This window comes from Rahnella sp. JUb53, from assembly GCF_004346065.1.
Taxonomy (GTDB): domain Bacteria; phylum Pseudomonadota; class Gammaproteobacteria; order Enterobacterales; family Enterobacteriaceae; genus Rahnella; species Rahnella variigena.
On sequence record NZ_SLYT01000013.1, the window covers coordinates 1 to 115,343 of the forward strand.

At 53.0% G+C, this 115,343-nt stretch carries 105 protein-coding genes, 4 tRNA genes and 1 other RNA gene (1 of these 110 running past the window's edge); 31 read left to right on the top strand and 79 right to left on the bottom strand.

Annotated features, from left to right (window positions below; genetic code table 11):
• Positions 1–226: 226 nt before the first annotated feature.
• Genes hemG through pepQ form a run of 4 tightly spaced genes read right to left on the bottom strand, consistent with a single transcriptional unit; the run spans position 227 to position 4,219 of the window.
• On the bottom strand, positions 227–766 hold the full coding sequence (hemG, locus tag EC840_RS22335; RefSeq protein WP_120162759.1) for a menaquinone-dependent protoporphyrinogen IX dehydrogenase: 540 nt from the start codon (positions 764–766) through the stop codon (positions 227–229).
• A gap of 22 nt (positions 767–788) precedes the next feature.
• Entirely contained in the window at positions 789–2,240 is a 1,452-nt protein-coding gene (gene trkH, locus EC840_RS22340) for a Trk system potassium transporter TrkH (RefSeq protein WP_112290966.1), read from the bottom strand.
• 36 nt (positions 2,241–2,276) lie between these two features.
• Entirely contained in the window at positions 2,277–2,888 is a 612-nt protein-coding gene (locus EC840_RS22345; RefSeq protein WP_112290965.1) for an IMPACT family protein, read from the bottom strand.
• Positions 2,888–4,219, bottom strand: coding sequence for a Xaa-Pro dipeptidase (pepQ, locus tag EC840_RS22350; protein ID WP_129637874.1), 1,332 nt, complete (start codon positions 4,217–4,219; stop codon positions 2,888–2,890). The genes EC840_RS22345 and pepQ overlap by 1 nt, the downstream gene beginning before the upstream one ends.
• Positions 4,220–4,408: 189 nt before the next feature.
• Here pepQ and fadB point away from each other — a divergent pair, with 189 nt between their 5' ends.
• Complete coding sequence (gene fadB, locus EC840_RS22355) at positions 4,409–6,601, top strand: fatty acid oxidation complex subunit alpha FadB (protein WP_132967124.1); 2,193 nt, start codon at positions 4,409–4,411, stop codon at positions 6,599–6,601.
• 11 nt (positions 6,602–6,612) lie between these two features.
• On the top strand, positions 6,613–7,776 hold the full coding sequence (gene fadA, locus EC840_RS22360) for an acetyl-CoA C-acyltransferase FadA (RefSeq protein ID WP_112290960.1): 1,164 nt from the start codon (positions 6,613–6,615) through the stop codon (positions 7,774–7,776).
• Between the two features lie 135 nt (positions 7,777–7,911).
• Here the strand turns inward: fadA and fre are convergent, their stop codons facing one another.
• From fre to pepE, 3 genes are all read right to left on the bottom strand, one after another.
• Entirely contained in the window at positions 7,912–8,613 is a 702-nt protein-coding gene (fre, locus tag EC840_RS22365; RefSeq protein WP_113878003.1) for an NAD(P)H-flavin reductase, read from the bottom strand.
• Positions 8,614–8,661: 48 nt separating this feature from the next.
• Positions 8,662–10,152 carry a 4-hydroxy-3-polyprenylbenzoate decarboxylase gene (gene ubiD / locus EC840_RS22370; RefSeq protein WP_112290958.1) on the bottom strand — a complete coding sequence of 497 codons (1,491 nt, stop codon included), beginning with the start codon at positions 10,150–10,152 and terminating at the stop codon, positions 8,662–8,664.
• A 191-nt stretch (positions 10,153–10,343) separates the two neighbouring features.
• A complete protein-coding gene (gene pepE / locus EC840_RS22375) occupies positions 10,344–11,069 on the bottom strand; it encodes a dipeptidase PepE (protein ID WP_112290957.1) in 726 nt (241 codons plus the stop codon).
• A 172-nt stretch (positions 11,070–11,241) separates the two neighbouring features.
• Between pepE and rfaH the strand changes: the two genes are divergently transcribed.
• The gene (rfaH, locus tag EC840_RS22380; RefSeq protein ID WP_181955594.1) at positions 11,242–11,730 is read left to right on the top strand and encodes a transcription/translation regulatory transformer protein RfaH; all 489 of its coding nucleotides are present in this window, start codon (positions 11,242–11,244) and stop codon (positions 11,728–11,730) included.
• A 60-nt stretch (positions 11,731–11,790) separates the two neighbouring features.
• Here the strand turns inward: rfaH and tatD are convergent, their stop codons facing one another.
• From tatD to katE, 11 genes are all read right to left on the bottom strand, one after another.
• Entirely contained in the window at positions 11,791–12,582 is a 792-nt protein-coding gene (gene tatD, locus EC840_RS22385) for a 3'-5' ssDNA/RNA exonuclease TatD (RefSeq protein ID WP_132967126.1), read from the bottom strand.
• A gap of 57 nt (positions 12,583–12,639) precedes the next feature.
• Complete coding sequence (tatC, locus tag EC840_RS22390) at positions 12,640–13,413, bottom strand: Sec-independent protein translocase subunit TatC (protein WP_112290952.1); 774 nt, start codon at positions 13,411–13,413, stop codon at positions 12,640–12,642.
• 2 nt (positions 13,414–13,415) lie between these two features.
• The gene (gene tatB, locus EC840_RS22395; RefSeq protein ID WP_132967128.1) at positions 13,416–14,063 is read right to left on the bottom strand and encodes a Sec-independent protein translocase protein TatB; all 648 of its coding nucleotides are present in this window, start codon (positions 14,061–14,063) and stop codon (positions 13,416–13,418) included.
• Between the two features lie 3 nt (positions 14,064–14,066).
• Positions 14,067–14,333, bottom strand: coding sequence for a Sec-independent protein translocase subunit TatA (gene tatA / locus EC840_RS22400; protein WP_112290973.1), 267 nt, complete (start codon positions 14,331–14,333; stop codon positions 14,067–14,069).
• A gap of 72 nt (positions 14,334–14,405) precedes the next feature.
• Complete coding sequence (ubiB, locus tag EC840_RS22405) at positions 14,406–16,037, bottom strand: ubiquinone biosynthesis regulatory protein kinase UbiB (RefSeq protein ID WP_112290949.1); 1,632 nt, start codon at positions 16,035–16,037, stop codon at positions 14,406–14,408.
• Positions 16,034–16,642 (bottom strand): SCP2 domain-containing protein, encoded by a 609-nt coding sequence (locus EC840_RS22410; protein WP_112290971.1) that lies wholly within the window; start codon positions 16,640–16,642, stop codon positions 16,034–16,036. Before EC840_RS22410 ends, ubiB begins: the two co-directional genes overlap by 4 nt.
• 13 nt (positions 16,643–16,655) lie before the next feature.
• Positions 16,656–17,411: a bifunctional demethylmenaquinone methyltransferase/2-methoxy-6-polyprenyl-1,4-benzoquinol methylase UbiE gene (ubiE, locus tag EC840_RS22415; RefSeq protein ID WP_112290948.1), complete on the bottom strand. Its 756-nt coding sequence runs from the start codon at positions 17,409–17,411 to the stop codon at positions 16,656–16,658.
• A gap of 148 nt (positions 17,412–17,559) precedes the next feature.
• Entirely contained in the window at positions 17,560–19,095 is a 1,536-nt protein-coding gene (gene rmuC, locus EC840_RS22420; protein WP_120162769.1) for a DNA recombination protein RmuC, read from the bottom strand.
• A 155-nt stretch (positions 19,096–19,250) separates the two neighbouring features.
• Positions 19,251–19,778 carry a DedA family protein gene (locus EC840_RS22425; protein ID WP_113878008.1) on the bottom strand — a complete coding sequence of 176 codons (528 nt, stop codon included), beginning with the start codon at positions 19,776–19,778 and terminating at the stop codon, positions 19,251–19,253.
• A 199-nt stretch (positions 19,779–19,977) separates the two neighbouring features.
• Complete coding sequence (gene udp / locus EC840_RS22430; RefSeq protein ID WP_112290943.1) at positions 19,978–20,739, bottom strand: uridine phosphorylase; 762 nt, start codon at positions 20,737–20,739, stop codon at positions 19,978–19,980.
• 223 nt (positions 20,740–20,962) lie between these two features.
• On the bottom strand, positions 20,963–23,224 hold the full coding sequence (gene katE / locus EC840_RS22435) for a catalase HPII (protein WP_129639386.1): 2,262 nt from the start codon (positions 23,222–23,224) through the stop codon (positions 20,963–20,965).
• Between the two features lie 206 nt (positions 23,225–23,430).
• On the opposite strand from katE, the gene EC840_RS22440 reads away from it, so the two are divergent.
• A complete protein-coding gene (locus EC840_RS22440) occupies positions 23,431–24,258 on the top strand; it encodes a dienelactone hydrolase family protein (RefSeq protein WP_112290942.1) in 828 nt (275 codons plus the stop codon).
• Between the two features lie 179 nt (positions 24,259–24,437).
• On the opposite strand, the gene EC840_RS22445 is transcribed toward EC840_RS22440, so the two are convergent.
• Both EC840_RS22445 and metE read right to left on the bottom strand, forming a co-directional pair.
• Positions 24,438–25,202, bottom strand: a complete 765-nt coding sequence (locus tag EC840_RS22445; RefSeq protein ID WP_129637867.1) for an SDR family oxidoreductase — start codon at positions 25,200–25,202, stop codon at positions 24,438–24,440.
• 224 nt (positions 25,203–25,426) lie between these two features.
• Positions 25,427–27,706 carry a 5-methyltetrahydropteroyltriglutamate--homocysteine S-methyltransferase gene (metE, locus tag EC840_RS22450; protein ID WP_132967130.1) on the bottom strand — a complete coding sequence of 760 codons (2,280 nt, stop codon included), beginning with the start codon at positions 27,704–27,706 and terminating at the stop codon, positions 25,427–25,429.
• A 104-nt stretch (positions 27,707–27,810) separates the two neighbouring features.
• On the opposite strand from metE, the gene metR reads away from it, so the two are divergent.
• On the top strand, positions 27,811–28,746 hold the full coding sequence (gene metR / locus EC840_RS22455; protein WP_113878011.1) for an HTH-type transcriptional regulator MetR: 936 nt from the start codon (positions 27,811–27,813) through the stop codon (positions 28,744–28,746).
• On the opposite strand, the gene EC840_RS22460 is transcribed toward metR, so the two are convergent.
• The gene (locus tag EC840_RS22460; protein WP_120162772.1) at positions 28,652–29,551 is read right to left on the bottom strand and encodes a carboxylate/amino acid/amine transporter; all 900 of its coding nucleotides are present in this window, start codon (positions 29,549–29,551) and stop codon (positions 28,652–28,654) included. The genes metR and EC840_RS22460 overlap by 95 nt on opposite strands.
• A gap of 202 nt (positions 29,552–29,753) precedes the next feature.
• On the opposite strand from EC840_RS22460, the gene EC840_RS22465 reads away from it, so the two are divergent.
• Positions 29,754–30,056, top strand: a complete 303-nt coding sequence (locus EC840_RS22465) for a DUF2756 domain-containing protein (protein ID WP_112290935.1) — start codon at positions 29,754–29,756, stop codon at positions 30,054–30,056.
• 56 nt (positions 30,057–30,112) lie between these two features.
• On the opposite strand, the gene ugpQ is transcribed toward EC840_RS22465, so the two are convergent.
• The 14 genes from ugpQ to EC840_RS22535 form a co-directional block, all read right to left on the bottom strand.
• Positions 30,113–30,853, bottom strand: a complete 741-nt coding sequence (gene ugpQ, locus EC840_RS22470; RefSeq protein ID WP_113878013.1) for a glycerophosphodiester phosphodiesterase — start codon at positions 30,851–30,853, stop codon at positions 30,113–30,115.
• 2 nt (positions 30,854–30,855) lie between these two features.
• Entirely contained in the window at positions 30,856–31,929 is a 1,074-nt protein-coding gene (locus tag EC840_RS22475) for a sn-glycerol-3-phosphate import ATP-binding protein UgpC (RefSeq protein ID WP_132967132.1), read from the bottom strand.
• Between the two features lie 5 nt (positions 31,930–31,934).
• Complete coding sequence (gene ugpE / locus EC840_RS22480; RefSeq protein ID WP_112290926.1) at positions 31,935–32,780, bottom strand: sn-glycerol-3-phosphate ABC transporter permease UgpE; 846 nt, start codon at positions 32,778–32,780, stop codon at positions 31,935–31,937.
• Complete coding sequence (gene ugpA, locus EC840_RS22485; protein ID WP_112290924.1) at positions 32,777–33,664, bottom strand: sn-glycerol-3-phosphate ABC transporter permease UgpA; 888 nt, start codon at positions 33,662–33,664, stop codon at positions 32,777–32,779. Before ugpA ends, ugpE begins: the two co-directional genes overlap by 4 nt.
• A 167-nt stretch (positions 33,665–33,831) precedes the next feature.
• Positions 33,832–35,145 (bottom strand): sn-glycerol-3-phosphate ABC transporter substrate-binding protein UgpB, encoded by a 1,314-nt coding sequence (gene ugpB, locus EC840_RS22490; RefSeq protein WP_112291887.1) that lies wholly within the window; start codon positions 35,143–35,145, stop codon positions 33,832–33,834.
• Between the two features lie 202 nt (positions 35,146–35,347).
• Positions 35,348–35,827 carry a type VI secretion system tube protein TssD gene (gene tssD, locus EC840_RS22495; protein WP_013577460.1) on the bottom strand — a complete coding sequence of 160 codons (480 nt, stop codon included), beginning with the start codon at positions 35,825–35,827 and terminating at the stop codon, positions 35,348–35,350.
• A 2-nt stretch (positions 35,828–35,829) separates the two neighbouring features.
• Positions 35,830–36,090, bottom strand: coding sequence for a hypothetical protein (locus EC840_RS22500; RefSeq protein WP_129637863.1), 261 nt, complete (start codon positions 36,088–36,090; stop codon positions 35,830–35,832).
• Positions 36,077–36,691 (bottom strand): hypothetical protein, encoded by a 615-nt coding sequence (locus EC840_RS22505; RefSeq protein WP_240783331.1) that lies wholly within the window; start codon positions 36,689–36,691, stop codon positions 36,077–36,079. The genes EC840_RS22500 and EC840_RS22505 overlap by 14 nt, the downstream gene beginning before the upstream one ends.
• Positions 36,692–37,021: 330 nt before the next feature.
• Positions 37,022–38,209: a PLP-dependent aminotransferase family protein gene (locus EC840_RS22510; RefSeq protein ID WP_113878016.1), complete on the bottom strand. Its 1,188-nt coding sequence runs from the start codon at positions 38,207–38,209 to the stop codon at positions 37,022–37,024.
• A gap of 131 nt (positions 38,210–38,340) precedes the next feature.
• Positions 38,341–39,042: a high-affinity branched-chain amino acid ABC transporter ATP-binding protein LivF gene (livF, locus tag EC840_RS22515; RefSeq protein WP_112291891.1), complete on the bottom strand. Its 702-nt coding sequence runs from the start codon at positions 39,040–39,042 to the stop codon at positions 38,341–38,343.
• A 27-nt stretch (positions 39,043–39,069) separates the two neighbouring features.
• Positions 39,070–39,840, bottom strand: coding sequence for a high-affinity branched-chain amino acid ABC transporter ATP-binding protein LivG (livG, locus tag EC840_RS22520; RefSeq protein WP_013577465.1), 771 nt, complete (start codon positions 39,838–39,840; stop codon positions 39,070–39,072).
• Positions 39,837–41,126 carry a high-affinity branched-chain amino acid ABC transporter permease LivM gene (locus EC840_RS22525; RefSeq protein WP_120162778.1) on the bottom strand — a complete coding sequence of 430 codons (1,290 nt, stop codon included), beginning with the start codon at positions 41,124–41,126 and terminating at the stop codon, positions 39,837–39,839. Before EC840_RS22525 ends, livG begins: the two co-directional genes overlap by 4 nt.
• Positions 41,123–42,049 carry a high-affinity branched-chain amino acid ABC transporter permease LivH gene (gene livH, locus EC840_RS22530; protein ID WP_113878018.1) on the bottom strand — a complete coding sequence of 309 codons (927 nt, stop codon included), beginning with the start codon at positions 42,047–42,049 and terminating at the stop codon, positions 41,123–41,125. The genes EC840_RS22525 and livH overlap by 4 nt, the downstream gene beginning before the upstream one ends.
• A gap of 239 nt (positions 42,050–42,288) precedes the next feature.
• Positions 42,289–43,401 (bottom strand): branched-chain amino acid ABC transporter substrate-binding protein, encoded by a 1,113-nt coding sequence (locus EC840_RS22535; protein ID WP_112290547.1) that lies wholly within the window; start codon positions 43,399–43,401, stop codon positions 42,289–42,291.
• A gap of 405 nt (positions 43,402–43,806) precedes the next feature.
• Between EC840_RS22535 and panM the strand changes: the two genes are divergently transcribed.
• Positions 43,807–44,184 (top strand): aspartate 1-decarboxylase autocleavage activator PanM, encoded by a 378-nt coding sequence (gene panM, locus EC840_RS22540; RefSeq protein WP_132967134.1) that lies wholly within the window; start codon positions 43,807–43,809, stop codon positions 44,182–44,184.
• Between the two features lie 41 nt (positions 44,185–44,225).
• Here the strand turns inward: panM and EC840_RS22545 are convergent, their stop codons facing one another.
• The 8 genes from EC840_RS22545 to ftsY all read right to left on the bottom strand — a co-directional run bounded on the left by EC840_RS22545 (position 44,226) and on the right by ftsY (position 53,143).
• On the bottom strand, positions 44,226–45,527 hold the full coding sequence (locus EC840_RS22545; RefSeq protein WP_165929055.1) for an MFS transporter: 1,302 nt from the start codon (positions 45,525–45,527) through the stop codon (positions 44,226–44,228).
• Between the two features lie 96 nt (positions 45,528–45,623).
• Complete coding sequence (gene rhmD / locus EC840_RS22550; RefSeq protein WP_113878037.1) at positions 45,624–46,838, bottom strand: L-rhamnonate dehydratase; 1,215 nt, start codon at positions 46,836–46,838, stop codon at positions 45,624–45,626.
• Positions 46,839–46,855: 17 nt separating this feature from the next.
• Positions 46,856–47,758, bottom strand: coding sequence for a dihydrodipicolinate synthase family protein (locus tag EC840_RS22555; RefSeq protein WP_207914783.1), 903 nt, complete (start codon positions 47,756–47,758; stop codon positions 46,856–46,858).
• A gap of 10 nt (positions 47,759–47,768) precedes the next feature.
• Positions 47,769–48,539 (bottom strand): IclR family transcriptional regulator, encoded by a 771-nt coding sequence (locus tag EC840_RS22560; RefSeq protein WP_243701114.1) that lies wholly within the window; start codon positions 48,537–48,539, stop codon positions 47,769–47,771.
• A gap of 256 nt (positions 48,540–48,795) precedes the next feature.
• Positions 48,796–49,653, bottom strand: coding sequence for an RNA polymerase sigma factor RpoH (gene rpoH, locus EC840_RS22565; RefSeq protein WP_112290541.1), 858 nt, complete (start codon positions 49,651–49,653; stop codon positions 48,796–48,798).
• 318 nt (positions 49,654–49,971) lie between these two features.
• On the bottom strand, positions 49,972–50,952 hold the full coding sequence (gene ftsX, locus EC840_RS22570) for a permease-like cell division protein FtsX (protein ID WP_112290540.1): 981 nt from the start codon (positions 50,950–50,952) through the stop codon (positions 49,972–49,974).
• On the bottom strand, positions 50,952–51,614 hold the full coding sequence (gene ftsE / locus EC840_RS22575; RefSeq protein WP_013577472.1) for a cell division ATP-binding protein FtsE: 663 nt from the start codon (positions 51,612–51,614) through the stop codon (positions 50,952–50,954). Before ftsE ends, ftsX begins: the two co-directional genes overlap by 1 nt.
• Before the next feature lie 5 nt (positions 51,615–51,619).
• Positions 51,620–53,143, bottom strand: a complete 1,524-nt coding sequence (gene ftsY, locus EC840_RS22580; RefSeq protein ID WP_132967140.1) for a signal recognition particle-docking protein FtsY — start codon at positions 53,141–53,143, stop codon at positions 51,620–51,622.
• Positions 53,144–53,369: 226 nt separating this feature from the next.
• On the opposite strand from ftsY, the gene rsmD reads away from it, so the two are divergent.
• From rsmD to EC840_RS22600, 4 genes are all read left to right on the top strand, one after another.
• Positions 53,370–53,981, top strand: coding sequence for a 16S rRNA (guanine(966)-N(2))-methyltransferase (gene rsmD / locus EC840_RS22585; protein ID WP_113878024.1), 612 nt, complete (start codon positions 53,370–53,372; stop codon positions 53,979–53,981).
• Between the two features lies 1 nt (position 53,982).
• Positions 53,983–54,261: a DUF1145 family protein gene (locus EC840_RS22590; protein ID WP_013577475.1), complete on the top strand. Its 279-nt coding sequence runs from the start codon at positions 53,983–53,985 to the stop codon at positions 54,259–54,261.
• A gap of 220 nt (positions 54,262–54,481) precedes the next feature.
• Positions 54,482–55,108 carry a lysoplasmalogenase gene (locus tag EC840_RS22595; protein ID WP_112290535.1) on the top strand — a complete coding sequence of 209 codons (627 nt, stop codon included), beginning with the start codon at positions 54,482–54,484 and terminating at the stop codon, positions 55,106–55,108.
• A gap of 225 nt (positions 55,109–55,333) precedes the next feature.
• Entirely contained in the window at positions 55,334–57,691 is a 2,358-nt protein-coding gene (locus EC840_RS22600; protein WP_132967142.1) for a zinc/cadmium/mercury/lead-transporting ATPase, read from the top strand.
• 51 nt (positions 57,692–57,742) lie between these two features.
• Here the strand turns inward: EC840_RS22600 and tusA are convergent, their stop codons facing one another.
• Positions 57,743–58,003 carry a sulfurtransferase TusA gene (gene tusA / locus EC840_RS22605; RefSeq protein ID WP_112290532.1) on the bottom strand — a complete coding sequence of 87 codons (261 nt, stop codon included), beginning with the start codon at positions 58,001–58,003 and terminating at the stop codon, positions 57,743–57,745.
• A gap of 233 nt (positions 58,004–58,236) precedes the next feature.
• On the opposite strand from tusA, the gene EC840_RS22610 reads away from it, so the two are divergent.
• The 4 genes from EC840_RS22610 to glpT all read left to right on the top strand — a co-directional run bounded on the left by EC840_RS22610 (position 58,237) and on the right by glpT (position 61,962).
• The gene (locus tag EC840_RS22610; protein WP_112290530.1) at positions 58,237–58,908 is read left to right on the top strand and encodes a 7-cyano-7-deazaguanine/7-aminomethyl-7-deazaguanine transporter; all 672 of its coding nucleotides are present in this window, start codon (positions 58,237–58,239) and stop codon (positions 58,906–58,908) included.
• 124 nt (positions 58,909–59,032) lie between these two features.
• A complete protein-coding gene (locus EC840_RS22615; protein ID WP_112290529.1) occupies positions 59,033–59,599 on the top strand; it encodes a DcrB family lipoprotein in 567 nt (188 codons plus the stop codon).
• 320 nt (positions 59,600–59,919) lie between these two features.
• Positions 59,920–60,153, top strand: a complete 234-nt coding sequence (locus EC840_RS22620) for a hypothetical protein (protein ID WP_243701115.1) — start codon at positions 59,920–59,922, stop codon at positions 60,151–60,153.
• 456 nt (positions 60,154–60,609) lie between these two features.
• Complete coding sequence (glpT, locus tag EC840_RS22630; protein ID WP_120162786.1) at positions 60,610–61,962, top strand: glycerol-3-phosphate transporter; 1,353 nt, start codon at positions 60,610–60,612, stop codon at positions 61,960–61,962.
• A 48-nt stretch (positions 61,963–62,010) separates the two neighbouring features.
• On the opposite strand, the gene ugpC is transcribed toward glpT, so the two are convergent.
• On the bottom strand, positions 62,011–63,087 hold the full coding sequence (gene ugpC / locus EC840_RS22635; protein WP_132967146.1) for a sn-glycerol-3-phosphate ABC transporter ATP-binding protein UgpC: 1,077 nt from the start codon (positions 63,085–63,087) through the stop codon (positions 62,011–62,013).
• Positions 63,088–63,189: 102 nt separating this feature from the next.
• The gene (locus EC840_RS22640) at positions 63,190–64,224 is read right to left on the bottom strand and encodes a LacI family DNA-binding transcriptional regulator (RefSeq protein ID WP_129637853.1); all 1,035 of its coding nucleotides are present in this window, start codon (positions 64,222–64,224) and stop codon (positions 63,190–63,192) included.
• 266 nt (positions 64,225–64,490) lie between these two features.
• On the opposite strand from EC840_RS22640, the gene EC840_RS22645 reads away from it, so the two are divergent.
• From EC840_RS22645 to EC840_RS22665, 5 genes are read left to right on the top strand one after another with little or no spacing between them, the layout of a single operon-like run.
• Complete coding sequence (locus tag EC840_RS22645) at positions 64,491–65,753, top strand: ABC transporter substrate-binding protein (protein ID WP_132967148.1); 1,263 nt, start codon at positions 64,491–64,493, stop codon at positions 65,751–65,753.
• 4 nt (positions 65,754–65,757) lie between these two features.
• On the top strand, positions 65,758–66,627 hold the full coding sequence (locus EC840_RS22650; protein ID WP_113878030.1) for a sugar ABC transporter permease: 870 nt from the start codon (positions 65,758–65,760) through the stop codon (positions 66,625–66,627).
• Positions 66,628–66,680: 53 nt separating this feature from the next.
• Entirely contained in the window at positions 66,681–67,505 is an 825-nt protein-coding gene (locus EC840_RS22655) for a carbohydrate ABC transporter permease (RefSeq protein WP_198659756.1), read from the top strand.
• A 12-nt stretch (positions 67,506–67,517) separates the two neighbouring features.
• On the top strand, positions 67,518–69,068 hold the full coding sequence (locus EC840_RS22660; RefSeq protein WP_132967150.1) for an alpha-amylase family glycosyl hydrolase: 1,551 nt from the start codon (positions 67,518–67,520) through the stop codon (positions 69,066–69,068).
• Complete coding sequence (locus EC840_RS22665) at positions 69,055–70,125, top strand: glycoside hydrolase family 130 protein (protein WP_132967190.1); 1,071 nt, start codon at positions 69,055–69,057, stop codon at positions 70,123–70,125. The genes EC840_RS22660 and EC840_RS22665 overlap by 14 nt, the downstream gene beginning before the upstream one ends.
• Before the next feature lie 75 nt (positions 70,126–70,200).
• Here EC840_RS22665 and yigL read toward each other — a convergent pair whose 3' ends face one another.
• Entirely contained in the window at positions 70,201–71,010 is an 810-nt protein-coding gene (gene yigL, locus EC840_RS22670) for a sugar/pyridoxal phosphate phosphatase YigL (RefSeq protein ID WP_132967152.1), read from the bottom strand.
• A 48-nt stretch (positions 71,011–71,058) separates the two neighbouring features.
• Complete coding sequence (gene pldB, locus EC840_RS22675; RefSeq protein WP_112291313.1) at positions 71,059–72,051, bottom strand: lysophospholipase L2; 993 nt, start codon at positions 72,049–72,051, stop codon at positions 71,059–71,061.
• A gap of 121 nt (positions 72,052–72,172) precedes the next feature.
• On the opposite strand from pldB, the gene rhtB reads away from it, so the two are divergent.
• The gene (gene rhtB / locus EC840_RS22680) at positions 72,173–72,793 is read left to right on the top strand and encodes a homoserine/homoserine lactone efflux protein (protein ID WP_132967154.1); all 621 of its coding nucleotides are present in this window, start codon (positions 72,173–72,175) and stop codon (positions 72,791–72,793) included.
• 64 nt (positions 72,794–72,857) lie between these two features.
• Here rhtB and rhtC read toward each other — a convergent pair whose 3' ends face one another.
• The 3 genes from rhtC to pldA all read right to left on the bottom strand — a co-directional run bounded on the left by rhtC (position 72,858) and on the right by pldA (position 76,353).
• The gene (gene rhtC, locus EC840_RS22685; protein WP_112291317.1) at positions 72,858–73,475 is read right to left on the bottom strand and encodes a threonine export protein RhtC; all 618 of its coding nucleotides are present in this window, start codon (positions 73,473–73,475) and stop codon (positions 72,858–72,860) included.
• A gap of 37 nt (positions 73,476–73,512) precedes the next feature.
• Positions 73,513–75,345, bottom strand: coding sequence for an ATP-dependent DNA helicase RecQ (gene recQ, locus EC840_RS22690; protein WP_112291318.1), 1,833 nt, complete (start codon positions 75,343–75,345; stop codon positions 73,513–73,515).
• 129 nt (positions 75,346–75,474) lie between these two features.
• A complete protein-coding gene (gene pldA / locus EC840_RS22695) occupies positions 75,475–76,353 on the bottom strand; it encodes a phospholipase A (RefSeq protein ID WP_112291320.1) in 879 nt (292 codons plus the stop codon).
• 255 nt (positions 76,354–76,608) lie between these two features.
• Between pldA and EC840_RS22700 the strand changes: the two genes are divergently transcribed.
• Positions 76,609–77,091 carry a thioesterase family protein gene (locus tag EC840_RS22700; protein ID WP_113878087.1) on the top strand — a complete coding sequence of 161 codons (483 nt, stop codon included), beginning with the start codon at positions 76,609–76,611 and terminating at the stop codon, positions 77,089–77,091.
• A 46-nt stretch (positions 77,092–77,137) separates the two neighbouring features.
• The gene (rarD, locus tag EC840_RS22705) at positions 77,138–78,052 is read left to right on the top strand and encodes an EamA family transporter RarD (protein WP_112291324.1); all 915 of its coding nucleotides are present in this window, start codon (positions 77,138–77,140) and stop codon (positions 78,050–78,052) included.
• Here rarD and EC840_RS22710 read toward each other — a convergent pair.
• Together EC840_RS22710 and corA are read right to left on the bottom strand one after the other, a co-directional pair.
• Positions 78,017–79,078 (bottom strand): AbrB family transcriptional regulator, encoded by a 1,062-nt coding sequence (locus EC840_RS22710; protein WP_132967156.1) that lies wholly within the window; start codon positions 79,076–79,078, stop codon positions 78,017–78,019. The genes rarD and EC840_RS22710 overlap by 36 nt on opposite strands.
• 12 nt (positions 79,079–79,090) lie before the next feature.
• On the bottom strand, positions 79,091–80,041 hold the full coding sequence (gene corA, locus EC840_RS22715; RefSeq protein ID WP_095924204.1) for a magnesium/cobalt transporter CorA: 951 nt from the start codon (positions 80,039–80,041) through the stop codon (positions 79,091–79,093).
• A 429-nt stretch (positions 80,042–80,470) separates the two neighbouring features.
• Here corA and EC840_RS22720 point away from each other — a divergent pair, with 429 nt between their 5' ends.
• Entirely contained in the window at positions 80,471–80,947 is a 477-nt protein-coding gene (locus EC840_RS22720; protein WP_112291325.1) for a WbuC family cupin fold metalloprotein, read from the top strand.
• 122 nt (positions 80,948–81,069) lie between these two features.
• Here EC840_RS22720 and uvrD read toward each other — a convergent pair whose 3' ends face one another.
• From uvrD to EC840_RS22755, 7 genes are all read right to left on the bottom strand, one after another.
• On the bottom strand, positions 81,070–83,235 hold the full coding sequence (gene uvrD, locus EC840_RS22725) for a DNA helicase II (RefSeq protein ID WP_132967158.1): 2,166 nt from the start codon (positions 83,233–83,235) through the stop codon (positions 81,070–81,072).
• Positions 83,236–83,320: 85 nt separating this feature from the next.
• Entirely contained in the window at positions 83,321–84,037 is a 717-nt protein-coding gene (gene yigB / locus EC840_RS22730) for a 5-amino-6-(5-phospho-D-ribitylamino)uracil phosphatase YigB (protein WP_112290263.1), read from the bottom strand.
• Positions 84,037–84,948, bottom strand: coding sequence for a tyrosine recombinase XerC (xerC, locus tag EC840_RS22735; protein ID WP_113878092.1), 912 nt, complete (start codon positions 84,946–84,948; stop codon positions 84,037–84,039). Before xerC ends, yigB begins: the two co-directional genes overlap by 1 nt.
• Complete coding sequence (locus tag EC840_RS22740) at positions 84,945–85,649, bottom strand: DUF484 domain-containing protein (RefSeq protein ID WP_113878093.1); 705 nt, start codon at positions 85,647–85,649, stop codon at positions 84,945–84,947. The genes xerC and EC840_RS22740 overlap by 4 nt, the downstream gene beginning before the upstream one ends.
• Positions 85,646–86,470 (bottom strand): diaminopimelate epimerase, encoded by an 825-nt coding sequence (dapF, locus tag EC840_RS22745; RefSeq protein WP_113878094.1) that lies wholly within the window; start codon positions 86,468–86,470, stop codon positions 85,646–85,648. The genes EC840_RS22740 and dapF overlap by 4 nt, the downstream gene beginning before the upstream one ends.
• Before the next feature lie 95 nt (positions 86,471–86,565).
• Complete coding sequence (locus EC840_RS22750; RefSeq protein ID WP_112290268.1) at positions 86,566–86,769, bottom strand: lipoprotein; 204 nt, start codon at positions 86,767–86,769, stop codon at positions 86,566–86,568.
• A 158-nt stretch (positions 86,770–86,927) separates the two neighbouring features.
• Positions 86,928–89,486, bottom strand: coding sequence for a class I adenylate cyclase (locus EC840_RS22755; protein WP_132967160.1), 2,559 nt, complete (start codon positions 89,484–89,486; stop codon positions 86,928–86,930).
• Positions 89,487–89,816: 330 nt separating this feature from the next.
• On the opposite strand from EC840_RS22755, the gene hemC reads away from it, so the two are divergent.
• The 4 genes from hemC to hemY are packed head-to-tail and all read left to right on the top strand — an operon-like array spanning position 89,817 to position 93,869.
• Positions 89,817–90,758, top strand: a complete 942-nt coding sequence (gene hemC / locus EC840_RS22760; RefSeq protein ID WP_112290271.1) for a hydroxymethylbilane synthase — start codon at positions 89,817–89,819, stop codon at positions 90,756–90,758.
• Positions 90,755–91,504 (top strand): uroporphyrinogen-III synthase, encoded by a 750-nt coding sequence (gene hemD / locus EC840_RS22765; RefSeq protein WP_132967162.1) that lies wholly within the window; start codon positions 90,755–90,757, stop codon positions 91,502–91,504. Before hemC ends, hemD begins: the two co-directional genes overlap by 4 nt.
• A gap of 13 nt (positions 91,505–91,517) precedes the next feature.
• Complete coding sequence (gene hemX / locus EC840_RS22770; protein ID WP_132967165.1) at positions 91,518–92,669, top strand: uroporphyrinogen-III C-methyltransferase; 1,152 nt, start codon at positions 91,518–91,520, stop codon at positions 92,667–92,669.
• 3 nt (positions 92,670–92,672) lie between these two features.
• Positions 92,673–93,869, top strand: coding sequence for a protoheme IX biogenesis protein HemY (gene hemY, locus EC840_RS22775; protein WP_113878096.1), 1,197 nt, complete (start codon positions 92,673–92,675; stop codon positions 93,867–93,869).
• A 712-nt stretch (positions 93,870–94,581) separates the two neighbouring features.
• Here the strand turns inward: hemY and EC840_RS22780 are convergent.
• The 18 genes from EC840_RS22780 to trxA all read right to left on the bottom strand — a co-directional run bounded on the left by EC840_RS22780 (position 94,582) and on the right by trxA (position 110,123).
• Positions 94,582–94,710, bottom strand: a non-coding RNA gene (locus EC840_RS22780) — RtT sRNA.
• Between the two features lie 37 nt (positions 94,711–94,747).
• Positions 94,748–94,824: transfer RNA gene (locus EC840_RS22785), tRNA-Pro, on the bottom strand.
• A gap of 59 nt (positions 94,825–94,883) precedes the next feature.
• A tRNA-Leu gene (locus EC840_RS22790) sits at positions 94,884–94,969 on the bottom strand.
• Positions 94,970–94,998: 29 nt separating this feature from the next.
• Positions 94,999–95,074 (bottom strand) — tRNA-His (locus EC840_RS22795).
• Between the two features lie 68 nt (positions 95,075–95,142).
• Positions 95,143–95,219 (bottom strand) — tRNA-Arg (locus EC840_RS22800).
• Positions 95,220–95,362: 143 nt separating this feature from the next.
• Entirely contained in the window at positions 95,363–96,757 is a 1,395-nt protein-coding gene (locus EC840_RS22805) for an amino acid permease (protein WP_112290315.1), read from the bottom strand.
• Positions 96,758–96,997: 240 nt separating this feature from the next.
• Complete coding sequence (gene wecG / locus EC840_RS22810) at positions 96,998–97,738, bottom strand: lipopolysaccharide N-acetylmannosaminouronosyltransferase (RefSeq protein WP_132967167.1); 741 nt, start codon at positions 97,736–97,738, stop codon at positions 96,998–97,000.
• Complete coding sequence (gene wzyE / locus EC840_RS22815; protein WP_132967169.1) at positions 97,722–99,101, bottom strand: ECA oligosaccharide polymerase; 1,380 nt, start codon at positions 99,099–99,101, stop codon at positions 97,722–97,724. The genes wecG and wzyE overlap by 17 nt, the downstream gene beginning before the upstream one ends.
• Positions 99,098–100,180 carry a TDP-N-acetylfucosamine:lipid II N-acetylfucosaminyltransferase gene (locus EC840_RS22820; RefSeq protein WP_132967171.1) on the bottom strand — a complete coding sequence of 361 codons (1,083 nt, stop codon included), beginning with the start codon at positions 100,178–100,180 and terminating at the stop codon, positions 99,098–99,100. Before EC840_RS22820 ends, wzyE begins: the two co-directional genes overlap by 4 nt.
• Complete coding sequence (gene wzxE / locus EC840_RS22825; RefSeq protein ID WP_132967173.1) at positions 100,177–101,427, bottom strand: lipid III flippase WzxE; 1,251 nt, start codon at positions 101,425–101,427, stop codon at positions 100,177–100,179. Before wzxE ends, EC840_RS22820 begins: the two co-directional genes overlap by 4 nt.
• 1 nt (position 101,428) lies before the next feature.
• The gene (gene rffA / locus EC840_RS22830; RefSeq protein WP_129637839.1) at positions 101,429–102,559 is read right to left on the bottom strand and encodes a dTDP-4-amino-4,6-dideoxygalactose transaminase; all 1,131 of its coding nucleotides are present in this window, start codon (positions 102,557–102,559) and stop codon (positions 101,429–101,431) included.
• 4 nt (positions 102,560–102,563) lie between these two features.
• A complete protein-coding gene (gene rffC / locus EC840_RS22835; RefSeq protein ID WP_207914784.1) occupies positions 102,564–103,274 on the bottom strand; it encodes a dTDP-4-amino-4,6-dideoxy-D-galactose acyltransferase in 711 nt (236 codons plus the stop codon).
• Positions 103,265–104,527, bottom strand: a complete 1,263-nt coding sequence (gene wecC, locus EC840_RS22840) for a UDP-N-acetyl-D-mannosamine dehydrogenase (protein ID WP_113878104.1) — start codon at positions 104,525–104,527, stop codon at positions 103,265–103,267. The genes rffC and wecC overlap by 10 nt, the downstream gene beginning before the upstream one ends.
• Positions 104,524–105,654, bottom strand: a complete 1,131-nt coding sequence (gene wecB, locus EC840_RS22845) for a UDP-N-acetylglucosamine 2-epimerase (non-hydrolyzing) (RefSeq protein ID WP_129637836.1) — start codon at positions 105,652–105,654, stop codon at positions 104,524–104,526. Before wecB ends, wecC begins: the two co-directional genes overlap by 4 nt.
• On the bottom strand, positions 105,651–106,703 hold the full coding sequence (wzzE, locus tag EC840_RS22850; protein ID WP_113878118.1) for an ECA polysaccharide chain length modulation protein: 1,053 nt from the start codon (positions 106,701–106,703) through the stop codon (positions 105,651–105,653). The genes wecB and wzzE overlap by 4 nt, the downstream gene beginning before the upstream one ends.
• 44 nt (positions 106,704–106,747) lie before the next feature.
• A complete protein-coding gene (gene wecA / locus EC840_RS22855) occupies positions 106,748–107,833 on the bottom strand; it encodes a UDP-N-acetylglucosamine--undecaprenyl-phosphate N-acetylglucosaminephosphotransferase (RefSeq protein ID WP_113878106.1) in 1,086 nt (361 codons plus the stop codon).
• 288 nt (positions 107,834–108,121) lie between these two features.
• Positions 108,122–109,381: a transcription termination factor Rho gene (rho, locus tag EC840_RS22860; protein WP_013577536.1), complete on the bottom strand. Its 1,260-nt coding sequence runs from the start codon at positions 109,379–109,381 to the stop codon at positions 108,122–108,124.
• A gap of 415 nt (positions 109,382–109,796) precedes the next feature.
• On the bottom strand, positions 109,797–110,123 hold the full coding sequence (gene trxA, locus EC840_RS22865; RefSeq protein WP_013577537.1) for a thioredoxin TrxA: 327 nt from the start codon (positions 110,121–110,123) through the stop codon (positions 109,797–109,799).
• Positions 110,124–110,240: 117 nt separating this feature from the next.
• On the opposite strand from trxA, the gene rhlB reads away from it, so the two are divergent.
• Positions 110,241–111,533, top strand: coding sequence for an ATP-dependent RNA helicase RhlB (gene rhlB, locus EC840_RS22870; protein WP_112290300.1), 1,293 nt, complete (start codon positions 110,241–110,243; stop codon positions 111,531–111,533).
• 6 nt (positions 111,534–111,539) lie between these two features.
• Positions 111,540–113,030, top strand: coding sequence for a guanosine-5'-triphosphate,3'-diphosphate diphosphatase (gppA, locus tag EC840_RS22875; protein ID WP_112290299.1), 1,491 nt, complete (start codon positions 111,540–111,542; stop codon positions 113,028–113,030).
• Between the two features lie 99 nt (positions 113,031–113,129).
• On the opposite strand, the gene rep is transcribed toward gppA, so the two are convergent.
• Positions 113,130–115,154 (bottom strand): DNA helicase Rep, encoded by a 2,025-nt coding sequence (gene rep, locus EC840_RS22880; RefSeq protein ID WP_132967177.1) that lies wholly within the window; start codon positions 115,152–115,154, stop codon positions 113,130–113,132.
• A 175-nt stretch (positions 115,155–115,329) separates the two neighbouring features.
• Here rep and ppiC point away from each other — a divergent pair, with 175 nt between their 5' ends.
• Positions 115,330–115,343 carry the beginning of a peptidylprolyl isomerase PpiC gene (ppiC, locus tag EC840_RS22885; RefSeq protein WP_015690589.1) on the top strand. Its footprint extends 268 nt past the window's final position, so 14 of the gene's 282 nt are visible here — the first part of the coding sequence; its start codon is at positions 115,330–115,332; its stop codon lies beyond the right edge, outside the window.

A 115,343-nucleotide genomic window follows, 5' to 3' on the forward strand; every position in this document is an offset into this window, starting at 1 on the left:
CAGATAATACTCTTTCTCCCTGAAGAGTCAACCATTTTCTTTTACAAGATGCGGTGTTTTCACCGGGTTGATTCTTCCTGACTGGGCGACTTGGTTCTCGTTAGAGGAGTCGTTGTTCCCGGTCAGTGGAGGCGCATTATAGGGAGTTCTCAGAAGGCCGCAACCCCTAATTTCAAAAAACTTTCTGAATGCTTTCTTTTTGGTCTATACGTCTATAAAGCCCGCATTAATGCGATTTTTTATACGATATCTGCCCAAAATCTTCAGCGAATTTAGCCACCTGCTGCCAGTCGGTATATTCCACTTCTTTTCGCGTATCGGTTTCGCCACCTGTCATACGCATAATAAGTTGGATCATTACCTTATCGAACCAGCGATATCGTGGATAACGAAGAGCTCCGGCGAATACTGCGCATATTGCAGGTTTCCACGGCGTGGCCAGCAAGAACTTACGCACATACGCATTAGTTTGTGGAGTCCGTTTCTCAGCTTTACGCGCCGTCAGATTCACACCGAAAAATGCCGAAGGCATCTGGTTCAGCGTCTGCACGTGTTTCTCAACGAATTTATCCAGTACCGGATTGAAATGACCATAACGTATAGAAGCACCGATCATCACCTGGTCATAGTTTTTCAAATCGACGTGTTCGGCATGAACGAGATCGATGACATCGCAGCTGCACTTCTCTTTCAGCTCACTTGCTATATAAGAAGCAATCGCGTGTGTCTGTCCGTCACGGCTGGAATAGAGTATTAACGCTTTCATTCTTGTTTCCCTTTCTTAAAACTCATTCGCGCCAGAACGTCGGCGTGAACAGTACTAATAATGTGAAGACTTCGAGACGACCAAACAACATGGTGACGATAAGGATCCATTTCGCCACTGAATTCATCGATGCAAAGTTATCGGCCACAACGCCTAATCCCGGCCCCAGGTTATTCAGCGTAGCCGTGACCGCAGCAAAAGCAGAGAAGTTATCTACGCCGGTCGCCACAATCGCCAGCATGCTGATAATGAAAACCAGCGCGTAAGCGGAAAAGAATCCCCAGACCGCTTCGATGATACGTTCCGGCAGTGCGCGATTACCGAGTTTGATGGTGTAAACCGCGTTCGGGTGAACCAGCCTTTTCAGCTCGCGTGATCCCTGTAAATAAAGTAGCAGGATTCGGATCACTTTCAGGCCACCGCCGGTGGAACCCGCACAGCCGCCGATAAACGCAGAGCACAATAATAAAAGAGGCAGGAACAGCGGCCATTTGGAAATACTGTCGGTGGTATATCCCGCCGTAGTGGCCATTGAGACTACCTGGAAGAATGCCTGATTGAGCGTTTCCAGCGGCGAGCCGTAGGTATTATGGATCCACAGAATCACCGTGCAGATGACGACCAGCGTGAACTGCACGCCGATAAACATGCGAAATTCCGGATCACGCCAGTACACCTTGAGGTTGCGCCCGCTTAGCACCGCGAAGTGCAGGCCGTAGTTACAGCCGGAAATCAACAGGAATACCGCCACAATGCTATTAATAGTGCCGCTATGGAAATAACCGATGCTGGCGTCGTGCGTCGAGAAACCGCCAATCGCTATCGTCGAGAAACTGTGCCCAATAGCATCAAAGACCGACATCCCCGCGCCCCATAAAGACAAAGCACAGGCAATCGTCAGCAGAACATAGATAAGCCACAGCGTTTTAGCCGTCTCAGCAATACGCGGGCGCATCTTGTTATCTTTCAGCGGCCCCGGCATTTCGGCGCGATACAACTGCATCCCCCCGACGCCCAGTATCGGCAGAATTGCCACCGCGAGCACAATGATCCCCATCCCGCCAAACCATTGCAGCATCTGCCGGTAGAAGAGAATCGCTTTCGGCAGGGAATCCAGCCCGACGAGCGTGGTCGCGCCCGTGGTTGTCAGACCGGAGAAGGATTCGAAGAACGCATCGGTCAGGGAAAGGTTCGGCCGCTCAGAGAACAGGAATGGCAATGCCCCGACGCTGCCCAGCACCGTCCAGAACAGCACCACGATCAGGAAACCTTCGCGCGGCTTGAGCTCACTCTTTTGTTTCCGGTTGGGAAGCCAGAGGAATAGCCCAATTGCCAGGGCGACAAAGAATGTCTGACTGAATGCACGCCCCGCACCATCACGGTAAATTAAAGCGACCAGTCCGGGAATAATCATCGTTCCCGAGAAAAGGATGACAAGCACCCCCACGATGCGTGTTATGGCACGAAAATGCATGCTGGTGCGTTCCTCAGCGAATTAACCATATAAAATTTAAGAAACCGGACGCAGGATAAGCGTGCCACGGCTGATATCGAATAAGTGACTGACGGTTGCCGGCGCATCCGCGGCGGGTAGCGCCAGAACGAGATCTACCGCAGCGCCAAACTCACTGCGTAAAATATGTCCACCGACTTGCGAAAGCAGGGTTTCCACCAGCTGTAACTGGCTGTAATCACACTGCACCGCGAACTCCGCCAGTGGCACTTTTTGCTGCACGACAAGTTGCTTTAATGCCTGCTGAACACCGCCGCCATAGGCTTTCACCAGACCGCCGGTTCCCAGCATAATGCCGCCGTAATAACGTACGACGACGGCAGTAATTTCTCCAACCCCGCTTCCCATCAGCTGACTGAGGATCGGTTTACCTGCTGTGCCCGCAGGTTCCCCGTCATCAGAAAATCCCAGTTGCTGAGAATCATCAGGCGCACCCGCCACAAACGCCCAGCAATGATGACGCGCTGCCGGGTGCTGGTTTCTGATCTCCTGAATAAAAGCTTTTGCCGCTTCAACTCCCTCAGTTCTCGCCAGCAGGGTGATGAAACGGCTCTTCTTTATTTCTTCGCTGAAAATGACAGGTTCAGCGGGGACGGAATAAGGCTGCATCAGGCCAGCTTCAGATCACGTGTCATGTTCTCGATACGATTATCGTGGATGACAATGTTGTCTTCGATACGGATGCCGCCATAAGGCTTCAGCGCGTCGATACGATCCCAGGCAAAGTGCTTGCTGAACTGCCCTTCCCGCCACGGTAACAGCAACGAATCAATGAAATACAAACCTGGCTCGATAGTCAGCACCATTCCCGGCTCAAGGACACGGGTACAACGCAGATACGGATATTGCGAAGGTGCCGCCAGATGCGTACCGGTGTCGTCCTGCATGAAACCGGCCACATCGTGTACCTGTAATCCCAGCGGATGTCCCAGACCATGCGGCAGGAAAGGCCCGGTCAGGTTCTGTTCCACCATAGCGTCTTCACTGATATCGACCACCAGCTTGTGCGCTTTCAATAATTTGGCGATGCGGTGATGCATCTGAACATGATAGTCGGTATAGCGCACACCGGCCTTTATCGTATCGATCAGCGCCAGTTCTTCGGTGTTCAGATCTTTGATCAGCGCAGCGAAATCACTGTCCGGTTTTGCGGCATAGGTCCGCGTAAGGTCAGCGGCATAACCGTTATATTCCGCGCCCGCATCCAGCAGGAAACTGCGCATTTCGGCAGGTGGCTGGTTATCGAGCGTGGTGTAATGCAGCACGGAAGCGTGTTCATTGAGCGCGACGATGTTGCTGTAAGGCACATCGGTATCACGGTGACCGGTCGCAGTCAGATACGCCAGGTTAATATCGAACTCGCTCATGCCAGAAAGGAACGCTTCTTTCGCCGCACGATGGCCGCTCACCGCCACTTTCTGCGCTTCACGCATACAGGCCAGCTCGTAATCTGTTTTGTAGGCGCGATGATAATGCAGGTAATCCAGCACCGCTTTCGGGTTCACATTAGCAGCAGGGATACCCATGCTGATCGCGCGATCCTGACTGTAACCGATATAACCGACGCGCTTGAGATCAACCGGCAACTGGCTTTTGATGTCATCAGCATTGGCCAGCGGCGTCAGGGAAATTTCTTTGGTCCAGAAGGACTCCGGCAGCGGTTCGTGGCTGTGCCAGTAGTCCACCGGCGAATAGAACCACAGCTTCGGCGCATTCACGCCATCCACCCATAACCAGCAATTAGGCACCTGCGTGACCGGCACCCAGGCTTTGAACTGCGGGTTTACTTTGAACGGATAACTATGATCATCAAGGAAGGTCGTCAGCAATTCACCAGAGTGAATCAGTAACGCATCAAGCTGAGAACGTTGCAGAATTTCACGGGCACGCGTCTGCAGCGTGGCGATATGTTCTTTATAAAGCGTAGTAAGCGATTCCATCCAACTGTCCTTTTTTCACCTGAAAGACGATGCAGCATCTTACCACAGCCTCACCGTGACCATAGTCCCGGAAGGTTTGTGATCTTGCCTGCAAATAAAACACATCTCATTTGCAAATTATTAACATAAAAACCACACTCCAAAGCATCTGGTCATACCAGATCATCCCAGATGATTCAGGAGAGACACATGCTCTACCAAGGCGAAACATTACACCTGCACTGGCTCGACGGCGGTATCGCGGAGCTGGTGTTTGATGCTCCAGGCTCGGTTAACAAGCTCGACACCCAAACTGTCGCCAGCCTGGGCGAAGCCATTGCGATACTTGAAAAACAGTCTGACCTGAAAGCTTTGCTGCTCAGTTCAGCTAAACCGGCGTTTATCGTCGGCGCGGATATCACTGAATTTTTATCACTGTTTAATGCGCCAGCCGAAAAACTGCACGAGTGGCTGGATTTCGCCAACAGCATTTTTAACCGGCTGGAAGACCTGCCGGTGCCCACGCTTTGCGCCATCAGTGGTTATGCGCTGGGTGGCGGTTGCGAATGCGTGCTGGCGACGGATTTTCGTATCAGCACCGCCGATGCGCGTATCGGTCTGCCGGAAACCAGCTTAGGCATCATGCCGGGCTTTGGTGGCTCCGTGCGTTTGCCACGCCTGATTGGTACTGACAGTGCGCTGGAAATTATCGCCGCCGGTAAAAACATCAGCGGGAAAGAGGCTCTCAAAGTCGGGCTGGTTGATGCCGTGGTTGAAGCGGATAAACTGCGCGACGCCGGTATCACCATGCTGAAAAATGCCATCGACGGCAAACTGGAATGGCACAGCCGCCGCGACCCGAAACGTCTGCCACTGAAACTCAGCCAGATTGAAGCGACGATGAGTTTCAGCGTGGCCAAAAGTATGGTCATGCAAACTGCCGGCAAACATTATCCGGCACCGATGACCGCAGTAAAAACGATTGAAGCCGCTGCCCGTCTGGGTCGCGACGAAGCTTTGCAGCTGGAAACCGCCAGTTTTGTGCCGCTTGCACAATCGAAAGAAGCGCGCGCACTGGTCAGCATTTTCCTTAACGATCAGTTCGTGAAAGGCAAAGCTAAAAAACTGGCGCAGGACAGCGAAAAACCGAAGCAGGCTGCGGTTTTGGGCGCAGGCATTATGGGCGGCGGGATCGCTTATCAGTCCGCGCTGAAAGGCGTACCGGTAGTGATGAAAGACATCAGCGACCAGTCCCTGACGCTCGGCATGAACGAAGCGGCCAAATTGCTGAACAAGCAGCTTGAGCGCGGCAAACTCGACGGTCTGAAAATGGCCAAAGTACTGTCGACCATTCATCCGACGCTGGATTACAGCGGCATCGAACGTGCTTCCGTCGTCGTTGAAGCCGTAGTAGAAAATCCAAAAGTCAAAGCCGCAGTCCTGGCGGAAGCGGAATCCTTGCTCAACGCCGATACTATTCTGGCCTCGAATACCTCAACCATTCCTATCGATCAGCTGGCTTCTTCGCTGAAACGTCCGGAAAACTTCTGCGGTATGCACTTCTTCAACCCGGTTCACCGTATGCCTCTGGTTGAAATCGTGCGTGGCGAGAAAACCTCAGACAAAACCATTTCGCGTATCGTTTCTTACGCACTGGCGATGGGCAAAACGCCGATCGTGGTGAACGACTGCCCGGGCTTCTTTGTTAACCGCGTGCTGTTCCCGTATTTCTCCGGCTTCAGTTTGCTGCTGCGAGATGGCGCTGATTTCCGCCAGATCGACAAAGTAATGGAAAAACAGTTCGGCTGGCCAATGGGTCCGGCCTATCTGCTGGACGTGGTCGGCATTGACACCGCTCACCACGCGCAGGCCGTCATGGCCGCTGGCTTCCCGCAACGCATGGCCCGCAATTATCGCGATGCTGTGGATGTCCTGTTCGACAACCGGCGCTTCGGTCAGAAAAACCAGCTCGGCTTCTACCGCTACAGCGAAGACAGCAAAGGCAAACCGCGCAAGGAAGTCGATGAACAGGCGATCAGCCTGCTGGCCGATAACCTGAAACCGGCTCACGCTGACTTCTCACCGCAGGACATCATCGCCCGCATGATGATCCCGATGATTAACGAAGTGGTGCGTTGCTTTGAAGAAGGGATTATTGCCAGCCCTGCTGAAGCCGATATGGCGCTGGTGTACGGCATCGGATTCCCTCCTTTCCACGGCGGGCCGTTCCGTTATCTTGATACCCTCGGCACCGCCGAATATCTGAAAATGACCGAACAGTACGCACATCTGGGGCCGATGTATCAGGCACCGGCAGGGTTACGCGCCAAAGCGCAAACCAATGAAAGTTACTATCCGGTTGCCGCTCCGCTGGAAAATCTCAGCACCGGCAATCAGGCATAAGGACCGAAATCATGGAAAACGTAGTCATTGTTGATGCAGTCCGTACGCCGATGGGTCGTTCGAAAGGCGGCGCATTCCGCCATGTCAGGGCTGAAGATCTCTCCGCACATCTGATGCGCGCCGTGCTGGCCCGCAACCCGGCGCTGAACGCCAAAGATATTGATGATATTTACTGGGGCTGCGTCCAGCAGACGCTGGAACAAGGCTTCAATATTGCCCGTAACGCATCGCTGCTGGCGGAAATTCCGCACAGCGTGCCGGCGACTACGGTCAACCGCCTGTGCGGATCGTCCATGCAGGCTCTGCACGACGCGGCCCGCGCCATTATGGTCGGCGATGCACAAGTCAGCCTGATTGGCGGTGTGGAACATATGGGCCATGTGCCGATGAATCACGGCGTCGATTTTCATCCTGGCCTGAGCAAAACTGTCGCCAAAGCGGCGGGGATGATGGGACTGACCGCAGAAATGCTGGCGAAAATGCACCAGATCAGCCGTGAAATGCAGGATGAATTTGCCGCACGCTCCCATCAGCGCGCGCATGCCGCCACGGTTGCCGGGCATTTTGCCAATGAGATTGTCCCGACCGAAGGCCATAACGCCGAAGGTGTGCTGACCCGTTATGATTTCGACGAAGTGATCCGCCCGGAAACGACGGTCGCCACACTGGCGGCACTGCGTCCGGCGTTCGATCCGGTGAACGGCACCGTCACGGCGGGCACGTCTTCTGCCCTGTCCGACGGTGCGTCAGCGATGCTGCTGATGAGCGAATCCCATGCCAAATCTTTAGGTCTGACAGCCCGCGCCCGCATCCGTGCGATGGCGGTGGTCGGCTGCGATCCGTCGATTATGGGCTACGGTCCGGTACCGGCAACGCGTCTGGCATTGAAACGCGCCGGACTGAGCGTGCAGGACATCGGCCTGTTCGAGCTGAACGAAGCTTTTGCAGCACAAGCCTTACCGTGCGTGAAAGATTTGGGACTGCTGGAAACCATGGAAGATCGCGTCAACCTGAACGGTGGCGCCATTGCGCTCGGTCATCCGCTGGGTTGTTCCGGTTCACGCATTTCCACCACGCTGCTGAACCTGATGGAGCGCCGTGACGTACAGTTTGGCGTGGCGACCATGTGCATCGGTTTAGGTCAGGGTATCGCGACCGTTTTCGAACGCGTCTGATTTTCCCTTTCTGCAAAAACGAAAAAGCGGGCATTCAGCCCGCTTTCATCAATGTGTCTTATCCGTTTTAGTTGCCGTTTTCCCGCCTGTCAGGGGCGGGCTTTTTCATCTTTCTCTCCCATCCATAAATACAAATCAGATGAAAGAGAAGGCATCCCCAAACAGACGATCTTCCTGCGCACCGCGTTCCGCGACAAAACGCTCACGGGCGATTTTAGCCATCTCAAAACGACCGGCGATATAAATATCGTGCTCAGACAGCGAAGAGAAATCCTGTAAAACCGCGCTCAGCACCGTACCGCTTCTGCCCTGCCAGCCCTCTTCCGGCTGTTCAACTACCGGGATCACTTTCAGGTTCGGATGATTAATGCTCATCGCTTCCAGCTCACCAAGATCGTACAGATGCTTCAGTTCACGCCCGCCCCAGTAAATGGAGATATCGCGGTGCGGTTGCTGCTCAAGTGCGGTGATAAGAATCGAACGGACGTAGGAGAAGCCGGTGCCACCGGCAATCAGCACCAGAGGACGCTCGCCGTCTTCACGCAGCCAGGCATCGCCGTGCGGAATATCGACGGTGATCGCCTGCTCTTTCAGAATGCGATCCATAACCGCCATCGCGTACAGATTCAGTTCCGACGCGCCAATGTGCAGCTCAATCACATTGTGTTGCGCAGGCGTGGAGGCCAGTGAGAACGGGCGCTTATCGCGCTCATCCATTACCACCATCAGATACTGACCCGCGCGGAACGAGAAAGGCGCTTCCGGAACCAGGCGGACGCGATACACCGTATCCGTTATCGCCTCAACCGAGGTCACTTTACAGCTCAATGTTGTCATGCGTTCCCTCTGTGGGTCATCAAAGCAAAGCGTAGGACAAAGATTCGATTATTTTTTCGCATCGTCTTTATCATTAAGAATAGCGAGTTCATCCCAAATAGCGTCGATACGCGCGGTGACTTCCGGATCTTTCACAATCGGACGTCCCCACTCACGCTGCGTTTCACCCGGCCATTTGTTGGTCGCATCCATCCCCATTTTTGAGCCAAGCCCCGAAACCGGGGAGGCAAAATCGAGATAATCAATCGGCGTGTTTTCTACCAGAACCGTATCCCGTGCAGGATCCATACGGGTAGTAATCGCCCAAATCACGTCGTTCCAGTCGCGGGCATTCACATCGTCGTCACACACAATCACGAACTTGGTGTACATGAACTGACGCAGGAATGACCAGACGCCCATCATCACGCGTTTCGCATGACCGGCGTATTGCTTCTTCATGGTAACGACAGCCAGACGGTAGGAGCAACCCTCAGGCGGCAGATAGAAGTCCACAATTTCCGGAAACTGCTTTTTCAGGATTGGCACAAACACTTCATTCAGCGCCACACCCAGAACCGCAGGTTCATCCGGCGGACGGCCGGTGTAGGTCGAATGATAGATAGCGTCTTTCCGCTGCGTCATGTGCGTAATGGTGAATACCGGGAAACTGTCTACTTCATTATAGTAGCCGGTATGATCACCATAAGGGCCTTCCGGAGCCATTTCGCCCGGCTCAATGTACCCTTCCAGCACAATCTCAGCGCTGGCCGGCACTTCCAGATCGTTAGAAATACACTTCACGACTTCGGTTTTATTGCCCCGCAACAAACCCGCGAAGGCATATTCAGACAGCGTATCGGGAACCGGTGTCACGGCACCAAGAATCGTTGCCGGATCGGCACCCAGCGCTACCGAAACAGGAAAACGCTGCCCCGGATTTTGCTGACACCATTCCTGGAAATCCAGCGCGCCGCCGCGATGGGATAACCAGCGCATAATCACTTTGTTTTTGCCCAGCACCTGCTGGCGGTAAATGCCCAGATTCTGGCGAGGTTTATTCGGACCGCGGGTGACAGTCAGACCCCAGGTGATCAGCGGTGCGGCGTCTTCCGGCCAGCACTGCATCACAGGGATCTTAGTGATATCAACGGCATCGCCTTCCCAAATCTGTTCCTGACAAGGTGCAGAATGCAGCACTTTGGTCGGCATATTCAGCACTTGTTTAAACTTCGGCGCTTTGTCGAATAAATCACGAAAACCGCGCGGCGGCTCAGGTTCCTTCAGAAACGCCAGCAATTCACCGACTTCACGCAACGCACTGACATCTTCTTTACCCATGCCCATCGCCACACGCTGCGGTGTGCCGAATAAATTGCACAGGACCGGCATGTCATAGCCTTTTGGATTTTCGAACAACAGAGCCGGGCCGCCGGCACGCAAGGTGCGATCGGCAATCTCGGTCATTTCCAGATAAGGATCGACAGACTGGCTAATGCGTTTCAGCTGGCCTCTCTTTTCGAGTAACGAGAGGAAGTCACGTAAATCACGGTATTTCATGCTAATTCTGAGTCGCCGGGTTGAAGGAGGGCATTATAGAGCCTCTCCGGGGTTGTTGCTGCTTTTTTGTTATCAGCAGGTTTCTTTTTAGTAAGACTCTTACCCTAAGTAAACGCCAATAACGAAAAAGCAGTATAACCGTCAGTCCCGATAGTTCTGGTCTGACGGTGCGGATTAGATCTGTGCAAAAATTACTGGCAGTTAAAAGGTACCAGAGGTTGAATCGCCTGAGTATCCTGATATTCCTGCGTTTCCTGCCCGTGACGGAACACTTTGAAACCCTGCTCTTTGGCACTGAAGTAACTCAGATCGTTACCGGACACCTGCAGCAAACTGCCTTCACGCAACGCAATCACCGATTCAGACGGATTAACCGCGCAGAACTCGGCGATACGCTCATCACGCGTTTCACCCATGTGACCACTCAGATGCGCATCAATATAATGCGGATTAATTTGCACCGGGAACAGGTTCAGCGCAGGCAGTACGACTGAATTGCGCACCGGCATATCATTGGTGGTACGAATACTTGGCGTCGCAACATTACAACCCGCACTCCAGCCGACATACGGCACATTGCGCTCACGCACCGCGCGCTGAATTGGCACGATCAGGCTGTTTTCATGCAGCATCTGATTGAGCATCCAGGTATTCCCGCCGCTGATCAGAATACACTCTGCGCTGGCAATCGCCTCAGCCGGGCTTGCTGCGTGATGAATACTGCTAACCTGAATACCCAGCGCATCTGAAAGTTCTTTCGCGCGCGCATCATAATCACTGCGGATCAGAGCGTAAGGGATCAGGACGGCAGAGGTAATTTTGCGGGCCTGCAACATCGCCTGGATGCGCGCTTTCGCATAGCCCAGTAACTCTGATTCGCCTGAAAGCTTACCGTTACTCAGTAAGAACAACTCCATGAGACTTCTCCTGATAAAATAAGACTAATAGAGGGGATAAGAAGGTGCATTTCTTCGATAATAAAAGATAACGGGTCGACAATCAGCAAACGTCTGCAAAGACTTGCACTGTCTGTATCTCGTGAGCGGCTTTTGGTATGCTGCCCCGCTCGACGCTTTAATGTGGGAACCTATGGAATCCTGGTATTTACTCTATTGCAAACGTGGTCAGCTTCTGCGCGCCAAGGAACATCTTGAACGCCAGCAGGTAAACTGTCTGACACCAATGATCACACTGGAAAAGCTGGTGCGTGGACGCCGTACGGCGGTCAGCGAGCCCCTGTTTCCAAATTACATGTTCATTGAGTTTGACCCTGAGCGGATCCATACCACGACGATCAACGCAACGCGTGGCGTCAGTCATTTCATCCGCTTTGGCGCAAAGCTGGCAACTGTCCAGCCGGACGTGATCAAACAACTGATGGAGCCGCCGACGATTGAAGTTCGCGATCCTGATACACCGTATGAAGGCGATCCGGTTGTCATCACTGACGGTATTTTCGCCGGAATCGAAGCCATTTATACCGAGCCGGATGGCGAGGCCCGTTCGCTGCTGATGCTCAACCTGATCAATCAGCCGGTTCGCCAGAGCATTGAAAATACCCACTTCCAGAAACTCTGACCGGTATTTTCGACACATCAGAACTCAAAAGGCACCTTCAGCGGTGCCTTTTTCATGGATTCAGCGACGCTCCGGTAACGCAAACAGCTTACGCGCATTGGCATCGGTGATATCCGCCAGCCATTGCGGGTCTTCACCCCGCCACAGTGCCACCTGATTCACGATATGCGGCAGGAAAGCCGGTTCGTTGCGACGGTTCTTTGGTTTGTTCTCCATATCCCGCGGCAGTAAATACGGCGCATCGGTTTCCAGCATCAGCCTTTCAGCCGGGATCAGCGGCAGCATTTCACGCAGCTCCAGTCCGCGACGCTCGTCGCACACCCACCCGGTAATTCCAATCGACAGACCAAGGGACAAATACAGCTCAAGCTCCTGGCGGGTGCCGGTAAAACAATGCACAACGCCACCCGGCAAATCTGCCAGCCAGGGTTTCAGCAATGCGGCAAAACGCTCACCGGCGTCGCGACAATGCAAAAATACCGGCAACTGTAACTCTTTCGCCAGTGCCAGTTGCGCCGTAAAAGCCGCTTCCTGAAGGTCAGCTGGCGAAAAGTTGCGATTGAAATCCAGCCCGCATTCACCGATGGCGACGACGTTGGGCAATTCAGCCAGCTGACGAATGTTTGCAGCAACCTGCTCGTTCCAGTCGCTGGCCTGATGCGGATGCACGCCTGCGGTTGACCAGCAAAAGTCCGGATGCTCTGCCGCCATCTTCTGCGCTTCGATACTTTCCTGCGCAGAGGTACCGGTGATCAACATGCCGCTCAGCCCAGCGGTCCGGGCTCTTTCCACCACCTGCGGCCGGTCTTTGTCAAACTGGCTGCTGGTGAGGTTTATACCGATTTCAAACATGGAAAGTCCTGAAACAGAAACCGCCCAACAGGGCGGTTTTTTAGAGCAGAATAAGGATTATGCAGGCTGATCCGGATCGGTATCAGACTCTGTATCGACATCAGACCGGCGGCGTGCTCCGACGTAGAAACGGGCAAAGAACACCCCGATTTCAAACAGCAGATACATCGGAATTGCCAGCAGCGTTTGCGAGAACACATCCGGCGGCGTTAACAACATGCCCACCACAAATGCCCCAACCAGGACATACGGACGTTTCTTTTTCAGGTCTTCCGGCGTGGTCACGCCACTCCAGCAGAGCAGCACAATCGCGATAGGCACTTCGAAAGACACGCCAAAGGCCATAAACAACGCCATCACGAAATCGAGATAGTTGTTAATGTCGGTAGCAATCTGTACGCCAACCGGCGCGGTTTTCGCAAAGAAAGCAAACGCCAGCGGGAACACCACGAAATACGCAAATGCCACGCCGAGATAGAATAACGCTGAGCTTGAGAACAGCAGCGGCATCATCAGACGTCGTTCATGTTTGTAAAGCGCCGGCGCCACAAACGCCCAGACCTGATACAAAATGAACGGTGCGGATAAGAACACCGACACGATCATCGTCAGTTTAATTGGCGTAAAGAACGGTGATGCGACGTCGGTCGCAATCATGCTCGCGCCCATCGGCATCTGCTTAATCAGCGGTGAGGCCACCAGCTGATAGATGTCATTCGCAAAATAAACCAGCGCTAAAAACACCACCAGAATGCAGATAATGGCATTCAGCAGGCGCTTGCGCAGTTCAATCAGATGACTGATCAGTGGTTGAGTATCTTCAACTGCCATGTTTAACGGTCACCTGTCGTTTGAGTTGATGAAGCCGGTTTGACGGGTGCGGCAGTTTCAGCAACAGGGGCTTCATCCACAGCAGCTTTCGTCAACGGTGCAACCTCAACAGAAGTGTCAGGCACCGGTTCCGTTGGTGTCATCAATGGCTGAGCAGCATGAGCGGATTTATTCGATGCGAGTGCAGCATCAACAGCGCTTTGCGGCGCACCTGCCGGGGCAGAAACCACTTTGTCTGCCGCTGCCGGTGAAACACCCGCGTCATGATGCGCTTCCGCTTCATCCAGAACCGGATTATGAATGGTATTGCCATCAGCTTTAGCTTCTTCCACCGCCTTCTCCGCAGGGTTAAGCCCTGAATTGATAGACTTTTTCATGGATTCTGCCGCTTCTTTCAATTCGTCCATAGACGCTTTGATTTCAGGCGTTAAATTCTTCAGACCGGACTCTTCCGCTTTCTTCAGGCTATCCTGCAGCTCCTGAAGTTTCAGCTCCTGCGATAATTCGCTTTGAACTGAAGCGGCCATTGCACGAAGCGTACGGATCCAGCCTGCTACTGTTCTCACTGCTACAGGTAAACGCTCCGGCCCGAGAACAACCAGGCCAATCACCAATACCAGCAGCAGTTCACTAAATCCAATATCGAACACGGCTTATACCTGCTCTTTGTTTTGGCTCTTGGTGTCTTCTGCTTTCGCTTCCGGCTTGATCTCAACAGACTTTGCCGTGAAATCAGCATCAGTTGGAGAAATGTCAGCGTCTTTGGTTTTTGGCTGAGTGTCGTCATCGCTCATGGCCTTTTTGAAGCCTTTGATGGACGCGCCCAGATCAGAACCCAGACCACGCAGTTTCTTCGTACCGAACAGCAGTACCACAAGAACAACGAGAATCAGGATTTTTGTAATACTAATACCACCCATTTTTTTCACCTCAATAGGAAGGAACGACATTCATTGCCGTTCGCAAACGGCATTCAATTTAAAACAATATGATTAGCTGGCGCGCTTCCATCCGATCAACCAGGAAACAGCACCGGCAGCCATCAGGCAGGCTGGATAAATCTTCACGTCGCCCAACAGCAAAAGGGTTCCGCTTAACAACAGCGTCGCACCTATTCCCAGAAGATAACGAGACTGACCCTGACGGGAACTCTGGTTATGGATCTGCGAGGAAAGCTTCTCAATGTTGTATTGCAACAGCTTGTGCTGATGCAGACTCTGATACACCAAATCCGGCAACTCAGGCATTTTCTCGAGCCAGAACGGCGCACGCTCTTTCAGTGCGCGGATCATCGCCGGTAAACCGACCTGATCGCGTACCCAGCTTTCGAGGAACGGCTTTGCCGTGGTCCACAAATCCAGCTGAGGATAAAGCTGACGCCCGAGGCCTTCGACATACAACAGTGTTTTTTGCAGCAACACCAGCTGAGGCTGGACTTCCATATTAAAGCGCCGCGCCGTGTTAAACAGGTTTAACAATACGTTGCCAAAGGAAATCTCTGCCAGTGGTTTCTCAAAAATCGGTTCGCAGACCGTACGGATAGCAAATTCGAATTCTTCAACGTTGGTATCGCGGGGAACCCAGCCGGAATCGACATGCAACTCAGCCACTTTGCGATAATCGCGGTTAAAGAACGCGATGAAGTTCTCCGCCAGATAGCGCTTGTCTTCCTTATTGAGCGAACCCACTATGCCGCAATCGATCCCTATGTAGCAAGGGTCTTCCGGCGTTTCGTAGCTGACGAAAATATTGCCCGGATGCATATCGGCATGGAAGAAACTGTCGCGGAAAACCTGTGTGAAGAACACCTGCACACCACGTTCTGCCAGCAATTTCATATTGGTGCCCTGTTTTTTCAGTGCCTCAATATCAGAAACCGGAATGCCGTAAATGCGCTCCATCACCATCAGTCGTTCGCTGCAGTAGTCCGGATACACTTCCGGCACATACAGCATCGGACTACCTTCAAAGTTACGACGAAGCTGGATCGCATTTGCTGCTTCACGTAACAGATTCAGTTCATCGAGCAAGGTTTTCTCATACTCGCGCACCACTTCACGCGGGCGCAAACGGCGACCATCAGGCAGCAGAATCGGCAGCCAGCTTGCAAGACGAGACATCAGACGGATATCCGCCACAATGGTCGGCAAAATATCCGGGCGGATCACCTTGAGTACGACCGGCTTGCCGTTTTCCTTGAGGATTGCCGTATGAACCTGTGCAATCGAGGCAGAAGCCAGCGGAGTCTGATCGAACTCATCAAACCAGGTTTCCAGCGGACCACCAAGTGCAGCATCGATTTGCTGACGCGCTTTTGCGCCATCAAACGGCGGTACATGGTCCTGCAGCAGAGCGAGTTGATCGGCAATATGTGGAGGGAAAAGATCGCGGCGCGTGGACATCATCTGACCAAACTTGATCCATACCGGCCCAAGTTGTTCCAGCGCCAGACGCATGCGCTCGCCCAACGGCTTATCTTTGTGACGATGAGGTAACCAGAAAAAAAGATAACGGCCCATTCGCAGCGGCAGCGTTAAGCGGATTTTAGGGATCAGTTCGTCAAGGCCGTAGATAAGAAACATGCGGATAATCAGGTATAAACGTCGCATTTCCCTAGGCGTCACGGTTTGCCCTCCAGTTTTTCGATACGTTTATCCAGCGCATCAAGTTCACGCTTCGTTGCAGTGACTTCATCGCTAAACCAGACGACTTCCAGCGGGCCGGGTGCCATTTTCCACTCCTCGGTCAGCGTCTGCGCCACATAACTTTGCTGATGTTTCAGGCCTTTTTGCAGAAAATTAAAGCCGCCCTGAACCGCCTGACTTAACCCCTGTGCGGCGATATCACCGATATAGGGCGCCAGAAATTCTGCGGGCTCAAATTCCGCCATATCCAGCAACGCAGAGAACTGCTGAACCACGGAAATATCCCCGTCGACTACCAGTTCGCCACTGCGCATCATCGGTGACAGTTGCTGGCGATCCCGTAATTTGCGCAGAGATGAAATCCGGGAAGTGACGGTGCAATCGGCCGCACCGTCCCATTGTCCGAGGACATCGATTTTTTGCTCGCTGAAAACAAAGGTCAGCGGTGAGCTCAGTTCCTGCAACTCAACACGTAAAACTTTACCTGCCAGACGCGTGCGCGCCGCCTTCATGCTGCGATCTTTGAAAAGCAGAAAATTGAGCGGCGTCTCGATAGCGGCAGTCAGCAACGGCGTTAACAACATCGGCATACTCATATCAGAATTTAAAACCCCGATGCAGTGCGACAATGCCACCCGTCAGATTGTGATACGTCACATTTTCAAAACCAGCATCGCCCATCATGCCCTTCAGGGTTTCCTGATCAGGGTGCATACGGATAGATTCGGCCAGGTAGCGGTAGCTCTCAGCATCCTGCGCAACCAGCTCGCCAATGCGCGGCAGAATGTGGAAGGAATAGGTATCGTAGGCTTTGCTCAAAGGCTTGAGGACAGGTTTGGAGAATTCCAGTACCAGTAAACGGCCGCCCGGCTTAAGCACGCGGAACATTGAACGCAGCGCTTTTTCTTTTTCGGTTACGTTACGCAGACCGAAGGAAATCGTGATGCAGTCAAAATAATTATCAGGGAAAGGCAGGGCTTCGGCGTTCGCCTGTACGTAGCTGACGTTACCGACAATGCCGAGATTGCGCAGCTTTTCGCGGCCCATTTTCAGCATGGAGTCGTTGATATCGGCCAGCACAACTTCGCCTTTCTCACCCACCAGACGGGAGAATTTAGCGGTCAGGTCACCCGTACCACCAGCCAGATCCAGTACACGATGTCCCTGACGGACACCGCTGCAATCAATCGTGAAGCGCTTCCAGATACGATGAATACCGAAAGACATCAGGTCATTCATCAAATCATATTTTGCCGCAACGGAATGGAAGACTTCTGCCACCATTTCCTGTTTTTCATCTTTGGCTACTGTACGAAAACCAAAATGAGTGGTTTCCTGCGTCTGCTTTTCCATTTTATATGCCTGCTTTTTCAGTCGAACTCTTGGGGAGAAGTGTATCAGAACCCATAGGAAAGCCCCATCACCGATGGTGATTCAACATATTGCAATAATTCACACGTTGAATCTGAAATGCCGTACTGGACATTCCGGCAAGCGCGGCCTATTGATGCAGGTTTAGCTCGCGCGGGTTCAGTGTCTGTTCTTCTTCCGCATCAGAGGTATCTGGCAGAGATGCGGTATCTTCAGGTTCATTTTCCGCTTTAGCCCTCTCAGCCAGAGAAGGACTGATTGGCCGTTTAACTTCAACACCCAGAGCGCGGAAACTCTCAACCTGTCCGATAAGATTACCACGGCCTTGCGTGAGTTTATTCATCGCGGCGCGATAACTTCCCTGCGCTTTGTCGAGGCTCTGCCCCATCGACTCCATGTCATCTACAAACAGCCGCAGTTTGTCGTAAAGACGCGCAGCGCGATCGGCGATACGTTTGGCGTTCTGGCTCTGGTGTTCATAGCGCCACAGATTACTGATCGTGCGTAACGCCACCAGCAGAGTCGTCGGGCTGACAAGCATAATATTGTGACGGAGCGCTTCGCTGATCAATTCGGGCTCCCGGTCGATAGCCAGCAGGAAAGCAGGTTCAACAGGGATAAACATCAGCACATAATCGAGGCTGCGCAGGCCAGGAAGTTGCTGATAATCTTTGCGTCCGAGCAGGCGGATGTGTCCGCGTACCGAGGCAATGTGTTCATTGAGCGCGATTTCGCGCTCAGCGTCATCTTCACTGTTGAAATAACGCTCGTAAGCGACCAGCGTCATTTTGGCGTCAATCACTACGTCTTTGTTTTGCGGTAACCGCACCACCACGTCAGGCTGCATGCGACTGTTGCTGTCGACCTGCACGCTGACCTGCGTCTGATATTCATAGCCTTCACGTAATCCGGAAGCCTCAAGCACGCGGCTGAGCACCACTTCGCCCCAGTTGCCCTGCGTTTTGTTGTCACCTTTCAGTGCTTTGGTCAGGTTGACGGCTTCACGTGCCATCTCGACATTCAGCTGTTGCAGATTGCGGATTTCGTGGGCCAGCGTATGCCGTTCACGGGCTTCCTGCCCGAAGCTGTCCTGCACCTGACGGCGGAAACCGTCGAGTTGCTCGCGCAACGGCAGCAGTAATTTGTCGAGGCTTTGCTTATTCTGTTCGTCGGCGCGACGGCCATTTTGTTCGAAAATCCGGTTCGCCAGATTCTCAAACTGACTGCTGAGACGCTGTTCGCTGTTGATCAGCAGACGCTGCTTCTCCTCAGCCGCCATGCGGGTTTCATCCAGACGGGTGGAAACCTCACGCAATTCTGCCTCCTGCGCACTGTTAATTTCCCGCTGTGCGCGCAGTTCCTGATTCAGCTGTTCACACTCGTTTTGCCAGTGCGCCAGCAGTTGCAGTTTTTCCTGACTGGCGGCCTGCAGGCTGTGCAATTTTCGCAGTTCCAGCTCGGCTTCACGCAGTTGCTGCTGTCCCGATAGCCGCTCGCTTTTGTGCGTATCATTTTCCGCTTTGACCTGCTCCAGCGATTGTTCCAGCAAACGGCGCTGCGTTTCGTACTCCGTTTGCTGTTGCTGTTGCCGCAAACTGGCGACGAGCCACCCCACCAGTAAGCCAATTAACGCCGCCGCCAGGGCAGTCAGAATGCTGATATCCACACGATTTCCCTCTTGAAGTCTCTTGCGGCCAAGGTAATGTCAGGCTGTATGGATGTCCAGTCTATTTTCTGTTGCATTGAGCCTTTGCGAGACGTCTTCCAAAAGGGAATTTCTCAGCCCTGCTCCTTGCGGCGGTCAGCCGCAAGGAGCAGGATTCAAAACCAGCGGCTCAGCCACTGAATGCCGAAAGCTCCAGGCGCCAGAATACCGAAAGCCCAGATAAGCGCCGACGTCACATTGGCAATCTGGAAATATTTTTGCGGCATACCGCAAATCCCCGCGACCAGCGGCACAACAGCACGCAGCGGGCCAAAGAAGCGGCCGATAAACGCGCCCGGCATGCCCCACTTGTCAAAGAAAGCATGACCGCGCACCAGCATTTGCGGATGACGGGAGAAAGGCCAGAAGTTGCCCACTCTGTCCTGAAAATGGTTGCCGACCCAATAGGAAAGCCAGTCGCCAAAGAAAGCACCCGCAGCGGCGGCGGCCCAGATGGGCCAGAAAGGAATACCGGTTTCACCAATCAGCGCGCCCAATCCCAGCAGGATAAAGGTTGCAGGAAGGAGCAGTGACAAAAAGGCCAGAGACTCACCAAAAGCCAGAAAGAAGACGATGGGCGCAGCCCACACCTGATGTGCGCGGATAAAGGTGGTGGTGTAATCGAGAAGGTCATGAACAGTCAAAAATGCAGTTCCTTTTTATCAGAGATACGGAGCGGGAATTGATCAATTATTCCAGACGCATTACTAACATGACCTTAACAGATCTGCTTAACAGGGCAAAAAAATGGGCCGCCAGAGGCAGCCCATCACTATGATGTAGTGTCTTTATAATCCGATCCTTTCCCTAAATCATTCGAGTTGCAGGAAGGATGACGGGAAATCAGATTAGTCGGCGAGCCGCTTCTACAACAATCTTCACCGCATGGCTTTCGGTCTTCTTCATGGTTTCCGCATCAGGGATTTCCTGCTGCGTACGGTTCACGATCACACCGGCAACCATACCGGCGCGCAGGCCCTGGCTGGCGCACATGGTCAGCAAGGTGGCGGACTCCATTTCATAGTTCATGACGCCCATTTCCTGCCACTCTTTCATCGATTCTTTGAAGCGACGGACAACGCGGCCGGAGAAGGTATCATAACGTTCCTGACCCGGATAGAAGGTGTCAGAAGACGCGGTCACGCCAATGTGCGTGGCAGCGCCTGCGGATTCTGCCGCAGCAACCAGCGCGGTGGTACAGGCAAAATCGGCGACCGCAGGGAATTCCATTGGGGCGAAATGCAGGCTTGCGCCATCAAGGCGAACGGCGGCGGTAGTCACCAGAACGTCACCCACATTGATGTGTGGCTGGATAGCACCAGTGGTGCCGACACGCAGGAAGGTACGGATCCCCAGTTGCGCCAGTTCTTCAACCGCGATGGAAGTCGAAGGACCACCAATACCGGTTGAACAAACAATCACAGATTTGCCATCGAGCTCAGCGCGCCATGAGGTAAATTCGCGGTGGGAAGCCAGACGAACCGGGTTCTCCATCAGTTTGGCAATTTTTTCCACGCGCTCAGGGTCGCCGGGAACAATCGCCAGCGTCGCGCCGTTTAAATCTTTTTTGGCCAGGCCAAGATGGAAAACTTCAGGCTGAGACATAACAAACTCCTCTGTGTGTAAGGTCATAAATTGGCAGGAGGAACACCCGGCAACTGTACTGAACATTGTGACGTTATTTCGTGACGGTCGTCACTATGATGTAACAACAGGAATTACGCATACATTTAATTTGTGATGATGGTCACAAATTAATGGGCGATTGACGCGATTTTAAACAGCCTGCCTCCGCTACCGGAGACAGGCTATTTTCAGTTATGACAAATCAGGCAGGAACCGCATCTGCCGCTGCACTACGCGACCAGATACGGTGTTTCAGCATTTCTTTCAGGAACGTTTTCAGCAATGCGCCTTCGGCTTTTTCACCTTCGACAACGCCCTCTTCCGGCACATCATCCTTCAGCCCCAGCAGCGATTTAAAGCGACGCGCATCACCACTTAAACCGATGACTTTCAGATGCTTATAAGCTTCGAGCAGGTAATGACGGGAATCGCCGTTCATCAGCAGTGCATCGATATGCCCGTGCGGAACAATCACTGCATCGACGGTAATGGAAGGCGACCCGGCAAATGTGGCATCCACCGGTAATGTCGAACCATCATCGGCGGTGACAGTCCCTAAATGACTCGCCAGTAATTTAGGATGCACACCCGCAGCCTGAAGCGCCTGCAAGGTTTCCAGTACATCGGCCGCATTCACGCCTTCACCGAGCAGAATTGCCACCTGACGCCCTTTAATCGTGCCTTTGCCGCTGGCATACAAACTCAGGGTCGGATCACTTTTCAGGCCATTCACCGGCTTCGGCGCTTTTATCTTCAGGGTGTCAGCGGAAAGCGTAATACCCAGATTTTTAGCCACTTTCTGCGCCAGCGTCTGGTCAACATGCGCCAGTAAATCCACCACACGCTCGCGGATATACGGCCGCGCCACCTTCGACAATTCAAACGAGAAGGCCCCGACAATATGATCCTGCTCCGCTGTTGTCTGGCTCAGCCAGAACAAACGCGGGTGGGAATAATACTCAGCAAATGACGGACTGCGCTGACGGATTTTTTCCGCATCTATCCGCTCCGGATAGCTTTCAAAACCGCCGCCGGACGCTGCCGGAGGTGTTTCCCTCGGCCAGTTATTGTTGATGGAGTTCGGCTCATAATTCGCCGGATTGGTATCGATATCCTGCCGGTGCATGCCGTCACGCTGGAAGTTATGGTACGGACAGGTCGGGCGGTTAATCGGAATTTCATGGAAATTCGGTCCGCCAAGACGACTGATCTGCGTATCGGTATAGGAGAACAGACGCCCCTGCAACAGCGGATCATTGGTGAAATCGATGCCCGGCACTACGTGTCCCGGATGGAATGCGACCTGTTCGGTTTCCGCGAAGTAATTATCGGGGTTACGGTCAAGCACCATCTTGCCGATGAGTTCTACCGGCACCAGTTTTTCAGGGATCAGCTTGGTCGGATCCAGCAGATCGAAATCAAATTTGAATTCGTCTTCTTCAGGGATCAGCTGAACGCCCAGTTCATATTCAGGATAATCACCGGCTTCGATGGCTTCCCACAAATCACGGCGGTGGAAATCCGCATCTTTCCCGGCCAGTTTTTGCGCCTCATCCCACAACAAAGAGGCCTTTCCGGCCAGCGGCTTCCAGTGGAAACGCACAAAAGTAGCTTTCCCTTCGGCATTCACGAAACGGAATGTATGGATGCCAAAACCTTCCATCGTGCGGTAACTGCGAGGAATGCCACGGTCAGACATCGCCCAGAAAACGTTATGCAGTGTTTCAGGTTGCAGGGACACGTAATCCCAGAAGGAATCGTGCGCGCTGGCGCCCTGCGGGATTTCATTATGCGGTTCTGGTTTTACCGCATGGACAAAATCAGGGAATTTATGGGCATCCTGAATAAAGAATACCGGCGTATTGTTGCCGACCAGGTCGTAAATGCCTTCATCGGTATAAAACTTTGTCGCCCAGCCACGGATGTCGCGAACAGAATCCGCCGAGCCTCGCGAGCCCTGAACGGTAGAGAACCGCACAAACACCGGCGTTTTCTTTGCCGGATCAGAGAGAAAATGGGCTTTCGTGACATCTTTCATGCTGCGGTATGGCTGGAAATAGCCGTGCGCCGCCGCACCGCGCGCATGAACAATACGTTCAGGAATGCGCTCGTGGTCAAAATGGGTAATTTTCTCGCGGAGGATAAAATCTTCCAGCAACGTCGGCCCGCGGTTGCCGGCTTTCAGCGAGTTCTGATCATCAGAGATTTTGGTGCCCTGATTGGTGGTCAGCGGCTGCTTTTCGCCGTTTTTACGATGGCGTTCTAATGCGTCCAGCTTGGCATTGGTATTTTTCGGACTTTTGGCACTGCCGGAAGCGGTCGGCTCTTTCCCCGGCGGTGTCGGCTGGGGTGAAGGCTGATAAGTACGATCGGCGGGTGCCAGGTCGCCCAGGCCAGGTTGAGAGGACTCGATGCCCGTGGCGGGGGCGCGGCTTACCGGTTTTGGCTCACTTTTCTTGGTCACTTTAGACGGTGATTTTGACATTGAACATAGCTCCTAAGACTAAGGTTTCGGGCGTTCGGTGTGCGTTCTGTAAATCTTCCATGATGACTTTCCTGATTAACTTTTAACTATAGAACATCTCTTGCGCCTTGCTGTTCATGCTTTACGGCTATAGTTTTAATCCAAAGCCACAGATTTTCGTATGGACACTTGCCTGGAGACCCCCGATGAAAAAAGAAGAATTGCTTACCCTGAAACAGGCTCCGACCAGCTTTGCTCCTGCCGTCACTCCCGTCGCCAGTACCACCATCCACACCGATACCGACGGACTGCACGCAGGCCAGACCACGATCCCTTCGCAGGGCGAAGACATGCCTGCCTATCTTGCCCGTCCGGAACAGTTCACCGGAAAATTGCCGATCATTCTGGTGGTGCAGGAAATTTTTGGCGTACACGAACACATTCAGGATGTCTGCCGCCGTCTGGCGAAACAGGGCTATATGGCCATCGCGCCTGAGCTGTATTTCCGTCAGGGCGACCCGCGTGATTACACCGAAATCAGCGAGCTTTTCGCCAAACTGGTCAGCAAAGTGCCGGATCAGCAGGTGCTTTCTGATCTCGACCACACCGCACACTGGGCCGCGCAACATGGCGGGGATATTTCCAAATTAGGCATCACCGGTTTCTGCTGGGGCGGACGCATCACCTGGCTGTATGCGGCGCACAATCCGCAGCTGAAAGCGGGCGTGGCGTGGTACGGCAAACTGGTGGGTGATAAAACGCTGACCAGCCCGTCACAGCCGGTCGATCGCGCCGCCGCGCTGGATGCGCCTGTTCTGGGTTTATACGGCGCAGAAGATTCCAGCATTCCTCTGGATACGATTGAAACCATGCGTCAGGCCATCCGCGCAGCCAATGCCACGGCAGAAATCGTGGTCTATCCGGAAGCCGGTCATGCGTTTAACGCTGATTACCGCCCGAGCTACCACGCGGAAGCCGCCGCTGATGGCTGGCAGCGTATGCTGGATTTCTTCGCCCAGTACGGTGTGAAGTAAAAGTACGGTATTGAGCAAATAAAAAAGCCCGGCAGATTTTCCTGTCGGGCTTTTTATTAGCATTCAGTCAGTTACAGCGACAATCTGTTTACAACGACAATCTATTTACAACGACAATCGCCCAAACGCGCCCTGCCAGTCCTGTTCGAAATTATCGACCGCTTTTCTGAAACAGCGCGTTACGCCTGCGGAGGCTGACCGTTAGAGGCAGAAAGTCCGCCATCAACCGGCAGATTTACACCCGTCACGAAGCGCGCATCATCACTGGCGAGAAACGCAATCACATCAGCAATTTCTTCCGGCTCTGCGCCACGCCCCAGCGGGATTCGTTCGGCAAATTTTGCCAGTAACGGCTGGTTATCTTTAATGCCAGCCGCCATATCCGTGAAGGTCAGCGACGGACAAACAGCATTGACGCGCACGCCGTCTTTACCGTGATCCATAGCAATCGAACGGGTGAAGTTGGTCACACCACCTTTCGCGGCATTATAGAAGCTCATGCCCCAGTCACCGCCGATGCCGGACACCGAGGAAATATTCACGATATTGCCTTTGCTTTTAATCAGCGCGGGCATAAAGAAACGCGTGCAATAGAAAACGCCGCTAAGATCGATACCCATGATTTTCTGCCAGTCATCGAGGCTGGCTTCTGTCACTTTGCCCTGCACCACAACGCCTGCGCCATTTACCAGCACATCGACCCGGCCGAATTTATCCTCAATCACGTCTGCCATACGCTCCACATCCTGTGCGGATGAAACATCCGCCAGATGAATGTAATACTGCGTACTGCTCAACGTTTTAGCGACTTTCTCCAGCTTTTCCTTCGTCCGGCCGACAAGTACCACAATCGCCCCTTCTGAAGAAAAACGCCGTGCCGATGCGGCCCCCATGCCGGAACCTGCGCCAGTCACTACCACGACTTTGTCTGTAAACCGGTTCATATTTTCTCCCTGTCTGATGGGTAAAAAGAAAGTAAATCCTGATTTAAGCCTAGCGGAGAACCGCGACGCGTGCGGAAACTTGCCTGAAACCCAGCGCCGTAATCGCGCTACAGCCGCCGTATGACGCGGGCTGAAAAAGACGTAACAAAGTGCAAATGGGAACAATAAAAAGGGGGCACCGGAGTGCCCCAAATGTTTCAGCAACAACACAACGATTCTTTATTTCAGGCTTTCTCAGCACGCAGGCGCCTGGCGGCTTTCACCATGTTTTCCAGCGATTCGCGGGTTTCCGGCCAGCCACGGGTTTTCAGGCCGCAATCCGGGTTGACCCAAAGACGTTCTGCCGGAATGCGATCCGCGGCTTTACGCAGCAAATCTTCAATCCATTCGACGCTTGGCACGTTAGGTGAGTGAATGTCGTAGACGCCCGGCCCGATCTCATTCGGATATTCGAAGTCCTTGAATGACTCCAGCAGGTCCATATCAGAGCGCGAGGTTTCAATGGTGATCACGTCAGCATCCAGCGCGGCAATGGAATCCATAATGTCGTTGAATTCGCAGTAACACATGTGGGTGTGGATCTGCGTGTCATCGCGGGCAATCGCGGCATTGAGTTTGAACGCATCCACTGCCCAGCGCAGGTACGCATTCCATTCAGACTGACGCAGTGGCAGACCTTCGCGCAGTGCCGGTTCGTCAATCTGGATGATACCGATACCGGCTTTTTCCAGATCCTCCACTTCGTCACGCAGCGCCAGCGCGATTTGTTTGGCGATGGTTTCGCGGCTGACATCTTCACGCGGGAAGGACCAGCACAGGATCGTAAGCGGGCCGGTCAGCATGCCTTTCACCGGTTTTTCGGTCAGAGACTGCGCGTACTTCGCCCACTCAACGGTAATTGCTTGCGGACGGCTGACGTCGCCGATAATGACCGGAGGTTTCACACAACGTGAACCGTAGCTTTGTACCCAGCCGTTTTGCGTGAACACAAAACCGTCCAGATGCTCGCCAAAGTATTCAACCATGTCGTTACGTTCAGCTTCGCCGTGAACCAGCACGTCGATACCCAGACGTTCCTGCTCTTTAATGGCTTGCTTAATATGTTCGCTGATCCCGGTGCGGTATTTAGTGTTGTCCAGACGACCTTGTTTGAAGTCCAGACGCAGGCCACGGATCTCCGTGGTTTGCGGGAATGAACCGATGGTCGTCGTCGGCCAGGCTGGCAGATTGAAACGGGCGCGCTGTGCTTTGGCGCGTTCGGTATAAACATGCGCACGCTCGATATCTGCGCCGGTGATTGCCGCCACACGTTTACCGACGGTTGCGTTATTTACACGGGCAGATTCGCGACGGGCACGGATTGGCGCGCTGTATTCCGCCAGTTTTTGCTGCGCTTCAGCGGTCGGATTGTTCAGTGCAGAGGTCAGCAATGCCAGCTCGGCGCATTTTTGCAGCGCAAAGGCGAACCAGCTTTTCACTTCTTCATCCAGACGGCTTTCAACGCTTAGGTCGATCGGGCTGTGCAGCAGCGAACATGAGCTGCCGATCCAGACATTTCGGCCCGCCACCAGCGGTTTCAGACGCTCAAACCAGGTGCCCAGATCCGCACGCCAGACGTTACGGCCATTGATCACACCCAGAGAAATCAGCCAGTTTTCTGGCAGCTGACTGATGACGGTTTGCAGGTCATCACGTCCGGCGACGGCGTCGATATGCAGACCCTGAACCGGTAACTGGCGGATAGTGTCGAGGTTGTGCCCGACGCTGTCGAAATAAGTGGTCAGCAGCAATTTAGTTTTGCTCTGTTCCAGCGCGGTATAAGCCGGTTTATACGCATCCAGCCATTCCTGCGGCAATTCCAGCACCAGAGCCGGTTCGTCAATCTGCACCCATTCGATATCGCGTTTCGCCAGTTCGGCCAGAACTTGCTGATAAACAGGCAGAATATCGTTGAGCAGGGAAAGACGGTCAAACTGTTCGCCCTTCACTTTGCCGAGCCAAAGATAGGTCAGCGGCCCCAGCAGAACAGGTTTCACTTTGTGACCGAGCGCCAGCGCTTCGTCCACTTCTTCAAGCAGTTGTGTCCAGGTCAGTTTGAATTTCTGCCCTTTCACAAACTCCGGCACCATGTAGTGATAGTTGGTGTTAAACCATTTTGTCATTTCTGCCGCAGCAGCCGGTTTACCGGTCGGTGCGCGGCCACGGCCAAGACGGAATAAGGTATCGAGATCAACAGAGCCATCGGCATTCTGATGACGGGCCGGTACGTTGCCCAGCAACAGGCTGGTGGTCAGTACGTGATCGTACCAGGCGAAATCGCCCACCGGCACCAAATCCACGCCTGCTTCAGCTTGTTGCTTCCAGTGACGGGCGCGAAGTTCACGTCCGGTTGCCAGCAGTTCTTCCTGAGTGGAATTGCCTGCCCAGTAGCTTTCTTGTGCTTTTTTAAGTTCACGACGCAGACCAACGCGTGGAAAACCCAGAGTGTGATTCAGTATCGTCATCTTTTTAATTCCTGTTTAGCCATCCAGATGTTTACACATCCATAATCCGCAGGTAGTGTATATTCCACAAGCGCAAATTATTCATGACACAGTGAAGGACTCTCATGATCGAACTGAAACACCTGCGAACGTTGCAAGCACTGCGCAACACCGGGTCACTGGCCGCAGCCGCCTCGCAGCTTCATCAGACCCAATCGGCTCTGTCGCACCAGTTCAGTGACCTGGAGCAACGCCTGGGTTTCAGGTTGTTCGTGCGAAAAAGTCAGCCTTTACGTTTCACGCCGCAGGGCGAAATCATGCTGAATCTGGCAGAACAGGTGCTGCCGCAAATCCAGCAGGCATTGCAGGCCTGTAATGAACCGCACCAGACTTCACTGCGTATTGCGATTGAATGTCACAGTTGTATTCAGTGGCTGACGCCCGCGCTGGATAACTTCCACCAGAACTGGCCGCAGGTGTTGATGGATTTCAAATCCGGGGTGACGTTCGACCCGCAGCCCGCGCTGCAACAGGGCGAGCTGGATATCGTATTAACCTCCGACATTCTGCCGCGCAGCGGTCTGCATTATTCCCCGATGTTTGATTTTGAAGTGCGTCTGGTGCTGGCACCGGATCACCCGCTGGCAGCTAAAACGGTGATCACGCCGGAAGATCTCAGCACGGAAACGTTGATGATTTATCCGGTACAACGTCAGCGGCTGGATATCTGGCGGCATTTCCTGCAACCGGCAGGCGTCAGCCCGGCATTGAAAAGTGTCGATAACACGTTGTTATTGATTCAGATGGTGTCGGCGAGAATGGGGATTGCGGCGTTACCGCACTGGGTGGTGGAGAGTTTTGAGCGCCAGGGTCTGGTGGTGACCAAAACCCTGGGCGATGGCTTATGGAGCCGCCTGTACGCCGCCGTACGTGACGGCGAACAGCGTCAGCCGGTAACCGAAGCCTTTATTCGTTCGGCGCGGCAGCACGCGTGCGATCATCTGCCGTTTGTTCGCGACGCGGCACGACCCAATGCCGGTGCACCCACAGTGAGGACATAATCACTGCGGCACCGACGATAAAGCTCGGCCAGTGCGGCTGCTGTTGCCAGATTGCCAGGTTAACCAGCAGCCCGGCCGGGACGTGAAAGTTGTTCATAATCCCCAGCGTTCCCGCATCAACCTGCGTCGCCCCGTAGTTCCACATGAAATATCCCAGCCCGGAAGCGCCAATCCCCAGCCACACCAGAATGCCCCATTGCAGATTCGTGGTGGGCAGTTTTTGCGGATTACCCCACAGGAACCACGCCACCACCGCACAGAGCAGCGCCCCCAGATAGAACCAGGAAAACGCCGTATGCTGCGGCATCGGACGGGTTTCCATCAGGCGTTTATACCCCACCTGCCCGATGGCAAAACAGATATTCGCCGCCTGCACCAGCAACAGGCCGATGATGAAATGCTCGCTGATGTGGTCGTAACGAATAATCGCCGCCCCCGCCACCGCCAGCAGTGCGCTCAGCGCATAACCGATGCGGATTTTGCGGCCACTGATCAGGTCATAAATCAGCGTAACGTACAGCGGCGTCATCACCGTAAACAGCAGGAATTCCGGCACCGACAGGTACAGATACGCCTCGAAACTGATGAGATACATGATCCCAAGCTGCATCGCACCCACGGCCATATACAGCAAAATGGTGGTGAGCTGATGGCCTTTCCAGCGCAGGAATGGCAGGAAAACCAGCGCCGCCAGCCCTAAACGGACTAACACGGAGAATACGCTGTCGACCTGTCCGGCCAGATAGACGCCGATCAGGCTGAAGGAAAAGGCCCACAAAATGGTGGTAATAATGAGTAAAGGCACGGCAGTTGAGCCCTAAAATGTTAAAGATGGATAATTGTAACGGAATGAAGGAAACCGCGAAGTGCGAAGGTGGTTTACATCTGTTCAATTATAGAGCAAACGAGAGCAATGCCACGCTTTGAGGGAAACGTGCGCTCAAAGGACACGTTCACGGCTGCGATGGCATACACTTAACGTATGACTGGAAACGGAGGATGAACTGATGAAATGTTTATATGGAATGCTCGCCGCGCTGCCGCTGCTGTTTGCCGTTCAGACCGCCAGTGCAGTCGAAAAAGTGCCGAACCCGAACGACCCGCTGCTGAACAATCCTTCGCAACAGCGGATGCAGCAACAACAACAGAATAACCAGCAGATGCAGAAACGTCAGCAGGAACAGGATATGCGTAACAGTCAGCAACAGCAGCAACTGAAGCTGAAATCACAGATTCAGAGCAATCAGCAACGATTGCAGATCCAGCAAAATAACCAGACGCTGGGTCAGAAATTGAATCAGACGCCTTAGTTAATCTTTCAGGCGCGGTGGTCACTGCGCCTGATCTGTGCTTTTAGCACCACGTTCTAGGTAAAATCCGGCCCAATCACATCAATCTTATCGGTACAAATACAGTCCACGCCCCAGCCCAGTAATTCGCGGGCGCGCGCCGGATTATTCACCGTATACACCAGAATATGCAGTCCGGCGTCTTTGATGGCTTTAACGCGTTCTTCGTTGAGCAATTTATGGTTGAGATGCAGAGAAACGCATTCCAGTTCGTCAGTCAGCGCTTTCCAGTTCTCGTGCCATTCGTCGATCAGCAAGCCGCGTGGCAATTCGGGGGCGGCTTTTTTAGCGGCAACCAGCGCGTCGAATTCGAACGAGGAAAGCAGCGGTGCAACAGGCTGATCTTTCCACAGCTCACGGGCGGCCAGCGCCACGTCAGTACCGGTTTTCTCGTTCAGACCGGTGGTCGGTTTGATCTCAATATTCACCATCATATGATGACGCGCACAGCGTTCAGCAACCTGCGCCAGCAGCGGCAGTTTTTCGCCTTTAAATGCGGCGCTGTACCAGTTACCGGCATCGAGCTGTTCGAGTTTTTCCCACGGCAGTTCACCCGCCACGCCCCAGCCGTTACTGGTGCGGTTCAGGGTATCGTCGTGCAACAGGAAGATTTCCCCGCCTTGCGCCAGTTTGGCGTCAAATTCGATCATGGTATGACCGTATTTTGCGCCCATATCGATGGCGGCCAGCGTGTTTTCCGGAGCCAGCGCGCCGCCGCCACGGTGCGCCACAATGCGAGGATAAGGCCAGGCTTTCATGTTTATTCCATCCGTAATCCACTGTGAGTATCGAAAAAGTGTAACGCTTTCGCCGGGAAAACCAAGCGCAACAGCGAGCCGGCTGTCGGGAACACTTCATGGGATAAACGCACCACGACGCCGCTGCCCGCCAGTTTGCCGTGCGCCAGATTATCCGCGCCCAGCAGTTCCAGCGTATTCAGCACCATCGGAATACCGTTTTGGGTGTCATCGGTCAGATGAATATGTTCAGGGCGAATACCGATCGTCAGCTCACGACCGCCCCACTCAGGGCGCGGAACCGGCATCGGCAACTCAAATCCGCCTTCCATCACCAGCGACGTACCGTCAGAGGTCAGCTGGCCGGGCAACAAATTCATGGCCGGAGATCCGATAAAGCTGGCGACAAACAGGCTGGCCGGACGGCGGTAAACTTCCGACGGCGTACCGATCTGCTCGGCGATACCTTTGTTCATCACGATCACGCGTTCGGCCAGTGTCATGGCTTCCACCTGATCGTGCGTCACGTACAAACTGGTGGTGCGCAGACGGCGATGCAATTGTTGCAGTTCGAGGCGCATCTGCACGCGCAGTTTGGCGTCGAGGTTCGATAGCGGTTCGTCGAACAGGAACACCGCCGGTTCACGCACAATAGCGCGCCCCATCGCCACACGCTGACGCTGACCGCCGGAAAGCTCACGCGGTTTGCGTTTAAGCAGCGGGCCGAGTTCCAGAATACGCGCCGCCTCTTCAACGCGGTCATTGATCTGCGCTTTGCCAAAACCGCGGATTTTCAGGCCATAGGCCATGTTGTCGTACACGCTCATGTGCGGATACAGCGCGTAGTTCTGGAACACCATCGCGATGCCGCGATCTTTCGGTTCCAGCTCGGTGACACGCTGGTCGTTGATGTAGATATCGCCGGACGTGGTGCGCTCAAGCCCGGCCACCATACGCAGCAGGGTCGATTTTCCGCAGCCGGAAGGCCCGACCATCACGATAAATTCGCCGTCGGCGACGTCCAGATCGATACTTTGAATGATCTGGTTTTTGCCGTCGTAGGACTTGGTCACTGCCTGTAATTTCAAATTTGCCATTTCAGTTACTTCTCACTGTCTACCAGGCCGCGCACAAACCAGCGCTGCATCAGGAGCACCACCGCCAGCGGTGGTAATAAGGTCAGGATCATGGCCGCCATCACCTGATTCCATTGAGTCGAGCCATCGCCGGAGGAAATCATGCTTTTAATCCCCGCCACCGCCGTCCCCATCGAGGCATCGCTGGTGATCAGAATCGGCCACAAATATTGGTTCCAGCCATAAATAAAGGTGATGACGAACAGCGCCGCGAGATTGGTTTTCGACAGCGGCAACACGATGTCCCAGAAGAAGCGCATCGCGCCCGCGCCATCGATACGCGCGGCTTCCAGCAGCTCATCCGGCAACGTCATAAAGAACTGGCGGAACAGGAAGGTCGCGGTCGCCGAGGCCATCAGCGGCAACGTCAGGCCGGTGTAGCTGTCGAGCATATGCAGATTGGCGATCACCTGTACGGTTGGGAAAATACGCACTTCAACCGGCAGCATCAGCGTCATAAAAATCAGCCAGAAGAACAGGTTACGCAGCGGAAAACGGAAATAGACAATCGCGTAAGCCGAGAGCATTGACACCGAAATCTTACCGACGGTGATCACCATCGCCATGATGAAGCTGTTGATCAGCAAACGACCAAACGCCGGGCTGTTGTTGCCTGCGCCCTGCGTCCAGATGGTGCTGATGTTTTCCCATAAATGGGTGCCTGGGATCAGCGTCATCGGCACATCAAAAATCTGTTTGTTATCCAGTGACGCCGCCACAAACGCGACATACAGCGGGAATAAAATCACCAGCACGCCGAGCAGCAGCATGATGTGGCTGAAAATATCCAGCCCTCTGCGGTTCTCAATCATTGGTAACGCACCTTACGCTCGACAAAGCGGAACTGAATGAACGTCAGGCCGCAAACCAGCATCATCAGAATGACGGACTGCGCGGCGGAGCTGGACAGGTCCAGACCGGAGAAACCTTCGCGATACACTTTATAAATCAGCGTCGTCGTCGCCTGCACCGGGCCGCCCGCTGTCGCGGCATCGATCACCGGGAAAGTATCAAAGAAGGCGTAAACCAGATTGACCACCAGCAGGAAGAAGCTCACCGGAGAAATCAGCGGCAGCACCAGATTGAAGAAGCGTCGAACTGGGCCTGCGCCGTCGATAGCCGCCGCTTCTACCAGTGATTTAGGGATCGACTGCAAGGCCGCGAGGAAGAACAGGAAGTTGTAGCTGATTTGCTTCCAGACCGACGCCAGCACCACCAGGAACATCGCCTGACCGCTGTTTTGCGCGTGGTTCCAGTTATAGCCCATCGAGCCTAAGAAGTGGGTAATCAGACCCAGACCGGGGCTGAACAGGAACATCCACAAAACGGCAGCCACGGCAGGCGCAACGGCATAAGGCAGGATCATCAGCGTCTGATAAATCCGGCTGCCGCGTACCACGTGATCGACCAGCGCCGCGAAAAACAGCGAAACCGCCAGTCCGATAAAGGCCACCATAAAGCTGAATTTCAGCGTGGTGTAGAAAGAGTCGAGATAGTACGGATCCTGAAACAGCTGCGTGAAGTTAGTCATTCCGGCGAAGGTGCTGGAAAGTCCGAACGGATCCAGCGTCTGCACCGAATACCACAGCGCCTGACCGGCAGGCCACAGGAAAAATATCGCGGTGATTAACAGCTGCGGCAAAACCAGCGCGTAGGGCAACCAGCTGCAACCAAAACCGGGACGGTGTGAACTCATGATGGTTTACTCGTTAATGCGATGACAAAAGGCAGGCTACTCCGGATGAGGCGTAGCGAGCGAAGCCAGACTGGGTGCGGACAGCGCACAGCTCCCGGAGTGGACACAAAGTCCATGAGGAGAGCGAGCACTGCCCAATCCCAGACTGGCAAAGCGCAGTAGCCGACTTACTTAGTAGAAGCTTCGAAGCGACGTAACAGTAAATTCCCGCGCTGTACTGCAGTGTCTAACGCTTCTTTAGCCGTTTTCTTACCGCTCCACACGCTTTCCAGTTCTTCATCCACGATGGTACGGATCTGCGGCATGTTGCCCAGACGCAGGCCTTTGGTGAACGGTAACGGTGGCTTGTTCAGCATCTGGCGGGTGGCGACGTCGGAACCCGGATTCTTCTCGTAGAAGCCATCTTTTTTGGTCAGTTCATACGCGGCGGTGGTCACAGGCAGATAACCGGTTTTCTGGTGCCATTCGGCTGCGATTTCCGGCGTGGTCAGGAATTGCAGGAATTCGGCAACGCCTTTGTAGGTGTCTTTATCTTTGCCGTTCATCACCCACAGGCTTGCACCGCCGATGATGGCGTTTTGTGGTGCGCCTTTGATGTCTGCATCGTAAGGCATCATGCCCACGCCGTAGTTGAATTTGGAATACTGACGGATGTCGGCCAGTGAACCGGAAGACGCGGTGGTCATCGCGCAATCGCCGTTATAGAACTTGGCGGTGGATTCATCCTTACGACCAAAATAGGTGAAGTCACCTTTTTTGTTCATGTCTTCCAGCATCTGGATGTGTTTGATTTGCTCTGGTTTGTTGAATTCCAGAACCGCATCGGTGCCATCGAAGCCGTTGTTTTTGGTGGCGATTGGCAGACCGTGCCAGGCGCTGAAGTTCTCAATCTGGATCCAGCCCTGCCAGCCGCTGGCGTAACCACATTTCATGCCCGCTTCACGCAATTTCTCGGTGTAGGCGGCCATATCCTGCCAGGTTTTCGGCGGCTGATCCGGGTTCAGACCGGCTTTCTTAAAAGCGTCTTTGTTGTAATACAGCACCGGCGTGGAGCTGTTAAATGGCTGGGACAGCAGGCGGCCTTTGGAATCGGAGTAATAACCGGAAACAGTCGGCACGAACTGTGAAACGTCTTCTTTAATGCCCGCATCGCTGAACACTTCGTAAACCGGTTTGATGGCTTTGCTGGCCATCATGGTCGCAGTGCCCACTTCGTAAACCTGCAAAATCGCCGGAGCATTACCGGTACGGTATGCCGCGATACCGGCCGCCAGGCTTTCGTCGTATTTGCCTTTATAGACAGGCACGATTTTGACATCAGGGTGCGTCTGGTTAAAACGGTCGGCCAGCGAGTTCACTTCTTTGCCTAACTCGCCGTCCATTGAGTGCCAGAAAGGAATTTCTGTCACAGCGAAAGCATTGGCGCTGAAAGCCAGCGTCAGCGCGGTGCCGATAACCGTTTTTTTGAGGTTGATGAACATGCCTGTCTCCTGAATTCTGCTGGTGTGCTGCAAGTGCAGCCTGAAGTATGCTGGGTAGAGTCGGGAGGTAAAATGACACGGAAAAATGACAATAAGGTTACGGGAAAGTTAAGCGGGGATGACAGACAGATGGCAGAAAATGAGGTTCATGGCGGTTAAGCGTTAGGAAAAACCGTCCGCAGGACGGCTTATCTTATTAGAGTTATGCTACGGTGCGTTCATTCCAACTATCTTTAAATATTATGTTCCCATCGACATATTTCCATTGAATTGACTCATAGCGCATTTCAATATTTTCCAGATGCGTTCCTGTTCCCGAACCGGGATGAAGGCTCGGAGTAATGCCTGTGATCTTCACATTTTCCATGCGGATGTTGAAATACTCCGCTTCTACACCAGCGTCTAATATGTGATACATCTTAAATTCAGCGGATTTAAGCGTGATTCCCTGACTAATCGTACGGTAAAGTATTGGTGTTGTGCGATCAAATTCCTTTTGAAATAATATCGGTGTATGAATACGCGTACCTGTCAATTTCCCAGTATTTCTATCCGTCGGAACTGTCAGGTGGTGTGAAAGTGACTTAACTTCAATAGAACCCACACGCCCGTGAACATTACAACTTCCGATAACAGGAGAACCATTTTCATCCGTTAACCACAAATAAGCAGGATTAGACATTTTTATTTCCTTAATTTAACGTTTAGACTTTTTTTCCTATAGTCTTCTATTTTTCCGATGCACTTCGATACACAGAAGAAACAAACCAGCCATCCTGCGGCATAAACGAATTTCATAGGCCACACAACTGGCAGCATAAGGCATCCGATTAATCCGCCAACAAAAAGCACAGATTCAAAAAAATCCCATACTTTGACGACAGCAAATATCACCCACTTCGCTGCGCCTTTTGCGACAACATAAAGCGGTTTATTGAGTGACATGTAGTTTTCGCCCTACAGCATCAATTATCCTGTCAAACGCAGGCTGCCCACGCGTAGCACCAATGTGCACCGCATCAATGAACGGTTTAACAGCAGGTTCATAAAGAAAGTAGGTAAGGTCATAATCGTGGGGTCGTAGGAGCTTGTAAATCTCCGGCGCATCGATGGCAAGGCTTTCTGATTTTCTTATTGAGCGCTCACTCATTCCCCCTATAAGTAAAATCATCGTCACCCTGCCAATCCAGTTTTTAGCACTTTGCGCACCGATAAATGACACTCTCGCAAGCACAGCAGCACCGGTGACGGCAATAATTTTCGCGGTAAGTAAACGCCCAGCAATCGAGGATACTACACCCCGATAGACATTATTTTGTTTGGTCACTGAAGCATACTTATCGAATTCTTTAAATATAATCTCTATAGCATTTGTTATATGTTTGTAATTGAGTATGTCATTATGTATTGCTTCAGCCATGCGAAAACGCTGTGTCTGATGTGCATAGCGAGAATCTGTATCAAAATACCCTATAGCCAGATAGCCCATATCTAAAGGAACGGTAAGCGCTCCATTTATTAATCCGGTAATTGTGGCTGGGGACATGATGATATCTGAAATTCTATTTGCAATATCGTCTATATCACTTGAAACGTTATTGATATCTGCCACGATAAACCTCCCTGATTTCGTGTTGATATGACCTTAATACAATAAGGGTTAAATGACCAAGTGTTATAAATTCAATTTTTTTTATTAAATGTGCGGCATACCGTGGAATATCAGGGAGCAATATGAATGAGGTACTGTACCTGGCTGTCTGGCAGATAGAGGTTTACCTTCAAACGTCCCTGGTTTTTCTGGTACCAGAGCGATGACTCAGAAAATAAGGCGCATCAGATTAACGATGCGCCTCAGGGAACCGGAAAAAGTTAATTACAGTGCGCGTTTCAGACGGGCGACCGCCTCGTGCATTTGCTCTTCGGTTGCGGTCGCGAAGGAAAGACGGAAGGTCGAGTGATCCGGATTATCGGCATAGAAGAATTCGCCCGGCACAAACACCACGCCCTGCTCCAGCGTCTTTTTCATCCATTCAGCGCAATTACGCGGCTCGCGAAAACGCGCCCACAGGAACATGCCGCCTTTCGGGTATTCAAATGTCAGCACGTCGCCCAGCTCGCGTTCCAGCAGTTCGGCCATGACCTGGCATTTCTTTTTATACGCAGCACGGATGGTTTCGATCTGCTTCGGCAGACGACCCAGGCCGAGATAGTATTCCGCGATAGTCTGCGACAGCGCGCTGGCGTGCAGATCCGCAGCCTGTTTGATGATGGCAACTTTGTGCAGCAGCCAGTCAGGCATAATCACCCAGCCCAGACGCAGGCCCGGTGCCAGAATTTTAGAGAACGTCGAGGTGTAGATGATGTTTTCGGCGTGACCGAACAGCGATTTCGACAGCTCGAACAGCGTCGGCTGGCGTTCATCGGTGAAACGCAGTTCGCCATACGGGTCATCTTCTACAATCAGGAATTCGTGCTGTGCTGCCAGTTTCACCAGTTGCTCACGACGGGCGCGGCTCAGGGTCACGCCGCTCGGGTTACCAAACGTTGGCACCAGATACACACCTTTGATTTTCTGCGTTTTCAGCAGTTCCGCCAGCTCATCAACAATCATGCCATCGCCGTCAGAACCGACGGACAGCAGTTTGGCTTCGGCCAGTTCCAGCGTCTGTAACGCCGCCAGATAGGTCGGGCGTTCCACCACAAACACGTCATCCGGGTTAACCACGGCGCGCATCACCAGATCCAGCGCCTGCTGGGAGCCTGCGGTGACCACGATGTCGTCGGGGCTCGCCACCACGCCACGTTCCTGACAAAGCTCAGCAATACGCTCACGCAGCGTATAACTGCCTTCGGTCAGGCCATACTGAAAAGCGTGCTCAGGCTGTTCGGTGATCGCCAGTTGTGTGGCTTCACGCAGGCCGTCGAAATCAAAAAGCGCTGAAGAAGGAATACCACCCGCCAGTGAGATAACGCCTTCCATTTTGCTGTGTTTCAGCAATTCCCGGATGGCCGAACTTTTAAGCCTGACCATACGGGCGGCGAGTAAACCTTCTGTGTTCATGACATGTTCCTGATGATGTGCAAAGTTATAAGAATGTAAGAGATGTTAATTTATAGACAAAATAAAAACCGCAAAGCGCTTGCCGTGCGGTTTACCAGATTTATCACAGATTTTTAAAATGTGAAGCCACTTTATGCACCGAGATAGGCCGCACGCACCGCTTCGTTCGCCAGCAAGGCCGCGCCGGTATCTTCCAGCACCACATGACCGTTTTCCAGCACATAGCCGCGGTCGGCGAGTTTCAGCGCCTGATTAGCATTTTGCTCGACCAGGAAGATGGTCATCCCTTCTTCGCGCAGTTGCTGGATGGTGTCGAAAATCTGCTGGATGATGATGGGTGCCAGCCCCAGCGACGGCTCATCGAGCAGCAGCAAACGCGGCTGGCTCATCAGCGCACGACCAATTGCCAGCATCTGTTGCTCACCGCCGGACATGGTGCCCGAACGCTGAATGCGGCGCTCTTTCAGACGCGGGAACAGCGTAAACACGCGCTCCAGACGGGCATGATACTGGTCGCGTGTGGCAAAAAATCCGCCCATCGCCAGATTCTCTTCCACCGTCATACGTGAGAACACGCGACGGCCTTCCGGCACAATCGCGATATCGCCGCGCATGATTTTGGCGGTTTGCCACTGCGTGATGTCCTGACCTTCGAAAATGATCGAGCCGTTCGTCGCACGCGGTTCGCCACACAAACTGCCGAGCAGCGTGGTTTTACCCGCGCCGTTCGCGCCGATCAGCGTGACGATTTCCCCTTTATTAATACTCAGGCTGACTTCATGCAGCGCCTGAATTTTGCCGTAATGGGCGGATACCTGATTGAATGACAACATCTTGTTCTGTCCCTTAGCCTTCGCCCATCAACCTTCGCCTAAATAGGCGCGGATCACGTCAGGATTATTACGAATTTCAGCCGGTGTGCCTTGTGCCAGCGGCGTGCCCTGATTCACCACGTAGATGCGATCGGAAATGCCCATCACCAGTTTCATGTCGTGCTCAATCAGCAGAACCGACACGTTGTGCTGGTTACGCAGTTCGGCAATCAGCTGATTCAGCTCTTCGGTTTCACGCGGGTTAAGACCGGCAGCCGGTTCATCGAGCATCAGGATTTCCGGGCGCGTGACCATGCAGCGGACAATTTCCAGACGGCGTTGCTGACCGTAAGCCAGATTGCCAGCCTGACGGTTCGCCAGTTCGAGCAATCCGACACGTTCCAGCCAGTCGGCAGCGCGATCCAGCGCATCCGCTTCGGCGCGACGGAATCCCGGCGTTTTAAACAGCCCCGCCAGTACGCCGCTTTTAAGGTGCTGATGCTGGGCGACCAGCAGGTTTTCAATCACCGTCATTTCGCGGAACAGACGCACGTGCTGGAAAGTACGCACCACGCCCATGCGGGCAATTTTCTGCCCCGGCAATCCTTCCAGATGCTGGTCACGCAGTTTAATGGTGCCGCCGCTCGGTTTATAGAAACCGGTCAGGCAGTTAAATACCGTGGTTTTACCGGCACCGTTCGGGCCGATCAGCGAAACAATTTCGCCCTGGTTGAGGTTCAGCGCCACGTTGTTGACCGCCAGCAGGCCGCCAAAACGCATCATCAATCCCTCAACCGCTAACAGAGGTTGCGTACTCATGCCTGTTCCCCCTGATCCGCGATTTGTTTCTTCGAAAGCTTCAGCTTGAGATGAACACGTTTCATCGGCAGCAAGCCCTGCGGACGCCAGATCATCATCAGCACCATTAACGCACCGAGCAGCAACATGCTGTATTCGTTGAGGTCACGCATCAGTTCGCGGGAAACCACCAGCAAAATAGCCGCCAGAATAACGGCAAACTGCGAGCCCATCCCGCCGAGCACGACGATAGCCAGCACGAAAGCGGATTCCGCAAAGGTGAAGGATTCCGGGCTGACAAAGCCCTGACGCGCGGCAAACAGCGTACCGGCGAAACCGGCAAATGCGGCGCTGATGGTGAACGCGGTCAGTTTGATGCGGGTCGGATTCAGCCCCAGAGAACGGCAGGCAATTTCATCCTCACGCAACGCTTCCCACGCGCGCCCCAGCGGCATACGCAGCAGACGGTTGATGATGAACAAGGTCGCGATCACCAGCAGCAGCGCCACCATATACAGGAAGATAATGCGGTCGCTCGGATCATAGGCAACATGGAAAAAATTACTGAACGTGTCCCAGCCGCCGTCACGCGGCGTCCGGCTGAATTCCAGCCCGAACAGCGTCGGTTTTGGGATCTGGCTGATGCCGTTCGGCCCGCCGGTCAGTTCGGTATTATTGAGCAGAAGGATACGGACGATTTCGCCGAACCCGAGCGTCACAATCGCCAGATAGTCACCCCGCAACCGCAACACAGGGAATCCGAGCAGGAAACCAAACGCCGCCGACACCAGTCCGGCCAGCGGTAACGCTTCCCAGAATCCGATGCCGTAATAGTGATTGAGCAGCGCGTAGGTGTAAGCGCCGATGGCATAAAAGCCGCCGTAACCCAGCACCAGCAGGCCGGACAATCCGACCACTACGTTCAGACCGAGGCCGAGCATGATGTAGATCAGGGTCAGTGTGGCGATATCCACCGTGCCGCGCGAGACGATAAACGGCCAGGCGATAGCGGCGATAATCAGCACCAGCACCAGCAGTTTTTGTTTCGGCGTCGAGCCATCAAAGCTCGGCAAAACCCAGCCCGGTCCGGAGACTTTTTTCAGGCTGCTGCTGACCATCGGGCGGAACAACTGAAACACGAAGACGATGGCGCAGCCGATGGCAATCCACGTCCAGCGCACTTCACCGGCCCCGTTGACCACCAGTTTTGTACCGTCGAGGCTCAGCTGTAATCCCATGATGAACGCGGCCAGCACCAGCAGAACGAAAGCGGAGACCAGCGCATTTAACAGATTCAGGCGCTTCATACTTTCTCAACCTCCGGACGTCCGAGAATACCGGTCGGCAGCACCAGCAACACGACGATCAGCAAGGCGAAGGACACCACATCTTTGTATTCGGTGCTCAGATACGCCGAGGTCAGCGCTTCAGCCACGCCTAAAATCAGGCCGCCGATCATCGCCCCCGGAATGCTGCCGATGCCGCCGAGAACCGCCGCGGTGAAGGCTTTCATCCCGGCCATAAAGCCGATGTATGGGTTAATCACGCCGTAGAACTGACCGAGCAGAACGCCAGCGACGGCGGCCATTAATGCGCCAATGACGAAAGTCAGCGAGATCACGCGGTCAGTGCTGATCCCCAGCAGGCTGGCCATTTTAAGATCTTCCGCACAAGCACGGCAGGCACGCCCCATACGCGAATAACGGATGAACAGCGTCAGCGCCAGCATCGCGACAAACGTGACTATCCAGATAATCAGTTGCATGGTGCTGATGGTCGCGGCGAAACCATTCGCCTCGCCCAGAGTCCACTGGCCGGTCACCAGACTGGGTAAAGCGAGATCACGTGAGCCCTGCGTGAGGCTGACGTAGTTTTGCAGAAAAATGGACATCCCGATGGCAGAAATCAGTGCAATCAGACGCTTGGAGTTACGCACCGGCTTATACGCCACGCGTTCAATACTCCAGCCATAGGCACTGGAAATCACAATCGCGGCGATAAAACCGGCACCGATCAGCAACCAGCTGGCGTCGATACCCATCATCATCAGAGCGGCGATTACGATAAAGGAGACATAACTGCCGATCATATACACCTCGCCGTGGGCGAAGTTGATCATGCCGATAATGCCGTAAACCATGGTGTAACCAATGGCGATCAGCGCATAAGTGCTGCCCAACGTGACACCGTTGAACATCTGCTGAATGAAATAGAGGAACTGCTCTGACATACCCTATCCTTATTAATCAAGGGTTTGATAACTTGTGCTGAGACTGCAACCCGGCGCCACTTAATAACACCAGACGCCGGGCAGAGTAATGCGCGGTTCTTGTTCTGAAACATAATGCCCAAAATCATTCGTGTTGCATCAAGGCGGCAACTGAATGAATCCCCGGGAGCTTACACAGGTAAGTGACCGGGGTGAATGAAGGCGGCCAACGCAGAGGCGGCGCGAAGGATGCCGGGCATTTATTTGATCGGGGTGGAGGTGCCATCCTTATGCCACTCGAAAATACCGAATTCGAATCCTTTCAGGTCACCTTTCTCATCCCAGCTCAGCGGACCCATGACAGTATCCACTGACGCTGATTTCAGATTTTTAGCAATGTCAGCCGGTTCCATGCTGCCGCTGCGTTCCATACCGGTGGTCAGCGCCTGCAATGCAGCGTAAGTCGTCCAGACGAACGGACCGGTTGGATCCAGTTTTTTGGCTTTCAGCGCATCAACGATTGGCTGGTTAGCCGGAACCTGGTCATAACGTTTTGGCAGCGTCACCAGCATACCTTCAGAGGCATCACCGGCGATGTTAGACAATGAGGAGTTGCCCACGCCTTCCGGACCCATGAATTTGGCGTTCAGACCGGCTTGCTTGGACTGGCGCAGGATCTGGCCCATCTCCGGGTAGTAGCCGCCGAAGTAAACGAAATCGACGTTTTCTTTCTTCAGACGTGCCACCAGCGTGGAGAAGTCTTTATCACCTGCGGTCACACCTTCAAAAAGAACGACGTTGCCGCCACCTTTTTTCAGCGCGTCCTGCACGGAACGGGCCAGGCCTTCGCCGTATTGCTGTTTGTCATGCACAACGGCGATACGTTTTGGTTTGATGGTGTCGAGGATGTATTTGGCTGCTGTCGGGCCCTGATCGGAATCCAGACCGGTGGTGCGCATCACCATTTTATAACCGCGGGTGGTCAGGTCAGCGTTGGTCGCGGCCGGAGTGATCATCAGCACGCCTTCATCTTCATAGATGTCAGAAGCAGGCTGAGTAGAGGAAGAGCACAGGTGGCCGATCACGTAACGGATACCGTCGTTGATCACTTTGTTCGCTACCGCAACCGCTTGTTTCGGGTCACAGGCATCGTCATATTCCACGCCAACCAGTTTGTCACCTTTCACGCCGCCTTTGGCGTTGATGTCAGCGATGGCTTGTTTTGCACCTGTAAATTCCATGTCACCGTACTGGGCGACCGGACCTGACATAGCACCAACAATGGCGACTTTAATATCTTTTGCGAATGCCGCCTGACTCATTGCTAATGCAATACAACCTGCCAGCCAGATCTTACCCTTCATTGCTTTCATCCGATTACCCCGTTCATGTGTGTGTTGTGGTTTGCTCTTTGTTGCCTGTTTAAAACATCATCACTTAGGAAATTTAGTATAAGTAATAACGAGTTAACGGCTTATTTCGTCTTATTTTCGAATAAGACTTTATAATTCATATCATTAAACAGGAATTTTCTTCTGCAAATCAAATAGCACAATCAGAAATATGAGGTGTAAACAGAATTTTATTTGGGTGAAAAGGCGGGCGCGGATGTAAACAATCAGTCGTTAACACTGGCTTTATTGATTAAAGCCAACATTTATCGCTTATGCAGAGATCGCTAAAAAACTTTTCGACCTGTTACTGTACAAAAAAAGTTACGCCCGTTCTGCAGAACGATCCGCTACACTGATCGCCTCCTTTTTCTGACCTTCCGCATCATGAAACTAACTATCCAAAAACTGACGTCACTCAGCGCGCAGGACCTGATCGATCTGGCAAAAATCTGGCCGGAGCAAACCGAAAGTGACTGGCAAGCCAGCCTGCAAAACGATCGTGCGCTGTTTGCGGCGGTGTTTAATGAACGCATTCTGGGCGCGGTGAAAATCACGCTCGATGGCAATCAGGCTGAACTGAGTGATTTGCTGGTGCGCGACGTCACGCGTCGTCGCGGTGTCGGGCTGTATCTGATGGAAGATGTGCAGGCGCAGCTGCCGCAGGTGAAAAGCTGGACGATGAAAGCAGAACCTGAGCCCGTGCTGGATGCGTTTATGCAGGCATGTGGTTTTCGCAATGAAAAAGGTGTGTGGCGCAAATAAGTGCTACAGGCGACCCGTCCCCGGGCGCCTGGGTTTCCCTTTTACTGACTGGTTTTCAGCTGGCTCTCCGGCAATTTTGGTGTTTCAGGTTTTGCCCTGAGAAACGCTATCGCGACCACGCCAAACAACGTGATGCCGCAAAGGGTGAGTAAGCCGGCAATATTATTCGAGAACATACTATCCGCGGCCACACGGATTTGTGGTGCCAGGAATCCGCCAATCGCCCCGAACAGATTGATGAAACCAATCCCCGCCGCCAGCGCACTGCCGCTGAGCAACGTGGTCGGAATGGTCCAGAACACCGGCTGTACGGCAATAAACCCAACGGCGGCAAAGCACAGCGCACCTATCGCCAGCACCGGACTGGCAACCAGAGCAGAACCCCCAATCCCCAGCCCGGCGGCCAGTAAGGTGAACGCGGCTATCGAGCGTAAATGGCCAGTTTTATCGGCATAGCGCGGAATAAAGAAGGTGCCGAACATCGCCGCAATCCAGGGAACAGACGCGATCAGCGACGCACTGAAACCGACTTTTGTTCCCAGCAAACTGGCGACCTGCGTCGGCAGGAAGAAAATCAGCCCGTATACGCCAATCTGAATAATCAGATAAACCAGCCCGAGGTGCCAAATCGCCGGAATGCTGAAGGCATCCCGCAGGCGTGAATTCTGTTTCAGTTTCTCTTCTTTCGCCAGTTCACCGATCAGCGCCTGTTTTTGTTCAGCTGACAGGAAACGCGCCGTCGACGGGCCATTATCGAGATACCAGAATGTCCAGATACCGGCCATCACCGCCAGCACCCCTTCAATCATAAACATCCAGAACCAGCCCGGATGTCCGGCAAAACCGTGCATCTCCAGCAACGCACCGGAAAGCGGGCTGCCAAACGTCAGCGCCAGCGGAACGCCCATATAAAATAATCCCATCACCGAAGCCCGGTTTTTGGCCGGGAACCACAGGGATGTCAGGTAGATCATGCCGGGGAAGAATCCGGCCTCGGCAGCACCCAGCAGAAAACGCACCAGCAGGAATTTGAATTCCGTGTCGGCAAAAGCCATTGCTGACGAGAGAACGCCCCACACCAGCGTGGTGCAGCCAATCCATTGTTTGGCACCGAACTTTTTCATTAATAAATTTCCCGGCGCACCGAGAAAAGCATAAGCGACGAAGAATATTCCCGCCCCCATCGCAAAAGCTTCATTACTTAATCCGGTATCAATCTGATAAGACTCTTTCGCAAAACCAATATTCGCCCGATCCAGAAAGGCCAATATATATAACGAAAGCATAAAAGGAATCAGACGCCAGCGGGTTTTCTCAACGGCTTTATTTAATATCGTCGTCATAATATGAACCTTTTTATAACCGGCCTGTTATTAGTCAAAAAATAATATCAATAACAGGCCGAAGTAAACGTTCGGATAAATAATCTGTCGCAGAAATTAATGCTGATATGGGCGGGTTAATTTGCACTCAGGATTTAATTCCACCCCGAATCCCGGTTTATCCAGTACCGATTTATGAATACGTCCGTTCACCGGCACCGGCTCATCAAGCAGGATTGGCGCAAACTGCGCACGGGTGTGGTCAGCCTCAGGTGCAGTCATCAGGAACTCGCTGAAAGGCGTATTGGTGAAGGTAATCACCGCATGATGTGAATACACGGAGGAACCGTGCGGCACCACTAATTGCCCTTTCGCCTTGGCGATGGCGGCGATTTCCAGCAAGGTGGTGAGCCCGCCACACCAGCCCACGTCAGGCTGCATGATATCGACGCCGGTTTCTGACAACGTCTGGAAAGACTCCAGCGTGCCGTGGTGTTCGCCGGTGGTGACCATCATCCCGGCTGGTGCGTTGCGTTTGATTTCGCGGTAACCTTCATACTGTTGCGGCGGCAGACATTCCTCAATCCATTTGAGGTTATACGGCGCACAGGCATGCGCCACTTTGGTAGCGAAATTAACGTCCATCGACATCCAGCAGTCAAGCATCAGCCAGAAATCCGGGCCGCATTTCTCGCGCATATCCGCCACCATAGCAGCCGTTTCACGTACGCCGTGGTCGCCATCATGCGGGCCAAAATGCGTCACCATTTTGCCACCGATGAAGCCCATCTCTTTGGCCAGATCCGGACGTGAACCGGTAGCATAGAACTGGATTTCATCGCGCACTGCGCCCCCGAGCAGTTTATACACCGGCAGTTGCGCACATTTACCGAACAGATCCCACAGCGCCAGGTCGACGCAGGAAATCGTATTCATCACCAGACCGCCGCTGCCGGCGTAGAACATCGTGGATCGCATCATCTGGTCGTGGATCAGTTTGATTTCTGAGACACAGCGCCCTTCAATAAAACGGTTGAGATGTTTTTCGACAATAAAACACCCCATTTCACCCGCCGTAGACACCGCAAAACCGGTGACGCCATTGTCGGCTTCTATTTCAACCACCAGCGTACCCAATACGTTAATACCGAATGACTGTCGGGATTGTTCATATTCTTTATATTTACTCATTGGCGTACAGACTTTATCGTCGATCCAGTGTTTTTCCTGCTGGTCATGATAATCCGCACCGCCACTGCCTTTTTCTGCGGTCGCACCGCCCATGAAATATGCACGAATTTCTTTAATTTTAGGTAATACTCTTGATTCCATCATAATATAAACTCCGTTTATTTTATCAGGGTAAGGAGAGAGGTTATTTCTTTATTCAGGGAAAAGCTTAAATCATCTATCTTTTGCTTTATTTCATCCGAAAGCGGAATTTTATTTTCGCCCAACGGGAAACCACGTAATGACATGCCGAGTTTATATCCCAGAGGAAAAGGCAATGACGCCATCATCGACATCACGGGTAATGCGGCAAATTGTAATGCCTTCGATTGTTCCGTTTTTCCTTCGCTGAAGAGATCATAAATTTTACACATCACTTCCGGCAAAACGCCTGCGGTCGCGGTCACGCTGCCGGTGGCTCCGGCACATAATGCGGAGAAGAAAAATTCTTCCCGGCCGGTCATCACAGCAAAATCTGCGTCTTCCCGCGGACAACAGGACAGCATTTTCATCATGCCGACGGCATCACCGCTGGAATCTTTAATACCGACAATATTCGGATGGGCTGCCAGTTCAGCGACACTTTCGGCATTTAACGGATCGGCGAAAAACGGGATGTTATACAGGCATAACGGCAGATTTACCGCGCTGGCAACCTGGCGAAAAACACTGGTCAGCGTCGCAGCATCATAGTGATAAAACGAAGGCGGCATCAGCACGACCCCGCTGGCACCGGCACGTTCTGCCGCATGTGCCAGTGCGATGCTTTCATCCGTCGTGGTCGCCGGGATCCCTGCCCAGACGGGGACGCGTCCGGCAGTCTGTTCAACGACGGTTTCGACTACCGCACGCTTTTGCTCAACGTCCATATAACCGGCTTCGCCCACCGAACTCACCGGGAACAGAGCACTCAGGCCAGCCGCTATCTGAAAATCGACAATTTTGCGCAACATGTCCATGTCCGGCTGCCCTGCTTTCCAGGGGGTTAACATGGCGCTGATGACTCCTGAAGGTCGTAACATCATTGGTTCCTTATGCTTTGTAGCCCAGATCCCTGGAGATTTCCCAGGCGGTTTTTTTTACCTTGTCAGCCAGTGCGTCGATATTTTCCGGCATGACATGCAAGGTGGTGCCCACGACGGAAATCGCTGCCGTGACGCGATGTGCTGCATTGAATACCGGCGCGCTGATACAGCGGATATTCGCCACATCTTCTTCATCATCGAAAGCCCATCCGCGCTGATGGATTTGCTGTAACGCCGTGCGCAGCTGCTGAGCACTGGTCAGCGAGTTGGGCAATACCGGGCTGAATTCCAGTGCAGCAATCAGTGCGTCCTGACGTTCACGACCGCACCAGGTCAGCAGACATTTGCCCAGCGAAGAGCGGCACAGAGACAGGCGTTTTCCTTCCCAGGTGCGAACCTGAATATTCGACTGGCTTTCGACTTTGATCAGATAAATCGGCGTATCCCCGTCCAGCACGCCGAGATGACAGAGCAGCCCGGTGTCGTGCATCAGTGCTTTCAGATGCGGGAGTGCGACATTGCGCAAATCGAGCTGGCGGGAAACCTGACTGCCCAGCTCCAGCAATCTGAGCCCGAGGCGGTAATTACCGGAATTTGACTGCGTAACTAAACGCTGATTTTTCAGTTCCTCCAGCAGCAGATACACGGTGCTTTTGGGCATCCCCAGTTCACTGACCAGCTGGTTCGCGTTGCACTGTCCTTGCCGGGAAATGATGTCGAGAATGGCGACGGCGCGCGTCAGTGCCGGAACTTTTGATTTAGCGATTAATTCCATCATGCTGGAATCCATTCTGTTGAGATGGACAAGTTATAGAGGCAAAAATGAACAGACGACAGGACGCTTGTGATCCTCTGTGATTGAGTTCTCTATAAAGTTGAATATTCCAACATGCTGGAATAACCAGATGATTTAGAAGGGAAAATATTCAGAATAATTCCAGTATGCTGGAATTAACAGGGGCGTTCAGAGGGGAATTTCAGGCATAAAAAAAGCGACCATAAAGGTCGCTTTTTCACATCGGAAACTGCGTTTATCAGGCTTCGATTGCCACACGCAGTTTTTTCATCGCGTTCTTTTCCAGCTGACGAACACGTTCTGCGGATACACCGTATTTATCGGCAAGCTCCTGCAGAGTCGATTTGTTTTCGTCGTCTAACCAGCGGGCACGAATGATATCCTGGCTGCGCTCATCCAGACCTTCCATTGCAGAGGAAAGTTTGTCTGTCGCGTCCTGATCCCAGTTATCTTCTTCGATGGTTTCTGCAAAGTCAGAACTCTTGTCTTGCAGATACAGCATCGGTGCCATCGCAGCGCCGTCGCGTGGTTCATCGTCCGGGGTCGGATCAAACGTCATGTCCTGTGCGGCCATGCGTGATTCCATTTCCAGCACATCTTTGCTGGTTACACCCAGTTCGCGGGCAACGTGCTCCACTTCGTCGTGGCTGAACCAGCCCAGACGCTGTTTGTTTTTACGCAGGTTAAAGAACAGCTTACGCTGCGCTTTGGTGGTGGCGACTTTCACGATGCGCCAGTTACGCAGCACATACTCGTGAATTTCTGCTTTGATCCAATGCACAGCAAAGGACACCAGACGCACACCGACTTCCGGATTAAAACGGCGAACCGCTTTCATCAGGCCGATATTCCCTTCCTGGATAAGGTCTGCCTGTGGCAAACCGTAACCTGAATAGTTGCGGGCAATGTGAGCAACAAAGCGCAGGTGAGACAGGATCAGCTCTTTCGCTGCTTCCAGGTCACCGTCGTAATGCAGCCGTTCAGCCAGCGCCCGTTCTTCCTCTGCGGTGAGCATAGGATAGGCATTGGCGGCCCGAACATAGGCTTCCAGGCTACCTTGGGGTACTAATGCTAAAGTGCGCATTTCTTTGGTCATTCAAGCCTCTCATGTATGACGTAATGCAGGTTTTATACCACGTTGCTGCGGGATGATACCGCTACGTTGCTGGCCTTCAGGGGCGACAACAAAGCAACGCCGAGCCCTTCATATTCGCTGCTCTACGACCACGAATTTTACATAAAGTTCACGGACAGATTCAACAGTCTGATGACTGTATGTGACAGACTGACTATTGGATAGTGAATTTGTGCCATTGCAGGGGAAGCAGGAAAATGATGGGACGATATAGCAAGAATCGGCTGTTCCCCTGTACACAAAGACTGAGCAGCAGGGGAACATTATAGCAAATTATCGCTACTGTGGTGTAAATCGCCGTAAATGTTGAACCGTCGCCAGCCAGGCGGCAATCCAGCCAATCATCGCGGACACGATCAGCAGCAGCAGGCTTTCATCCCAGCCCAGACCGTGCAGGTCAAAGGTGGTACCGAACACCTGTGCCACCTGGGTCACTACGCTCTCAAGGCGCAGCACCAGCACTTCCGAGAGGATCAGCGACAACAATGCGCCGGTGAAACCGAGCATCGCGCCGCCATTCAGGAACGGTCTGAGTATGAACCCGTCGGTCGCGCCAATCAGCTTCATCACGTTGATGGTATCGCGTCGGCTGAAGATGCTCAGTCGCACACTGTTACCAATAACCAGGAAGACGGCGATCACCATCAGCACGCCGATCATCGCCGCAATCTGCCCGACCAGACCGGTGAGCGCCGCAAGACGGGCAAACCAGCTGTCATCCATACGCACTTCATCCACGCCATGAACGGCCGCCACGCGGTCGCGCAAGGTGTTGAGTGTCGCAGAATCCTGGAAATTCATTTTAGGCGTGATGATAGCCACCGCTGGCAGCGGATTTTGCTCCAGCATGTCCATTGCGCCGCCAAAGCCAGACCAGTTGCGGAACTCGCCCATCGCTTCTTCACGGGACAGATAATTAACTTTATCCACGCCCGCTTCTGTTTTGAGGGTTTTCACCACGTTTTCTGCGGCGTCATCATCCAGCGCTTTGTCGAGATACACGGTCAGCTGCGGCGTCGGATACCACTGTTCTGCCGCGGTACTGACGTTTTTCCACACCAGATAACAGACGCTCGGTAGCGTCAGGGAAATCGCGATTACCATCACCGTGAGCAGTGTTGCCAGCGGCTGACGCAGCATGTCAGCCAGCGCGTTCATCCACGCATAACGCCACTGTTCGCGCCAGCCACCCTGCAACGCTTTGCTTTTTGCGGCACGGGCGCTTTTTGCGGTTTTCGCCGGGTTCGGACTGTTCGCCATTAGTACACCCCTCCCGACATACGCCCCTGACTCAGCGTCAGCGTACGGTAATTACGACGGGCAATAAGACCCACATCATGCGTCGCCATCAGAACGGTAACGCCGACGCGGTTAAATTCTTCGAACAGACGCAAAATGCCTTCCGACAATTCGCCATCGAGATTACCGGTCGGTTCATCCGCCAGCAGCACCGCAGGCTTGTTCACCACCGCACGGGCGATGCCCACACGTTGTTGTTCACCACCGGAAAGCTGGATTGGCAGGTTCTTCGCTTTATCCAGTAATCCGACTTTATCCAGCGCAGCCGACACGCGACGGCGAATATCTTCGCTGCTGGCCCCGGAAATGATCAGCGGCATCGCCACGTTGTCATACACGGTGCGATCCATCAGCAGATGGTGATCCTGAAAGATCATGCCGATCTGACGACGCAGAAATGGCACTTCGCTGGATTTCAGACGGCTGATGTCATGGCCGCCAAACAAAATATGTCCGGCACTCGGGCGTTCAATGCCGCAAATCAGCTTGAGCAGGGTACTTTTACCCGCGCCTGAGTGTCCGGTCAGAAATGCCATTTCCGCTTGCTGGATGTGAAAGTTGACGCCCTGAAGCGCCTGTCGTCCGCCCAGATAAGCTTTACTGACCTGTTCAAAGCGAATCATCCGTATTAATCCTCTCGGGCAAAAAGTGCCTCAATAAAATCGTCTGCCTTAAACGGCCTTAAATCTTCGATACCTTCACCGACACCAATGTAGCGGATCGGAATGCTGAACTGATCGGCGATGGCAAAGATCACGCCGCCTTTCGCGGTGCCATCCAGTTTAGTCAGCGTTATCCCGGTCAGCCCGACGGCTTCGTTGAATAATTTCGCCTGACTCACCGCATTCTGGCCGGTGCTGGCATCGAGCGTCAGCATCACTTCATGCGGCGCATCTTCGTCGAGCTTCTTCATCACGCGGACGATTTTCTTCAGCTCTTCCATCAGGTGCGCTTTGTTCTGCAAACGCCCGGCAGTATCGGCAATCAGCACGTCGATATTACGGGCTTTCGCCGCCTGAATCGCATCGAAGATAACGGACGCGGAATCGGCACCGGTATGCTGTGCAATCACCGGGATCTTGTTGCGCTGACCCCAGACCTGCAACTGTTCAACGGCTGCGGCACGGAACGTATCGCCCGCCGCCAGCATCACAGATTTACCCTGTGCTTCAAACTGGCGCGCCATTTTACCGATGGTGGTAGTTTTACCGACGCCGTTTACACCAACCATCAGAATGACATACGGGGTTTTCCCGCTGACATCCAGTGGCTCGTCAACTTTCGCCAGTATTTCGGACATTTCTTCCTTCAGCTTACCGTACAGCGCGTCAGCATCTTTCAGCTGTTTACGCGAAGCGTGTTCGGTCAGTGAAGCAATGATTTTACGGGTAGTTTCGACGCCAACGTCGGCGATTAACAGCTGTTCTTCCAGCTCTTGGAACAGATCGTCGTCGATTTTCTTACCGCGGAACAGGCCGACAAAACCGGAACCCAGATTCTGCTTGGTTTTGACCAGACTGCGTTTCAGACGCGCAAAGAAACCTTCTTTGGTCGGACGCTCCTGCTCGGTTTCACCGGCAGGTAAAACGACGATAGGATCCAGCGCCACCGGCAGTGGTTCTTCGGCTGCGACAGAATCATCAACATAATCAATGGCATCAAGACGTTCGTCTTCGGCAATTTCTTCGGCCGATTCAGCAAATTCGTCTTCAGCAACATCTTCTTCAATCAGATCGTCTTCAACCACCACTGGCTGCGCAGCAACCTGTTCGGTGATGTGAACAATTTCTTCTGCCAGTTCAGCGGCGGCCTGTTCGCGAACCGGTTCAGGTTCTTTTAGCGGTTCCGGCTCAATTTCTGGCTCAGGTTCCACTTCCGGTGCCGGTTCGACTTCTGGCTCAGGTTCAACCACAGGTGCGATTTCTGCGGCAGATTCTGCGGAGGCTGCGGTATCCCATTCGCCAGGATGCTGCTCAACCGGAACACCCGGCTCTTCGGCTAGCGGATGTTCTTCAACGACCGCATGTTCTTCAACAACAGACTGTTCTTCAATAACAGGCTGTTCTTCGCGGATTTCTTCCTTCTGCTGCTCTTCTTCCTGACGGCCACGGCCAAACCAGGAGAAGAAACCGCGTTTTTTATCTTTTGCCATTTTACAACTTCACTCCTCGCCGTTAATGACTGGCGAACGGATTATTAATAGGGTTATGGTCAGGCAGTCTATCACTTTCCCCTGCAGGCAACACGCCCGCGTATTGAATTCCGGTGGTTTTTCAATCGACAATGTTAAACATTTGCCCAATGGCTGCACACCGGTAGAATAGCCTTCCAAACGATATGCAACGAAGCCTGACGGCTTTGGATTACACAAGCGAACTATGGCAAAGAAACCCAACACTCCCGCCGCCGGCCAGATCCGAATTATTGGCGGACAATGGCGCGGACGCAAACTTCCGGTTCCACATAGCCCGGGACTGCGCCCGACCACCGATCGCGTACGCGAAACGCTGTTTAACTGGCTGGCGCCGGTTTTACAGGGCGCACATTGCCTGGACTGTTTTGCAGGCAGCGGCGCGCTCGGTCTGGAAGCCTTGTCACGTTATGCGGCCAGCGCCACACTGCTGGAGTTTGAACGCCCGGTTGCGCAACAGTTAGAGAAAAACCTGGCGCTGCTAAACGCCAGTGATGCGAAAGTATTTAACGTCAATACATTGAACTGGCTGGCAAAAGCCGGAAATGCCTTTGATGTGGTTTTCCTCGATCCGCCTTTCCGTAAAGGCATTCTGCAAGACACCCTGAACCTGCTGGAGCAAAACCAGTGGCTGGCGGATGAAGCCTGGATTTATGTCGAAACAGAAGCCGAGCACGGTACATTGGATGTGCCCGCCAGCTGGCGGCTGCACCGTGAAAAAGTCGCCGGACAAGTTGCTTATCGCCTCTACCATCGCGATGTGACGCCTGAAACCGGCTCACCAGAACAGGAGCAGTAAGATGTTGATCAATATTGGTCGGTTGTTGATGTTATGTATTTGGGCGTTTCTGGCGTTTAACCTGATCCACCCGTTCCCGAAGCCGATCAAATACTTTTTAGACGTGGCGATTGTGTTCATGTTCTTTATGCACGGCCTGCAGGTGATGCTGCTTAAAGCCACGCAGGGCAAGGAAAAGGACACCATCGGCCCGTGGCTGCAAACCCGCATCTTCCTGTTCGGCGTGTTCGAACTGATGGCGTGGCAGAAAAAACAGCCGCCGCTGCCCGCTAAAAAGTAATGCCTGTATTGACGGCGCGTCAGGCGCCGTTCATTTCCTGCGTCGCCCCACTGTTTTAAAACTGCGTTAATCAGACCCGTCGTTACGGGGATTTCTGATTGTCGCCGGTGTGCCCTCTCTCCTACACTGAAAGCAAGTACAGGAAAACAGGATGTGTTTTCCTGAAGGCAGATCCTTGCATCGTTTCCATGTTCTGTTCTTACATTTAAAAGGATAAACAATGAGTTGGCCATTCCTCGCAGTATTTTTCTCTGGCTGGTTATTCGTTGACGCCAGCTATCGCGGCCCGCGCTGGCAGCGCTGGGTGTTTAAACCCGTCACCTTACTGCTGCTGCTTTTGCTTGCCTGGCAGGCACCCACGCTCAATGTTTACAGCTACCTGATCCTGCTGGGACTGGCGGCGACGCTGGTGGCAGACGGCCTGCTGTTGCTGCCTGAAGAGCGGTTCATGTACGCCATCGGGGCGTTCTTCCTCTCGCATCTGCTGTATACGTTGAGTTTCGCCAGCCAGATGACCATTACCTTCTTCTGGCCGTTGCCACTGACGCTGCTGATTATCGGCGCCATATTGCTGGCAGTGATCTGGACGCGGCTGGCTGAGCTGAGATGGCCAGTGACCACTTACATCGCGATGACCCTGCTGATGGTCTGGCTGGCAGGCGAGCAGTATTTCGCGCGCAGTACCGACATGGCGTTTTCGCTGTTCTGCGGCGCGGTGCTGTTGCTGCTGGCGAATATTCTGTGGCTGGTCAGCCGCTATCGCTTCAAATTCCGTGCGGCAGACGCACTGGTCGCCGCCTGTTACTTTGGCGGTCACTTCCTGATCGTCCGCTCACTTTATTTGTAAATGACTCAATAACACTGACTACAATCCCCAAAATAATTCGAGTTGCAGAAAGGCGGCAACTGAAGGAATCCCGATGAGCTTACTCAGGTAAGTGATTCGGGTGACTGAGGGCAGCTAACGCATCTGCAGCTCAAAGTATGAAGGGGATTAAAATTGCTTGACCTTAGAGCTGACTCCAGGGTTTACACTGGTCGTAATTCCACTCGGTTTCGAACCGGAGGCTTTATGATCCCAATGAAAAATAACAACAGCTGTAGCTGCGGATGTCAGAGCAAACGCGCGCCTGGACTGCATATCAACAAAATCGGCGCTATTGCCCAGTCCGGTACACATCCTGCCAGCTGTTGCAGTGATAAATCCCCGCTGGCGGTGTCGGCTTGTGCCACCACTTCTGACAGTTGCTGTGCGCCGAAAGCAGGTGAGCACTCACATACTTCTGATGACGGCAGCACAGAAGGTTCGCCGGGCGAAGATGACCCCAGCGCGCCGCCTTCCGGCACTCAGCAATACAGCTGGAAAGTGGAAGGTATGGATTGCCCGGCCTGTGCCCGCAAAATCGAAAATTCTGTCGCCGGTCTTGATGGCGTAAACCGCGCCAGAGTGCTTTTCGCGACAGAAAAACTGGTCATTGATTCCAGCCACGACATCTCACAAAACGTGATACAGGCCGTGACCGGTGCAGGTTTTACCCTGCAATCCCTCGATAAAAACCAACATACTCCGCAACCGGAAGAGTCACGTCTGAAAGAGGCGCTGCCGCTGATCGCCCTTTCGGTTCTGATGCTGCTGAGCTGGGTGCTCGACCATTTCAACCCGCAAATGGGTGAAATTGCGTTTATCGCCACCACACTGGTGGGACTGTGGCCGGTGCTTCGTCAGGCGATCCGCCAGACCCGTTCCGGCTCGCCTTTCGCCATCGAAACCCTGATGAGCATTGCCGCAATCGGCGCGCTGTTTATCGGTGCCACTGCCGAAGCGGCGATGGTGTTGCTGCTGTTTATGGTCGGCGAACGCCTTGAATCCTTTGCCGCCAACCGGGCGCGCAGCGGTGTGAAATCCCTGATGGCGCTGATACCCGATACCGCCGTCCGCGTAGTGAATGGTAAATCTGAAACCGTGCCGGTCAGCAGTTTGCGTCCCGGCGACATTATCGAAATCGCCGCAGGCGCACGTCTGCCCGCCGATGCCATTTTGCAAAGCGCTGCCAGTTTCGATGAAAGTGCCCTGACCGGCGAGTCGGTACCTGTAGACCATCAGCCCGGTGAGAAAGTCCCCGCGGGCAGCCTGTGCGTTGACCGCCTCGCACGTCTGGAAGTGGCTTCTGCACCCGGCAACAGCGCCATCGACCGCATCCTGCAACTGATCGAAGAAGCCGATGAACGCCGTGCGCCAATCGAGCGTTTCCTCGATACTTTCAGCCGCTATTACACACCGGTCATTATGCTGATGGCGCTGCTGGTGATTGTCGTTCCGCCGCTGGCAATGGGACTGTCGTGGGAAACCTGGATTTACCGCGGGCTGACTTTATTGCTGATTGGTTGCCCGTGCGCCCTGGTAATTTCAACGCCGGCAGCGATCACCTCCGGGCTGGCCGCGGCGACGCGTCAGGGCGCTTTAATCAAAGGCGGTGCAGCGCTGGAACAACTGGCGCTGATTCAAACCGTAGCGCTGGATAAAACCGGCACACTGACCGAAGGCAAGCCCGAAGTCACTGACGTTTTAATCCTGAACGGTGCCAGTGAAGGCGAAGTGTTAAGTCTGGCCTCGGCGGTGGAAGAAGGTTCGCATCACCCGCTGGCACAGGCGATTTTAGCCCGTGCAAAAATCAGTAATCCGTTACCGCTCACGGCGCAGGATCGCCGCGCGCTGGCCGGTTCAGGCGTGGAAGGTCTCGTTTCAGGTCGCAAAATTCAGGTACTGGCACCAAAAAGCGTGACTGAAAACAGTCTGACAGCGGAAACCCTTACGCAAATTACTGACTGGGAATCCACCGGAAAAACCGTGGTGGTAGTGTTGCAGGAAAATAATGCGATCGGGCTGATTGCCATGCAGGATCGTCTGCGTGATGACGCGGCAGAGGCGTTGCAGAAACTTAAAGCACTCGGCGTTTCAGCAGTGATGCTGACCGGTGACAATCCGCGGGCTGCGAAAACCATCGCTGACCGGCTGGGCATTGATTTCCGTGCAGGTTTACTGCCTGCGGATAAAGTCTCGGCGGTCACCGCGCTGAATGCGCAAAAACCGGTGGCAATGGTCGGTGATGGCATTAACGATGCGCCGGCGATGAAAGCCGCGACTATCGGTATTGCTATGGGAAGCGGAACGGACGTCGCGCTGGAAACGGCGGATGCCGCACTGACGCACAACCGTCTGAGCGGGCTGGCGCAGATGATCAGCCTGTCACGCGCCACCCGGGCAAATATCCGTCAGAACATCACGATCGCGCTGGGGCTGAAAGCGATTTTCCTGGTCACCACGCTGATGGGGCTGACCGGATTGTGGCTGGCCGTGCTGGCGGACTCCGGCGCAACGGCGCTGGTCACCGCCAATGCGCTAAGGCTGTTGCGCAATAAATCGAAATAAGCTTAATCGATGCGAACGTAATCGCAGCAGACAAGACTCAGGGCTGAGCTATCAGCCCTGTTTTTCGACTAAACCTTTGCACAATAAATAGCGATACGGCTGAGCTTCGGTATCCGATGCCAGCAGCGTATGTTCCATAAAACGGCAGAAACCGGGAATATCGCGGGTCGTTGCCGGATCATCGGCGATGATCAACAGCGTTTCGCCATCTTTCATGGTGCGTACCGCTTTGCGAACCATCATCACAGGTTCCGGGCAACGCAGGCCGAGCGCATCAAGCTGATGGTCGGGATTGATAAAGGGATCGGTCATTTCGTGTCTCAACATCTTCGGGCGCGGCAAAGCCTGATAGTTTAACCCGCTGGATTTCCCGCGCAACTGACACGGCTCATTGCGCTAAAATTAACCGTCGGATCTGTTGCGCAAACGGTGTGCAAACAGGTACTATGCGCGCCGCAAACCGCTAACGCCCCTGCGACAGCTTCAAGAACGCAGGGTATTTGGGTTCCCTCACCCCAATTTGTTCATAAAAAAAGGTCACATATATGTACTCCTTTACTGCTCAGCAGCGGTTTTCCGCGCTGATATGGCTTTCGCTATTCCACATTGCCATCATCACTTCCAGTAACTATCTGGTTCAGTTACCCGTCTCCATTTTTGGTTTCCATACCACCTGGGGCGCGTTCACCTTCCCGTTCATTTTTCTGGCTACTGACCTGACCGTCCGTATATTCGGCGCGCCGCTGGCACGACGGATTATACTTTCCGTGATGGTGCCTGCGCTGGCGATTTCCTATGTCATCTCGGCGTTATTCTTTGAAGCGCAATGGCAGGGAGCAGAAGCACTCAGCAGCCTGAATATCATGGTCGCGCGTATCGCCACCGCCAGTTTTATGGCGTATGTGCTGGGGCAAATTCTTGACGTTCACGTGTTTAACCGCCTGCGTCAGAATCGCCGCTGGTGGATAGCGCCGGTGGCCTCAATGTTCCTCGGCAATATCAGCGACACTCTGTCGTTCTTCTTTATCGCTTTCTACAAAAGTACCGATGCTTTTATGGCGCAGCACTGGGTGGAAATCGCGATGGTAGATTACACATTCAAAGTGCTGATCTGCCTGGTATTCTTCCTGCCGATGTACGGCATGCTGCTGAATATGCTGCTTAAGCGTTTATCCGCGCAGGGAAATAACCCGCATTCTGCCGTCCGCGTGCACTAAACTGTGAGCGGGGAAGACACAAATCGCGCCATAATCTGACTTGCTTTTGTGGCCTGAATAGGTTGCCATAAAGGCTGTTAAGTCAACATGTAAGCCTGGTTAACAGGCCACTTAAGGAAGCCCGATGCGTAATATCGCGAAAATGATGGGAATGGCAGTACTGATCGCTGGTCTGGCTGCGTGTGACGGTAAAACTACCGATGCACCTGCCGCAGATAAAGGTGCGCCAGCGGCCTCAGCAACGGCAGCGACCGTACCGGTCAGCCTGCTGGAAGGTAAAGTCACCTTCTCCCTGCCGCAGGGAATGAGCGACCAGAGCGGTAAGCTGGGCACTCAGGCAAACAATATGCATGTGTACGCTGACAGCACCGGTCAGAAAGCCGTGATTGTGATCCTGGGTGATAACACCACCGAATCGCTGGATGTTCTGGCGGGTCGTTTACAGGATCAGCAAAAAGCTCGTGATACCAATCTGCAGGTTGTGACCAATAAATCTATTCAGGTCAATGGCCAGACGCTGCAACAACTGGATACCGTGATCACTTCTGCGGGTCAGAAAGCTTACTCTTCCATCGTACTGGGCAAAGTAGACAGCCATTTGCTGACCCTGCAAATCACCCTGCCAGCGGATAATCAGCAGCAGGCGCAGACCGATGCAGAAACCATTATCAACACCCTGAAAATTCAATAAATTCAGAGGTATTGAAAATATCAGGCGGGGCTCAGGCTCCGCCTTTTTTTATGCTGTTACTGCCACTCAAAAAATTCACTTTATAAGCGGAACAGATAACGTTTTATTACTTTCAATGAAGTACAGTGATATAGAACAGAGAGTAACTGATAGTATTGTTATATATATTAACCAGTACACATCATAAAATGGAATAATTAACTTAAGGAATAAGTTATGTACCATAGTGATTTCATTATTAATAAGTTGCATTAGGCATAACAACGTCCATTTGCCTTGGATTCAATATTCATACCAGCTTCAGCCAGAAAATTAGCAAGGTGTCCGCACTTGCCGCTGCCGGAATAGGCTTATACGGATACGTACAGGAAGCCGCAGAGAGTGCAGAACGTTTGCAGGTTCTTAGCCCCGCGTATTACTACGCGTTGTATGTGCGAAAATTAGAAATGATGTATTTTTTAGTTGAACCTGTTTTTATGAAAGCCCTCTCATTTAGCACGAATCTTACATCAGATGATGAAGTCGCAAAAACAATAATTGATATGGTAAAGTGAATGTCATGATCGATTTTTTAAAGAGGTGGTTTAAACATCAACTGTCTTATTTTTTCTGGACTTACATTCCATTAATTATAACTGTGATTTTCGGTGTATTTATGGTGAGTTTTTTTCCTGACATCGCGATACAGTCAATTGGGGCGTTTTTCCTGTTGATGTTAGTTTTCGTTTTTTTATTCTCACGGTAAATTTCATGCAATCTAATTAAATGAGTCTTTTGAAATGTCACAGACCTGCCAGGCGGGGCTCAGTCTCCGCTTTTTTTGTCTTATGCTGTTACTCAATCTCACAAACCCGCCTCCGCTGTAATAAAAATGTAACATTTCCGTCATAAATCACAGTTCGTTTGTGCGCGAATAGCTAAAATGATGTTCGTTTTGGAACACACCGGCTTCGCCATTTCGTCCGTGGCTCACGATGAGTCCCACCTGATTTATGCCATCGGAGGCATTTATGCTCAGTATCTTTAAACCCGCGCCCCACAAAGCTCCTGTTGATGAGGCCCACGTCGATCCGCTCTACCGCCGTCTCCGCTGGCAAATCTTTATGGGGATATTCTTCGGGTATGCGGCCTACTATCTGGTGCGCAAAAATTTCGCGCTGGCCATGCCTTATCTGATTGATCAGGGCTTTTCCCGTGGAGATCTCGGTTTTGCGCTGTCCGGGATTTCCATTGCTTACGGCATATCAAAATTCATTATGGGGTCAGTGTCTGACCGCTCGAATCCGCGTGTTTTCCTGCCCGCGGGTTTAATTCTGGCTGCGGCGGTTATGTTGTTTATGGGCTTCGTGCCGTGGGCAACATCGAGCATTGCCATCATGTTTGTGTTGCTGTTCCTCTGCGGCTGGTTCCAGGGAATGGGCTGGCCGCCGTGCGGTCGCACCATGGTTCACTGGTGGTCGCAGAAAGAACGCGGCGGCGTGGTGTCGGTATGGAACTGCGCGCATAACGTCGGTGGGGGTATTCCTCCGCTGCTGTTCCTGCTGGGCATGGCGTGGTTTAACGACTGGCATGCGGCGCTGTATATGCCAGCCTTCGGCGCGATCCTGCTGGCGGTATTTGCCTTCATGACCATGCGCGATACGCCGCAATCCTGCGGCCTGCCGCCGATTGAAGAATACAAAAACGATTACCCGCCGGACTATGTGAAAGAGTCAGCCGAGCAGGAACTGACGGCGAAACAGATTTTCATGCAGTACATTTTGCCGAACAAATTGCTGTGGTATATCGCGCTGGCTAACGTTTTTGTTTATCTGCTGCGCTACGGGATCCTGGACTGGTCACCGACTTACCTGAAAGAAGTGAAGCATTTTGCGCTGGATAAATCCTCGTGGGCGTATTTCCTTTATGAATACGCAGGGATCCCCGGCACGCTGCTGTGCGGCTGGATGTCGGACAAAGTGTTTAAAGGCAACCGCGGCGCGACCGGCGTGTTCTTCATGGTGCTGGTGACTATCGCAACCGTCGTTTACTGGCTAAATCCGGTCGGCAATCCGGGCATTGATATGGCCTGTATGATCACCATCGGCTTCCTGATTTACGGGCCTGTGATGTTGATTGGTTTACATGCGCTGGAACTGGCACCGAAAAAAGCGGCCGGAACCGCGGCAGGTTTTACCGGGCTGTTTGGTTATCTGGGCGGCTCGGTCGCGGCCAGCGCCATTGTCGGCTATACCGTGGATTACTTTGGCTGGGACGGCGGGTTTATCGTGATGATTGCCGGTTGTGTGCTGGCCGTTGTGTTGCTTTTACTGACCATGCTCAGCGAGAACAAACACAAAGCGCAACTGAGGAAAAATGCCTGATTGGTTTTGATGTTCGTCGAAAGGCACCGAAAGGTGCCTTTTTTTGTTTTACACAGTTTCAGAAGGGATCCGTCTTCCCGCTGCATCAAACAGTAAAATACTGGCGGCATTAAATCCAAAACTGAGCGGCGTATTTTTAGCAAAAGAGAGCTGTTTCGACGATTTCATTTTCAGGATGTGCTCGCCGAAACGCGCGTATACCAGCGTGGCATCGCCCTGCAATTCTGTGAAATCGACTAAAACGTCAAATGCGTGTTCCGTCGCTTCATTCAGGCGCAACAGCTCAGGGCGGATCGCCAGCGACACGGTTTGTCCATCCTGCGCCGCGGGGAATTTATTGCCCAGCGAAAACATCGGCTGCCCGTCAATACACAACTGGCGGCCCGTCACCTGTGCGGGGATCACATTGATTTTCGGCGTACCGATAAATCCGGCAACAAACAAACTGGCCGGACAGTTGTACAGTTCAACCGGCGAACCAATCTGCTCAATATTGCCCTGATTAAGCACCACAATCCGGTCCGCCAGCGTCATGGCTTCGACCTGATCGTGGGTCACGTAAATCATGGTGTTTTTCAGTCGGGCGTGAAGCTGACTGATTTCCTGACGCATCTGAACGCGCAGCGCGGCATCAAGATTCGACAGCGGCTCGTCAAACAAAAATACTTTCGGCTGCTGAACGATAGAGCGACCGATGGCGACGCGCTGACGCTGCCCGCCGGAAAGATTTTGCGGCAACCGGTCGAGCATCTCGTCCAGCCGCAGGATCAGAGCCGCTTCGCTGATGCGTCGGGCAATTTCAGCCGGTGGCGTTCGGATATTCTTCAGACCAAACGCCAGATTCTGCCTGACGGTCATGTGCGGATAAAGCGCGTAGGATTGAAATACCATCGACAGACCACGCTTTCCGGCGGGCAACTCCGTCACGTCAGTGCCCTCAATGTGGATGGTCCCGCCGCTCAGCCCATCCAGCCCGGCAATCATGCGCAGCAATGTTGATTTACCACAGCCCGACGGCCCTACCAGCACCAGAAATTCGCCGGAACGGATCTCCAGAGTTAAATCGGGGATCACGGCTGTTTTGCCATAGTATTTTTTGACGTTTTTTAGCGTTAAGCCTGACATAGCGTTGTCCTTTGAAACAAAAAGATGCGCGGTTATGCCCCGGCAAGGGTGAGCAGTATTCCGTCAACATCGGTCATTGCGTCCTGATGGCCCCGCCAGATATCAGGTAGAACCACGTATAATTAACCTAAACTCCAGGTCGTGGTGAATATTGGTTTTACCTTCCAGCAACAGGGCTGCGGCTATTTCACCTTTTTTAACCGGGTCCTGTGCGATTGTCGTGAGCCCGATCTCATCCGCTGGCCGGTGAATATTATCAAAACCAGTAACGGCGATATTTCCCGGAACAGATAAACCGCTTTTCCGGCAATAATTAATGGCACCCTGCGCGAAGCGGTCGGACAGGCAAATAAACGCGGTTATACCGGGATTGCTTATCAGTAAGTCCCTGGCCGCTATTTCGCCAAATGTTTCATGATGGTTCGTTTCGCAAAGAAAGCATTTATTCAGATCAATATTCCATTCCCGGAAAGTTGCCACGCAGGCATTCACACGGGTAATCATCACCTGATTATCACCGGAAACACGTTGACTCAATGGCATCACTCCCTTTCGTCCCTGCAGTGAAGGGAATGAAATAATCCCAAATTCACGGTGCCCTTTTTCCAGCAGGTGCAGACAGATTTCCCTCATCGCCCTGTCGTTATCAATGGATACGCTGCTGTGCGAGGGAATTTTAAAATCCGTAGTCACCACGGGCAGATTTTTGGACAACGCTTTGGCGATGATCTGGTCATTATTGTGTGTCGCATTAAGGATATAGCCATCTACAGCCGTATTGATGACACTGGCCCTCGCGCCCTGCCCGATATGCAACGGGATCAGGATAATGCTGACTCCTTTTCGGTCACATTCACCGGCGATGCCTTGCATAAGCTGCACGTCATGACTGTCTGTAAACACATAACTGAGCGTGTCGTTAAAAATAATCCCGATGGCATCCGATTTCCCGGTACGCAATGCCCGACCAAGATTGTCAGGCCCGTAGAAATTAACGGAATGCGCATAATCGATTATTCGTTTTCTTAATGATTCAGACAGTTTGCCCGGATTATTAAATGCATTGGACACCGTGGTGTGCGTCACGCCTAATTCGCGGGCAATTGACTTTAACGTTATCTTACTCAGCTTACACACTCCTGAATGCTGTGAATAAAGGAAGTCTCGCCTCTGAAATGCAATAAATTCGCCCATATATACTCACAGCAAACAGGCTATTGCAACGAATATAAAAAATAAAGTTTAACGTTAAACAAAATCATTTATGTGACTGTAATAACGTTTATTCAATGAATGTCCATGCTAGCGTTTAAATAGACGTTCATTCATAAAATAATAATATGAATAATCATTAAATATAATTTCTCATTATGACTCATAACCTAATGGAAACAGGAAACAGCATGAAAATAATGAAACTGGCTGCTATTGCGGGTATCACGTTATTTCTTTCGGGCTGTGGCCCTGATGAAAAAGACCAAACCAGCATTAAAATGTGGGTCGCGCCGAATATTACGCAGGAAGTGTATTGGGGCGAAATCGTTAAAGAATGGAACAGCAACCCGGCCAACCGGAAAGTAGAATTCACCTCAATACCGGCGGCAGGAAGTTCTGAAGAAGCCATCATGAATGCGCTGGCGTCGGGTACAGAGCCAGACATTTCGACCAATATTTTTATCGGCTTTGCTAAGCAGTTATCCGAACTTAAACAGCTCACTGATTATTCCAAAATGCCCGGCTTTCAGACACTGACAGAAACCCGTCATATGGGAAAAACGATTTCAAACTGGCAGTTCAACGGACAGCAGACGGTCATCCCCATTTACATCAGCCCGGTTCTCTACTGGTGGCGCAGTGATCTGCTGGCAGCTCAGGGTTTTGACCACGTCCCGACCTCTTATGATGAAATTTACACGCTTTCAGAACGTATCGCGCTCACTCAGAAGGGTTACAGCCTGCAACTCACCAGCGGTAAAAACTGGTGGGATCGCTGGTTCGACTTTATTCCGCTCTATTACGCCGCCGCGGATGGCCGCCCGTATATTCAGGATAAAGAATCGGCTTTCGATAATGAATCCGGTCTGGAAGCACTGAATTTCATGGCGAAAATGTTTGCCAATAAGTGGACCAGCTACGATTTCACAACCGCAGACGATCCCCTGGCGGCGGGAATGGTACTGGGAGCCATGCGCGGCCCCTGGGATATCGAACGTTATCAGAAACAATTCCCTGAAGTACTGAAAGATATCCGTATCGGCCCAATGCCGACTCAGTCTGGCGCGCCGGGTGCAAATACCATGGCCGACAGCAAAGGGATCGTGATGTTCAGTACCTCGAAAGTGCAGAGCGACGCCTGGAAATTTATTCAATGGGTATACAGCGACCCGAAACACGATCTGCGCTGGCTGGAACTGACAGGTATGCCTCCGGCAAGGGAAGATTTGCAAAGTAATCCGGTGTTCAGCGACTACCTGCAACAGCATCCGCTGGTGAATGACATCGTCTCCTACGTCCCAAAAGCCGTGCCGCCTGCCGCCGTCACGAAAACGGTCGAAGTGCAGCGGACGATGACCCAAATGATTGAAAAACTGATGTTTGAAAACAACGCAGTGCCGGACGCGCTGCACCAGTCTTCGCAAGAGATCGACAAAATACTGGAACAATAAAGCGATGATTAAACTGAAAGAGTCCACTACAGGGGGCCTTCTGGCCTCCACTTACCTCGGATATTCTCTGGTATTCTGGCTTTATCCTTTTATCTGGTTAGCGGTACTGAGCTTTACTGACTGGAAATTTATTGGCACGCCCTCTTTTAATGGTGTGAAGAATATTATTGCCGTCATGCAGAATCCTTTGTTCTGGACAGCGATGTATAACGTATTTAAATTTCTGGCTTACTATCTGCCGATTGTTTTGGTGTCTTCATTATTATTCGCTTTCGGTTTAAGGAAACTAAAATATGGCAAAGCCTTTGTTGCCCTGAGTTTCCTGCTCGCCAATGTTTCATCCGGCGTAGCGTATTCTATTGTATTTTCCAAACTGTTGAGTGAAACAGGCCCCATCAATACCTTTCTGATGAGCACATTGGGCATTAATGTTCCGTGGTTTACCCATCCGGATTTTGCCATGTTATCTGTTGCTCTTATTATCACGTGGAAATTTGTTGGCTACTACGGCCTGATTTTTTATTCCGGGCTGATTACGATTCCGAAAGATATTTACGATGCGGCAGACCTCGATAAAACCAGCGGCCCCGGAAAAATATGGCATATCACATTGCCCCTGATGAATGCGCAGATCGTCATGGTGCTGGTTCTGGCGATCACAGTCGCGTTCAGTATTTTCACCGAACCCTATCTCATCACCGGCGGCGGTCCGCTGCAAAGCACCACCACGCCAATGGTAGTGATGTATGAAGCCGCCTTCCGGCAGATGCAGCCAAGCTGGGCCGCCACCATGTCGATTATTGTCGCCGTATTCAGCTTCTCACTGATCTGGATATTGCGCCGGTGTCTGGAAAAGAAAATCGAGATCGTATGATGAAAACTAAAACTGCACAGATGCCGACAGCCTCCCCTGTGCAAAAATATTCGCTGAAAAGAACACTCAGTTCCGTGGTGATCCACCTGCTGATGTTTGTGCTGGCCATCACCTGGTTATATCCCTATTTGTGGATGCTAATCGGTTCTTTAAAAAATACCGCTGATATTTATACCACTTCGTTCTTTTCCGGCCCGCTGTCATTCGATAATTATACTTTCCTGTTCGACGGCAGCGGCAAAGCGGAAAAACCCTTTCTTCGCACGTTGTTTAATTCCATATTCATTACATTAACCATTACAGTGTGCGTCACGCTGAGTTCCTGTTTAATAGGTTATGCGCTGGCAAAAATGGAATTCAAAGGTCGGGATATTTTTAAAAATCTGCTGATCCTGCAAATGGTTTTCCCGGCATTCATGTTTATTATTCCGCATTTTGTGCTTATGCGGGAACTCGGCATGCTTAATTCGTATGGCGCGCTTATTTTACCGTTTGTCATGAATGGCTGGGGTATTTTTATGATTTCCCAGAGTTTTAAAGGCACGCCCAATGACTATATTCATGCCGCGAGATTAGATCACGCCGGTCTTATCAAAATTCTTTTCCATGTCATGTTGCCTCTCAATAAATCCATTCTGGCTATCGTCGCGATATTTACCTTCACCAGCGCCTGGGACAATTTCCTCTGGCCGCTGATTGTGATGCAGGACGCTAACAAAATGCCGCTTTCCGTTCTGCTGGCGACGTTCAGTAAATCGTACAGCGTGTATGTCGGCCCGATTCTGGCGGGGTCGGTGGTACAAACTTTGCCGATCGTCGTTTTGTTTATCCTCTTCAGGAAACATTTCCTGGAAGGAATGTCGCTTTCACTTAAATAACAGGCATGAATGATGAATAACCTGAAAACAGCGCAGGAACGGGTATTTTATCAGGTGTATTTGCCGTCTTTCTGCGACGGTAATACGGACGGACTGGGCGATTTTCAAGGTCTGATTTCTAAGCTGGATTATCTGGCTGAGCTGGGCATTGGCGGTATCTGGGTGACGCCTTTTTACCCGTCTCCGCTGGTGGATAATGGCTATGACATCAGCGACCACTGCGCTGTTGATCCGCGTTTTGGCACGTTAGCGCTTTTTGATGAACTGATTTCAGCCTGTCATCAGCGCGACATTTTGCTGGTGATCGACGTGGTAATTAATCACGTGTCAGATCAGCACCCCTGGTTTCAGGCAGCGCTCAGCCAGCCTGGCAGCCCTTTCCGCGACTTCTTTTTCTTTCGTGAGCAAACTAATAACTGGACCTCTTTCTTCGGCGGTTCAGCCTGGACACAGGAGCCCGGCGGAACGGCCAGTTACTACCATAAATTCTCGCCTCAGCAGGTTTGCCTGAACTGGTCTCATCCTGCCGTTGAGCGTGAGATCAAAAAAATCTTCGATTTCTGGATAGCCCGCGGCGTCGACGGTTTCCGTTTTGACGTTATTAATTTTCTGACCACCGATGGCATCGGGGAAGATCACCCGCCGGCCGAACCGGGCGCAGAGCCACCTCATGAAAAAGATATCAATCAGCCCGGTGTGCTCAATGTAGTGAAGCGCCTGTGCCGCCATATCCGTGCACAAGGGGAATTCCTGCTGATTGGCGAAGTGGGCAGTGAAGTATTGCCGGTGATGGCGCCTTATCAGGGTGCGGAGCTGCTGGACGTGGTCTTCAATTTTAATCTTGGCAGCCAGAAACACTTCGATATCACCGCGATCTTCGCCGAAATGCAGGCTATGGAAGCCACGCTGCCCGGCTTACCGACGCTGTTTTTTTCCAGCCATGATATGTCACGCATGATCAGTCGCTTCGGTGAATCCTCCCGGGATATTCCCCGTGCGGTGGCCGTTTTCGCCCTGCAAATGACCGCCCGTGGTTTGCCTTTCATCTTTCAGGGTGAGGAAATCGGCATGACGGATTTTGTCCCGCAGAATTTGCAGCAAATGCGGGATATTCAGGGCATCACTCAATATCACACCGCAATTTCACAAGGCATGGATGAAGAGCAAGCACTTACTTATGCATTGCCTTTCTGCCGCGATGCCTCCCGCTTACCCGTTCCCTGGACGCCAGCCATTAACAGCGAAGGGCAAATAAACGCCGAGGCCGAGAGTAAGTGCTCACATTCAATTTTTGGCGCGTATAAACAACTGATTGCGCTGAGAAATACCCATCCGGCGCTTCAGCGTGGTCGCTATGAGTACCTCACGCTGTTTAAACAATGCCTGATATTCCGCCGCTTTCTGAAAGGGGAATGTCTGGAAGTGATGATCAATTTCGGCGCGACGGTCGTCAACGTAGGTTATGGCGATGACAATCCCGTCTTGTTCGGCGCGGATGAACCGCTGCTGGAAAAAAACCAAATTCTTATCAAAAAGGTAAACCATGAAAATGCTCAGAAGTGATAAAAATCCGCTGTTAACACCTGCCGATATCATCCCTTCCCAGCCCGGCTGGAAGGTCGATTGTGTATTTAATGCAGGCGTATGTTCGTATCAGGGTGAAACCCTGCTGCTGCTTCGTGTTGCGGAAAGCGTGGTCTCAACGGACGCCAATTGTCTGGAAGTACCGCTTCTGGTGAATCGGCAAAATACCTGGCATCCGGGCACTAAACGTTTTCAACGGGACGACCCGGCTTATGACTTCAGTGACCCCAGAATGATTGCACTGAAAGCCGATCCTTCGGTTATCTGGCTGACCTCCATGTCGCATCTGCGGTTAGCGAGAAGTCAGAATGGTGAAGATTTCACTGTCGATGCTCAGCCTTTTTTAACCGCCGATACGCAATATGAGCAATTCGGCTGCGAAGATCCGCGAATTACGCTGATAGACGGTGTTTACTACATTAACTATTCGGCTATTTCGCCGTATGGCATTTCTACCGCACTGGCGACCACCACCGATTTTATTGCTGTGGAAAAACAAGGCGTGATTTTCTGCCCGGATAACCGCGACGTGTGTTTCTTCCCGGAAAAAATTAACGGTAAATATCAGGCGCTGACCCGTCCTTCGCCCAAACATTTTGGTAAGCCGGAGATCTGGATCTGTGAATCCCCGGACATGCTGCACTGGGGCAATCATCGCCATTTACTCGGCAGCGCGTCCGGCGACTGGGATGCGCTGAAACTGGGCGGTGGCGCCCCGCTGATGAAAACGGCACGTGGCTGGTTACAGATTTATCACGGCGTGGATAAAGATCAGCGCTATTGCCTCGGTGCCATGCTGCTCGATTTGCATAATCCATTGAAAATTATCGCCAAATCCTCAGCGCCGCTGTTACAACCGGAAGCGATTTACGAGAGAGAAGGATTCTTTGGCAACGTAGTCTTTACCTGCGGCGCGCTGCTGGAAAAGGACATGCTGAAAATTTACTACGGGGCCGCCGATGAGTGTATTGCGCTGGCGACAATGCCGCTGGCGGATTTGTGGCAACATCTGGGCATTTCAGTAAGTGCAGATTAGGCAGGATCAGAGGCGGGAACCACCAAAGCAGAGTGAATACCCTGCTTTGGTTTTACGACTTAGCTTTAAAACCGATTAGCTTTCTTCAGCCAGATACATCTTACGCAGGTAATGCGGCACGGCATCGTCGGCGTTGGATCCGATGATTTCTGCATCCGGCATGGCAGCTTTCAGACGTGGCAGTGAACCGCTCATCAGACAACCTTTACCGGCCATGGTCAGCATTTCAAGGTCATTCAGGCCATCACCAAAGGCGATACAATCTTTCAGCGAATAACCCATCAGCTTGGAAACATATTCCAGCGCATGGCCTTTTGACACACCGCCCGCCATCACTTCCAGACAGACCGGCAGTGAGAAGCTGACGTTCACACGGTCGCCCCAGCGCGCGTTGATCGCTTCTTCCAGTGGCAGCAGTTTTTCGTGGTCTTCACAGGTGAAATACACTTTGCAGATACCGTCAGTTTCCAGCAAACCCGGCTCATACAGTTTGTATTTGAAAATGGATTCACGGAAGAAATCATCCTGATCGGCGCGGTCACGGTTCATGTACCAGTCATCATTACGATAAACGTTGGTCAGAATATCCGGGTTGTTATGCATGATGCCGAACAGGTCTCTGGCGATGTCTTCATCCAGATTGTGCGAGAAAATCAGGTCGCCGTCGGTGTTATGCACGCGCGCACCGTTGGAGGTGATCATGTACGCACTGATTTCCAGATTGTCGCGCATCTGCGCCACGTCGATATGGTGACGCCCGGTGGCGAAAACGAAATGCACGTCGCGCTGAGTCAGCAGTTTCAGCGTCTCTTTGGCGAACGGGCTCAGGGTATGATCAGGTGATAGCAGCGTGCCATCTAAATCGGAAGCAACAACATGGTACATAGCGTTAGGTTCTAACCTCTGATGGAGTTGTGCGCGGCGAACCGCGGATTAAAGCTGTCGCGCAAAAAAGCGCATGATAGCGTCCAGCGCCTGTGCCCTCAGGTCGTCCCGTTCAAACAGGATCTCATGGCGCGCGCCTTCGATGACCAGCGGTTTTTCCCCTTCACAAGGGTGCCCCGCAACGGCCATGGCCTGACAAAAAGCAAGATGGGACCGGTTATCCACCACACGATCTTCGCTCGCCTGCAATAACAGAACAGGAGTGGTGATTTTTTCGGCTTCTTTCAGGATATGCATCCCCGCCTCAATCCCTTCACGCACCCAGTGATAGGTAGGTCCGCCGACCTGCAACTCTGGATAATCGGCGTAAAACCGCAAATTGCGGCGATAACGCGCGCGGCTGTGCGTCAGCTGGTTGACTACAAACGGCAGCGGCCGCCAGTGGCCGGTACCCAGCGCATAGCCATCACGACGAACCGGACGATTTTCCGCCCAGTTAAGGATACGGCGCGATAACCAACCCGGCATCGGCAAATAAATACCGGTCATCGGCGCCAGTAACGCCGCTGCATCAAAATTCTGCGGATTTTTCGCCAGATACAACGCCAGAATTGCCCCGCCCATGGAGTGTGCCAGCGCAAACTTTTTCTGGTACTGACGCGGCGCAACCTCCAGCTGATAAAAGCGGTCGAAATCTTCGACATAATCGTCAAAGTGCTTAACGTGACCGCAATGCGGATCGTCAAGCATACGCCCGGAACGTCCCTGACCACGGTGATCGACAATCATGACATCGTAGCCGCAATGGAATAAATCGTAGGCCACTTCGGGATATTTTACGTAGCTTTCTATACGACCCGGTGACACAACGATGACTTTATCGTGAGCAGGCGAACAAAACCGGACATAACGGACAGGAACATCATCAACGCCGCTAAACTCGCCTTCTTCACGTGTCCGCCAGAAATCCAGCAAAGGCCCGGTCGCAAAGGCTGCAAACTCCTTCTCACGTGTTAACCACTTCGCATAATTCGCAGGCATTCAATGATCCAAAGTCGTCAAACAGGGAGGATGAAAGTGTTATTTGTGAGCTATAGCGCAATTATAGACAATGGCGTATTGTGCCATAAAACAACCTAAAACGTACTCAGGGAGTCTCGCAATGACACTGGACTGGTGGTTAACCTACCTGCTCACCACTTCTATTTTAAGTTTATCACCCGGTTCCGGCGCGATTAACACCATGAGCACCGGCATCAGCCACGGCTATCGTGGTGCTGTGGCCTCAATTGCCGGGTTACAGCTCGGTTTAGCGATCCACATCGTGCTGGTCGGTATCGGGCTGGGCGCGCTGATTTCATCATCGCTGCTGGCCTTTGAGTTTCTCAAATGGTTTGGCGCCGCCTACCTGATCTGGCTGGGTATTTGCCAGTGGCGCTCCGCCGGTGCGATTGACCTGAACGCGCTCGCCAGCAGTATGCCGCGACGCCGTTTGTTCACACGCGCCATTCTGGTGAACCTGACCAATCCAAAAAGCATTGTATTTCTGGCTGCACTATTTCCACAGTTTATCATTGCGCACCAACCTCAGGCTGCACAATACGTGGTACTGGGTGTCACCACGGTGGTTGTCGATATCATTGTGATGATCGGCTACGCCACGCTGGCCACCCGCATCGCCGGTTGGGTGAAAGCCCCGAAACAAATGCAGTTGCTGAACCGCATTTTCGGCTCGCTGTTTATGCTGGTGGGTGTGTTGCTGGCCAGTGCGCGGAAGGTTTGATTTCTCAGAATGCAAAAAGGGTTCGGCATCAACCGAACCCTTTTTTATTAACCGGCTAATTTGCTCAGCGGTTGATGATTAAGGCAACACCAAAGCCTGCAAACACCACACCCGCCACGCCATCAATCCATTTCGCCAGACGCTGATACCCGCGACGCATTTTAGGCAGGGCAAAGACCAGTGCCACTAATGAGAACCAGGCCAGGGTTTCCACGACGATCAGCAGGAATATGCCCAGACGCTCGCCGCCGCTGACGCTGTCGCTAACAAACATCGAGAACACGCTGCCGAAGTAAATGACGGCTTTCGGGTTAGAAAGATTGGTCAGCAGTCCGCGCATAAACGTGCGGCCACGGGCAGGCAGAGCCACCGGTGTATCATCGCCGTTTTGTTTCTTAGCACGTGCAGATTTCAGCAGTTGCCAGCCCATCCAGCACAGATACAATCCGCCGCCGACGGTGATGATCTGATGCAACCAGGCCATTTTTTGCAGAATAAGATGCAACCCCATCAGCGCAACGGCGGCCCACACCAGCACGCCCAGCGTAATGCCAATCACGCCCATCATGGCTTCTTTACGCGACCGGCTGGCGGCGGTTTGTGAGACAAAGAAGAAGTCCGGTCCCGGACTCATCAGCGCGATCAGATGAACCATCGCAACCGTCAGGAATAGCATCAGCATGATTAACTCTCTGTGTTATGTGTAGGAAACAGAATTCTTACTCGTCGCCGTTATCGATGTGATCGCGGATCATCGCCATAAATGGCCGACCGAATTTCTCCAGCTTACGCTGACCGACACCGGTGATGTCGAGTAAATCACTCGCGCTGACCGGCAGATGTTCAGCCATTTCCAGCAGCGTCGTGTCGTTAAACACCACGTATGGCGGCACATTATTATCATCCGCCAGTGACTTACGCAGTTTACGCAATTTAGCAAACAGCTTACGGTCGTAATTTCCGCCGTAGGTTTTCTGACTGGCACTGCTTTTAATTTTGAGCGTCTGAATTCGTGGCACCGCCAGCTGTAACGGGATTTCACCACGCAGCACCGGACGCGCAGATTCTGTCAGCTGTAACGCAGAGTGCATGGCGATGTTTTGCATCACCAGCCCGAGGTGGATAAGCTGGCGCACCACGCTGGTCCAGTGCTCGTTACTGTGTTCTTTGCCGATACCGTAAACCGACAGCTTCTCGTGGCCGTATTCACGGATACGCTGATTGTTCGAGCCGCGCAGCACTTCGACCACATAACCCAGACCAAAACGTTGCCCGACGCGTGCGATGACGGACAGCGCTTTCTGTGCATCCAGCAAGCCGTCGTAGCGTTTTGGCGGATCCAGGCACACGTCGCAGTTACCGCAGGCGTTCTGTTTACCTTCGCCAAAGTAATTGAGCAGCACCAGGCGTCGACAGGTTTGCGCCTCCGCGAATGCGTTCATGGCATTCAGTTTGTGGCGTTCAACATCCTGCTGGGCGCCAGCCGGTTTCTCTTCCAGACAGCGGCGCAACCAGGCCATATCGGCCGGATCGTAAAGCAATACCGCTTCCGCTGGCAGGCCGTCACGTCCGGCACGCCCCGTTTCCTGATAATAAGATTCAATGGTGCGCGGAATATCAAAGTGCACCACAAAACGCACGTTAGGCTTGTTGATGCCCATACCGAAGGCGACGGTGGCAACCACAATTTGCAGGTCGTCACGCTGAAAACCTTCCTGCACGCGGGCACGGGTTTCGTTATCCAGTCCGGCATGATATGCGCCAACGCTCAGCCCGCGACTTTGCAATCGCGCTGCAGTGTCTTCAACTTTGGCACGGCTGTTACAGTAAATGATGCCGCTTTTGCCGCGCTGATCCTGCACAAAGCGAATCAGCTGATCGAGCGGCTTAAATTTTTCCACCAGCGTGTAACGGATATTTGGACGGTCAAAACTGCTGACCTGAATCAGCGGATCATTCAGTTCCAGCAGGCGGACGATATCGTTACGTGTGGCTTCATCGGCGGTCGCGGTCAGGGCGATCACCGGCAGTTGCGGATAACGCAGTTTCAGCTGGCCAAGGGCGCGATATTCCGGACGGAAATCGTGGCCCCATTGGGAAATACAGTGGGCTTCATCGACAGCCAGCATCGCAGGATTCCACTGTTGCAGCTGTTCCAGGAAATCGCCCATCATCAGGCGTTCCGGCGCGATATACAGCATTTTGATACGTCCCGCGCGGCAACCGGCCATGACTTCCAGCTGTTGCTCACGGGTTTGCGTCGAGTTCAGGCAACCGGCTTCAACGCCTGCGGCCATCAGTTGATCAACCTGATCTTTCATCAGGGAAATGAGCGGCGAAACGACCAGCGTCAGGCCGTCCATCACCAGTGCGGGGATTTGATAGCACAGCGATTTACCGCCGCCTGTTGGCATCACTACCAGACAATCCCGGCCAGAAATGGCGGTGTTGATGATAGTTTGCTGGCCTGGTCTGAATTGCTGATAACCGAAGGTATCGCGTAATACCTGATGAGCCAGCTCTTCTTTGTTTATCACTGCCGCCGTAGACACTCAATTCCCCAACTGTTCAAACCACCCGGCTAAGCCCTAAAGCCGCCGGGGCTGTACTGCACCGACATAATATACCCTAAATAATCCGCGATGCAGCCAACGCAACTGCAACCAGAAGTATGGCGGGGATTACATAATGTCGTTAAGCATAATACCGACGCCGATACGGGTCTGCTTATGGTTATAGTCGATCAATGACTCGCCGTAACCACTGAATACCTGAGTATAGAAGCGAACTTGTTTGGAAATCGGGTAGCTCCAGCCGGTCGTCGCGCCGCCGTAACCGGTATTCCAGTTGTAACGACTTTCGACGCTGAACACGCTGTCGCCCCACGCATAGCCAACTTTCAGGCGGTAATAGCCCATGTATTTGGCGATGTCCGGGTTGTCGTCATCTTCATCGCTTTCAGGGATGCGATACCAGGGTTTCAGATCAACCTGCCAGTTGCCGTGCTGCGCCATGAAACGCGCATACACACGGTTCCAGCTGCGGGACGTCGGGTCGGAGCGACCGTTAGACTGGTGACTGACACCATATTCTGCTTCACGCAATGTCCAGCCGAGGAAATCGTAATCCGTTGCCCAGGCCAGGAAAAGCTGTGGCTCGTAGTTGGTCTCACGGAAAGGTGAAGACTGCCCGCTGTTAGAAAGCTGCCAGAATGATTTTTGCGTGTAGGATGCGCCGAGAACCGAGTTATCACCCGCAATACCGCGCCACAGAGGGAATGCCAGGCTGAGCTGGAACTCGACTTCATCGTGACGTGCTTTATCTGCCCAGTCGTAAGACTCAATCGCTTTCTTGTTGATATTGCTGGTATCGGTGTAAATCAGAAAGTTGGGTTCATAAGGATATAACGTGAACGGGTTGTCATGCTCTTGCAGCATATTTGCAATAATGCTTCCGCGCACAGCAGGTTTATCATGTACTTCCTGTACCGTGGCTTCCTCTGCATAGCCCAACAATGGCAACGCCAACAGCGTGGCACCGACAGCCCAATTTTTACGCATTATTCCTTATCCTCACCCTAAAGTTATTGATTCATTATTTTTTGATAATCAGCCTTCCGCCCGGCCGGCAATGCGCAGACTACAATCCGGAAATCTCAAAGCAGGGCATTTTACACACAAATACATTTCTACATGAGTACTGAATACATTTATCCTTCGCCCGGTAGAAATCCATCCTGCCCGCACCTAAAATCAACACTTCGTTAACTTTTTCGGCGAACATACGATCCACTCGTTTTCGTCAGGAATTTATTCATGTCTGCTTCATCTCTCAGCCACGAGGCCGCCCTGCAACTGATCGGCAATATTTTCGTTTACGATATGCCGTTTAACCGCGAACTGGGCCTCGAGCTGAAACGTCTCGACTGCGACTACGCAGAGTTAAAATTTACCAACCAGACCAAACTGGTGGGCAATGCCGCACAAAAAATCCTGCACGGCGGCGTGATTGCGGCGGTGCTGGATGTCGCCGCCGGTCTGGTTTGTGTGACCAGTTCACTGATCCGCCGTGACAAGCCGGATCATCCGTTGCTGGAAGCGGAAATGCGCCAGCGGTTATCCAAAATGGGCACCATTGATTTGCGCGTTGATTATCTGCGTCCGGGCCGTGGCGACTACTTTATTGCCTCGGCAAGCCTGGTCCGCGCCGGCAATAAAGTGTCCGTTGCGCGCGTGGATTTGCACAGCGATACCGGCGTTCACATCGCCACGACCACGGCGACCTATATGGTCGGCTGAAATCAGGTAAACTTCGCTTCTTTCCTTACTCTTTTTCAGGTACCACATGGACGCACATCGTACCCGGCAAGGTGTTATTTTTGCCTTTATTGCCTATCTGATTTGGGGAGTCGCGCCCGCGTACTTCAAGCTGATCAAACAGGTGCCTGCTGACGAAATTCTGACTCACCGGGTGATCTGGTCATTCTTCTTTATGTTAGTGCTGCTCTCCGTCAGCCGCAGCTGGGGCGATGTCCGGCGGGTACTGGCACAGCCGAAGAAAGTCGGCATGTTACTGATTACTGCCCTGCTTGTCGGTGGGAACTGGCTGATTTTTATCTGGGCGATAAATCATGATCACATTCTGGAAGCCAGCCTCGGTTACTTTATCAATCCGCTGGTGAATGTGGTGCTCGGCATGCTGTTTTTGCGGGAAAGATTCCGAAGTTTGCAGTGGTTTGCCGTCGCGCTGGCTTTCGCCGGAGTACTGATTCAGGTGTGGATTTTTGGTTCGGTGCCGGTCATCGCCATCGGCCTGTCACTGACGTTTGCCTTTTACGGCCTGCTGCGTAAAAAAATCGGTGTGGATTCGCAAACCGGCATGTTGATTGAAACGCTATGGCTGCTGCCGGTCGCCGGGATTTACCTGTTCTTTATCGCCAGCAGCCCGACCAGTAATCTGGCCGCAAATCCGTGGTCGCTTGATTTGCTGCTGATGGCTGCCGGGATTATTACCACCATCCCGTTACTGTTCTTCACTGCCGCCGCCGCCCGCCTGAAGCTTTCAACGCTGGGCTTTTTCCAGTATCTGGGGCCGACCCTGATGTTCCTGCTGGCAGTGGTGTTCTACGGTGAAACTGTTAATACATCACAGCTCATCACCTTCGGTTTTATCTGGGTCGGTCTGCTGTGCTTTATCACGGATGCACTGTATACGCAGGGCCGTTTACGACGAGGAAGAAGCGGGCACAGCGCTGCGTGATATAAAGCGCGCCATCGCCGGACCGGTTGCCAGGATGGTGATCAGACGCAACGTCTGCATCGCCATCACAAATCCTAAATCCGCATGGCTGCCCGCCGCAATAATCGCCACGGTGTCCAGTCCGCCCGGGCTGGTCGCCAGATACGCCGTCAGCATATCTACGCCCAGCAGTTTGGTCAGCACCCACGCCATACCGCCGCAAATCAGCATCAGCCCGATAATCGATGCAATCATCTGCGGCAGCGTGCGCAAAGCCAGTTTGAAAATCGGGCGCGTGAAGCGCAATCCGACACTCCAGCCAATCAGCGTATAGGCCATCGCCAGCAGCCATTCCGGCACTTCTAAGGCCACGGTACCGGTGGAATGCAAAACCGCGCCGGCGATGGCCGGGAGCAGCAATGCGCCGGAAGGAATTCGCAGACGCGGCCCCAGCCAGACACCGGCCACCGCCAGAAATAGCGTCGCAAAGAAACGCCACGTCAGCGGCGGAAACCACACCACCGCCGCCGCCAGTGACGCGCTGTCGCCCATCGCCATACGGGCCACTAATGCGGCCGCTGTGGCCACAAACAGCACGCGCAGATACTGCATAAACGCCACCAGACGCACATCAGCACCGAAATCACCGGCCATAGCCACCATCGCACTGGCACCGCCCGGCGATGAGCCCCACGCACCGGTCGGGCCGGGTAACTGGCTAAAACGTACCAGCAGCCAGCCGGAAAGCCCGCTGGCCAGCAGCGTCGCCACCAGCACCATCAGCACCAGCGGCCAGTCATTGAGTAACGGGGGTAATATCGACGGCGACAGGCTTTGGGCAATCATGCAGCCCAAAACGCCCTGAGAGAGTTTAAAAAACAGCGGGTGAATACGCACGCTGGCGCCCAGCAGCCCCATGATGACGCCGACAATCATCGGCCCCAGTAACAGTGCGGCTGGCACATGGAAGGTTTGAAAAATAATGCCCAGAATCAGCGAGGAAACGACAAGGATAAACCACTGCCCCGCCGGAACCATCCTTTCCATCAGCATCGCAGGTTATAACCAGTTTTTGCGTTTGAAGTACAAATAAGGTGCCAGACCGGCGAGGATCATCAGTGCAATCGCGCCCGGATAACCGAATGACCATTTCAGCTCAGGCATGAATTCGAAGTTCATCCCGTAGCTGGAGGCCACCAGCGTTGGCGGCAGGAACACCACGGAAACCACCGAGAAAATCTTGATGATGCGGTTCTGTTCGATGTTGATAAAGCCCATCGCCGCCTGCATCAGGAAGTTCACTTTCTGGAACAGGGATTCGTTGTGCGGCAGCAGGGATTCGATATCGCGTAACACCTCGCGCGCCTGCTCCAGCTGACCTGCCGGTAAACGGGCTTTGCGCACCAGGAAATTCAGCGCGCGCTGGGTATCCATCAGACATAAACGGACTTTCCATCCGATATCTTCCAGTTCTGCCAGCGTGGAAAGCGCCGCGTCATATTCGTCGCCCTGATGCCCTTCCATGATCACACGACTGAGTTTTTCCAGATCGCTGTAGATGTTTTCGATTTCGTCCGCCAGCTGTTCGATTTTGGTTTCGAACAAATCCAGCAGCAGTTCATACGCATTACCATCGACCAGTTTCTGGTTGCGGGCACGCATACGGTAGAGACGAAACGCCGGTAACTCGCGTTCACGCAGGGTGTACAAACGGCCTTCGCGCACGGTAAAGGCGACGGTGCTGTTACCGGCATGATCATCGGCATCTTCGTAATAAAAGAAGGAGTGAATGTGCAGACCGTCTTCGTCTTCAAAGAAACGCGCAGAGGCTTCGATGTCGTCCAGTTCCGGACGCGTCGCAAGGCTTTGCCCTAATTCGCATTGAACGCGCTCACGTTCCTGATCGTCAGGCTCAACCAGATCGACCCACAGTGAAGTTTTGAGATCGTCTGACTCGTCCAGCTCTAAACGGGATAAGCGGCTGTTTTCTAATTTAAAAGCACTCAGCATGTGCCCGTTCTCCCAAAAATTACGGAAAGTGGACAACGCGTTGAAGCACAGAAAATCACGGAGTGAAAAATGTCACCGGCGTAATTCAGACCAACTTCAGATCTGACTCACAGCGACAGAACGGGGGTCGCTGACAACCACTAAGGCCATCAGCAATGAGGAGGGCCTTAGAAGTGGTACCTGGAAAACAGGTTGTTGAGCCAGTATCTACTGGGTGTGTCCAAGGCGCAGTTCCTCATTGATAATAGTGCGCGCATGTTACGCCGGTAATAAAAAGACTGTCAACCGCGAACAAATCTATTCTGGCAACATTTATGCATAAATTTCAGGCGGTGTTGATAACCTTTAGCGGCTTATGTCTCATCGTTTTTTTGGCTACACTCAGGCACCGAATTTCTCCGTTACCAGACTTCTCAGGCAGAGACTGAAATGATTAAACAAATAAACCAGGACACGCTGTGTGATCTGATCACCAAAGCCGCTCATTCCCCGCGACTGCGCCAGAATCTGAATATCCATCCGGCGCCGGAAGATGACGTACAACGTCTGGCCATTGCGATGGAACCGGGCACTTACGTGCGCATCCATCGCCATCCGCATACCTGGGAAATGCTGACCGCCCTGCGCGGACGTTTTCTGGTGCTGATTTACGATAACAGCGGCAAAGTCACCGACCGTCTGTGGCTCGGCGCAGAAACCCGCCTGCTTGAAATCCCGGCCAACACCTGGCACAGCGTGTTATCCCTCGACGAAGGTGGCGTGATTTTTGAAGTGAAACACGGCGCGTATCAGCCAGTGCAGGAACAAGATTATCTGCCAGGCACCCCGCCGGAAGGCGAAGAAGGCGTGAAAGAAACGCTGGAATGGTATGCGAAAGCCGAAGTGGGTGAAATTTTTAGCCTCTGATACTCTGTCGGGCAAGCGTCAGCGGTGCAGCGAGGTTGAGTCCGGCCAGCGCGGAGACACCGGAATGGACACATAGTCCATGAGGATGTCGAGCACTGCCCGGGCTCAAGATCGCAAGTAAGCTAGCTTGCGGCTTCGAGGCGGGCGTAGGCGGCGACCAGCCACTTAATCCCTTCCCCCGGGAACGCCACCTGCAGACGGCTGTGTTCGCCGCTGCCTTCCATGTTAACGATGGTGCCTTCACCGAATTTTGGATGCATGACGCGCTGGCCGAGTTTGAAGCCGGTATCGCTGACGCTGGTTGGCGTGCCGACGCTGCGGTTGCTCATCGGACGCGAAACATTGGCGCGCATCCTGACTTCTTCGACACAGTCCTCCGGCAATTCACCGACGAAACGTGACGGACGATGCGACACTTCTTTGCCGTATAAGCGGCGGGTTTCAGCGTAAGTGAGGGTGAGTTTTTGCATGGCGCGCGTAACGCCGACGTACGCCAGACGGCGTTCTTCTTCCAGACGCCCGCCTTCTTCCAGTGACATCTGACTCGGGAACATACCTTCTTCCATGCCGACGATAAACACCTGCGGGAACTCCAGCCCTTTGGCCGAGTGCAGTGTCATCAGCTGCGTAGCGTCCTGATTGGCATCCGCCTGCCCTTCGCCTGCTTCGAGCGCGGCATGGGACAGGAATGCCTGCAACGGCATCAGGTCTTCGTCTTCGTCCTGATAGCTGAACTGACGCGTTGCCGTCACCAGTTCTTCTAAGTTTTCGATGCGCGCCTGGCCTTTTTCGCCCTTCTCCTGCTCATACATGATGAACAGGCCGGAGTCTTTGATTACGCGGTCAGTCTGCACGTGCAGCGGCATGTCTGAGGTTTCATCCGCCAGTGCGTCAACCAGTTCGGTGAAGCGTTGCAGAGCAGACGCGGCACGGCCTGCCAGGACCTTTTCCTGTAACAAAGCACGCGTGGCCTGCCACATGGTCAGCTGACGGTCACGGGCTGTCTGACGCACCACATCCAGCGTACGGTCGCCGATGCCGCGCGTTGGGGTGTTCACCACGCGCTCGAACGCTGCATCGTCATTACGGTTAGCCATCAGACGCAGATACGCCAGCGCATCTTTGATTTCCTGACGGTCAAAGAACCGCTGGCCGCCGTAAATACGGTACGGCATCGCCATCTGCAACAAAGCTTCTTCCAGCACACGCGACTGGGCGTTGCTGCGGTAAAGAATGGCGCAATCTTTCAGCGCACCGCCGTTGTCCTGCCAGGTTTTGATGCGGTTAACCACAAAGCGCGATTCATCCAGTTCGTTGAATGCGCAATACAGTGAAATCGGTTCGCCCTCGCCGTCTTCGGTCCACAGGTTTTTACCCATACGGCCGTTGTTGTTTTCTATCAGCGAGTTAGCAGCCTTCAGAATGGTGCTGGTCGAACGGTAGTTCTGCTCCAGACGGATAGTTTCCGCATTCGGGAAATCTTTCAGGAAACGCTGGATGTTTTCGACCTGCGCACCGCGCCAGCCGTAAATCGACTGGTCATCGTCGCCGACGATCATCACGTTATTGTTGTCGCCCGCCAGCAGACGGATCCACGCGTACTGAATGCTGTTGGTGTCCTGGAATTCGTCCACCATCAGGTTGGTAAAGCGTTCGCGGTAATGCTGCAAAATATGCGGCTTGTTCAGCCAGAGTTCGTGGGCGCGCAGCAATAACTCGGCAAAATCCACCAGGCCGGCACGGTCGCAGGCTTCCTGATAGGCCTGATAAATGCGTAACCAGGTCGCTTCGACAGGATTGTTATAAGTTTCAACGTGCTGCGGGCGCAGACCTTCATCTTTTTTGCCGTTGATGTACCACATCGCCTGACGCGGCGGCCACTGTTTCTCGTCGATGTTCAGCGCTTTGATCAGACGCTTGATCAGACGCATCTGGTCGTCGCTGTCGAGGATTTGGAAATCCTGCGGCAGATTGGCGTCCAAATGGTGCGCGCGCAGCAAACGGTGCGCGAGGCCGTGGAAGGTACCAATCCACATACCGCCCTGACTGGTGCCGATCAGCTGGTCGATACGGTGGCGCATTTCTGCCGCCGCTTTGTTGGTGAAGGTGACCGCCATAATGGAATACGGCGAACACTTTTCGACGGCCAGCAGCCACGCAATGCGGTGAACCAGCACGCGGGTTTTGCCACTGCCTGCCCCGGCCAGTACCAACAGATTGCTGCGCGGCGCGGCCACGGCTTCACGTTGTTTTTCATTCAGGCTGTCGAGCAGGTCAGAAACGTCCATAGGCACCGTTTGTCAGGATGAGAAAAGCACTCACCCGGTGAATGCTTTTCTACTGTGAATTTATACAGAGTAATTTAAGAAGGGATTATAGCAATGCTGTCAGCGATGCCAACTGCGAAATCTCAATATGCGGTAACAGACGGGCATCCTTAATGTGCATCAGGTCGCCTTCGCGCAAATTAATCCAGCACGATTGCATCCCGCAACGCACGGAACCCGCGACGTCCGTCGTCAGGTCATCACCCACATGGAGGATGTTTTCCAGCGGGATATCCAGCTTCATTGACGCCTTTTTATACATGTCAGCGTAAGGTTTTGCACGGCCGTGATCGCCAGCGCGCAAGGTGAACTGGAAATATTGCGCCAGACCACAGGCGTGCGGATCGGCATTGCCGTTGGTGATCGCCACTAAAGGCCAGCGTTCCGCCAGGGCGGCCAGCGCGTCGTGATTTTCACCCGGAACATAAATCCGGCTGCGCCACAGGGCGAAGGTTTCCATCGCAGCTTTCGTGCCCTGCGTGGCATCACTTTCGCTCAGACCTGCGCGTTTCATCGCCAGCAATACCGCCTGACGACGCCATTCGGTGACGTCGTGATAAATTTCCGCGTCCTCTGCCAGCAATTCTGCGCGCATCAGGCGGATGGTGTCCGGTGCCATATCGGCCAGCGCCGGATGGAAACCCTGAATCGATTTCAGCGTTTCAGAATCGGTACGACGGATAACATCGTAATTGTCATACAGCGTGTCGTCTAAATCGAAGGTGATCGCTTCAATGCGTTTCAGCGGACGATAGAACTTCATCATGATTTTCCTCGTTTTGCGCGGGGATGCGCGGCGTCGTAAACCGTCGCCAGATGTTGAAAGTCCAGATGGGTATAGATTTGCGTGGTGGACAAGTTCGCGTGACCCAGCAATTCCTGTACCGCGCGTAAATCGCCGCTGGATTCCAGCACGTGCGTGGCGAACGAGTGGCGCAGTTTATGCGGATGAATATGGCTGTTCACACCCTGTTTCACGCCCCATTCGGCAAAACGCTTCTGAACATTACGCGCAGAAATACGGCTGCCTTTGCTCGACAAAAACATCGCGTCATCCTGCGGATTAAACAGACCACGACGTTCCAGCCAGTGTTCCAGCCAGGTGACGGCTGTGCGCCCGATCGGCACTTTGCGTTCTTTGCTGCCTTTACCCAACACGCGCACTTCGCCGGAAGCCATATCGATATGCTTGCAGTCGATACCCACCAGTTCAGAAAGACGCAGTCCCCCGCCGTACATCACTTCCAGCATCGCGCGGTCGCGAACGGAAAGCGGATCGTTGAGGTCGATTTCAAGAAGTTTATTCACTTCATCAACATCAAGATTTTTTGGCAGATGCTTTGGAGAACGCGGGGTAGAAATCCCTTTGGCAGGATTGGCGCTCAATACGCCCTGACGCACCAGCCAGTCGAGAAAACTGCGCAGTGAAGACATGCGCAGCGCCAGACTGGAAGGCCCTAAACCGGCGCGTTTACTGCGCGCCAGTAACATACGGACTTTTGGTGCATCGAGTTGCTGCCAGTTGGAAATACCGATCTCGCCGGAGATGGCGATCAGGGCTTCTAACTGGCGGCTGTAATTAGTCGTGGTGAGCGGGCTGAGTTGACGTTCGACGTGCAGATAACGCAGAAACGCCTCGACCGCGGGATACAGAGGCGATTCGGTGTGGCTCATACCCGCTCGATCCAACGTTCCAGCAGGCCGGGTAACATTTTAGCCAGCTGATCGAGTAAGACGGTGCCCATTCCCGGCTGATAGTGTTGCGGGTCACGGCTGCTGAAAATCAGTACGCCCAGTTCCCCCTGCTCGCCCATCAGGGAAAGCGCGACAGAACCAACGGCTTTGGCCTGAGGTAATAACAGCAACAGTTCCGGGCCGTTCAGACCACCTAAGTAATGCGGAGTTTCGCCCAGACGCTGAATACGCATCGATTCAAATGCGCTGCGACTTACTGCCAGATGGGTGAAATCGGAAGGCGCGCCGATCCGCCAGCCCTCACTGAACAGACGCACGTTGGCGCCCGCCAGTCCGAGACTGCGCGCCCAGCGTTGCAGGCGGTTAAGCATATCCTGCAAGCTACTGGCCGCCGCAAGCGTGGCCTGCAGTTCGATCATCCGTCCGAACAGCGACTCGTTGATCGAGGCCTGCTCCATCAGCAAAGTAATTTCTTCTTCAAGCTGCGCAATCTGATGACGCTGACGTCCGAGCTGCCATTCAACCAGCGAAATACTGCCTTTCACCGGATGCGGTACGTGCATCTGCTCGACACTTCGGGCATTGCGAATAAAGAAATCCGGGTTTTGCAGCAGATATTGCATCACGCTGTCGTCGTCGAGTGCTATCACCGGTTCAATCTGGTCATCAAGATTGTTCATAGATGAATAAATCCGTCGTAAACATGAGTGGCAGGTCCGGTCATATACAGCGGATGACCCGGCCCTTTCCAGCGAATTTCGAGGCTGCCTCCCGGCAGTTCCACCTGAACTTCTTCAGCAAGTAACCCTTGCTGGATACCTACCGCAACAGCGGCACAGGCACCACTTCCGCACGCCTGTGTTTCACCGGCGCCCCGTTCGTACACGCGTAATTTCACGCTTTCCGGACTGAGGATCTGCATAAACCCGACGTTCACACGCTCGGGGAAACGTTCATGGCTTTCCAGCATCGGCCCGAGAATGTCGACTTCAGCCGTTAATACATCCTCGACCTGCAATACGCAGTGCGGGTTTCCCATCGACACGACGCCGCAAAATACTGTGCGCTCTTCTGCACGCAGAATATAGGTCTTTTCCGGTTTCACTGCACGGAAAGGAACCTGTTGCGGCTCGAACACCGGCTCGCCCATGTTGACCTGAACTTCCTCATCTTCCGTTACCGTCAGCACCATACGACCAGTCTGCGTACTGACACGAATGTCGCGTTTGTTGGTCAGACCTTTAATGCGGACAAAGCGGGCAAAGCAACGCGCGCCGTTGCCACACTGCGCCACTTCGCTGCCGTCGGCATTGAAAATGCGGTAGTGGAAATCTAATTCGGGGTCATAAGGTGGCTCTACCACCAGCAGCTGGTCAAAACCCACGCCACGGTGACGGTCGGACAAACGGCGGATCAACTCAGGCGAGAAGTAGACATTTTGAGTGACGGCATCAACGACCATAAAATCGTTACCCAGGCCGTGCATTTTGGAGAACTGCATAACTGACTCCGTTTACCGCTGGTCAAATCCAGTCGCGATGATCCCTGAAGGAAAGGGCTCCGGCAGCGTTGCACGAAACCCCCGGCACAGGCCGGTTAATCTCTGGAATTAGTCGTGAGATCTTCTGGTGATACACCTTTCTGCTGCGATGAACCGTCGTTAGCAGTACCTGGAACATTACTGGTTTTCTGAGTGGTTGATTTTTCCGGTGGTGGGAAATACAACGGCCCTTTCAGTCCGCAACCGGAGAGAGAAAATAATATCGTCGCGGCCAGAGACCAGCGTAAAGCGTTTTTCATTTTATGAATGCCCGTAATTCATGCGACCAAGCTCTCTATAATCGCAGGTGGATCATGAAAAGCAACAGGAATCGATAAAACACACGGGCACATTTTCAGGGTTTAAAGAGAAGGAAAGCCAGATATTCTGCCGCGTGTCCGGGATTGGGACAACTTTTCTAATGCAACTGAAATTGCTGTTTCAACCGGGAAGGTTCGACTTCAGTTTCAGGCAACGGCGCGCAGGCCACAGATAACGCATTGCTGCGAAACGGGATCACCTGAATGCGCTCATCAAGGGACACAATCTGGTAGAACTGCGGCAGGTTAAAGTTGATGAAGCTTGAGCCGTAGGTAAACCGGTCATGCGAGGAGGAGTAGAAACGGCTGACGTCACGCACCAGATCTTCTTTACTGCCTTCACAATGGTGATAAACCTCGACGCGGTTCGACTCATCCAGAATGTAAATGTTGAAACCGATGTCGTCGGAACTGTCTTCGAAGAAGAACTGAATGATCCCTTCGCTGGCGTAGCCGTCAATGACCGCCGGAAGATGTGCCTGGTCAGTCTGCAATTTCACCGACAATCCGTGAAGTTTGTTGTTGGAAATCGCACCGTAGAACTCAATGGCATTTTCCAGCTTCTGCACGGAAACACTCAGGCGTTCGAAGAACAGACCCCAGGTTTGTCCGGCAACGCGCACGGCTTTAAAACGGCCAGGTTCGAGACGTTTGCTGGAAAGGCGAAGTTCGATGCATTCCGACACCAGTTGCTGAACGCGCGTGCGGATAAGACCGCGCAAATGCTGGCTGTAGCAGAACACTTCCACCGATTCCGGCGGTGCGGCGTCCTGATGCATTTTGCCCAGAATAGTTTTCAGCGCTTCCAGCACCGCCTGTTCACCGCTGAAATGCAGCGTACGCACTTCGTTCCACGAGTTGCGGTAAAGCAGGTCAATACTGCCGACCATACATTCCTGATTCTGCCCGAAACTGAAAACATCCAGTTTACGGAAATCAAAATGCACGACCTGATTACGGAAGGCAGCAGTAGGATCGTGTTCCAGATTGACGATAATCGCTAAGTGGCGGATCTCACACGGGCTGTACAACGCTTTCGGCGTCGGTGCGGCCAGTCGCAGCGGGAAGTGATGTGACACATCCGCCACAAGTTCGCGCAGTTTAGCGATATCACACAGACCGCCGCTTTTGATGTGCAGACGCGTAGTCGACGTCAGCAGGCCGTTGAAATAGGCCCACGCCACCAGTTTGTTCAGATAACGGTTATATTCCAGCGGCTGATGGCTGACGATAGATTCCATCGACGGCGACTGGTTATACAGATACCAGCCGGTGCGGTTCGCACGGCCAATTGGCACATGAATAAAGGTTAAATCGTTCTCAGACAGATCAGGTGAAATCTGCGGGTTCACCAGCGTGACTTTGCCCGGCAGCGCTTCGAAAGCGGCGTACAACTTACGGGTCAGCACGCCGATATCCTGCGGGCTGGCGCTGACGCTTAAATTGTTGCGACGGGCAAAGCGGATCAGGTTGCGATAGCTTTGCATCATGGCATCAAGCAGTTCGTTATGCGCTTCGCGCACACGTTCGATTTTCCAGTTCGCCCGGTTATCCAGAATAGCCAGCCGTTCTGCGTCCCAGCCCCATTCCGCCACCAGCTGACTGAGAATTTCACGACGCCAGCCGACCGATGCCCGTGCGCGGGATAATTTTTCGCAGACTTTTAAATAGAAACAGCGGCGGACTAAATCAAGGCGGGTGGTGTCTTCAATCTGGGTGAGATAACGGGTCACGCGGTCGAGCATCATACAATAGGAATCAAGCCCGAAGCAGACGATTTCGCCCTGATGCAGACGCTGTTTAATGTCCATCGCCAGCAACTGGGTTTGCGGGTATTCCCACGAATAGGCTTCCAGCAACAGCGTTTTGAGCACCGCTTTATAAGGCGAATCGATACTTTTATACAGCTGCCACAGGCTCGCGCCGAAATACTCTTCCGCCGAAAGCGTACTCAGGCCGCCCAGATCCAGCCATTCATTTGGCGTCAGGGCGCCCTGCGAATAAAGAGAAAGGACGTATTCGTCGTAATGCGCTTCTTCTTCGCCCGGCACCATATTCCACAGAATACGCTTACCGGCCATGCGCACCGCGGTGCGATAGAATTCGTCGAGCAATAAGATGTGCTGCGTTGAACCGCAGTCTTCGCCGCCCAGGCTGCCACTTTCGTTATGGCGGAAACGGTTTTCGTCGATCAGGAAGAAGCTGACTTCCACGCCCAGCGAGGCCGCCCATTTTTCTAACAGGCTGCATTTTTGCTGTAAGCGGTTGCGTTCTTCGTTATCGAGCCAGGACTGATGGCAGACCCAGATATCCAGATCAGAACTTTGGCTCTGACCGATTGAGGAGGTACTGCCCATGGAATAGATGCCGGTGACAGGCAGTTCGCCTTTCACCATGGGCTCAAGCGGGCTGCCCCATTTCTCTTCGAGGTCATTCAGATAGGTTTGCTGGGATTCATCAGGCGTGAAAATACAGATACCATGCGGAACCTTACCTTCAAGGTATCCCGGCATCAGAGGGTGATGTTGATGTAAAAAGACAGGAAGCAGCGTGTAGACCTGTTGAAACGCAGGACCCATGGCTGCCAGTGCACGATCGACTCGTAACTGGTTGATCGCATCCAATCTTTGCTTCAATGTCTCGATGTAGAGGTACAAGACGTTTCGCCTGATTATACAGTGTCTGGAAATAACCCCGTTCCAAATCCGTCATTTATCGTGATGCTTATGCTTTGAACAATCGGAATTGCGCAAATAGTTGACGAATAATTGCTGGAAACGTGATCAATTTAACACCTTGCTGATTGACCGTAAAGAAAGTAACGCACCACAATTACTCTTCCGCTTCTCTGGATTTTACCGTCTGTTCCGCAAAGGAACAATTCCCCGCAGTGACCGTTAACCTTCTTTTACGAATGGCTTCTTACGCTGACAGCTTTCTATTGTCAGTGGTAGGATGGTCGCAGAGACAGTTAAACGGTAACAAATATGTTAGACAAAATCATTCGAATTGCCACCCGCCAGAGCCCGCTGGCTCTGTGGCAGGCACAATATGTTCAAAGCCAGCTGATGGCCTGTCACCCCGGTTTACAGGTGGAACTGGTCCCAATGGTCACCAAGGGCGATATCATTTTAGATACCCCGCTGGCCAAAGTGGGCGGCAAAGGTTTGTTCGTCAAAGAACTCGAACTGGCAATGCTCGATGGCCGCGCGGATATTGCCGTGCATTCCATGAAAGATGTGCCGGTTGAATTCCCGGAAGGTCTGGGACTGGTCACAATTTGTGAGCGCGAAGACCCGCGCGACGCTTTCGTCTCAAATCAATACGCCAGTCTGGCGGATCTGCCCCACGGCAGTATTGTCGGGACATCCAGCCTGCGCCGTCAGTGCCAGTTGCGCCAGAAGCGTCCGGATCTGATGATCCGCGATCTGCGCGGCAACGTAGGCACGCGCTTATCCAAACTCGATAATGGCGAATACGATGCCATTATTCTGGCCGTCGCAGGCCTGAAACGTCTGGGTCTTGAGAACCGTATCCGTACGGCGCTGACGCCGGAAGAGTGCCTGCCCGCAGTCGGACAAGGTGCCGTCGGTATCGAATGCCGTCTTGACGATCACATCACCCGCGAATTACTCGCGCCACTGGCTCACCGCGAAACTACGGTACGCGTTGAGGCTGAACGCGCCATGAATATGCGCCTCGAAGGCGGTTGTCAGGTGCCAATCGGTAGCTACGCGGAACTCAATGGCGATGACCTGTGGCTCCGCGCACTGGTTGGCGCACCCGATGGCAGCCAGATGGTCTCCGGCGAACGTCGCGGTCCGGCCGCAGATGCATACAGTATGGGCGTGGAGCTGGCCGAAGAACTGCTGGCCAACGGCGCACGGGAAATTCTGCAAGAGGTCTATCAGGGGAACGCCCCACGATGACCATTCTGGTTACCCGCCCCTCTCCGGCAGGAGAAATGCTGGTCAACCGGCTGCGTACACTAGGCCGGGTAGCCTTTCATTCCCCGCTGATTGAATTTGCACCGGGGAACCAGCTCGCAATGCTGCCGAACCTGCTATCCTCATTAAATCAGCAGGATCTGGTGTTTGTACTCTCTCAACATGCCGTGAACTACGCCGATCACGCATTACGTCAGTCTGCCACCCGCTGGCCGGATAACGTCAGCTATTATGCGATTGGCCGCACCACAGGCCTGCTGTTTCATCGTGCCAGCAGTCTCCCGGTTATCTATCCGCAGGAGGGTGAAACCAGCGAGACATTATTGAATCTCCCGGCGTTGCAGCGCATTCAGGGCAAAAAAGCGCTGATATTGCGGGGCAATGGCGGAAGGGAATTGCTGGCCGAAACGCTCACGGAACGCGGCGTTGAAGTGACCTACTGCGAATGTTATCAGCGCAGCCCGGTTTACTACGATGCCAGCGAACAGAGCGCACTCTGGCAACGCGCCGGAATTGATACGCTGGTCGTGACCAGCGGAGAAATGCTGCAACAGTTGTACCAGTTAGTTCCTGAATACTACCGAAATTCATGGTTACTGCGCTGTAACCTGGTGGTGGTCAGTGAACGTTTGGCAACCCTCGCCCGCCAGCTTGGCTGGAGCGCAATTAGGGTTGCAGAAAATGCAGACAATGATGCGCTGATCCGCGCATTACAACTACCTGACTAAGGGATGTGCCAAAATGACGGAACAAAAAAATCCTTCCGCGCCGGATGAGAACGTTGTGATCTCCCCAGCGGTTGAGAGCCCCCAGCCAGACGCTTCAGAACGTGACCAGGAGCTGAAAACGCTGCGTAAAAAGCAACGTACCGCGCCGGTATTAGGCGCTATTGCGATTGTATTAGTGATCGCGCTTGGTGCAGGTCTTTACTATCACGGCCACCAGCAATCGCTGGCGCAGGCCGCCGCCAATTCGGCGCTTTCCGAACAGCTTGATGCCCTGCAAAAAAGCCAGCAACAGGATAAGCAGCAAATCGCTTCCCTGCTCGCTCAGCAGGATAAGACTCAGCAGGCCGCTGATCGCCAGCAGGCGTCGTTTGGTCGTCAGCTGAATGAATTACAAGATAAAGTCGCCAGCATTTCCGGCAGCGATGCCAAAACCTGGTTACTGGCTCAGGCCGATTATCTGGTGAAACTGGCAGGTCGCAAACTGTGGAGCGATCAGGATGTCACCACCGCCGCCGCTTTGCTGAAAAGTGCCGATGCCAGCCTCGCGGACATGAATGACCCGAGCCTGATTGACGTGCGTCGTGCGCTGAACGAAGACGTAGGCAGTCTTTCTGCCGTCGCACAGGTCGATTTCGACGGTATCATTCTCAAGCTGAATCAGCTGTCAAATCAGGTGGATAACCTGCGTCTGGCCGACAATGACACCGATGATTCCCCGATGGACAACGACAGCTCAAGCCTTTCCGGTTCGCTGACCGAATGGCGTCAGAACCTGACCAAAAGCTGGCACAACTTTATGGATGACTTCATTACCATCCGCCGTCGTGATACCAGCGCAGAACCGCTGCTGGCGCCGAATCAGGATGTGTATCTGCGCGAAAATATCCGCTCACGTTTGCTGATTGCCGCACAGGCCGTTCCGCGTCATCAGGATGAAGTTTACAAGCAGTCACTGGAAAGCGTATCGACCTGGGTTCGCGCCTATTTTGATACGTCTGACCCGTCAACCAAAGCTTTCCTGGAAGAACTGGATAATCTCAGTCAGCAATCCATTTCGATGGATGTACCGGACGAGCTGAAAAGCCAGCCGATGCTGGAAAAACTGATGCAGACCCGCGTGCGTAACCTGCTCCAGCAGCCCGCCGCCGCCGCGCAGGGGGAATAACGCATGTTACGAGTCTTCGTGTTATTCCTGATTGTGTTTGCCGGGATTATTGTCGGCCCGATGCTGGCCGGTCATCAGGGTTATGTGCTGATCCAGACCGATAACTACAACATTGAAACCAGCGTCACCGGTTTAGTTATCATGCTGATTGTGCTGATTCTGGTGCTGTTCTTTATTGAATGGATCCTGCGACGCATTCTGCGGACCGGTGCGCGCACCCGCGGCTGGTTTGCCGGGCGTAAAAGCTCTAAAGCGCGTAAGCAAACTAAGGCTGCGATGCTCAAACTGGCAGAAGGCGATCATCGCCAGATGGAGAAACTGCTGGCACGCAATGCTGATCATGCCGAACAACCTGTGGTGAACTATTTACTGGCAGCAGAAGCGGCGCAGCAGCGTGGCGATGACATCCGCACTAATCAGTATCTGGAACGCGCGGCGGAAATTGCCGACACCGACCAGATGCCGGTGGATATTACCCGTGTGCGTATTCAGCTGGCGCAGGGTGAAATCCATGCCGCACGCCATGGCGTTGACCGTTTGCTCGGCCAGTCGCCACGTCATCCGGAAGTGCTACGTCTGGCGGAACAGGCTTATCTGCGTACCGGTGCCTATGGTTCACTGCTGGAAATTTTACCGTCGATGGCTAAAGCCGGCGTCCGTAATGACGATGAAATCCGCGTTCTTCAGGAACAGGCTTATATCGGCATGATGAATCAGCTGATGGCAGAAGAAGGCAGCGAAGGTCTGAAACGCTGGTGGAAAGATCAGAGCCGCAAAACCCGCCATGAAGTGGCATTGCAGGTGGCGATGGCAACGCATCTGATTGAATGCAACGATCAGGATCTGGCGCAGGAAGTGATCCTCGACGGACTGAAGCGTCAGTATGACGACCGTCTGGTTGCGCTGATGCCGAAACTGCGTTCAGGTAATCCTGAGCAGCTTGAAAAGACTTTGCGTCAGCTCATTAAGCAAAACGGCACCACGCCGCTGCTGAGCAGCACGCTCGGTCAGTTGCTGATGAAACACGGTGAATGGCAGCAGGCCAGCGAAGCGTTCCGTGAAGCGCTGAAACAACGCCCTGACGCGTATGATTATGCGTGGCTGGCCGATGCGCTGGATAAGCTGCACAAACCGGCTGAAGCCGCTGAGATGCGCCGTGAAGGATTGATGCTGACCCTGAATAATTCACAGCAACCGTAATAAAATTGCTGTCAGCAAAAAGGCTCCTTCGGAGCCTTTTTTACGTCATCAATACTAATACCCCAAATCATTTGAGTTGCAGAAAGGCGGCAAACGCAGGAATCCCGATGAGCTGACTGAAGTCAGTGATTCGGGTGACTAAGAGCAGCCAACACATCTGCAGCTCAAAGGATGCCGGGGTATGGGCAAAAAAAAACACCTGCATATGGGCAGGTGTATAAAACAATCAGGTCCAGGACAACAGATTTAGTGCCTCACTCAACGTTTTGCCTTCTGGATGATAGCGCTTGCGCGTTATCGGTCAGGATGACAATAGGCACTGTAAATTGGCTCTGCGTCATTCCCAGGTTTATGAAGCCGGAGCAAACATAATAGGTGGAATGAGCATCTACGGCGGGAATATTGCAGGACGCGTGCCAGGATGGCAAGGGTCTGTTAATAATTTTTTATTATACTGATAATTAACAACTTTATTATACCTGTAGCTCGGCAGTTATTTTCTGCAAATCCGGAGACCGTCCTTCAAACCGTCATTCTGTCGCCAGTGAACGACATGTGAATGTCAGCTTAGGTGACGCTTTATTTATCAATAAGATACGTGTCTCCTGACAGAGACAGGCATACAGCGGAATGTCGCGGATAAACAACAGGGTGAGTTGAGAAACTCCAGACGAAAAAAAACCTGCTTTAAAAAAGCAGGTTTCTTCGAATGTGGTCGGCGAGAGAGGATGACGCGCATCTTCGATGCTTGCCCTGCGGGTCGTTGCTAAAGCAACGTTGTCTCGCTTCGCTCGGCTCAAACCTCCTTCGGAGGTTCTCATCCTCATAAACTTTAGACGAAAAAAAACCTGCTTTAAAAAAGCAGGTTTCTTCGAATGTGGTCGGCGAGAGAGGATTCGAACCTCCGACCCACTGGTCCCAAACCAGTTGCGCTACCAAGCTGCGCTACTCGCCGATGTCGTGCATCTTACTACTTTCTGATGCTAACTGCATCATTTAAATGAAATTTGTGTGTGGTGCGAAGGGAGGGACTCGAACCCTCACATCCGAAGGACACTAACACCTGAAGCTAGCGCGTCTACCAATTCCGCCACCATCGCATGTCACAATCACAAAATCATTTTTAGAGTGGGGTGGCTAATGGGGCTCGAACCCACGACAACTGGAATCACAATCCAGGGCTCTACCAACTGAGCTATAGCCACCATATCTCTAACTACTAACGTGAACTGTCAGACTTCAACATTTCACCGCAACTCTAGCGCATACTAAATGGTGCGCCCGACAGGATTCGAACCTGAGACCTCTGCCTCCGGAGGGCAGCGCTCTATCCAGCTGAGCTACGGGCGCTTAGCGCCGTTGCGGGTGGGGATACTACGGTTTTAACGCTTGGCTGTCTAGTGCTTTTTTTCAGAAATATTGCGTTTGATTACGCTTTATCCAATACGCATTAAAAGTAAGCGCCTTCCCTTCCCCACCCATGACTTACGGCGTTATTTTAGTTTTTCCGACGTCAGCGCGGCACGTTTGTGCATGCCGAGGCCGAAGTATATCAGCGACACCGCCGCGATGAAAATCCCACCCACCAGCAATGAAACGCGGGTATCCGGATTAATCGCCATACCGACCAGCACACACGCCAGGAAAAGCAGCGTCAGATAGTTGGTATAAGGAAAGAGAATCGATTTAAACGGATGGTTTTTCAGTTTCTCTTTATGCGCATCACGAAAACGCAGCTGGCTGATCAGCACCACAAACCACGGCACCATGCCCGGCAATACGCTGGCGCTGTAAACGTACACAAACACTTTCTCAGGATTCGGAATGATGTAGTTCAGGCAAGAACCGACCAGCAGACACAAAATCGTGATCGCAATGCCGTAAACCGGCACACCGCTTTTAGATACATTGCTCAGGAACGCAGGCAGCTGACGATTCTGAGACAACGCATACAGCATACGTCCGCAGCTATACATGCCGCTGTTACAACCCGACAGTGCCGCTGTCAGCACCACAAAGTTGATAATACCCGCCGCTGAAGCGATACCAATCTTCGCGAAGGTCAGCACGAACGGACTGCCGTGCGAGCCCATTTCGTTCCACGGGAAGATGGTGATAATAACGAAAATCGCGCCAACGTAGAAAATCAGGATACGCCACAGGATGTTATTGATGGCGCGTTTGAGGGTAACCTGCGGGTTTTTGGCTTCACCGGCGGTGATACCCACCAGTTCCACGCCCTGATAGGATGCCACGACAATACACAGCGCAAACAGGAAGCCTTTCCAGCCGCCGGCAAAGAAGCCGCCGTGCGCGGTCAGGTTCGCAAACCCCACCGGTTCGCCGTGATTACCAAATCCGAAGAAAATCACCGCCAGCCCGACTACGATCATCACAATGATGGTGGTGATTTTGATCAGCGCAAACCAGAACTCCATTTCGCCATAGAGTTTCACAGCCGCGAGGTTTGCCGCAGCAACAATCGCCACAGCCGCCAGCGCCGGGATCCACTGCGGTAAATCCGGGAACCAGTATTGCGCGTAAACGCCAATCGCGGTGATTTCGGAAATCCCCACCGCTATCCACATGAACCAGTAACTCCACGCGGTGAGATAACCGTAATACGGCCCGAGATATTTATGCGCATACACCGCAAACGAACCGGCCACCGGCTCCAGATGCAGCATTTCGCCCATCGAGCGCATGATAAAGAAGACGAACACACCGGCCAGAATGTACGCCAGTAACACTGACGGCCCGGCCCATTTCAGGGTGCTCGCCGCGCCCATGAATAATCCAACACCGATGGTACCGCCCAGAGCGATCAGCTCAATATGTCTCGCTTCCAGCCCCCGGTGCAGCCCACCCTTTTCTTCTTTATTCTCCATAGATCCTCAATTTCTCTCTCGTTGTGTTTGCCTTCCGGAAGGAGCGGAATGTTATTTTTATTGTGATGATGCCCGTATAGGGCGGAAAAACGGCGTTATGGTTCCGTATTTTCCGACGAGTTGCAAACGCCTATTGAGAAAGATAAGCACTGATATGCAAAGCGGACAGGAAACACAGGCAAGAGAAGTGAAGAAATGAGAGGTGACGCGCCGTCCTGAAGATTCAGAACGGCGGATTCATTACAGACGACCGGTGTAGTAATAACGCACAAATTTGAGCAGTTTGAGCTGACGACGCAAACGGCTTGGCTGCAAAATAAGACGATAGAGCCATTCCAGCCCCATGTTTTGCCAGATTTTTGGTGCCCGTTTCACGTGGCCGGTGAAAACGTCGTAGGTGCCTCCGATGCCCATATAGAGCGCATCCGGATGAACCAGACGACAATCACGCATCAGGATTTCCTGTTTCGGCGAGCCCATCGCCACCGTCACAATCGCTGCCCCGCTGCCTCTGACGCGTTCGAATAACGAGCCACGCTGCTCCGGCGTAAAGTAGCCATTCTGGCTGCCGACAATATTGACGTTCCACTGCGTGCGCAGCTTTTCTTCCGTTTGTTCCAGAACGTCAGGTTTGCCGCCGATCAAAAAGACCGGCGTTCCTTCACGACCGGCGCGCTCCATCAGGCCTTCCCAGAGATCGGCACCGGCGATACGGGAAACCTGCGCCTGCGGGTATTTACGGCGGATGGCCCGCACAATGCTGATACCGTCGGGATATTTGTATTCGGCGCGGCCAATCAGCTCACTCATTTCCGGATTACTTTCGCCGGTCAGCACTTTCTCGGCATTTATCGCCACCAGCGCACCGGTTTTCACCTTGTGACCGGCAAAAAGGTAATCGAGAAAATGCGCCATATCACGAAAGCCCCAAAGGCGGATCCCGCGGATATCGTATTGCGGAACGTTATTCTCCAGATTCATGACTCTTCCTTACTGCCAGCGGCTCCATGAGGTTTTTTCTGCGGGGTATTTTGGCACGTATCAGCCCGGCGGCGTCAAACATCCAGTACAACAATTTGGCCACCACCAGACATGCGCCGAAAACGACACAGAAGAAGACCACCCGCGAAAAGAAGGAATCCACGCCTTCACGGGCCAGCACAATCATATTAAAGACCGCACCGAAGCAAAAACTTTGCAGGATGGCGGCTTTGTAGCGGTTGGTGTCTGCTTTGCCTTTTTCGTACAACCAGTCGAACCATTTGATGATCATACCGACGGCGACAGCGCCCAGCGGGATAAACCACGCGCCGCCCATTACCACCAGCGAACCGATCAGCGTTGGTGAAATCGCCAGACCGGAATGGTTATCCAGCACTTCCCAGGTGAAATAGTTGGCCGAGTTGAGCACCACGCCCGGGCGATCGTGCCAGAGCCAGCCGGGGATAAAGACGTAGAAATCACGCACAATAGGAGCCAGTCCCTGGAAACTGATTTTGTCGTAGTTTTGCAGCAACAGCCCCAGATTCTCCCACGGCGAAAAGGTATCGCGCGTCAGATAAAGGAAGGTATAAATGGCTTCCGGACCGCTGACGTTCAGACCGTAGCGTTTCAGCGCCAGCCAGAACATCCCGACGATACCCAGCACGCCCGCCGCCACCAGCATCCATAAGCTGATCCAGCCACGAACAATGCCGATAAACAGAAACAGGGCGAACGCGATAATGATATTGGCGCGGGTTCCGCCGACGATGACATACGTCAGGAAGCCAAACGCCACCGTGCTGGCAAGGAAAAACAGCCAGCGGCGCATGTCAGGTTTTAGGAAAAAGACCACCAGCATGGCCGGAATAAAGAAGTAGAAGAAACGCTTGAGCGCCACGCCGGACACATCGCTGGAGAATATCTGGCTGTACGACTTGAGCTTAAACAGCAAAAAGCCGTTATGCGCAAAGAAAATAGAAACCGTCACCACCGCAATCAGCGCCAGCAACATCCAGGTGAGATGGGTTTCCACCCGGTTCATGGTAAACAGCGGGCGTGAAGGCCCGTCACGTTTTGCCTTCAGCCGTGTTTTATAGCTGACGTAATAAATGCCGTAGAAACAGGTGGCGGCCAGCATGGCCTGCAACAGGTTTTCGACCGGCACCACTTTCACATCAAACTGGAAAACCAGCAGACAAGTCAGAGGAAAACCGAAATAGAACGTCAGCAGATAGAGCAGCGAAAACAAGACGTTGAAGTTAAAGCGCACACGGCGAAACTCTTTATACGTCAGCGTCAGAATGAACAGCAGCGAGAACGCATACACCAGTGACAAGCCACCGAGCTGTGTCAGCGTCATGATGCGTCTCCCGCCGCCAGCTGCAAGGCCTGCTGCCAGCCCGCGATGTAATTCGGATTAAAAAAGGCGATATTTTGGCGGTCGGCGCTCAGCAACTGGCGGCGTGCTTCGGCTACCGTTCTGGCATCCAGCGCATCACCATAAAACAGCACCGGCAAATGCTGCTCAGCCAGATCCTGCCAGAACGGATTCTGACGGCTGACGACGAACGGCACGCCGAACTGGATAAGCAGACATTGCGTCCCAATGCCCTGCTGGCGGTCGAAAATAAAATACCCCAGCGAACAGCGGCGTAGCACGTTGAGATAGTCGTCAAACGCCATCGCGCCGGTCATCAGTTCAACGTGTTCAGGCGCAAACAGTTTCAGTGCTTCAGCACGAACCTGCTCAATATAAGTCTGGTTATTGACCGGATAACCCATCGGGATAATCACCCGGATATCGGCACCGAACTGCTGATGCAAAGAACGCAGCGCTTCAATATGCCGGTTAGTGCGATCGCCGGAGTTACCGACAAGAACCGTCATCGGCCCTTCGGGTTCGGGCAAATCCGCAGGCTGCGTCAGCGCCGGATCCATCCGCGTCGGGAAATAGAGCAACGAAGAAGGCACGCGGGGATGGCGCTGATGGAAGTGGATCAGGTCACCGCGGGTGGCGAAAACATGCCCGATACGGCCCTGCGCCAGACGACGCATCAGATAGAACAGGCGGAATTTCAGACCGCCTGCCGATTCATAAAGGTCTGCGCCCCAGATATGCCAGCTGACCTGTCGCGCCTTAATTTTGCCGGTCAGCAATGCCAGCCAAAGTGTCGGATTAAACTGGCCGTGGAAGAAAAAGTGATGTGTCCGCTCCTGCGCACGGGAAATCACCGCCGCCGCCAGCGTCTTTTTATCCGGATAAACGCGAATATCCAGACGCGTGAACTCAGCAAACGCTGATGCATCCGCCGCCGCGACCATAAAATGACAAATCAGCTTTTCCGGCGCGCATTCGGCCAGTACATCATTAAAAAAGCGCAGTACGGTGACATTATGGTGGGGAATGTCAGATCCCAGAACGTGAATCAGCGTTGTCATGCTCGTCTACGATAGATAACAAATACGGTGCAACACAGGGTGAAATAGACGATGTAGGTCGCCATATAGGCCTGTGCAGCGCCAAGAGAACCGTGTATCGGGATCAGCCAGTGAGAGAATCCCGTCAGTAACGCGAACTGGCTGATTTCAGTCAGCACGTAAAAGCGCAATGACGCTCTGGCGATCACCAGATACCCAAAAACATACGAGCCGACTTTCAGCACATCACCGACCAGCTGCCACGCGAACAAATCTCGCATTGCGATAAATTGTTTTGAAAACAGCAGCCAGATAGCGAAGTCGCGCAGCAGCCAGACGGTAAAACTGACCGCCGCCACCGCAGGCAAAACGAATTTCAGCGATTTCACAATCTCGCGAGTGACATCGCGTTTATCGGTCAGGCGCGATAACGTCGGTAACAGATACACGCTGAAAGAGGCGGTAATGAACTGTAAATAGGCATCGGAAATGCTGCTGACACCCTGCCATATCCCCACATCTTTCCAGCTGTAATGCTCCGCCAGCAGATTTCGCATCATCACATACGCCACCGGTAAGGTAACGGAGGTGATCAGCGCCATCAGCGTAAATTTGCCCAGATGGCTGGCGATAAAGCGATCCCAGCCCGGCTTTAAATAATGCAGCGGGAAGGATTTTCGCCACCACAACATACCGCCCGCAGGCAGGATCACCAGCGCCGGCACCAGCGCCAGCCCGGCCAGAGCGCCTTCGTAGCCACCCAGCTTAAAGCACAGCAGATAGGCCAGAAGACCGATCAGGCTGCCGCCGATCACCGCCAGCGCGTTGCCCATGGCATCACGGTAGCCTTTCAGGATGGCCTGAAAATAGTTGGCGTAGGCGATGCCCATCTGAATAAAAGCCACAAAGCGGACGACTGCCTGATAGCGGTCATGGCCGAACAGCGCGACACTCACCGGTCCGGCGGCCAGCAGAAACACGGCCGCCAGCACCGTCGAGAAACCTAAAATCAAGGTGGAAGACGTGCCGAGAACGGCTTGTAACCGCTCCGGGTTTTCATGATGTTCAGCGACGTATTTGGTAACGCCGTTGAAAATGCCGGCACCGGAAAGCACGCCCAGCACGGTCACCAGCTGGCGGAAATTCCCCGCCTGCCCCACACCATCAGGCCCGAAAGCCACCGCCAGCAGTTTCACCACCAGCAGCCCGGCACCGATTTTTATCAGCGTGGAACCAGCGGTCCAGACGGACGCTTTTGCCAGCGACATATCAGGCGAAATATTGCAGCATGGCCGCAATCACCGTGCGCTGGGTGTCGTCGGTCATGTTGTAGAACAACGGCAGTCGCACCAGACGTTCACTTTCTTTGGTCGTGAAACGATCGACACCAGAGAAACGACCAAAATCTTCACCCGCCGGACAGGCGTGCAGCGGGATGTAATGGAATACAGTCAGGATATCCGCCGCTTTCATGTGACGAATAAACGCGTCGCGGTCTTCGATATCGTTCAGGCGGACATAGAACATGTGGGCGTTTTGCACGCAATCTTGCGGAACTGAAGGCAACTGAACGCGGCCAGCGTCGGCCAGATCCTGCAACGCTTCGTAATACTCATTCCAGATGCTCAGACGGCGCTGGTTAATCTTTTCAGCGGCATCGAGATTTCCCCACAGATACGCGGCCTGTAAATCGGACATCAGATAACTGGAACCGATATCACGCCAGGTGTATTTATCCACCTGCCCGCGGAAGAACTGACTGCGGTTAGTGCCTTTTTCGCGAATGATTTCAGCGCGGTCAATCAGCGCCGGATCGTTAATCAGCGTTGCCCCGCCTTCGCCACCCGCAGTGTAATTTTTGGTTTCGTGAAAACTGAAACAGCCGATATGACCTATAGTGCCCAGCGCTTTGCCTTTATAAGTCGACATCACGCCCTGCGCCGCATCTTCCACCACAAACAGACGATGCTTTTCGGCCAGCGCCATAATGGTGTCCATTTCACAAGCCACACCGGCGTAATGCACGGGAACAATGACTTTCGTTTTCTCAGTGATCGCCGCTTCAATCAGGGTTTCATCGATATTCATGGTGTCCGGACGGACATCAACAAACACGATTTTGGCTCCACGCAGTACGAACGCATTAGCGGTCGAGACAAAGGTGAAGCTCGGCATGATCACTTCGTCGCCGGGCTGAATGTCGAGCAATAACGCCGCCATTTCCAGAGAAGCGGTACAGGATGGCGTCAGCAACACTTTCGGGCAGTTAAAACGTTGTTCAAACCACTTCTGGCAGCGCAGGGTAAATCCGCCATCGCCACACAGTTTGCCGCTGCTCATTGCCTCGCGCATGAAATCAATTTCAGTACCCACAATCGGTGGCGCATTAAAAGGGATCATCGTTTCACCTGTACAACCAGTACGCCGTGCGGGTGACTTTGCCACCGCTGGCGAGATAAAGATTCAAGGCCGCGAGATTGCCGGTTTGGGTGGCGACATACAATCGCGACACGCCCTGTTCAGCACACCATTTTTTCGCAGCCACCATTAACTTTTTGCCCGCTCCCTGCCCCTGACACTCAGGTCTGACAGCCAGCAGGCCGATTCTTACGTCATCTTCGGACAGACGTCGCAGCGTGACAAAACCCAGTTCGTTGCCCTGTTCATCGTCTGCCCACAGGCAAAGGTGATCAAAGGTGCCGAGAACCGCTTTTTCTGCCCACATCGTGTAAAAACGTGCGCTGTCATCCGGCTGATACCAGGGTGCGCGAAAACGACTGAGGCGAAATGCCTGACGGGCAATTGCGGTCACACCGGCAATGTCTTCCGGAATGGCCAGACGCCCGGCCGCCAGCGCGTTATCCTGCGGCGTCACCGTCACGCAAATGTCCGTTTCACCTTCTGCCAGCCGGAAACCCAGCGCCGAAAGCGCATCCAGCGTGTGCGTTTCTGACGCATCCACTTTCACCTGCACCAGCGCATAGTCATCCAGCGCCTGTGTCGTGATGCCAGTCGCTGTGGTGTCCGGTGTCAGTCGCGCGCTTTTCAGCCCGAAGAATTCACTCTCCCAGACCAGCGGTTCAAGCACGCCGCGAAACGGCTGGTTTATCGCCATACGCCTTTGGTATCCACAATCCAGGACTGCTGGATCTGATCGGCGGGGATCGCTTTAAACGATTTATGATCGACCAGCATCACCAGCAGATCGGCTTCTTTCAGCGCACGATCAACAGGCTGTAGCGTGACTTTGTCCGCGAGTGACGCCGGAAGCTGATGCACGTTAGGTTCAACCGCCCAGGTTTCACCTGAATGCCAGTCAGCAATCAGATGGGTCACTTCAACTGCCGGACTTTCGCGGAGATCGTCAATATTCGGTTTAAAAGCCAGCCCGAAGCAGGCGATTTTGATATCAGCAGCACGCTTGCCGGTCACGGTAAGGCAATCCGCCAGCGCCGCTTTCACACGGTCAACGACCCAGTGCGGTTTGCTGTCGTTCACTTCACGCGCCGTGCGGATCATGCGCGCCAGCTCAGGGTTTTGTGCCACGATAAACCACGGATCAACTGCGATACAGTGGCCGCCGACACCCGGACCGGGTTGTAAAATATTCACGCGCGGATGGCGGTTCGCCAGACTAATCAGTTCCCAGACGTTAATCCCCTGCGCATCACAAATCAGCGACAGCTCGTTCGCAAAGGCAATATTCACGTCACGGAAACTGTTTTCGGTCAGCTTGCACATTTCAGCGGTGCGGGAATGGGTGATCACACATTCGCCTTCGAGGAAAATGTTATACAAGTCGCTGGCACGCTGTGAACACACCGAAGTCATGCCGCCAATCACGCGGTCATTTTTAATCAGCTCAACCATCACCTGCCCAGGCAAAACACGTTCAGGACAGTAGGCGACGTTGATATCAGATTGCTCGCCGGCCTGCTGAGGGAAGCTCAGATCAGGGCGGGCTTCTGCCAGCCACTGCGCCATTTGCTCTGTCGCACCGACCGGTGAAGTGGATTCCAGAATAATCAGATCGCCTTTTTTCAGAACCGGCGCCAGCGAGCGGGCGGCAGATTCGACGAATTTCATATCCGGCAAATGATCGCCCTTAAATGGCGTCGGTACGGCAATCAGGAACGCATCAGCCGGTTCAGGCTGCGTCGTTGCGCGCAGGAAACCGTCTTCAACCGCACGCTTTACCAGCACATCAAGGTCTGGCTCAACAATATGGATAGCGCCGCGGTTAATGGTTTCCACGGCGTGCTGATTGATATCCACACCCACCACTTTTTTCTGACGGGAGGCGAAAGCGGCGGCGGTAGGTAAACCGATGTAACCCAGGCCAATAACAGAAATAGTGTCAAAACTCATTGTGATACCCAATGATTTTTCAAAGCGTCAAGAATGTGGCGACAGGCATGCCCGTCACCGTAAGGATTGTGCGCCCGGCTCATGCTGTTGTATTCGTTTTCATCGTTCAGCAGGCGATTCACTTCCTCTACTATTTTAGCGGGATCTGTCCCTACCAGCCGCACCGTTCCGGCATCAACCGCTTCCGGGCGTTCGGTAGTTTCACGCATCACCAGCACGGGCTTGCCCAGCGACGGTGCTTCTTCCTGCACGCCACCGGAATCGGTGAGGATCAGATACGCTTTATCCATCAGATAGACAAACGGCAGATAGTCCTGCGGATCAATCAGAACAATATTATCAATGCCTTGCAGAATGCGGTTCACCGGTTCACTGACGTTCGGATTGAGATGGACCGGATAAACGATTTGTACGTCGGGATGCTGACGGGCGATGTCCGCTAAAGCCGAGCAGATGCGCTCAAAGCCTTCCCCGAAACTTTCACGACGGTGGCCGGTGACCAGAATCAGTTTTTTAGCGGCATCAAGGAACGGGTAGCTATCCGCCAGTTGCTGAGCCAGCGACGCATCACTGCTAAAGCGATCACGCACCCACAGCAGCGCATCAATCACGGTATTGCCGGTGACAAAAATGCCCTGCGGAGCAATATTTTCCTGCTGCAAATTTGCGCGGGCGTTTTCCGTCGGTGCGAAATGCCACTTAGCCAGATGCCCGGTCAGCAGACGGTTGCCTTCTTCCGGCCAGGGAGAAGAGAGATCGCCGGTACGCAATCCGGCCTCAATATGACCGACAGGGATCTGGTGATAAAACGCAGCAAGGCTAGCCGACAATGTCGTCGTCGTGTCGCCATGCACCAGAACAACATCAGGCTGGAATTCATCCAGCACAGGCTTCAGCCCGGTCAGGATGCGGCTGGTAATTTCCGTCAGCCCCTGCCCCGGTTTCATGACGTTAAGATCATAATCTGGTGTAATTTCAAAGAGGCGTAATACCTGGTCGAGCATTTCACGGTGCTGGGCCGTGACACAAACTTTGGATTCAAATGCCGCATCCTGCGACAAAGCGAGCACCAGCGGGGCCATTTTAATGGCCTCCGGACGGGTGCCGAAAATCGTCAACACTTTCACAATGTGTTTCTCTTATTTTTACGGCGAGTCAGGGCCACGCCAGCCCCGATAAGACCACCGACAATGCCCCACATAATCATCAGTAATACCCTGCGGGGACTGTCACGTTTTACTGGCTCTTCCGGCGTTCTCAGATAACGATAGGTCTGGAATTTCGCGGTGAGCGTAGGGCCGACATTCAGTGTTGAAAGCATCGCGCGGTTCTGGTCGTAATCAAGATCAAACCCCGGACCTGAAGCCTGCAATAATTCCAGACGGGCTTTCAACATCGGCACGCCCAGCAGGAACATATCGGAATTCGGCAGTTCTTCGGCAGGCGTATCGGTCACGCTTTTATTGATATTTTGCTGCTGAGCTATCTTAAGTGCCTGTTCAGTGGTGTTCGTCGTGCGGGCGAAAACAGCCTGCGCCACGGCTTCCTGACGCTTCACCTGGGCTTTCATGGACTGTGTACGAGCCGCCCATGCGCCTTCCAGTTCATCATATAAATGCTGTGCCGCGCGATGACTGGCGAAATCAACATACTGACGCAGCAGCTTATTGGCGTCGATGGCGTTTTCCGCTGTCAGCTTAACAATATCATTCGGCACTTTTGCCGCATCACGCGCCGTAAACTGAATGTCGTTGATCAGTTCATCGAGCAGAACGGCATCGGCACGCGGGTCATTCTCCTGACGCTGCTTGTAATAAGGACTTTGCATCCAGAAATCGCGGCGTGTGTCGTACGCTGCCAGCTGCATAACAAACTCGTTATACGCCTCATCAGAAATCGCCGGACGGTTAACGTCCGATTGCGGCGCATTACGGATATCTAAATTGCGCAGGAACTGCGCCTGGGAGAAATAGGAAGACAGATTATTTACTGTCGGGCGGTCAGTAATCGCCGTGGAACTCCACTCCTGTTTCATCAGATAAGACGAACCCAGTGCCACCAAAGCAAACAGTATCGCCAGGCCAGCAATCCAGAATTTACCGTTCCATAGCGTGCAGCACAGGCCGCGAATATCGAGTTCATTCTCGATGTCGTGTTCGTTCTGGTTTCTGATCATTTCTGGTTTATCCACAGCCAGTATGCCCCTGCTTAAGAGAGTGATTATTGATTAGAGGAACGGCGCAAACGCCTTTTAATACGTTTAATAAACCGCGCCACACGCCAGGCGTGCTTGATGCAGATGCCATACAACAGGAAGGCAACAAAAAATAAGGCCAGCATGACCCATTCGGGGACGAAACTCAGGTGCTCGCCAATCACGCCGATGCCCGCGAGGAGCGCTGCCGCTAATGTGATCAGAACAAAGGCCTGCCGGGAAGTAAAACCTGCCCGCATGATCAAATGATGAATGTGCTGGCGGTCAGCAGAGAACGGGCTCATTCCTTTGCGCAAGCGGCGGTACATGATGGCAACCATGTCCATCAGCGGAATGGCGATAAGCCACAGCGCGGTCACCGGATTCATCGGATGGGATTCGCCTTGCGTACTTTGCAAAAGGATCCAAATCACGGTGAAACCAATCAGCGTGCTGCCCGCATCGCCCATAAAGACTTTATAGCGCGGCCCCAAAACACCCAGATTGAGCAAAATATAAGGAACGATGGCGGCAATCATCGCAAAGCACCAGAGCGCCAGCTCCATATGTCCGCTGTCATACATGATGATGCCTAATGAGCCGAAGCTGACACAAGACAGGCCGCCCAGTAATCCGTCGATACCATCGACCATATTGAAGGCATTGATAGCGGCCCATACGGCAAACAGTGTGATGAGATAGCCAAACGGACCTAATACCATTTCCCACGGGCCAATCAGATGGCCGAGGCTGCGCAGATCGAGGTTAGCGAAACTCATCATCGCGATAGCGACGACGGCCTGAACCATGGCACGGGTTTTGACACTGATATCGTAACGGTCGTCCAGCGCACCGACGAGCACCAGCAAACCGGCGCAGGCAAGATAAAGCTTGCCATGTGGAATGGTGTAATTGGTGATCAGAAAGGCAAAGCAAACGCCTGCATAGACAGAAATGCCGCCCACCAGCGGGATCAACCCCTGGTGACGTTTACGAAAATTGGGTTTATCAACGAGTCCTATTTTATTCGCAACCTTCCGGGCAACGAACAAAAAGAGGAATGAAAATACGAAGACAACAGCTAGCTCAGTACTCATATTGAGTAAATTCACAGTTAAGAGATCTCTTCTGCAAAAATAAGGTGCGGGGGATAGAAAACATCATAAACCTCACAGCCTTAAATCATATCCTATGGTGACAGTTATGGTTTTGTCTCGGGCAAGACCTTATCTGCTGCCATTTCTCGGGCAATCTACCGACAAAGTAAAGAAAGGGCATGTGAAAAACCATCAGCTATTATCCTAATAGTCTGACCATCTTTCCAAAGTAGCATTATGGTAGCTACCAAAAGCAAAAAACGCCACGACTGAGCGTGGCGTTAGACTGAGTTTTACACCAAATTACGACCGTTTCATCATGTCGAAGAAGTCGTCATTGGTTTTGGTCATGGCGAGCTTGTTAATGAGGAATTCCATCGCATCAATCTCACCCATTGGATGAATGATTTTACGCAGGATCCACATTTTTTGCAGCTCTTCAGACGTGGTCAGCAGCTCTTCTTTACGGGTACCTGAGCGGTTGTAGTCAATCGCAGGGAATACACGTTTTTCAGCGATTTTACGCGCCAGATGCAGTTCCATGTTGCCGGTACCTTTGAATTCTTCATAGATAACTTCATCCATTTTAGAACCGGTATCGACCAGCGCCGTAGCGATGATGGTCAGGCTTCCGCCCTCTTCCACGTTACGTGCAGCACCGAAGAAACGTTTTGGACGGTGCAGGGCGTTGGCGTCCACACCACCGGTCAGGACTTTACCTGACGCTGGAACCACGGTGTTGTAGGCACGCGCCAGACGGGTGATGGAGTCCAGCAAAATGATCACGTCTTTCTTATGCTCAACCAGACGCTTCGCCTTCTCGATAACCATTTCGGCTACCTGAACGTGACGGGATGCCGGTTCGTCAAAGGTAGAAGCGATGACTTCGCCTTTTACCAGACGTTGCATCTCGGTCACTTCTTCCGGACGTTCGTCAATCAGCAGAACCATCAGTACGCAATCAGGATGGTTGTACGCAATGCTGGTCGCGATGTTTTGCAGCAGCATGGTTTTACCGGCTTTCGGCGGTGCAACAATCAGACCACGTTGGCCACGGCCAATCGGAGAGGCTAAGTCGAGTACGCGGGCGGTCAAATCTTCTGTTGAACCGTTACCACGTTCCATACGCAGACGTGAATTTGCATGCAGAGGGGTTAAGTTTTCGAACAGGATTTTGCTGCGAGCGTTTTCGGGTTTGTCGTAGTTAACTTCGTTAACTTTCAACAGGGCAAAATAACGTTCACCTTCTTTAGGTGGGCGAATTTTACCGGAAATGGTGTCGCCAGTGCGAAGGTTGAAGCGGCGGATTTGGCTTGGTGATACGTAGATGTCGTCGGGGCCTGCGAGGTAGGAACTGTCTCCGGAGCGGAGGAAACCAAATCCATCCTGCAATATCTCCAGTACGCCATCACCGAAGATGTCTTCTCCGCTTTTCGCATGCTGCTTCAATATTGAAAAGATAATGTCTTGCTTGCGCATGCGGGCCTGGTTTTCCAGTCCCATATTTTCGCCGAGTGCAATCAGGTCAGAGACCGGCGTATTCTTTAATTCGGTAAGATTCATAATGGTGGGTTCTTAAACTCGGGGTATGTCTCGAACATCTGTCGTGAATGGGTATGGCAGGGTCATCCATGCCTGTTTATTGTATGACACTTAAATAACAGCCCAGAAATCCAGCCGCAGGCAGTCGCACGCGGGCGATTCTTGAGGGGTAATGCTGATATTGAAGGTGTCTTAAAGCCGATTTTGTCAAAACCGTTAGATGGTCAAGCACAGTGCCAGTTCAATTTAATTATTATTCAAAGAAACTTTATAGGCAGATGTTTTTGACACAACAGAGTAAAACGTAAGAATCAAACTACAGGTAAGCTCTATTTGCAGTAAGCGTAAACTTAGCACGCTTCTTGACAGGCGTCTAGCGGACAATGTGAAAAACACGGCAGCCCGCTAAACACCTGGCTTGGGTCATCCGGACCTATTACAGATTAGCTGTTAAGAACTCTTTCAGCTGACCTTTCGACAGTGCGCCAACTTTAGTTGCTGCGACTTCGCCGCCTTTAAATAACAGCAGGGTAGGAATACCACGGATGCCGTATTTAGGTGCAGTACCTGGGTTTTCATCGATATTCAGTTTCGCGATGGTCAGCTTGCCTTCGAACTCAGTGGCAATTTCATCCAGAATTGGAGCGATCATTTTGCATGGTCCGCACCACTCTGCCCAAAAATCGACCAGCACCAGCCCTTCGGCTTTCAATACGTCGTTGTCGAAACTGTCATCGGTCAGGTGAATAATTTTATCGCTCATGTTTACTCCAAAGGATTATCTTTACCTTGTTGATGTAGCATTAACCAACATCAGGTTGACTTTATTTCACCGGATACGCTTTCGTAAAGCAATAGTTAGCTGATATTCTACCACACTATGAGCAAAACACACTTGACCGAACAGAAGTTTTCCGACTTCGCCCTGCACCCGCTGGCAGTAGAAGCCCTTGAAAAGAAAGGGTTCCATTACTGCACGCCTATTCAGGCATTGGCATTGCCGATCACGCTCGCTGGGCGTGATGTTGCAGGTCAGGCGCAAACCGGTACCGGCAAGACGCTGGCTTTTCTAGCGTCTACTTTCCATTATCTGCTTTCTCACCCTGCTGCGGAAGGTCGTCAGACTAACCAGCCGCGTGCCTTGATCATGGCACCTACGCGTGAACTCGCGGTGCAGATCCACTCCGACGCCGAAGCATTATCTGAATCTACCGGACTGAAACTAGGTCTGGCCTATGGCGGCGACGGTTACGACAAACAGCTTAAAGTGCTGGAGAGCGGCGTGGACATCCTGATTGGAACCACTGGCCGTTTAATCGATTACACTAAACAGAACCATATCGACCTGGGCGCAATCCAGGTAGTGGTGCTGGATGAAGCAGACCGCATGTTCGATCTGGGCTTCATCAAAGATATCCGCTGGTTGTTCCGCCGGATGCCACCTGCTAATCAACGCCTGAACATGCTGTTCTCAGCAACCCTTTCCTATCGTGTGAAAGAACTGGCGTTCGAAAACATGAACAATGCCGAGTCGATTGAAATCGAACCGGAACAAAAAACCGGTCACCGTATTCAGGAAGAACTGTTCTATCCTTCAAACGAAGAAAAAATGCGCCTGTTACAGACGCTGATTGAAGAAGAATGGCCAGACCGTTGCATTATCTTCGCGAACACCAAACACCGCTGTGAAGACGTCTGGGGCCATCTGGCTGCCGATGGTCATCGCGTTGGCTTGCTGACCGGCGACGTTCCGCAGAAAAAACGTCTGCGCGTTCTGGAAGATTTCACCAAAGGCACGATCGATATTCTGGTGGCGACTGACGTTGCTGCCCGTGGTTTGCACATTCCTGCCGTGACGCACGTCTTTAACTATGACCTGCCTGACGACTGTGAAGACTACGTACACCGCATTGGCCGTACCGGTCGCGCGGGACTGAGCGGTCATTCCATCAGCCTGGCCTGTGAAGAATATGCCCTGAATCTGCCGGCGATTGAAACGTACACCGGCCACAGCATTCCGGTCAGTAAATACAACAGCGATGCGCTGTTAACTGATTTGCCTCCTGCAAAACGTCTTGCCCGCTCGCGTACCGGTAACGGCCCGCGTCGCAACAGCAATTCGTCTTCACGTCGCAGCAGTGCACCACGTAGCAACCGTAAACGTCCGGGCTGATAACCTATGCTAAGCTCCACCTCACTGTATGCAGCGATTGATCTGGGCTCTAACAGCTTTCACATGCTGGTTGTTCGTGAGGTGGCAGGCAGTATCCAGACCCTCGCCAGAATTAAACGCAAAGTGCGTCTGGCAGCCGGTCTGGATAAGCAAAACCTGCTTTCTCAGGATGCGATGCAGCGCGGATGGCAATGCCTGAAGCTATTTTCTGAAAGATTACAGGATATCCCCCGCGACCAAATCCGCGTCGTTGCTACCGCAACGCTGCGGCTTGCCAGTAATGCCGACGAATTTCTGGGTAAAGCGCAGGAAATCCTTGGCTGTCCGATTCAGGTCATCACCGGTGAAGAAGAAGCGCGTCTGATTTATCACGGCGTTGCCCATACGACGGGCGGCCCGGATAAGCGTCTGGTGGTTGATATTGGTGGCGGCAGCACAGAGCTGGTCACCGGTGTTGGCGCGCAGGCCACCACGTTGTTCAGTCTTTCCATGGGCTGTGTGACCTGGCTTGAGCGTTATTTTGCTGACCGCAATCTGGCCAAAGAAAACTTCGACCAGGCTGAACAGGCCGCGATCGACATGATCCTGCCTGTGGCACCTGAGCTGATTGCCAATGGCTGGCAGATTTGCGTCGGGGCTTCCGGAACCGTGCAGGCATTGCAGGAAATCATGGTCGCTCAGGGCATGGATGAACGCATCACGTTGCCTAAACTTCAGCAACTCAAACAGCGCGCCATACAGTGCGGCAAACTGGAAGAGCTGGAGATTGAAGGCCTGACTCTTGAACGTGCGCTGGTTTTCCCCAGCGGACTGTCCATTCTGATCGCCATTTTCAAAACGCTGAATATCGAAACCATGACACTCGCTGGCGGTGCGCTGCGTGAAGGCCTGGTTTACGGCATGCTGCATTTGCCGATTGAACAGGATATCCGCCAGCGTACGCTGCGAAATCTGCAACGCCGTTACCTGCTCGATAATGAACAGGCCGAACGCGTCGCTCAGCTGGCAGAGAATTTCTCGCTGCAGGTGGCTCAGGAATGGAAACTGGATGCCCGCGCCCGAGACTTACTCAACAGCGCTTGCCTGATCCACGAAATCGGACTGAGTGTCGATTTCAAAAAAGCGCCGCATCACGCCGCGTATCTTATTCGTCATCTGGATTTGCCGGGCTTCACGCCTGCGCAGAAAAAGCTGCTGGCGACGCTTTTGCAAAATCAGAATGGCACGCTGGATTTACCGCTGCTGAATGAGCAAAACGCTGTACCGCCGCGTCAGGCTCAGCGTCTTTGCCGCATTATGCGACTGGCGATTATCTTTGCCAGCCGCCGCCGCGACGACACATTGCCTGCGGTGCGTTTACGCGCCAATGATGATGAGCTGAGTGTGATTGTGCCGCAGGGCTGGCTGGAACAGCATCCGTTGCGCGCTGAAGAGTTAGAACAGGAAAGCCACTGGCAGAGTTATGTCCACTGGCCGATGTTTATCGAAGAACAGTAAACGTTCATTTGAAAATCATGAAAAAAAGCAGAGACCTGAGCGATCAGCCTCTGCTTTTTTGTGGTTCATGTTTAAGATCTGATAATTAAAGTCTGACGACTAATTGCCGCCCTTGGCTTTCGCCAGCTGTTCGCGAATTTTCTCCAGATGGCTTTGCCCTTTCACCATGCGTTCCTGGGCGCTGACCACCTTACGTTCACTTTCCCACGCCAGATCGTCCTGCGGTAATTCCATCAGGAAGCGGCTCGGTTCCGGGCGGATCAGCTCGCCGTACTGGCGGCGCTCGCGGCAAAGGGTAAACGTCAGCTCTTTCTGCGCACGGGTAATGCCCACATACGCCAGACGCCGCTCTTCATCCACGTTATCTTCGTCAATACTGCTCTGATGCGGCAACAGCCCTTCTTCCATGCCGACCAGATAGACATACGGGAACTCCAGCCCTTTTGAGGCGTGCAGCGTCATCAGCTGAACCTGATCCAGCTCTTCATCATTCTCGCCACGTTCCATCATGTCGCGCAGCGTAAAGCGCGTGACCACCTGAGTGAGCGTCATCGGCTCATCCAGATCGGTGCCTTCCAGCATTTCTGTCATCCAGCTGAACAGCTGATTGACGTTTTTCATGCGCATTTCTGCCGCTTTCGGACTCGGCGAGGTTTCGAACAGCCAGCTTTCGTAATCAACGCCGTGGATCAAATCCCTGACGGCAGCGACCGGTTCACGTTCTGCCAGCTCGGAAATATTGCCCATCCAGTGCGTGAAACGTTGCAGGGATTCCAGGCCACGACCGGTCAGAGACTGACTCAGTCCCATATCAAAACTGGCTTTGAACAATCCTTTGTTACGCTGATTCGCCCACTCCCCCAGTTTCTGCAACGTAGCCGCACCGATTTCACGGCGTGGCGTGTTAACGATACGCAGGAAAGCGCTGTCGTCATCGGGATTGGTCAGCACACGCAGATAGGCCAGCAGGTCTTTAATCTCCGGTCGGGAGAAGAAGGAAGTGCCGCCGGAAATACGGTACGGAATGCGGTTCTGCATCAGCATTTTTTCAAACAGGCGCGACTGGTGATTACCGCGGTATAAAATTGCGTAATCGCCATACGCTGTTTTATTGATGAAGTGATGAGCGATCAGCTCACCCACGACGCGTTCCGCCTCATGGTCTTCATTATTCGCTGTCACCACTTTCAGTGACTCGCCATAAGCCAGTTCAGAGAACAGACGCTTCTCGAACACATGCGGGTTATTGGCGATCAGAATGTTGGCAGCTTTCAGAATACGCTGGGTGGAACGATAGTTCTGTTCCAACTTGACGACCTGCAACTGCGGGAAATCTTCTTTCAGCAGCACCAGGTTTTGCGGCCGTGCGCCACGCCAGGAGTAAATCGACTGGTCATCGTCGCCTACCACCGTAAAGCGTGCGCGGTTGCCGACCAGCAGTTTCACCATCATGTACTGGCTGGTGTTGGTGTCCTGATATTCATCGACCAGCAGATAACGCAGCTTGTTCTGCCAGCGCTCACGCACTTCTTCATTACTTTGCAGCAACAGCGTCGGCAGCAGGATCAGGTCGTCGAAATCGAGAATATTACAGGCACGCATATGGTCGTGATAAAGGCTGTAGCAGTGCGCGAAGATCTGATCGCGTTCCGATCGCGCCAGACCGGCGGCATGAGAAGGATCAACCAGATCGTTTTTCCAGTTGGAGATCGTCGATACCAGTTGCTGCAATAACGTTTTATCGTTCTCCAGCCATTTCTCGCTCAGTTCTTTGAGCAGCGCCAGCTGGTCCTGATCATCAAATAAAGAGAAGTTAGATTTCATGCCCAGCGCGGCAAATTCGCGTTTGATGATCTCCAGCCCGAGCGTATGGAAGGTGGCAATCAGCAAGCCCCGCGCCTCTTTGCGCCCGAGGGTTTGTCCGACACGCTCTTTCATTTCGCGTGCGGCTTTATTGGTAAAGGTGACGGCCGCGATGTGACGTGCCTGATAACCACATTCACGGATCAGGTGTGCGATTTTATTGGTAATGACCCGGGTTTTGCCGGAGCCAGCCCCCGCCAGAACCAGGCAGGGTCCGGTGACGAATTCGACGGCGTTTTGTTGGCTGGGGTTTAATCGCATGGCGTATTTTTGCTCACCTGATAGACAAGGACGGCGATTGTAGCAGAAACGTCGGCTGAGATTGACTGGCTTTACAGCGCAATTTCTTATCCCGGAACGCAGGCCGGATTCCCCCCGCGCCGTTTCAGATGTTACATTACGCGTCTGGAAACACTCTCGCAAAAAAGGTCTTATCATGGCAAAAACTGC

Excerpts from the sequence above, each read along its gene's own strand:
- ugpE (WP_112290926.1), bottom strand. The coding sequence starts at position 32,780 with ATGATTGAGAACCGCAGAGGGCTGGATATTTTCAGCCACATCATGCTG.
- livH (WP_113878018.1), bottom strand. The coding sequence starts at position 42,049 with ATGTCAGAGCAGTTCCTCTATTTCATTCAGCAGATGTTCAACGGTGTC.
- EC840_RS22535 (WP_112290547.1), bottom strand. The coding sequence starts at position 43,401 with ATGAAAGCAATGAAGGGTAAGATCTGGCTGGCAGGTTGTATTGCATTA.
- EC840_RS22645 (WP_132967148.1), top strand. The coding sequence starts at position 64,491 with ATGAAAATAATGAAACTGGCTGCTATTGCGGGTATCACGTTATTTCTT.
- livF (WP_112291891.1), bottom strand. The coding sequence starts at position 39,042 with ATGTTGTCATTCAATCAGGTATCCGCCCATTACGGCAAAATTCAGGCG.
- rhlB (WP_112290300.1), top strand. The coding sequence starts at position 110,241 with ATGAGCAAAACACACTTGACCGAACAGAAGTTTTCCGACTTCGCCCTG.
- fadA (WP_112290960.1), top strand. The coding sequence starts at position 6,613 with ATGGAAAACGTAGTCATTGTTGATGCAGTCCGTACGCCGATGGGTCGT.
- wzyE (WP_132967169.1), bottom strand. The coding sequence starts at position 99,101 with ATGACGCTGACACAGCTCGGTGGCTTGTCACTGGTGTATGCGTTCTCG.
- EC840_RS22610 (WP_112290530.1), top strand. The coding sequence starts at position 58,237 with ATGTACTCCTTTACTGCTCAGCAGCGGTTTTCCGCGCTGATATGGCTT.
- rsmD (WP_113878024.1), top strand. The coding sequence starts at position 53,370 with ATGGCAAAGAAACCCAACACTCCCGCCGCCGGCCAGATCCGAATTATT.
- ftsY (WP_132967140.1), bottom strand. The coding sequence starts at position 53,143 with ATGGCAAAAGATAAAAAACGCGGTTTCTTCTCCTGGTTTGGCCGTGGC.
- EC840_RS22440 (WP_112290942.1), top strand. The coding sequence starts at position 23,431 with ATGAAAAAAGAAGAATTGCTTACCCTGAAACAGGCTCCGACCAGCTTT.
- ugpA (WP_112290924.1), bottom strand. The coding sequence starts at position 33,664 with ATGAGTTCACACCGTCCCGGTTTTGGTTGCAGCTGGTTGCCCTACGCG.
- EC840_RS22805 (WP_112290315.1), bottom strand. The coding sequence starts at position 96,757 with ATGGAGAATAAAGAAGAAAAGGGTGGGCTGCACCGGGGGCTGGAAGCG.
- EC840_RS22700 (WP_113878087.1), top strand. The coding sequence starts at position 76,609 with ATGTCTGCTTCATCTCTCAGCCACGAGGCCGCCCTGCAACTGATCGGC.
- EC840_RS22505 (WP_240783331.1), bottom strand. The coding sequence starts at position 36,691 with ATGTCCCCAGCCACAATTACCGGATTAATAAATGGAGCGCTTACCGTT.
- panM (WP_132967134.1), top strand. The coding sequence starts at position 43,807 with ATGAAACTAACTATCCAAAAACTGACGTCACTCAGCGCGCAGGACCTG.
- EC840_RS22710 (WP_132967156.1), bottom strand. The coding sequence starts at position 79,078 with ATGGAAAGGATGGTTCCGGCGGGGCAGTGGTTTATCCTTGTCGTTTCC.
- rep (WP_132967177.1), bottom strand. The coding sequence starts at position 115,154 with ATGCGATTAAACCCCAGCCAACAAAACGCCGTCGAATTCGTCACCGGA.
- EC840_RS22720 (WP_112291325.1), top strand. The coding sequence starts at position 80,471 with ATGATTAAACAAATAAACCAGGACACGCTGTGTGATCTGATCACCAAA.
- EC840_RS22500 (WP_129637863.1), bottom strand. The coding sequence starts at position 36,090 with ATGTCACTCAATAAACCGCTTTATGTTGTCGCAAAAGGCGCAGCGAAG.
- ugpC (WP_132967146.1), bottom strand. The coding sequence starts at position 63,087 with ATGTCAGGCTTAACGCTAAAAAACGTCAAAAAATACTATGGCAAAACA.
- tusA (WP_112290532.1), bottom strand. The coding sequence starts at position 58,003 with ATGACCGATCCCTTTATCAATCCCGACCATCAGCTTGATGCGCTCGGC.
- rffC (WP_207914784.1), bottom strand. The coding sequence starts at position 103,274 with ATGGCGATAAACCAGCCGTTTCGCGGCGTGCTTGAACCGCTGGTCTGG.
- wecG (WP_132967167.1), bottom strand. The coding sequence starts at position 97,738 with ATGAATCTGGAGAATAACGTTCCGCAATACGATATCCGCGGGATCCGC.
- udp (WP_112290943.1), bottom strand. The coding sequence starts at position 20,739 with ATGTCTCAGCCTGAAGTTTTCCATCTTGGCCTGGCCAAAAAAGATTTA.
- rhtC (WP_112291317.1), bottom strand. The coding sequence starts at position 73,475 with ATGCTGATGCTATTCCTGACGGTTGCGATGGTTCATCTGATCGCGCTG.
- rarD (WP_112291324.1), top strand. The coding sequence starts at position 77,138 with ATGGACGCACATCGTACCCGGCAAGGTGTTATTTTTGCCTTTATTGCC.
- EC840_RS22665 (WP_132967190.1), top strand. The coding sequence starts at position 69,055 with ATGCTCAGAAGTGATAAAAATCCGCTGTTAACACCTGCCGATATCATC.
- EC840_RS22615 (WP_112290529.1), top strand. The coding sequence starts at position 59,033 with ATGCGTAATATCGCGAAAATGATGGGAATGGCAGTACTGATCGCTGGT.
- gppA (WP_112290299.1), top strand. The coding sequence starts at position 111,540 with ATGCTAAGCTCCACCTCACTGTATGCAGCGATTGATCTGGGCTCTAAC.
- rho (WP_013577536.1), bottom strand. The coding sequence starts at position 109,381 with ATGAATCTTACCGAATTAAAGAATACGCCGGTCTCTGACCTGATTGCA.
- EC840_RS22525 (WP_120162778.1), bottom strand. The coding sequence starts at position 41,126 with ATGAAGCGCCTGAATCTGTTAAATGCGCTGGTCTCCGCTTTCGTTCTG.
- EC840_RS22750 (WP_112290268.1), bottom strand. The coding sequence starts at position 86,769 with ATGAAAAACGCTTTACGCTGGTCTCTGGCCGCGACGATATTATTTTCT.
- fre (WP_113878003.1), bottom strand. The coding sequence starts at position 8,613 with ATGACAACATTGAGCTGTAAAGTGACCTCGGTTGAGGCGATAACGGAT.
- ubiE (WP_112290948.1), bottom strand. The coding sequence starts at position 17,411 with ATGGAAAAGCAGACGCAGGAAACCACTCATTTTGGTTTTCGTACAGTA.
- rpoH (WP_112290541.1), bottom strand. The coding sequence starts at position 49,653 with ATGACCAAAGAAATGCGCACTTTAGCATTAGTACCCCAAGGTAGCCTG.
- pldB (WP_112291313.1), bottom strand. The coding sequence starts at position 72,051 with ATGCCTGCGAATTATGCGAAGTGGTTAACACGTGAGAAGGAGTTTGCA.
- hemD (WP_132967162.1), top strand. The coding sequence starts at position 90,755 with ATGACCATTCTGGTTACCCGCCCCTCTCCGGCAGGAGAAATGCTGGTC.
- corA (WP_095924204.1), bottom strand. The coding sequence starts at position 80,041 with ATGCTGAGTGCTTTTAAATTAGAAAACAGCCGCTTATCCCGTTTAGAG.
- rffA (WP_129637839.1), bottom strand. The coding sequence starts at position 102,559 with ATGATCCCTTTTAATGCGCCACCGATTGTGGGTACTGAAATTGATTTC.
- hemG (WP_120162759.1), bottom strand. The coding sequence starts at position 766 with ATGAAAGCGTTAATACTCTATTCCAGCCGTGACGGACAGACACACGCG.
- EC840_RS22475 (WP_132967132.1), bottom strand. The coding sequence starts at position 31,929 with ATGGCAAATTTGAAATTACAGGCAGTGACCAAGTCCTACGACGGCAAA.
- dapF (WP_113878094.1), bottom strand. The coding sequence starts at position 86,470 with ATGCAGTTCTCCAAAATGCACGGCCTGGGTAACGATTTTATGGTCGTT.
- EC840_RS22590 (WP_013577475.1), top strand. The coding sequence starts at position 53,983 with ATGTTGATCAATATTGGTCGGTTGTTGATGTTATGTATTTGGGCGTTT.
- EC840_RS22410 (WP_112290971.1), bottom strand. The coding sequence starts at position 16,642 with ATGTTGTTAACGCCGTTGCTGACTGCCGCTATCGAGACGCCGCTCAAT.
- EC840_RS22820 (WP_132967171.1), bottom strand. The coding sequence starts at position 100,180 with ATGACAACGCTGATTCACGTTCTGGGATCTGACATTCCCCACCATAAT.
- tatC (WP_112290952.1), bottom strand. The coding sequence starts at position 13,413 with ATGGCAGTTGAAGATACTCAACCACTGATCAGTCATCTGATTGAACTG.
- EC840_RS22740 (WP_113878093.1), bottom strand. The coding sequence starts at position 85,649 with ATGAACAATCTTGATGACCAGATTGAACCGGTGATAGCACTCGACGAC.
- ftsE (WP_013577472.1), bottom strand. The coding sequence starts at position 51,614 with ATGATTCGCTTTGAACAGGTCAGTAAAGCTTATCTGGGCGGACGACAG.
- EC840_RS22465 (WP_112290935.1), top strand. The coding sequence starts at position 29,754 with ATGAAATGTTTATATGGAATGCTCGCCGCGCTGCCGCTGCTGTTTGCC.
- ubiD (WP_112290958.1), bottom strand. The coding sequence starts at position 10,152 with ATGAAATACCGTGATTTACGTGACTTCCTCTCGTTACTCGAAAAGAGA.
- EC840_RS22545 (WP_165929055.1), bottom strand. The coding sequence starts at position 45,527 with ATGACGACGATATTAAATAAAGCCGTTGAGAAAACCCGCTGGCGTCTG.
- ugpQ (WP_113878013.1), bottom strand. The coding sequence starts at position 30,853 with ATGAAAGCCTGGCCTTATCCTCGCATTGTGGCGCACCGTGGCGGCGGC.
- EC840_RS22660 (WP_132967150.1), top strand. The coding sequence starts at position 67,518 with ATGAATAACCTGAAAACAGCGCAGGAACGGGTATTTTATCAGGTGTAT.
- EC840_RS22650 (WP_113878030.1), top strand. The coding sequence starts at position 65,758 with ATGATTAAACTGAAAGAGTCCACTACAGGGGGCCTTCTGGCCTCCACT.
- pldA (WP_112291320.1), bottom strand. The coding sequence starts at position 76,353 with ATGCGTAAAAATTGGGCTGTCGGTGCCACGCTGTTGGCGTTGCCATTG.
- metR (WP_113878011.1), top strand. The coding sequence starts at position 27,811 with ATGATCGAACTGAAACACCTGCGAACGTTGCAAGCACTGCGCAACACC.
- EC840_RS22560 (WP_243701114.1), bottom strand. The coding sequence starts at position 48,539 with ATGATGGAATTAATCGCTAAATCAAAAGTTCCGGCACTGACGCGCGCC.
- EC840_RS22600 (WP_132967142.1), top strand. The coding sequence starts at position 55,334 with ATGATCCCAATGAAAAATAACAACAGCTGTAGCTGCGGATGTCAGAGC.
- fadB (WP_132967124.1), top strand. The coding sequence starts at position 4,409 with ATGCTCTACCAAGGCGAAACATTACACCTGCACTGGCTCGACGGCGGT.
- EC840_RS22445 (WP_129637867.1), bottom strand. The coding sequence starts at position 25,202 with ATGAACCGGTTTACAGACAAAGTCGTGGTAGTGACTGGCGCAGGTTCC.
- rhtB (WP_132967154.1), top strand. The coding sequence starts at position 72,173 with ATGACACTGGACTGGTGGTTAACCTACCTGCTCACCACTTCTATTTTA.
- livG (WP_013577465.1), bottom strand. The coding sequence starts at position 39,840 with ATGAGTACGCAACCTCTGTTAGCGGTTGAGGGATTGATGATGCGTTTT.
- xerC (WP_113878092.1), bottom strand. The coding sequence starts at position 84,948 with ATGAGCCACACCGAATCGCCTCTGTATCCCGCGGTCGAGGCGTTTCTG.
- glpT (WP_120162786.1), top strand. The coding sequence starts at position 60,610 with ATGCTCAGTATCTTTAAACCCGCGCCCCACAAAGCTCCTGTTGATGAG.
- yigL (WP_132967152.1), bottom strand. The coding sequence starts at position 71,010 with ATGTACCATGTTGTTGCTTCCGATTTAGATGGCACGCTGCTATCACCT.
- rhmD (WP_113878037.1), bottom strand. The coding sequence starts at position 46,838 with ATGGAATCAAGAGTATTACCTAAAATTAAAGAAATTCGTGCATATTTC.
- ugpB (WP_112291887.1), bottom strand. The coding sequence starts at position 35,145 with ATGTTCATCAACCTCAAAAAAACGGTTATCGGCACCGCGCTGACGCTG.
- metE (WP_132967130.1), bottom strand. The coding sequence starts at position 27,706 with ATGACGATACTGAATCACACTCTGGGTTTTCCACGCGTTGGTCTGCGT.
- hemX (WP_132967165.1), top strand. The coding sequence starts at position 91,518 with ATGACGGAACAAAAAAATCCTTCCGCGCCGGATGAGAACGTTGTGATC.
- wecC (WP_113878104.1), bottom strand. The coding sequence starts at position 104,527 with ATGAGTTTTGACACTATTTCTGTTATTGGCCTGGGTTACATCGGTTTA.
- wzxE (WP_132967173.1), bottom strand. The coding sequence starts at position 101,427 with ATGTCGCTGGCAAAAGCGTCCGTCTGGACCGCTGGTTCCACGCTGATA.
- tssD (WP_013577460.1), bottom strand. The coding sequence starts at position 35,827 with ATGTCTAATCCTGCTTATTTGTGGTTAACGGATGAAAATGGTTCTCCT.
- tatA (WP_112290973.1), bottom strand. The coding sequence starts at position 14,333 with ATGGGTGGTATTAGTATTACAAAAATCCTGATTCTCGTTGTTCTTGTG.
- hemY (WP_113878096.1), top strand. The coding sequence starts at position 92,673 with ATGTTACGAGTCTTCGTGTTATTCCTGATTGTGTTTGCCGGGATTATT.
- EC840_RS22555 (WP_207914783.1), bottom strand. The coding sequence starts at position 47,758 with ATGTTACGACCTTCAGGAGTCATCAGCGCCATGTTAACCCCCTGGAAA.
- hemC (WP_112290271.1), top strand. The coding sequence starts at position 89,817 with ATGTTAGACAAAATCATTCGAATTGCCACCCGCCAGAGCCCGCTGGCT.
- tatD (WP_132967126.1), bottom strand. The coding sequence starts at position 12,582 with ATGTTTGAAATCGGTATAAACCTCACCAGCAGCCAGTTTGACAAAGAC.
- rfaH (WP_181955594.1), top strand. The coding sequence starts at position 11,242 with ATGGAATCCTGGTATTTACTCTATTGCAAACGTGGTCAGCTTCTGCGC.
- pepQ (WP_129637874.1), bottom strand. The coding sequence starts at position 4,219 with ATGGAATCGCTTACTACGCTTTATAAAGAACATATCGCCACGCTGCAG.
- EC840_RS22595 (WP_112290535.1), top strand. The coding sequence starts at position 54,482 with ATGAGTTGGCCATTCCTCGCAGTATTTTTCTCTGGCTGGTTATTCGTT.
- trxA (WP_013577537.1), bottom strand. The coding sequence starts at position 110,123 with ATGAGCGATAAAATTATTCACCTGACCGATGACAGTTTCGACAACGAC.
- yigB (WP_112290263.1), bottom strand. The coding sequence starts at position 84,037 with ATGAAGTTCTATCGTCCGCTGAAACGCATTGAAGCGATCACCTTCGAT.
- EC840_RS22510 (WP_113878016.1), bottom strand. The coding sequence starts at position 38,209 with ATGAACACAGAAGGTTTACTCGCCGCCCGTATGGTCAGGCTTAAAAGT.
- trkH (WP_112290966.1), bottom strand. The coding sequence starts at position 2,240 with ATGCATTTTCGTGCCATAACACGCATCGTGGGGGTGCTTGTCATCCTT.
- wzzE (WP_113878118.1), bottom strand. The coding sequence starts at position 106,703 with ATGATCAGAAACCAGAACGAACACGACATCGAGAATGAACTCGATATT.
- ftsX (WP_112290540.1), bottom strand. The coding sequence starts at position 50,952 with ATGGCGAACAGTCCGAACCCGGCGAAAACCGCAAAAAGCGCCCGTGCC.
- pepE (WP_112290957.1), bottom strand. The coding sequence starts at position 11,069 with ATGGAGTTGTTCTTACTGAGTAACGGTAAGCTTTCAGGCGAATCAGAG.
- EC840_RS22345 (WP_112290965.1), bottom strand. The coding sequence starts at position 2,888 with ATGCAGCCTTATTCCGTCCCCGCTGAACCTGTCATTTTCAGCGAAGAA.
- uvrD (WP_132967158.1), bottom strand. The coding sequence starts at position 83,235 with ATGGACGTTTCTGACCTGCTCGACAGCCTGAATGAAAAACAACGTGAA.